We start from the raw sequence: 113449 nt of genomic DNA, 5'->3' as shown, positions 1-113449 counted from the left end.
CACGGTCCTCGCCGTTGGTGCGGCCACGTGGGCCATTGCCGCGTGGGTCTTTTCGCACGTGGATGAGCCGGTGCCAGAGGAAGCCGAAGGGGGCATCGATAAGCGCTGGTGGCAAGATACCTGGCAGCTTTTTACCAGCGACGGCCAATTTCGTAACTTCGTCATCGTCCGCGCGCTGCTGCTCGTTTCGGCGCTATCGACCTCTTTTATTGTGCTGCTCAGCAGCAACCTTTCTGGGCTCTACGGATTCGTGCTAGCTTCCGGCCTAGCCTCCCTGGTGGGCGGGCGCATCTCCGGCGTGTATTCGGATAAGTCCTCTAAGAACACCATGGCCGTGGGCGCGGCCGTGGCTTCCGTCGTGCTGGTGCTTTTGGTCGCCAGCTCGCACTGGGCACCGGATGCGGTCAATGCCTGGGTCATGCCGATTGGCTTCTTCGCCGTGAACCTGGCGCACACGGCTATTCGCGTGGCGCGTAAGACCTACGTGGTGGATATGGCCGGCGGCGACAAGCGCACCCAGTATGTGGGTGCGGCCAATACGATGATGGGCGTTATCTTGCTTATCGTCGGTGGCATTTCCTCCGTGGTGGCACTGGCCGGACCTGAGGCGGCGCTGCTCTTCCTTGCCCTCATTGGTTTCCTCGGTGTGTGGCGCGCCCGCGGCCTGAAAGAGGTTTCTCACACATAAATCGCACTTGGGCTATAGGATGTAGTCCGGATAAGAATCAGACTCGACCCCAGGAGTTCAATAACCCGTGGTAGCAACAACCTCGTGTGCTGTCGTCGTCCTTGCGGCTGGCGCCGGCACCCGCATGAAGTCCACTAAGCAGAAGACCTTGCATGAGATTGGCGGTCGCACTTTGCTCGGCCACGCTCTGCATGCTGCGGCCGGGATCAACCCGGAGCGCATCGTGACGGTGGTGGGCCACCAGCGCGATCAGGTCTCCCCCGCCGTGGATGCCATCGCCCAGGAGCTGGACTGCGAGGTACTGCAGGCGGTGCAGGAAGAGCAGCTGGGCACCGGTCATGCCGTGGCCTGCGGCTTGGAGCCGATTCCGGACTTCGAGGGCACCGTCATTGTCACCAACGGCGATGTCCCGCTGCTTACCCCAGAGACCATCGAAGGCCTGCGCACCACCCACACCGAGCAGGGTAACGCGGTCACTGTGCTCTCGATGCGCCTCGATGACCCGACCGGTTACGGCCGCATCATTCGCGCTGAGGACGGCAGCGTGTCTGCCATCGTGGAGCAAAAAGATGCCACCGAAGAACAGCGCCAGGTCAATGAGGTCAATTCCGGCGTTTTCGCCTTTGATGGGCGCGTGCTTGCCGACGCCCTCCAGAAGCTCGACTCCAATAACGCCCAAGGCGAGCTATATATCACCGATGTGCTGGAGATCGCCCGTACCGCTGGGCACGGCGTCGGCGCGCACGTAGCAGCAGATCCGGCCGAGCTCGCGGGCGTCAATGACCGCGTGCAGCTTGCCGCTGCCGGCCGTGAGCTCAACCGCCGCATGGTAGAAAAAGCGATGCGCGGTGGCGCCACCATCGTGGATCCGGAAACCACCTGGATTGGTGTCAACGTCACCGTGGGCTCCGATGTCATTATTCACCCAGGCACGCAGCTGTGGGGCGCTACCAGCATCGCCGATAACGCCGAAATCGGCCCCGACACCACCCTGACCAATATGCAGGTGGGCGAAGGCGCTTCCGTCGTGCGCACCCATGGCAGCGATTCTGTCATCGGCACCAACGCTAAGGTCGGCCCGTTTACCTATATCCGCCCGAAGACCGTGGTGGGCGAGGACGGAAAGCTCGGCGGCTTCGTAGAGGCAAAGAACGCCCAGATTGGCCGCGGCTCCAAGGTTCCACACCTGACCTATATCGGCGATGCCACCGTGGGCGAGCAGTCCAATATCGGCGCTTCTTCCGTCTTTGTAAACTACGACGGCGTAAACAAGCATCACACCACCATCGGCAGCCACGTGCGCACCGGTTCTGACACAATGTTTATCGCTCCGGTCAATGTCGGTGATGGCGCATACTCCGGTGCGGGTACAGTAATTAAAGACGATGTTCCTGCGGGAGCACTCGCAGTCTCCGGTGGCAAACAGCGCAACATCGAGGGCTGGGTTCAAAAGAAGCGTCCGGGTACGCCCGCGGCTGATGCCGCAGCCCGTGCGCAGGACAACGAAAAGTAAGGGGCATATTCTCCCATGACTGGCAAGGTAACTGGTAGCAGCAAGAACATGAAGCTCTTCTCTGGGCGTGCACACCCAGAGTTGGCGGAGGCTGTGGCTAAGGAGCTCAAGACCGATCTGGTTCCTACTACAGCCCGCGACTTCGCTAATGGCGAAATCTTTATCCGCTTTGAAGAGTCCGTGCGTGGCGCCGACTGCTTCGTAATGCAGTCTCACACCCAGCCGCTCAATAAGTGGCTGGTGGAGCAACTCATCATGATCGATGCTCTCAAGCGTGGCTCCGCGAAGCGCATCACTGCCATCCTCCCCTTCTACCCATATGCACGCCAGGATAAGAAGCACTTGGGCCGCGAGCCGATTTCCGCTCGCCTAGTGGCAGACCTACTGCAGGCAGCCGGCGCGGACCGCATCGTCTCCGTGGACCTGCACACCGATCAGATCCAGGGCTTCTTCGATGGCCCGGTTGATCACATGCACGCTCAGCCCATCCTGACCGATTACATCAAGTCCAAGTACGCCACCGATAACATCACCGTGGTCTCCCCCGATGCTGGCCGCGTGAAGGTCGCGGAAAAGTGGGCCCATGACTTGGGCGATGCCCCGCTGGCCTTCGTACACAAGACCCGCTCCAACACCGAGGCCAATAAGACGGTGTCCAACCGCGTGGTCGGCGATGTAGAGGGCAAGGACTGCGTGCTTCTCGACGACATGATTGACACCGGTGGCACCATCGCCGGCGCCGTGCGCGTTCTGAAGGACGCCGGTGCGAAGAAGGTCATCATCGCCTGCACCCACGGCGTCTTCTCCGATCCAGCCCGCGAGCGCCTGTCCGAGTGCGGCGCGGAGGAAGTTATCACCACCGATACCCTCCCGCAGTCCACCGAGGGCTGGTCCAACCTCACGGTGCTGTCCATTGCACCGCTTTTGGCACAGACCATCCACGAGATCTTTGAGAATGGTTCCGTGACCACCCTTTTCGATCGCGCCTAAGCGCAGAGCCGCCGAGATTTCCCTCGGCGGCTTTTGATTTGCTTCTGGTGCGCGTGCTAATCTAACTCAGTCTCGGCGAGGGCGACCTCAGGATGAGGAAGCCGTTATCGACGCGATTGAAGTTAGAGCATGTTGCTTTTTATATACGCCTGCGATGACTCGTCCAAGACGTCCATCGGCAGGCTTTCGTCGTTTTATCGCGTTGGCCGCGCCGCACTACTTTAACTAAGGAGAATGAAGCATGGCACAGCGCCCAGTAATTAAGGCTGAAGCACGTACCGAATTTGGCAAGGGTGTCGCACGCCGCCTGCGCCGCGAGTGGAAGGTTCCTGGCGTCATCTACGGTTCTCATCAGGAGCCGGTCCACTTCGCAGTTCCGCTGCTGGACATCCAGTCCCTCGTCCGCAACAACGGCGTCAACGCCGTTCTGGAGCTGGAGATCGACGGCGAGCAGTACCTGACCATGGTTAAGCACGTTGACCAGAACGTCCTGACCTTCGACATCGACCACGTTGACCTGCTGGCTATTAAGCGCGGCGAGAAGGTTGAGGTTGAGGTTCCGGTTACCCTGACCGGCGAGCCGGCCCCAGGCACCATGCACATCCAGGATGCTGACGTACTGCTGGTTGAGGCAGACGTACTGAACATTCCGGAGGAGATCGAGGTTTCCATCGAGGGCCTCGAGGACGGCGCAGTTATCACCGCTGGCGACGTCACCATGCCGGAAGACACCACCCTGGTGGCAGAGGAAGACACCGTTATCGTCTCCATCTCCCTGCCTGAGGTTGATGAAGAGCTCGAGGAAGCAGCCGAGGCTGCTGAGGAAGGCGGCGCTGACGCTGGCGCCGAGTCCGTCGATGAGGGCGAAGAGTCCTCCGACTCCGAGGAGTAATTCCCTCCCCTTCACACGCATAGGCCGCCGTGAGATTCGCTTCTCGCGGCGGCCTTGCCGTTTTTCTCTCTGCCTATGAGACAATTGAGCGCGTGACTCCACTTCTCGTAGTAGGCCTTGGCAACCCCGGCCCCAAGTACGCAGGCACCCGGCACAATATCGGCTTCGATGTGGCAGATGAACTCGCAGGAGAGCTCATGAGCAGCTTTTCAGTGCACAAAAAGACCAACACCGAAGTCGCCGAGGGCATAGCTGGCGGCCGCAAGATTATCTGCGCAAAGCCACGGTCCTTTATGAACCTTTCCGGCGGGCCGATCAAAGCTTTGGCCCAATACTTTCATCTCTCCGCCGCCGACATCATCGTTGTTCACGATGAGCTAGAGCTCGATTTCGGCACCATTAAGCTCCGCCAAGGCGGCGGCGACCATGGCCACAATGGGTTGCGTTCAACCACAAAGTCCCTGGGCACCAAAGACTATCAGCGCCTTTCGGTAGGAATCGGGCGCCCACCGGGGCGCATGGACCCTGCTTCGTTTGTGCTCAAGCCTTGGGCAAAGCAAGAAAAGGCAGAAATCCCCATCCTTTGCGCCGACGCGGTCGAGGAAATCTTGCGCGTAGGATAGTCGCCATGAAATTGGCTACCCTACGCACTGGCTTTGGAACTTCCGCTATCCGCATCGACGGCGATAACGTGGGAGTTGAGTTGGATTATGAGGACGTGGGCCAGCTGCTGCGCAGCGAAGATTGGCGCAAGGCCGCCCAGCTTTCCGGCGAGCCCGTGGTCTTTGACCACGCTGATTTGGAAGCCGTCGTGCCAGCTCCCGGCAAGGTCATCTGCGTGGGGCTCAATTACGCCAAGCACATCCGCGAGATGGGACGCGAATTCCCCGAACATCCCACCTTGTTCATCAAGTTCGCCGACGCCCTCACCGGCCCCTATGATGATGTCTTCATTCCCGAATATGGCACACAGAAGCTGGATTATGAAGGTGAGTTGGCGGTCATCATCGGCGAGCGCGCCCACCGCGTCTGCCGCGACGAGGCGCTAAATTATGTGGCGGGCTACGCCATCATGAATGACTACACGCTGCGTGACTTCCAACGCCAGACTAGCCAGTTCCATGCCGGTAAATCCTTTTATCGCACCGCCGGCTTCGGCCCTTGGCTTACCACCGCGGATGAGTGGTCACCGGGGTCCGGAGCTGTGCTCACCACTACCGTAGACGGTGAAGAGAGGCAGCGCGATAATACCGATGACCTCATCTTTTCCGTAGCTGAGCTCATTGAGTTCTGCTCGCAGCTCTATCCACTCAATCCGGGCGACGTCATCGTTACCGGCACGCCAGAAGGCGTGGGTTTTGCCCGCACCCCGCAGCAATTTATCGAGGATGGCCAAAACGTCACCATCGCCGTCGAAGGCTTGGGGCATATTTCTAATACCACCCGCTATGGAGAGCCCGGCTGCGGCCCCGGCTGTACTTGTTCCTAAGCTGTGCCCAGGTTCTCACTCCAAAGTGGGCGGTAGCGTTTTCATCCCAGCCGCTTGCGCCGGTTAAGCTGTATTAATGAGCACAAAAAGCAGTAAAGCCCCTAAGAAACTCAACAAGAAGGCCTACGAGAAGGAGCTCGAGCGCCTCCAAGCAGAGCTCGTGGACATGCAGCAGTGGGTCGTTGAAACCGGCGCCCGCGTAGTCATCATCATGGAAGGCCGCGACGCCGCCGGCAAGGGCTCCGCGATTAAGCGCATCACCCAGTACCTCAATCCGCGAACCTGCCGCATCGAGGCGCTGCCCGCACCGAACTCTCGCGAACAGGGCCAGTGGTACTTCCAGCGCTACGTGGAAAAGCTGCCCACCAAGGGCGAAATCGTCATCTTTGACCGCTCCTGGTACAACCGCGCCGGTGTCGAGCGCGTCATGGGCTTTTGCACCGATCAGGAATACGTCCGCTTCCTGCACCAAGCACCCACCTTTGAGCAGATGCTGGTAGAAGACGGCATCATGCTGCGCAAGTACTGGTTCTCTGTCTCCGATGAGGAGCAGATCAAGCGCTTTGAATCCCGCCGCAACGATCCGCTGCGCCGTTGGAAGCTCTCCCCTATGGATCTGCAGTCCATTACCCGCTGGGAGGACTACTCCCGTGCCAAGGATGCGATGTTCATCCACACCGATACCCCAACCGCACCGTGGTACACCGTGGAATCTGAAGACAAGAAGCGCTCGCGTATCAACGTCATCTCGCACCTGCTGAGCACCATTCCATACGAGAAGATCGAGCGCGAGATGCCGGAGATCCCGCAGCGCCCAGATTCCGATGGCGAAACCTATGAGCGCCCCGCCCGCGAAGAGTTCCGCTACGTGCCGGACGTCGCTGCCAAGCTGGAGCGTAAGTCCGAGCAGAAGACGGCAAAGAAGACGTCCAAGAAGGGCAAGAAGAAGGATAAGAAGAAGTAGCAGCAAGGGCTGTATTACTATCTTCCTTTATGAGCACTGACACCGTCGCGCAAGCGCGCTTAGGGGATAAAATCCTCACCGCGGTGGCGGTGCTCATTGCGCTGTTTTATGTGATTTCTGCCGCGAAGAATCCCAACATAATTGAGATTATTCAGGCGGGACTATCGTTGCTATTCCTGCCATTTATGTGGATCTGGCGGAGCCGTCCCGTGCTCAGCGCCACGGGCTTTATTGTGCTGCTCGCGGCATGGGCCGTGGCTTGGATGAGCCAGCTGCCCACCAATCTAGGGCTTACCCCTTGGGCCCTGACTGCCCCCATGGCGGTGTATGCGACCTCCCGCTACGTGGGGCGCCGCATTATTCCCCGCACGGTGCTGGCGCTGACGATTCTTGGCTCCTTCATCTCGCCCGTCATGTGGCGCATTGATCCGGAGTCATTCCTGCTGCACTACCAGATAGACCGCCGTTATCTGGCCATGGTGGTGGTGCATTGGGCGGTTTTGGGCAGCACCTACTTCATCGCCGCACGCTACTTCGACCTGGCACGCCAGCGCGAGCGGCTAGCCCAGGAGCGTTTCCACCAAGCCCAAGAAGAAGAGCGCCTGCTCATTGCTAGGGAATTGCACGATGTACTCGCGCATTCTCTTACTTTGATCAAGGTTCAGGCGAATGCCGGGATCATTGCCGGGCGTGTAGATAGTGAGGCTGCCCAGGAAGCTCTGGCCACTATCCGTGATGGCGCGGATTCTGCATTGGAAGAGGTTCGCGGCATCGTCACGGCACTGCGGAGCACCGGTCCTTCCGCTCTCAAGCCGACAGAGCAGCTTGATCACATCGAGGGAATTATCGATGGGTTCCGCGCGGCGGGCTTAGAAATTGCAGCGGACTTACCAGAGACTTACGAAGCGCCCGCCCTGACGCAATTGGCCTTGGTACGTATCATTTCTGAAGGCCTGACCAATGCGCTACGCCACCAAGGCCCCGGCACGCACGTAGAAGTAGAGCTCGCGCTTGCCGACGCCGCCCAGATCACCCTAACCTCTACCAATCCCTCCCCGACTCCCAGCGAAGTTACTGGCAGCGGAGTTGGCCTCATTGGCGTCGAAGAGCGCGCCCACGCGTTGGGCGGAAGACTAGAGCGCTCGGGTGATGCAACAAAGTTCATCCTGCATGCCGAACTACCCTTGTAGAAGGAAAGCCGTGTCTAAGATTCGTGTCCTACTCGCCGATGACCAAGCGATGCTAGTTGCCGCATTGTCTACCATCCTTAACGCTCAGGATGACATTGAGGTCGTGGCCACCGCCAATACCGGCTCCGAAGCCGTCACCGCAGCGTTGAGCCACCGCACTGACGTAGCCATCCTAGACATCCGAATGCCGGGAATGGACGGCATCTCAGCGGCCCAAGCAATTCTTTCCCGCGTCCCCGAATGCCGAATCATCATGCTCACCACGTTTAATGAAGAAGAATTGGTGGCTCAATCTATCGCCGCTGGCGCGCATGGGTTCCTCCTCAAAGATGCGGATCCGGAGGTGTTAGCGGGGGCAGTCCGGGACGTCGCCAAGGGCGAATCGGTCCTAGCTGCTAAGGTAACCGGCCCAGTTTTGCAGACCTACCGCGCCGCAATTGCGCGCGGGGAGCTGAGCGCGCAAGAGCGCCAGGGCTTAAGCCTTGTCACCCGTCGCGAGCGAGAAGTCTTAGCCCTCATCGCCCGCGGTGCCACCAACGCGGAGATTGCCCGTGAAATGGTCATCGCGGATACGACTGTCAAAACACATATTTCCTCTCTGCTTTCCAAATTGGCTGCACGCGACCGCGTAGCTCTAGTGCTCTTGGCGCAAAAGGCTGGCATCGCCTAAGCCTCCTACCGTGGTAGGAGAACTTCGCGCTAAGGTCCATAGCCTAGGCGGAGGTTATTGCGGCGCTGTGCCGCGAGACTAGGCGGTATGAGTTTTGAGATCTCCTTTGAACGCGTCAGCAAATCCTTTGGCTCCCACGCGGTACTGCGGGATGTGGACTTTCGTATCACCCCTGGCCGAGTCCACGCCATTCTTGGACGCAACGGGGCCGGAAAATCCACCCTCTTTTCCATCTTCCTTGGCCTACTGCCGGCAGATTCCGGAATAGTACGCGTGGCTGGTGCTCCTTGGTCACGTGAAGTACTCGACCACGTAGGGGCATCCGTGAACGGGCCCGCCTTTTACGGGCATCTTTCCGCCGCTGCCAACCTGCGCGTACATACCCGCTTGCTAGGTCTGCCAGAGTCTGAGGTAGAGCGTGTTTTAGCCATTGCGGGACTCACCGAGGTCGGTTCCAAGAAAGCCAAGTCCTTTTCCACCGGTATGAAGGCCCGCCTGGCATTGGCGCAGGCTTTGCTAGGTGATCCGGAAATCTTTCTTCTGGATGAACCTCAAAATGGTCTTGATCCACAGGGCATAGTGGAGCTGCGTACTTTGCTGCGAGACTTGGCAGCAGCCGGACATACAGTTGTGGTCAGTTCTCATCAACTTGGCGAGGTCCTTCATTTGGCCGACGACATCACCATTTTGTCTCAGGGCACCATTCGTTACTCCGGGTCCTTGCAGGAGCTTGCCCCCAGCGGCCAATTGGAGTCCGAGTTCTTCCGCCTCACCTCTCTGGGTGGTGAGGCCGATGTTTAAGCGCTACCTTTCGGCAGAGTTGCTGCGCAGCCGCGGCAGCGCTGTGCAGTGGCTGCCTCTTCTCGCCTTACCGCTTGCGCTAATGACCATAGTCTTTTCTGCTTTCGCTTCCCCGGCTAAGGATGCTACCGGTGTTCTCGGCTGGCAATCTATGTTTGTCACCGGCATGTACGCGCCGCTCGTTGCTGTATTTGCCGCAGTTACAGAGCGCCGTGAGGTTCTCGCCCGTGGCGGCGGCACATGGTGGCGCCGTCTCACTACTCGCTACGAACACACTGCACGCTTAGTGGTAGTAGTCGCCAGCCTGGGCGCGTTCCATCTCCTCAACTTTGGGGTGTCCTGGGCAGTAGTGTTCGCACAAGGCCGCGAACAGCACCACCTTGTGGCACTCGCCGGGCTCTATTCTTTCCTCGGTGCTGTTGGCATTGCTGGCCTTGCCTCTGCCTGCTCGCGGCGCTATGGCCTTGGCGCGACACTAATACTCAGCGTTATCTGGCAGGTTTTAAGCGTGACTTCCAAGGTCGTCGAAGGCCCTACGTGGTGGGCTTTTCCACCAGCTTGGCCCATGCGGCTCTTGCTTCATTCACTGCATATTCATCAAAATTCCGTGCCCTTGGATCCAGGCGATCCACTCCTGCAAGAAAGTCCGCTGCCGGCCCTCGCTCTGACGCTACTTCTCGCAGCAGTAGGCATATATGCGGCCATCGTCACTCCGCGCCGCCTACGCCGCCTCGCCTTACCTCGCCGCGGCCAGACGACCGCTGTCTCCAGCGGCACCACTGCCACGTGGCGCCCGGCCACAGCACCGCGTGCCACCGCCCGCCCCCGCTTGGTAGGCGCGCTGGTTGGTCTCCACCGAGCGGCGTGCAGCCCAGCGGTTATCGCCTGCTTGGCGTTAAGTGCCTTGGCACTGCTATTTCTTGCCCTTTTCTACCCTCCGACTTATGTCCAGGGCTTCTTTATTTTTCTGCTTCTCCCTGTAGGAGCGGGTGTGTTACCGGTTGTGGTGTGGCCATTACTCGCGCCGGTATGGCCACTCAGCCACATTGAATCCCGCCATTGTTCCAGCGCGCTCCTCTGGTGGCTTTTCGGGATAGTATCCACAGTATGCGTGGGCGCTTCGCTCGCACTTAGTGCTTCTGGCAGCTCAGCTTCGGCGACGGCCGTCCAACTGCCCCTAGCCATTGGGGTGGGATATGTTATTTCGGTATTCTCTCTTCTCATCGTGATTCGTCTGGGCATCATGAGTGGCCTGGCACTGTGCATCGTCTGCACTATCGTCTCCGTGACCTTGGGCGGAGACGTCCTCGCTAGAACCCCGCTGTGGTTGATCGCCTTCCCCGCATGGCCCATGAACGCGGATTCTCCTGCCCGCTATATTCTTGCGACGGTGCTGATAGGAATCTTCGCCACGGCTGGTACGTGGATGGTGATCCGGCTGCTTAAAACTAAAGCGCTGCGGCCGGCTAACTAAGCCTCGCAAGAGTATCGCTCTGCTAACGGGTTGACCTGGCACCACCATCAGGAGACTGGAAGAATGCAGCTAGTTGAAAAAGGCGCACACAGAACACCTCACAAAGGTGGATTTAGCCTTTGGGGCAAGAAAGGATAAATAAATGAATGAAGTGCCCCGAGTTTTGTTCCTAGGCATTTGCCTTGATTTCTATTATTGCTTGTGGCGGGTTCTGCTTCCAAAATTCGGTTTCCACCTCGACCGGGGTTCGGTATCCCAAGCTTTGGTGGAGCCTAGTCTCGTTCCACCATGACACCCATTTGAGCGTCGCGATTTCGACCTCGACAACATCATCCCACCTGCGGGTATGGATCAGCTCGTTCTTGTAGGAGCCGTTAACGTTTTCAGCAAGAGCATTGTCATAGGAGTCACCAACAGTTCCGGTGGAAGCTGCAATGCCATGCTGGGTAAGTCGCTCGTTGTAGACCACGCTGACATACTGCGACCCGTGATCCGAATGGTGAATGAGACCTGTTGTTTCCTCAGCACACACGATTGCCTGGTTGAGAGCTTGCAGCGGCAACGCTTCGGTGCGCATGGAGTCTGATAACGCCCACCCAACGATCCGTCGAGAATAAACGTCGGTGACAAACGCGGCATACACAAAGCCTTTCTTCGTGCGCACATACGCAAATGTCAGCCACCCACAGCTTGTTCGGGCCGGGGGCTTTGAATTCACGCTCGACCAAGTCCGGGCGCAGATCAGGCACGTTAAGCTTTTCGGGTTGTGATAGGTGATCCGCCTTTGCCTTTGCCAGAAACACCGGCCAGGCGCATTAAACGGGCGGTTTGTTCACGACCGATATCAATTCCGTCACGGCGGAGAGCATGCCACATTTTCCGTACACCGTAGACACCGTAATTATCCCGATGAATAGCACTAATGCGTTCGACCAGCGCAGCATCGCGAAGGCGACGAGCACTTAGTCCACGGGCCTTGGACTGGCGATACCCACGCGAGGTGATAAGCCCACCAGCGCGGTTATTCTTCAACGTCTTACAGATGAACTCGACAGAAAAACTACTCCGGTATTCATCGATGAACCGGATCATTTCCGACGTTTTGGACCTGGTTCCGACGCGAAAAAAGCTGAGGCAGCCTTCAGAAGTTCATTGCTCTCGCGTAGCTCTTGATCTTCACGGCGTAGCCTCGCGTTTTCGGCGACCAAATCTTCAGGCACAGACTCTGGGATGTTTCCCGAACGCCGGGCAGGCTTAAGTCCATTGACGAGCTGTGTGCCACGAGACCCCAGCTTTGGAGCTACTTCCTGGCACGCGGCTTGCATCGACATGTTTTCCGCCAAGATGCGATCTTCCACGAGACGGACCACACGGTCCTTTGCATCCTGGTCAAATTTCCTTGGCATGTTCCAGATTTTCCCATCTACTCAAGCGGAACAAAACCTGGAACACTTCACACATACGTGTCCGTTCTGTTAAAACGTAGTTGTGCCATATGCCTACACATATGTCCTGCCATACGGCATGTACTGTGGGGCGTATATTCACCCGCCCCATCGCGGTAGCTATGCGTTTTCAACGCCCGATACACCGTAGGGCTTGAACGGAATTCGCGTAGGCGCAATCAGGGGCTATAAAGTATCGCATTACTTGCATCCCAACCTGTACATTCAGAGAATTGCCTTGGACTGGCGGTAACAGGTACCAGATATGCGTTCGTAAAATTCGCGCGCGTTAATGTCGCTCCACGAAGGTCTGACTCGCTAAGAATTGCGTTCGTAAAATCTGCGTCGGTGAAATCCGCCGATTTCAAGTTAGCCCATGCCACCATGGAGCCGCGAAACGAGCATCCTTTGCATATGCTTCCTTCGAGATTGATATCCGTCAGGTCATAGTTGGACATATCTTTCCCGGAAATGTCTTTCCCAGCGAGCTCCGTGGCCCACGATTGAGGCATCGTTTTGTACATTTGCTATTTAATCTGCGGTGAATTGATAATCCATTGCGGGCAACGGCCTTGGTAGCCAAGGCAGTGGGTGGTTACAACTCCGTAAGGTTTGCCGTCCCTTATCTTGTTGAAGCCAACCACCGTTAATATGTCTGTGGTTTCAACTTTCCGGCACTTCTTAAAAGGTCCCCAACCTGAGCAGGAAATATGATCCATGGGCAGGCGATATTCATAGCGGTCGCCGGAGCGCTTAATTTTTGGCGCATATTTTGTTGAAGCTTGTGAAGCACGAATGGATAGACCGTGTTTGTTCTGGTTTTTCGCCCGAGCCTTTTCCCGAAGGTAAACCAGCTTTCCATTTTTATCCGTCCACTGCGACACGATAGTGTAAGGGCCTTTATTTCCAAAGAAAGATAATTCCGAGTCGACAGAAGTGTCGAGGTTCTTCGAAGCGGCAGCTTCTGTCAAGATTTCCTCCGCTGTAGAGTCATAGCTTTCCACTGTTCCTGGGATTACCCCGAAATCTTCTGTAGGGGCAGAGGTAGATGCATTGGCAGCTGGTTGAGACAAATTAGCCATTAGAAGTAGAGCAGCCATTGTCTTGCCTAGTGCGTTTTTGGTCCAGTATTTCCGCACGATAGAGTCTCCCACTTGTAGAAAAGCACTTATCCTAAAAGTACCTTCTCTAATTAACGAAGGGAATGCTCATATGCGTGATATGAAATACAAACTGGATGAGTGGCCGATCTGTATTGCGAGGGTTTCATAACAGGAGAACAATCTGTGCGGAATAACTTCCCTACATATCGGGCATGTGCCAAGAGGGTGTTTTAGCGTATTTTCTGCCGTATGGCGGGACTGACAGGTGCGCAGATTTACCGATACGGCTGCACCGCTCTAGGCGTTTTTCAACGCCCGATACACCGTAGGACGGGTAACTCCAAATTCCCGCGCTAATGCTGCCTTTGACTCCCCCGCCAGTGTGCGTCGCTTAATCTCCGCTACTTGGTCGGGTGTGAGGGCGGGTGTGAGGGCGGGTTTGCGGCCTTTGTACTTGCCGGCCTTTTTCGCCAACGCAATACCTTCCGCCTGGCGTTCACGGATAATGGCCCGCTCAAACTCCGCAAACGAACCTAAAATGCCGAGCATTAAATCCGCGCGCGGATCCGTGGTGCCTTTCGCAAAGATAAGATTCTCATGCAGGAAGGTAACAGTCACACCTTTGCCGGTAAGTTCATCAACAATCCCGCGCAGATCTGTCAGCGAGCGGGCGAGGCGGTCAATCGACGACACGACAAGCTCGTCACCGTCGCGCACATACGCCATACACTCCCTCAGTCCTGGGCGGGCAGTCTTGGTGCGGCCGGAAATCTTATCCTCAAAGAACCGGTCAATCCTGCCGGAAGCATTGAGTAGTTCTTTCTGGCGCTGATTATTCTGCTCCACTGTGGAAACCCGGATATAGCCCACCCGCTGCCCACGCGAACCAGAACTTTTGGCCATTAGTCTTCGCCCCGCGAGGGTGTAAAGGCAGCATTCTCCTGGGCGATGACCGCATCACGATACGACTCGATTGCATCCGAGAGGGCATAAAGCTGAATGCCGTCGAGAGCATCAGCGTCAGCAAGTAAAGATGAAGTGCCCCAAGCAGCATAGCTAACCCCCGACGTGTCTACTTTCCGGGGTCGGGCCCCAGCTACACCGGCTGGGGTGCCCCAACCATTCAATCAGCATCCAAGAAGACCAAATCTAACCCCACCAACACGCTGAATCACAAACGTTTAGCCCTAAGCCCTGGAAAACGACTTAAGCCCGCGGATAACCGCGGGCTTTAGACCACTGAGCCTTAAAGCTCAGCAGGAGATACGCGCTTCGGCAGAACAACCGGGCGGGTACCCGCCAGTTCTTCTACGATGCGTACTACCTGGTTGGAGTAGCCATACTCGTTGTCGTACCACACATAAAGCACGAGGTGCTTGCCGGAGGCGATGGTAGCAACGCCGTCGACGATGCCGGCGTGGGTATTGCCGATGAAGTCAGAGGAAACGACCTCTGGAGAGGCAATGTAGGAAATCTGCTGGCGCAGGTCGGAGTGCAGGGAAACGTTGCGGAGGAAGTCGTTGACCTCATCGCGCTCTACTTCCTTTTCCAGCTCAAGGTTAAGCACGGCCATGGACACGTCCGGGGTAGGAACGCGGATGGCGTTGCCGGTGAGCTTACCCTCAAATTCCGGCAGGGCCTTAGACACAGCCTTAGCAGCACCGGTAGCGGTGAGCACCATGTTCAGGCCCGCGGCGCGGCCACGGCGATCACCCTTGTGGTAGTTATCGATGAGGTTCTGGTCATTGGTAAACGAGTGCGCCGTTTCCACGTGACCGTGGGTTACGCCGTAGCGGTCGTTGATGACCTTGAGTACCGGGGTGATGCCGTTGGTGGTGCAGGATGCGGCGGAGAGGATCTGATCCTCATCGGTGATCTTTTCGTTATTGATGCCGTAGACGATGTTCTTAATATCGCCCTTGCCCGGTGCGGTCAAAAGCACGCGAGAGATGCCCTTGGCCTTGAGGTGCTGAGACAGGCCCTCGCGATCGCGCCACGCGCCGGTGTTATCCACCAAGATGGCGTTGTTGATGCCATAAGAGGTGTAGTCAATCTCGGAAGGATCGTTAGCGTAGATCATCTGGATCTTGGTGCCATTGGCCCAGATGACCTCATTTTCCTCATCCACGGAGATGGTGCCGTTGAAAGCGCCATGGACGGAATCGCGACGCAGCAAGGAGGCACGCTTGAGGATGTCCCCATCGCCCTTCTTGCGCAGGACGATGCCACGCAGGCGGACTCCACCATAAGCTGCCTCGCGGGCGACGAGCAGGCGGGCCAGCAGGCGGCCGATACGGCCGAATCCGTAGAGCACGACGTCGGTGGTTTCCAGATCCACGCCAGCACCGACGATCTCGCACAGCTCGCCTTCCAGGTACATGCGGAGGTTTTCCTCGTTGGACTCCTCCCAGCCCAGAACCAAGCGGCCCAGATCCACGCTAGCGGCGCCTAGGTTCATGTCTGCCAATTCCACCAGGATTGGCAAGGTCTCCGCCGTGGACAGGTGGCGCTGCGCAATGCGGCGACCGTAACGGTGAGACTTGATGATGTCGATATCGGTCTGCCCCACCAGCGGGCGGCCGAAGATGGTGGTGACAACGTTATTGTTGCGGTGCAGCTGGTGGATGAGTGGAATCATCTGCTGCGCCAGCTCAAGGCGCTCGTTCCAATCATCATGGCCAACATGTGCGTTCGCGGTCACGTAATTCATTCCTTTTCTGTCACGGGGGTGGCATTGAATCTACAAACATAAATATTAGCGCCTACTAGTGTGGGTTTTGGCATAGTCGGTTAAGGATGTCGGCCACAGTACCCCCGTTAATTTTGGCTACCTCTTCACCTACGAGGCAGTAGGCCACGGCATCATCGTGCTGCGCACGGCGTTTCTTTAGCACCGGATTCAAAAGTGGGTAGACCGGGGGCAAGTCAGGGTGTCTCCGGGTGTACTCGGTCTCCAAGCCGCGGGCGAAGCGGCCTGAGAAAGCACGTGTGGACACGGTCTTTCCACCACGGCGAAGAAGCTGCCGGTTATAGTCGCTCGTGCCGGCCTCTGCGGCGAGCAAAAAGGCGGACCCGCAAGAGCAGGCGGCAACTCCACTCCAGGACATAGCGTTGGCTACATCAGCCGCGGTGCGCATGCCACCTGCTGCGATAAGGGGAAGTTCAGGCACAGCGGCATGCACGTCGGATACTAGCTCTTCCAACTGCCTGGAATCAGGAGTCACGGTTATATCCCACGTGCCGCGGTGACCACCGGCGGCGGGCCCTTGGACGCAGAGCACGTCGACGCCGCCACGTGCGGCCGCAATTGCCTCCGTAGGGGTGGTAACGGTGGTCCATGCCTCTGCTCCTGCGGCATGAATTTGCTCTACGTGATCAGCGTTAAAGGTTCCAAACATGGACCACACCACCCGGGCGCCGCCGCGCAGGGCTAGCTCCAGCTTTTCTGCATAGTCAAAGGAGTAGTCGGGCTCGGGTAGCGGCTGGTTTTCTGCTTGAGCCAGCTCGCGTGCAGCTGCCAAGTACGGCTCGGTAAGTGGATCTTGAGGGCAAAAGAGGTTCACCCCGAACGGAATTCCGGCGCACTGTTCTATCTGTGTGCGAGCAGAGTCGATGCTGGCAGAGCCCAAACCTAGGGTGCCGAAAGACCCAGCCGCATAGGCTGCGTGCACTAGTTCCGGGGTGGTGGGACCGCCGGCCATGGGCGCGGGAATTACGCTACGGGAAAGGGAGCTAATAACCTGACTCATACCACCCCACCCTACCGAGAGAGGAAGCTAGCGCAGTGGCAGATTTAGGAGATTTTTTCGCGCGGATCTTTGGCGCAGGAAAAAAGACGCAACCGGGGCTCAATCCGAATGACCTGGAGGCAGACTGGCTTATCGTGGGCTTGGGCAACCCCAGCGCGAAGTATGCCGCTACCCGCCACAATGTGGGCTATATGGCCATCGACGATCTACTGGCTGCAGGCGGAGATGTCCTCGAACCGGTGCGCGGGCTAGATCTGCAGGTAGCTTCGCTTAATTGGGAGGGCCACAAAGTACTTGCCGTGCGTTCGGGCACCTTTATGAACCTGTCGGGGGATCCTGTGGCACCGCTAGCGCAGCAATTAGGAATCGCTCCAAACCATGTGATTGTCCTCCACGATGAGCTCGATCTGCCGGCCAATAAGGTCCGGCTCAAGCAGGGTGGCAATGAAAACGGGCACAACGGGCTAAAGTCCCTCACCGAGCGCTTAGGCACGCGCGACTACTTGCGTGTACGAATTGGCATTGCACGGCCGCCCAAGGGCTCGTCGATTCCAGACTATGTATTAGGCCCGGTGGATACCGGCGCGGACTTTGATGACGCCATTGCCACTGCAGCTAAGGCGGCTCGGCTCATCGTGACCGAAGGGCTAAGCAAAGCCCAAAACCAGATCCACTCGCGTTAACCACTCGCGCTAGCACTGGGAGAATTTCTCTAGGGCCTGGGGACTGCCGGCGGCGACGATGAAATCGGTGGGGGCAAGTTCGGTGGCGTCGGCAAGCGGGGCCCATTCCCCTTCCGCACAGCGCACCGAAACCAATTGCACGCGGTGGGTGCTCCAGATGGCAGCGAGGTCGAGGGGCTGGCCGAGCAAAGAAGAGGGTACGGCCATCTGGGTCACGCCATAGTCGGTGGCAATCTCCGCAAAATCCCGGAAACGCCCGCCCAAAAGGTAGGCGACGCGGCGACCCGTATCTCGCTCTGGCCGGATGACGTGGTGGGTGCCTATCTGGCTCAAAATGCGCGCGTGCGCCTCCGAATCTGCCTTGGCCCAGATATCTTTCACCCCCAGCTCCACCAGGTTAGACGCGGTAAGAATGGAATCTTCTAGGTGAGAGCCGATAGCGACGATGACGCGCTCGACCTCCTCCACGCCCAGCTGGCGTAGGGCTTCCGGGTCAGTGGTATCTGCCGCAATGGTCTCAGTAAGGTATGGTGCCTCTTCGCGCACGCGCTTTTCGCTGGAATCGATGCCAAGGACCTCAACGCCATTGGCCATCAACTCATGGGCTAGCGAGGAGCCAAAGCGCCCCAGTCCAATAACGACGACGGGTGGAATGTCAATGCCGGCGCGGGTGCGTCCCAGCGCCTTGAGAATATTAGCCAAGGAACGGCCTTTCTTCGGGGAAGCTATAGCGCCGGCTGACGGATTTCGCCGCCAGCGCTGCTACCAAGGTGGTTGGGCCAACGCGGCCCAAGTACATGATGAGGCATAGCACTATCTGCGAGGGCGCAGACAGGCTTGCGGTAATTCCGGTGGACAAGCCCACCGTAGCGAAAGCAGAAAGAACTTCGAAGGAGACTTGATCACCGCTGAATTCTGGATCGAAAAAGCGCAGGGCCGCCACGCCGAGTGTGACCACCATGACTCCGGCAAAGCTCAAGGCCAGGGCCTGGCGGGTCACCGAGCGCGGAAGGCTGCGGTGCCCGATGGTGGTGGTTTCGCGCCCGGTGAACTCTGCTGCCATGGCTGCCAGGAGCACGCACGCGGTGGTGACCTTGATGCCGCCGGCGGTACCGGCCGAGCCACCACCGATGAACATCAAGATATCGGTGCCCATCAGGGTAATGGGGTGAGCCTGCCCGTAGTCGATGGCATTAAAGCCGGCCGTGCGCGGAGATGCACTGGCAAAGAAAGAGTTGAGCAGTTTTTCTCCCAGCGACATGGACGACAACAGTCCGGTCCATTCCATGCAGGCGAAAAAGACCGCACCCGCTACCAAAAGCATGGTCGTAGCCACCAAAGTCATGCGCGCGGTAATGGAGATGCGGTGGACCACGTAACGGTTGCGGCGCACGAGGCGTACCAGCTCCGCCCATACCGGAAATCCCAAGCCGCCACCAATCAGCGCGGCGGCCAGGGGCAGCAGAATCCAGGCATCTGCAACAAAGGGCACCAGGTTATCGCTATTGGTGCTAAAACCCGCGTTATTGAATGCAGAAATGGCGTGAAAGATGCCTTCCCATACCGCGCGCGGAAAGGAATGACCATAGCCAATCATCAACCGCGCAGCCACGATGACAGCGATGATGATCTCTGCCACGGCGGTAAAGGCAAAGGTAAAAATCAGCGTCTTGCGAATTCCGCCAGGAGCAATGGGGCGCCCCTCATAGGCACCCGTCTTGCGTGCTTTGAAGCTAATCCGGCCGGTAAAAAGCAGGCCGGATAGCGAGGCCAGGGACATGATGCCCAAGCCACCCAGTTGGATGAGTGCCAAGATGACTACTTGGCCGGCCGGGCTCCAAAAACTACCGGTATCCACCACGATAAGTCCGGTGAGCGATACCGCAGACGTAGCGGTAAAAAGGGCAGACAGAAATGATGCACGGGCGGTGCCGGCCTCGGCGAACGGCAGCATGAGCAAAACCGTTCCCAGCAAAATGAGCAAAAGAAAGCCGGCTGCGGTTAAGCGCGCCGGTCCCCAGTGCCGTATGGAAAACAGATGTTTCACGAGCGGAAGTATAGACCTGCTTGGGGTGCAAGGAAACTGCTAGCGAGCACCACCCCCGCCTCGAAGTTAAGATTGGGGCTATGACTTCGCCAAATAGCACTGCCAAGACCATTGTGATTACCGGCGCATCCGGCGGGTTGGGGGCCGCGGCTGCTCGTCAGTTGCACCGCACCCGGCCACAAGACAACCTGGTTATCGTCGGCCGCAATCCGGAAAAGACCCGCGCGGTGGCCGAGGAAGTCGAAGGCCAGTACTTCCTGGCGGACTTCGAGTCCTTGGGCCAAGTTCGCCGCTTGGCACAGGACTTGGAAGGCCTGGAGCATATCCACGCCCTGGGCAATAATGCCGGCGGCATTTTTGATGGCCCCTCCACCACCGCCGATGGATTTGAGCGCACCTGGCAGGTCAACGTGGTCGCGCCCTTCCTGTTGACCTCATTGCTGCGCGAGAAGCTGCGCGCAGATTCCGCCAACGTAGTCCAGACCGCTTCGCTGGCCAATTTCCTCATGTCCAACTTTGACCCGAACGATCCCGATACTGTGGAGCACTTTAGCCCCGAGCGTGCTTATGGCAACGCGAAGTTGGGGGATATCCTGCTTACCCGCTATTTCGATGCCCACGGGCTTAATGCAGTCTCTTTCCACCCGGGCGTGCTGGCCACGGACTTTTCCAAGTCCTCGACGGGCATGATGTCCAAAATGTATTCCGGACTGATCGGCAAAACCTTTGGCAAGCCTGCAGACGGCGGCGATAACCTCGCCTACTACCTGACCGGCACGGAAGGCATCCACTTCAAATCCGGCGAATACTACAACGACAAGCGCAAACCCGGCCTGCAGCGTCCCATTGCGAAGAAGCTATCGGTAGCCCGCCGCGTCTTTGATGATTTGGGGCGCCGCCTCAATGTGGAGTGGTAGCGCAAACCCACTAGACTATGCCGCATGAGTTCTGTCGTTTCTGAGGCCTCGCGCCGCCGCACGTTTGCCGTTATCGCCCACCCCGATGCTGGTAAGTCCACGCTGACGGAGGCGCTGGCGCTGCACGCACACGTTATTAATGAGGCCGGCGCGGTCCACGGCAAAGGCAACCGCAAGTCCACCGTGTCTGACTGGATGGACATGGAAAAGGACCGCGGTATTTCCGTGGCTTCCTCAGCGCTGCAGTTCGAGTATGCGCCCGAGGGACACGAGGGCGAGCCCTACATGATCAACCTGGTTGATACCCCAGGCCACGCGGACTTTTCGGAAGATACCTACCGCGTGCTCACTGCGGTGGATGCGGCAGTCATGCTTATCGACGCCGCCAAGGGCCTCGAGCCCCAGACCCTCAAGCTCTTCCGCGTGTGCAAGGCCCGCGGCTTGCCCATCGTCACCGTGATCAATAAGTGGGACCGTGTAGGCCGCGAGCCCTTGGAGCTCGTCGATGAGATCGTCAACGAAATCCAGCTGCAGCCCACTCCGCTGTACTGGCCGGTGGGCATAGCCGGTGATTTCCGCGGTCTGGCGCATATCAATGACGACGGCGAGGCGGATGAGTATATCCACTTCATCCGCACCGCTGGCGGTTCCACCATTGCTCCAGAGGAACACTTCGACCCGGATGCCGCCGGTGAGAAGGAAGCAGATGTATGGGAAACCGCCGTCGAAGAGGCCGAGCTCCTCGCCGCCGATGGTGCCCTGCATGATCAGGAGCTTTTTGAGCAGTGCGTGACCTCCCCACTCATTTTTGCCTCTGCGATGCTGAACTTTGGTGTGCACCAAATCCTGGATACGCTGTGTGCCATTGCCCCGGCACCGCACTCGCGCGAGTCTGATCCTAAGGCGGTTGAGGCTGCCACCAGTGCTATCGACGAGGTCCGCGAAGTAAGCGATGATTTCTCGGGCGTCGTCTTCAAGGTCCAGGCGGGCATGGACCAAAAGCACCGCGATAATCTCGCCTTTATGCGCGTGGTTTCCGGTGAATTCGAGCGCGGCATGCAGGTCAACCACGCCCAATCTGGCCGCAGCTTTTCCACCAAGTACGCCCTGACTGTCTTTGGTCGCACGCGCGATACCGTGGACACCGCCTATCCGGGCGATATCGTGGGCTTGGTCAACGCCGGCTCGCTTGCCCCTGGTGACACCATCTATTCCGGCAAGAAGGTGCAATTTAAGCCCATGCCTCAGTTCGCGCCGGAAGCCTTCCGCATTCTGCGCGCGAAGTCGCTGGGCAAGTACAAGGCCTTCCGTAAGGGCCTAGAGCAGCTGGCGGCCGAGGGCGTGGTCCAGATTCTCAAAAACGAGGCGCGCGGCGATGCCTCCCCGGTCATGGCGGCGGTGGGTCCCATGCAGTTCGAGGTCATGCAGGCCCGCATGGAGTTCGAATACAACGTGGAAACCGTCACCGAGCCTATCCCCTATTCCGTGGCTCGCCGCACCGATGCCGAATCCGCCCCAGAGCTCGGCCGTCAGCGCGGCGTGGAAATCTTTACCCGCCAAGATGGCGAGCTCATCGCGCTCTTTGGTGATAAGTGGAAGCTCGCCTTCATTGAGAAGGAACACCCAGAGCTCACCATGGAAACCCTCGTGGCGGATTAGAAACCACACAGCTTCACACGGCAGAGAGAAAGGCCGCTTCTCAGAACGGGAAGCGGCCTTTTCCGTTGCGTGTTAAACCATCAACATCACAGGGACAACGGCAATCTTGACCACCTGCGCCACCACAATGGTGGCCGCATAACCGGTCATGATGCGCGAGTCGGAGCTCAACCCCGTGGCGTAGTTGACCACGGCCGGCTGAGCGAAGATGCCAGAGAGTCCGCCGGAGGTACGGGTCTCGGACTGACCCATGAAGCGATTCGCTACAGCGAATAGGATCGAAACCACCACGGTGACAATGGCGGCGAGGATCATGCACTTCAGACCCATCCAGGAGAAGGCGGTGGACAAGAATGCCTCGCCGGACGAGAGGCCCACAGAGGCCAAGAAGATGACGAGGCCCCACTGCTGGAAGGCAGTATTAATGGAGGCCGGAACCTGCCACGGAATGCGGCGGGTACGGTGCAGCGCGCCCAGGATAAGACCCGTAATCAGCGGGCCAAGCGCAAAGCCCAGCTCGAAGGAAGCGCCACCCGGCATCGGAACCACGACCTGGCCCAGCAGGTAACCCAGGAACAGGCCACCACCCAAGGCCACCCAGTTCAGCTCGGAGTAGGACTTAATTGAGTCACCGAAGTAATCCTTGATGTCACCCAAGCGGTCAAACTTCACGATGAGCTCCAGCATATCGCCAGAAGCCAAGTGGGTTTCGTTATTGGCCAAGAATTCCTCATCGCCGCGCTGCACGCGCACGATGCGACCGCCATAGCGGGAGAACAGGTTGAGCTCCTCAACGGTGCGGCCGGCGATATCTTGGTTAGAAATAGCCACGTTTTCGATGACCAGGCGTTTATCCACGAACGGAGTTTGCGGCTGACGCTTGCCCAGCATCTGGGTCAGTTCACGGGCCTTAGCCTTGGTGACCATAACGCGCAGGATATCGCCCTTGTGCAATTCGGGGCGATCGCCGGCAACCCGGACCTTATTACCGCGGCGAATGGTAGCGATAACAAAGTGATCCTTGAACTGTTCTTCCAAGTCATCGTAGTTCACGTCTTTGGTAACGCGAATGGTACGGGAACGGAAGATCTTGGAGGCCGAATTGTCCTTATCGTGCTTGGCGGGCCAATTCTGCTTGAGCAGGAATGCCACGACCAAAATGGCCACCGCCACACCCACGGGATAGCCCAGCGAGTAGCCCACAGCGGGTAGCTCTTCACCGGTTTGCTGTTGGGCAACTGCCAGCGACGGCGTCGAGGTCGTGGCGCCGGCGAATACACCAACGGAGGCCAGGGTATCCAGCCCCAGCATGCCGCCAAAGAGGAGGGCTGCGCCCGCGGCCACCACAATCGCAATGGCTGCGGTGAGCATGTGCTTCATCTGCTTAGAAAAGCCCTTGAAGAAGCGCTCACCGGCGGACAGGCCCTGCATATAAATAAAGAGTCCCAATCCCAGCTCTTGCAGGGAGCTTAAGATGTCTTTATCTAGATCAATAAATGAGCCGAAGGCCAAGCCCATAAACAGCGTGCCCGCCGCGCCAAAGCGCAGCGGACCGAAGGGGATCATGCCAAATAGCGTGCCGAGCAACACTATGAAAAAGATGCTCAGCCATATATTTCCATCAAAAATTGCTAACACGCTGGAATATTTTAGGCATTTTCCTCCAAAGTGCCACGTGAAAGGCACATTCTTTAACGACCACCAATGGCATCGCTACTGCTTAAGCCCTTTTCGTCAGGGGCCACCCACCCCCAGCAGCGGCACATCTCACAGGAAACGCTCATAGTGAACTAATCAAGGAGGAACTCCTTCCACCGTGGCCACTCCGTATAGGTCTGGGCTTTCCCCGCCTGATAGTTCGCCCGCAGCTTGTGCACGTTGCGTTCGGTAGAGGTCACCTGCATATCCTGCGGGAAAAATAGTTGCGCCCTACCTTGGCGCTCCAACTCCAAAAGCCGGTCTTTGGCCGCGTTATAGAGGGCGGGGCGGGCTACGAGGGCGTCGGCAATAGCGGGGTACCTGCGGAAGACGCGGCGGACGAAGGCTGGGCGCGCGACCGCAGGGCGCACGTACCCGCGCGGCTTTGTACCAATAAACAGGAACTTCTCGTAGCCGGCCTCTTCTGCTTGCGCAATGGTAATGCCACCGGAAGAGCCCAAAGCACCGTCCACGTACGGCGCGCCGTCGATAGATCGCATCGGCATAATCAGCGGCAGCGTGGAAGAAGCGCGCACGCGCACGAAGAGATCTTCCGGGGTGTGGATGTCCTCGCGCGTCCAGTAAACAGACTCGCCGGTATCGGCGCGCGCTGCAGCAAGCACCATATCGGCCGGATGCTCACGGTAAGCCTGCCAATCAAAGGGCAAATCCTTGTCCGCGGCGCGCTCATAGATGTACTCGGCATTGAAATACCCGGTGCCACGCACCAGCGAACCCACTCCGCCGAAGCTGGGGCTTTGAGCAAAGTCTGTAAAAGACTCTTCGGCGCGGCGGGCATCGCGCGACAAGTAATTAACGGTATGCGATGCCCCGGCGGAGACGCCGCCTACCCAGCCAAAGTCCACGCCCTCTTCGATGAGTTTGACCATACAGGCGGCCGTATAGGAATTGCGCATGCCGCCGCCTTCAATAACGAGTGCGGTGTTGCTGGCGTCAATCATGGTGCCCCATACTACGCTGGGCCCAATGAAGCGCATTTTCCGACAATTGCTCGCGGACGAAGAAGGCACCTTCGATATCGAAACCGGCCAGCAGCCCCGCACCGGGTTTGCCTATAACCCCACCGGCAAGGCGCTGCTGCGGGTAGCGGAGCCTACCCCGGCCGCGGTGAGCAAGGCCTTGGCCTTAGCCAAGGAACAAGGCGCGCGGTATCTCGGCACGTGGCGCCAGCCGGATGGTCCGCTAGTCTTCCTCGCCACGACCGTAACCCACGATGAGTCTGTGGCCCGCGAGCGCGTTGCCGCCACCGGCCAACGTGCCTATTTCGACCTGGAGCGCTGCCGCACCATAACCGTGAGCGCTCACTAGACTGGGCTCCCATGGGATTAAAGAATGCACTTGCCCGGCTGACCGGCACGCAGTCCCCGCGCCTGGCGCGCCCAGATTCCGCGGCGCTCACTGTCCACATTGACCGGCTGGAAATCCACACCGCAGGGCCACTAATCATCGTCGTTACTGACCAGCCCGGCGCCGAGGTACTGCGAGAGGTAGCCGGCACCCGCGAGTCAGCTACATTGGCCTCTCCCACCACGACGGTGCATTTTCCCGCCGTGAAAAAAGATGCCTTGCCCATCAAAGATCCCCGGCGCGGCTGGGTCATTCCGCTTACGCCCGCGCTTGCCGACGCCCTCGTAGACCACCTCCCCTACCCCGGCGACTACGAGCTTTCCCCCGCCCTAGCCGTAGTGGTCGAATAACTACCTTGAAAGGACTGACATGCTGCTTTTGCCTTGTGCGGGAAAGAAGCCGCGCATCCACCGCAGTGCGTGGATTGCGCCCAATGCCACCATCATTGGCGATGTAGAAATCGGCCCGGATTCCTCCGTGTTTTATGGCAGTGTCCTGCGCGGCGACGTGGGCGCAATTCGCATTGGCTCTAGGTGCAATATTCAGGACAATTGCGTCTTCCACGTAGAAGAGGACACGCCATGTGTACTAGAAGATGATGTCACGGTGGGACACATGGCAATGGTCCATGCTGCGCATGTGGAGGCCGGTTCCCTGGTGGGAATGTCCTCTTCGCTGCTCTCGCGCTGCACTATTGGCAACGGCTCGCTCATCGCGGCAGGCGCCGTGGTGCTGGAAGGAACCACCATTCCACCACGCAGCCTTGCCGCCGGCGTGCCAGCCAAAGTGCGCCGCGAGCTCAGCCCGGAAGAGTCACAGGCCTTCATTGCGCATGCTGCTCGCTACGTGGACTGCGCGCGCAGCCAATCCGATGTGGCGTTGAGCCTGGATGAGGTCACCTTTGATTAAAGGGAAAGCACGCCCATGAGGATGAGGAAGACCGCCACGAGGTAGCCGCCGAAGAGGGCCACCTGGGTGCTATTGGCGCGCGCCGCTGCAAAGAGCCGACCGGCGGCCGATTCGGGATGCGCGCGCACCACCGCAATAAAAAGGCCACAGATAGTGGGCAGGGACAAAGCCAAGCTGGCGTACCACACCAAGCCGCCGTACTGAGCGGCCGGAGCGATATCTTCGGTAGCCAGGTGCATGAGCCCGTAATAAAACGGCACCGATGTCAGCGATTGCACAACGCCCATAATGAAACCGATGATCGCGGTAAGCAGCGATGGAGTACGCAACGGCTCGAGCAACCGATTTACCAAGGCATTGGGCTGGCCTTGAGAGCGCCACGAGCCAAACCCCACCGCGATGCCCACTGCGACAAGTACCCAGCCGGCAACGGGCGAGCTCAAAATGGCCTCGATCTGGTCTTTTACTCCCAGCAGCACAAACATCACCACGGCCGCCGCGGCGAGGACTCCCATCCAGTCTCCTATCACCACTAAGGAGGCAATGCGCCGGTACTTGCCGCGGGGCAAGATGATGCCAATGGCCACGAGGATTCCGATGAGTAAGGCATTGATGGAATCCAGGAGGGCAAAACTAACGGCGTGGAGCATGCCGGTCAGTCTACCGCCCCATGCCGCCATCGCCGATACGCCCGAGGGCACAAGCCCCATCTTTCACGCGCAGCTTCCTATGGTCCACCGCACCGGTCTTTGCGCACGTTCTGCAATTTTGTCTACACTATGCAATGTTTCGCACGGGGTGAAAACTTCTCCCCGCGGATTCCATAGTCGCTGTTACCTGCGCGCAGAGCATTGCACGCATACTGCACAAGAAAGCACATTTTTATGTCTAAATTCCTCTACCGGCTAGGTAGCTGGTCCTACCGCAAGGTGTGGCCATTCCTAGCGTTTTGGCTCATCGTCTTGGTGGCCATGGCGGGACTTACCGCCGGCTTTGCCAAGGCCCCCAACCCTAATTTCTCCATGCCGGAAATGGACTCCACCACCACCCAAGACAAGATGATGGAGCGCTTCGGCCAAGACACCGATGCCATGAGCTCTCCCGAGGGCACCGTGGTCATCCAAGCGCCGGAGGGGAAAAACCTCACCGATAAGCAGGTGGCCAGCGAGGTAGATGACCTCCTTGGTGAGCTCAAGGACACTGGCGCGCTCAAGGACCAGGAAAAACTGGTCAGCCCAGTGATGGCTGCAGCCGGTATGGAGAAACAAATGGGCGAAAAGATGAAGGCCCAGCACATGCCAGACAAGCAGATTCAGAAAAACCTGCAGCAGCTCTCCCCTCTGAGCGAGGATAAGTCCACCGGCACCGTCACCATCACCTTTGATGCGGAAACCGTCATGGACATCCCAGAAGAGGACATGACCAAGGTCACGGACGTACTCCACAAGTACGACGAGGGCGACCTCACGGTGAAGTACCAGGGCAATGCATTTAGCTCCGCTGGCCAAGAGATGGGTGGCAGCGCCGAGATTATCGGCCTCATCGTCGCAGCGATCGTGCTGCTGATTACCTTCGGTTCCTTCGTGGCCGCTGGCATGCCGCTCATTTCCGCCGTCATCGGCGTGGGCATCGGCATCCTCGGCGTGCAGGTATCCACGGTCTTTACGGATACCGTCTCCGATATGACCCCGACATTGGCCTCCATGATTGGCCTGGCAGTCGGCATCGATTACGCGCTGTTTATTGTCAACCGCTTCCGCAACGAGCTCATCACCTCCTCTGGCCTCAACGATCTTTCGCCAAAGGAACTGGCCCAAGAGCTCAAGAAGATGGATAAGGCCACCCGTGCCCACGCCATGGGCATGGCGCTGGGCACCGCGGGCGGTTCCGTTGTCTTCGCCGGCACCACCGTGGTCATCGCCTTGGCCGCGCTGACCATTATCGGCATCCCGTTCCTGGGCACCATGGCCATCGCTGCTGCGGCTACGGTCATCATCGCCGTATTGGTTGCCAATACCTTCATCCCTGCCCTGCTGGGACTCTTGGGCACCAAGATCTTCGCTGGCCGCGTGCCTGGCCCCAAGGTTCCAGACCCAGAAGACGAAAAGCCCACCATGGGCCTGCGCTGGGTTCGCCGCGTGCGTGCCCACCCGTGGCTGCACCTTATCGCGGGTGTGGTCTTGCTGGGCATCCTGGCCGTACCATTTGCCCAGCTGCGCCTGGCCATGCCCACCGATGGCACCGCAAAGCCCGGCACCCCGCAGCGCGAGGCCTATGAGATCACGGCAGACGCCTTTGGCCCTGGCCGCAATGCCCCGATGATCGCGTTCGTTGATGCGGCCGACGTCCCTGAGCAGGACCGCATGCCGGCCTTCCAGGACCTCCTGCAGGAGATCAATGGCAACGACGGCGTAGAAAACGCCCAGATCGTGCAGACCACTGACAACGGTGATGCTGCCCAAATCATGATCACGCCTACCACCGGCGCAACCGATGAGGAGACCACCGAAACCCTTAACCACCTGCGCGATTACCAGGGTGAGTTTGAAAAGACCGGCGGTTCCTACGGCATTACCGGTATCACCCCGATCTTCGATGATATTTCTGAGCGCCTCAATAACGTGCTTATCCCATACGTAGCCATCGTGCTGGGCCTAGCCTTCATCGTCTTGATGCTGGTCTTCCGCTCCATCTGGGTGCCGCTCATCGCCGCGGCCGGCTTCGCTTTGTCGATGGCCGCAACCTTCGGCATCACCGTGGCCATTTGGCAAGAAGGCATGTTCGGCATCGTCGACGACCCGCAGCCGCTGCTTTCCTTCCTGCCCATCATGCTCATCGGTCTTACCTTCGGCCTAGCCATGGACTATCAGGTCTTCTTGGTGACCCGCATGCGTGAGGGATTTGTCAATGGCAAGACGGCCGGCAACGCCACCTCGAATGGCTTTAAGCACGGCGCCCGCGTGGTCACGGCCGCAGCACTGATTATGATTTCCGTCTTTGCCGCCTTCATCTTGATGGACGAGCCGTTCATTAAGACCATGGGCTTTGCCCTGGCTGCGGGCGTGCTTATCGACGCCTTCGTGGTCCGCATGATGATCATCCCCGCCACCATGTTTGTGCTGGACAAAAAGGCATGGTGGTTCCCGCGCTGGTTGGATAAGATCACGCCAAACATGGATATTGAAGGCGAGGCCTTGCACTCCGACCGCGAGGAACTCCTGCGCACCCAACGAGAAAAGGTAGGCGAGACACACCGTGACTAGTCTGCGCGAAGAAAAGAAGCGAGCTACGCGTCAGGCCATGGCCGATGCGGCAGCGCGCCTCGTCCTCGACGGCGGTGCCGAAGCCGCCACGATCTCCGGCATCACCGCGGCCGTCGGGGTTTCCCCGCGCACCTTTCACAACTACTTCTCCTCGGTGGCTGATGCGCTACTGTCCTTTAGCACCGATGTGCTTGCCAAGTTTTCCAAGGAAGTACCCACTGTTTTTCCTAATTCATCCATTTCTGAATTCCTCGAACAAGTAACGCTCGATGCCACCGAAAACGAGGGCAAAGAGCTACATTCTTTTACCTCTCTTTTCACCATTGGCGAGGCTTTAGAAAACTTGAGCCATACCTCGAAAGAGCGCCAACAATTCCAAGTCGTAGCTGACCAAGTTTTGGAAGCTTTCCACCAACGCGCCCCAGATAAGTCGCGCTTTGAAATCGCGGTCATTCTCCAAGCGTGTGCGGGTGCCAGTGCGATGAGCATGAAAGAAATCCACCGCCGCTCCCAGGCCGAAGAATCACTGGACGCTCACACAAAGCATGAGATAGTTCGCACAGCCTTTGCCACCGTGCGTGCCATCGACTAGCTAGCCTAATGGGCGCTTTAATCCGTATGCTCGGCAATAGTTATGGATAAGACAGCCCCTATATCGAGCACCGCGCAAGACGCCCGCTTCATTCAAGCGGGCGTTAATGCCGCATTTCAAGACCGCATCGGGGAGGCGACCGATGTGGAATTCAATTTCCTCGGCCCCTCGGCTGGCGATAGCGAAGGAAGCTATGCCACAGACCAACTCGTGGAGGTACGGGTAAGCTCCGCGCAGCACGTGGCGGATTTTCGCGGCGTGCGCCTGGCCGTCATCGCCGCAGGCACTTGGCACTGGACTACCGCCGCGACCGAGCACTTTGCTGACCTTCCGCAGTCAAGTACGGCCACCGCAGACATTGACCGAATGGTTGCTTATGCCTCCCTCATCGTGGGCACCATGCCGGTACTGCGCGCCCAGCAGGGCGAGCACGTGGCCATTGTTGCGGTAGATTTCCACCCTTACCTGGACTTTCGCCAGACCTTGCTGCGGGGTCTCCAGCACAGCAGCGCGGAAGCGGACGAGAAGGGGCCGGCCCTCGCACTTGCCCGCTACCTGGATATGGAGTCCACCGAGGAAGAGCCCTACCTGCATTTTTCTGATGGCACCACAGTGCGTTTTGAGCAGGCAAGCCCCGAAGTACACAAGATTTCCGGCATCACCCCTGGCTTAGCGGCCGCGCGCGTCCTAGAGGATGCTTTTTACTTAAGCACCGAAAACCAAATGTTTTTCCAAGGCAGCTTCCCAGATGCCACGGTAGAACTCGATGTGGATAAGGCCACCGCCACGGTGTCCTATCGTGGCGGGCAGATGACGGCCAATGCGGTGCTTATCGCGACCATTTCGGACGAGGAATTCACGTGGGCTTGGGCAGATCCGCAGCTCAAGGACACCACGGCGGCGCGGTTGGCAGGAAACCTAGCGCGCTTTGGCATCGACGAGGCCGTGCCCGAACTGGTTCGCCCGCACCTTCCGCTTCAGCTGGCGCGCGAGCACCAGCTACCGCACCTTGCTCTGCCCATTTTGGGGATCTGGACGCTGGCGGGCACTACGCTTGCCGACGCCCGCGTGGGCCTCGTCCTCCTCGATACCCCACAGCTGCACCTCCCGGAGCCGACCCCAGCTGCCACCGAAGCGACGTTGGCGGTTCCCCCTCCTTCATGGATCAACACCGATCGCGCCCGCGCCGCCTATGGATCATTTCGCGGGGTGGAGGTGTAGGGCGCTGCGGAGGGCGTCCACGTCGACGTCGGCAAGCGCGGCAGGCTCAAATGCCGCATCGTTGGTTTTATCCACCAAGACCGCTCGCACGCCCTCGGCAAAGTCCCCACGCCGGTACATATAGGCGCCCAGGTTGGTCTCCATATCTAGGGCCTCGCGGATGCTGCTGCACTCCTGCTCGGCGTGGAATAGCTCCATGGCCGCCACGATGGAGGTGGGGCACGCCTGCGCGGTCAGCTTTTCCACCTGTTGCTTTAGTTCTGGGTACTTTTCCAGGGCCGCAGAAATGTCTTGCCAGGTGTTGTGGGAAAAGGCGTCCTCGATGGCGTCGATAAGCTCGGCCAAGGGGGCCTCGCCGCTAGGTGCGGTGGCATGCTGGGCTAGCGCCGTGGCTAGTCCCTGCTCAATAACCGCACTAGCAAAAGCCTCGCCGTCCGCCACATAGTGGGTGGCCAGCCCGCTCCATACAAGGTCTGCGGCATACATGCGGTAGCCGGTAATCCCCCAGAACTTCGCCAACTCGGCCGAGGCCTTCCCTCGCGTTCCCACCGCCCGCTGGGCGGCATAGGCCATGCCCACGTCCGTGACATAGCCAATATTCATCTCTGGCATGGAGGCAAAGGTTTTCTCCGTAACCACGCGGTGGGACCCATGGGCAGAAATGCCCAGACCGCCGCCCATAGCGATGCCATCGATGAGCGCAACGATGGGCTTGGGATACTCCGCGATATCACCGTTCAACGTGTATTCGGTGGCGAAGAAGGCATCGACCTCCTCCACCTTGCCCTCCTTGACCCCTTCGCGGGCGTAGCGAACATCGCCGCCGGCGCAATATGCCTTGGGACTAGTCGAGGTAAACAGCACCTGTTCCACCTCATCGTTGTCGCGCCACTGCGCCAGCGACTCCGCAATGAGGTGGATCATTTCCGGGGTGAGGGAATTGAGAGCCTTGGGGCGGTTGAGCTCAATGACTCCGGTATGGTTACGGATTGAGGAAACGATAGGTGCAGTATTAGTCATAACCCCTAGTGTGACACAGAACGCTTGCGCCTATCCACCATCAGCCAATTCACAGATAGGTTCGGAATTTTGCTCCCACAGCTCATCGCCCTGGATATGGACGGCACCCTACTGGACGGCAACGGCCAGCTTCCACCAGATTTCGCCGCGATCAGCACCCGTGCCCACCAGCTCGGCGTCACCCTAGTACCCGCCTCGGGTCGCCAGCTCGCCACCCTACAAGAGATGTTTCCGCAAGAAGACACCTTCATTGCAGAAAATGGCTCCGTGGTCGTCCACGATAACCGCGTCATTAGCGCCACTACCCTGCCCAGCGCAGCCGTGCGCGCCGCCGTGGCCGCACTCCAGTCTGTCGAGACCCCGCATACCATAGTGCTATGCACGCCGGATACCGCCTATGTGCACAAAGGCGCCGATGAACAGGCCCGTGCTGAAATTGCCAAGTACTACAGGTCAGTGGAATGGGTAGATGACCTCGATGCGCTACTGGATGCAGACATCATCAAAATCGCCGCTTACTGCGCCGACGGCAGCGAAAAGCACCTCCACCAGCCCCTCCTTGCGGCCGTACCGGAACACAATATCGCCATCTCTGGCGCCGTATGGCTCGATGTCATGGCCGCTGGCGTCAATAAGGGCGTAGCACTACAGACCATGGCCGAGCTCCTTTCGGTCCCCATGTCTCGCACCGCCGCCTTTGGCGATTTCCTCAATGACTATGAGCTCCTCCGTGAGGCGGGCACCGCCATCGCCATGGAAAATGCGCACCCAAAGTTGAAGGAAATCGCCGATCGCATTGCCCCACCCAATACCGAATATGGGGTCATGACAGTTCTGCGTCAGCTTTTTGACAGCGAAGAGTCTTAGACTCGAATTTTCGCCTCCGCCCCGCGCGCCGCACCTTAACTCCCCCGCATGGGGAGAAGTGCTGGTGCGCAGGCTAAAATAGTCCGTTTAGAAAATACACGTAGTGCTTTGGGAGTTTTTGTGAAGCAAATTTTGCGCTCACTGCTGGGGAAGAAGAAACCTGGGCGTTCGAACGAACCACGCACACCGGTCTATCAGCCAGTACAGCCCAAAGCTGGCTCTACCAGTGCGCCCCAGACCCCTAATAAAAAGGATTCTGCGCCCCAGAAATCAGCCAACACTGAATCCACCACGGGTGCACAATCCACCGAGCCGAAGGGCAAGCCCCAGGATCGCACCACTAAGGACAGCGAGTCCGCGAAACAAGCTAAGCAGGCTCCTGCGCGCAAGCCCACCCCGGCGAAGCCTGCACAGGCTTCCGAATCCAAGCCTGCTGCTGCTAAGCCTAAGGATGCGAAGCCTGCCGCCAAGCCCGCGGCTAAGGACACCACTCACCCCAGCACCGAAAAGCCACAGGCAAGCAAGGCCACTTCCGCAAAGCCGCAGCAGCCTAAGTCGACCTCGCCATCGCCTGCCGCCAAGGCGCCGAAAGCCAAGCCTGCAGCCCAAGAATCTTCCGCTAAGCCAACCGCCGCACAACAAAACAAGGCAGAATCCTCCCCCAAAGCAGCTGTTAAAAAGCAACCAGACTCGCCCGCTCAGGACAAGAAGCCGCAGCGCAAAGCGCACGAACCGGTTCAACGACCGCGCCGCGGCGCAAGCTTTAGTACTACCCCGTCTAAGTCCTCCCCAAAGACTCCATCTACCCGCAGTAATTCCCCGAAGCCGGCCGCGAAGCCTGTCACCCAACCCTCTCAGAAAGGCGCGGTAAAGCCCGCACAGCAGGCTCAACCCACTACCCAGAAGCCGCAGCAAACTTCCAAGCCATCCTCTTCTTCCAGCGCGAAGAAGGCTTCGCCGCAACCGGCACAGCCGCAGAAATCCCAGCCAGCTAAGACCAAGCCGGCCACAGACCAGCAGCAAGCGCAGAAGCCTGACTCCCCCAAGCGGGTCCCGGCAAACTCGGCAAAGAAGCAACCACAGCCGCAATCTGCGCCGAAGAAGAATGCGCAGCCGTCTAAGCCTTCGCAACCGCAGAAGGACCAGGGCTCAGCGCGTACTCCTGAAACTGCAAAGCAGAAGGCTGCCCCACAGGCCTCGACGCCTAGCTCTCCAAAGCCGAAGAAGGGCACCACTGCCCCCAAGCCGAAGGTGACTGCACCAAAGACTGCAGCCGATACTTCTCAGCAGAAAGCTCGGTCGACGCAGAACAAGACTACCCAGGATGGAAACAAGGTAGTCCAGCCGAAATCGCAGCAAGGCGCACCCTCTAAGGGCAACCTGCCCAAGCAAGAGGCGAAGACGCAACAGCCACAGCCGAAGGCAAAGGAAGCGACGCCGCAGAACAAGACCAAGAAGGCAACAAAGCGCCGCCCCCAGGTTAAGCCCTCCGATATCAGTCGCGGATTGGCCCGCAAATCACAACAGGTGGGCACTCCTTCCGCAGCGCAGCAAAAGCCGTCGCGAGCTGCCCAAAAGCCCAAGGCAAAGCAGCAGACTGAACAGCCCCAGCCAAACAAGGCCGAGCCTCAAGCAGCTCCAAAGACGCCGCCTGCGCAGAAGGGAAAGTCCGCTGCTACAGGCGCTGTAGCAGCCGGAGCGGGTTCAGCCGCTGCCGCTGCTGCCGCAGAGAAAAAGCGGGAGAAGGCACAGCCGTCGAAGGAGCAACATCCAGCCCCTGAAAAGCCACAGGAAAAGGCCGCACCGAGCCAGCCACAACAAGCTGCGCAGAAGCCAGCATCACAGAAGGCCTCGGCAACGCAGGTAGATACTAAGTCTAAGTATCCGCTACAAAAGCAGGCCAAGGACCCTGAAGCGCTGGCTACGCCGCCTGAGAGCAAGGTCGTTAAGAAGAAGCGCCACGCCCGCCTGCGCCAGGTCAAGGGGCTGGATGGACTGCGCGGCCTCGCGGTTATTGCCGTGGTGTTGTACCACTTCTTCCCTTCCCTGCTTCCCGGTGGTTACTTGGGCGTTGACCTCTTCTTCGTCCTTTCTGGATTCCTCATCACCTCGTTGCTGGTGCGCGAATTCCGCACCTCCGGCACAATCAGCCTGAAGGACTTCTGGGTGCGCCGATTCCGACGCATCCTACCGGCCGCAGTATCCGTCTTGGTCATGTGTACCGCTTTGGTGGCATGGATAGGCGGGGACCTCGCGGTCGGCTTGCGCCAGCAGTTCTTGGGAACTCTGTTCTTTGTCAATAACTGGACCCAGATCGCCACCTCCCAGTCCTACTTTGCGGACAATGAGATTCAGGTCTTTGCCCACTATTGGTCGTTGGCCGTGGAGGAGCAGTTCTATGTCATCTGGCCGCTTCTTATCACTGGCGTTTTCCTGATTTCTCGCCGTAAGCCGCGCCGGCTTCCCATCCTCGTAGCCGCAGTCTTAGCTATCGGTTCCGCCGTGGCCATGGCGCTTCTTTACGTGCCGGGTGAAGACCCGACGCGCGTCTACTACGGCACCGATACCCATGCTTTCGGCCTGCTCACTGGCGCCGTGCTGTCTTTGCTGATGACTTCTACCAAGTCCGATCCACAGGCGGACTCGTGGGCGGCGGCAGGCAAAGCCGAATCGCGCATCGCCGGAATCATCGGCACTTTGGCGCTCATCGGCTACGGTGCCCAGCTATTCCTCATGCCGGATGACGCGGAGATCACCTACCGGGGTGGGCTCTTCCTCACCAGCGTGCTTGGTGTCCTGATGGTGTGGGGCGTGGTTCGCGAATACGGCCCGATGACCCCGCTCTTTAGGACCAAGGTCATGCGCTGGTTTGGCCAGCGTTCCTTCTCGCTATACCTCTGGCACTGGCCGGTCATCATGATGCTCAAGGCGCTTTTCGAGGGCAACCAGAACTCCGATAGATCCTGGATTCTGGGCCTTGTAGCCGTGCCTATTTCGCTGCTTCTGTCCGAGATTTCCTATCAGTTCATTGAGAATCCTTTCCGCCGCGGCGGCTATAAGAAGACGTGGAAGACCTACTGGTCCTCCCGCCCAGGATTTAGCGAATTGCGCGATGGCTTTGGCAAGACCATGTGGCCGGTAGTCCCATTCCTGGTCATTGCCTCTATAGCCGGCGTAGTCTACGGCGTTGTGAACTCCAGCGATAAGACCGAGTTGGAGCAGCAGTTGGAGCAGCTCCAGCAGCAGAACCAGAGCAGCAATAATGCCCCGGCGCAGCCGAATGATGCTGCCCCACAGCTGCCTGCTGAGGACAACGACGATAAGGCTGACGCGAAGGATAAGAAGACCCGCCCGATGCCGCAGGGCAAAGACATCACCGCCATCGGCGACTCCGTGATGCTGGGTTCTAGTGGCGCCCTCAAGCAGCGCTTCCCGCAGATTTACGTCGATGCAGATGTATCCCGCCACTACACTGCGGGTATCCAGATTCTGCAGCAGCTCAAGGATTCCGGCCAGCTGCGCGATACCGTCTTCCTCGGGTTTGGTACTAACGGCCCTGCCTTCCCGGACCAGATCAAGGAAGCTCTAGACATCATCGGCGAAGACCACACCGTTGTCATGGCTGTCCCCTATGGTGACCGCGAATGGATGGCCCAGTCCCAACAGGATGTCCTCGACGCAGCCAAGGAATACGACAACGTATATGTCGCGGACTGGTGCGGACATGCACAGAGCGACCCCGCAATCCTCTATTCCGATGGTGTTCACCCGATTCCGGAACGCGCTGGCGAGTACTCGGATGCTTTCTACGATGCGCTAAAGCAGTACTCGAATGGCGACAAGACCGTGTCTTCGCAGTGCGTGCCGCAGTAGAGCAATGAAAGGCGCGAGGAGGGGCGTCGGAAAGCGCTTAGCTCCCTCCCCTCCCTTCGCGCTCACCGGAAGGTGTGCTCCGCTGGCAGTAGCATCCGCTGTGAGCGCGAAGGGCGCTGGTGCGCCTAGGCATAGAAAAAGCTCGCCCTCTACATCGCGGTAGAGGGCGAGCTTTATTCGTTGGGATTAATCGACGGAGAACTCGCCCATCTTGTCCCAGCCGGTGCGGCCTTCGATGTGAACGTTAATGATGTCCGGAGTTTCCACGAGGTACTTCGGGAATTCCTCGCAGGAGCGCTGGAAGTGCTCGCTCTGGACGTGCTCTACGTCCTTGCCATCTGCGTAGGACTCCAGCAGCAGGAAGCGCTGACGATCTTCCGGATCGCGGAACCACTTGAAGTCGATGCAGCCCGGCTCTGCATTGCAGGCCTCGGTGTACCAATTGATTTCATCGAGGAAGGTCTCTGCGTATTCGGGCTTAACGTGGAACTGTACGTTGATCAAAATCATGCCCCGATTCTACCGGCACCGTGTAGCTTCGTCATCGTCGCAGATTAAGACCACGAATGCAGTGAAATCGGGGCTAGTAGAAAAGGCTTAGTTGAGGAAGAACTCCGCAACGTAGATGTAGGTTCCGTCATAAGCAGTTGCTACGCCAAAGCCGTGTGGGGACCCAGCATTGACTGGTACATCGCGGTTGAACCAGTTCAGGCGGTCTTGTGCCTGCTGCTCGGTGAGGCGGTGAACAGAACCCTGTCCTTCGTCCTTGTGATTCAGGCCGTGGGCTACCCCGCCCTTGTAGTCGAGCTTGCCGGCGGCACCCTGGTTGGCCCATTCTTGGGCGATGGCGGTCGCGTGGGCGTCCTTGCGGTGCCCAGCCTTCTCGAGGTGGGCGGTGGTGGCGGCCCCCAACTCACCAGCGGCCTTGGGCGCGTGGCCCGCTGGCTTGGCCAGGAATTCTGGCAGCGAGATATTGTACTTCTCGGCCAGCTCATAAGCCTGCGGTGGCAAGGTGAGGCGGAAATCCTGCACAGCAGCGAAAGGATCAGAAGAAAGCTGCTGAGCCTGCGAAGAAGCCTGCTGAATCTGCGGCGGCAAGGCCGGCTGAGCAGAGGCCATGGTGGAAGTAGCAGTAATGACAAGAGCGGTGGACAGGGCGGCTACGGTTGCACGGTGAGAAAGCTTCATGCCCTCCACCGTGCCATAAGTGGCCGGCAGTCTGGAAGGAGTTTCCGGGCTGCGCAGGAAATTCGATACCACTTTGTTATGGTGCCTGTGTTCTTGGGGAAATACGGATGGTGGGACAATATCCTCACCGCGCATTTTTGGAGTACTGCGAAAGGTTGTTGACTGTTGCTGGACGTATTGACCGGGTTTGCGATCATTTTCGTAGTCATCGGCGTCGGGTTTGTACTGGCCCACAGGGGTGTTATTGGCAAGGGCGAGGCGCGCTTGCAATTCAATCGCACGGCCTTCTGGGCGGCTACTCCGGCACTCATCTTTTCCAGCGTGGCTACATCCGATACCTCCGCGTTTGCGTCCCCCGTGGTGGCCGTCATTGCCGCCGCGTCCGTCGCCACCATGCTGTTGTATTGGCTGTGCAGCCGCCTACTTTTTCCACGCAGCGGCGCCGAAACCATGGCGGGTGCCGCGGCGGCGAGCTATTACAACTCGGTCAATATTGGCCTGCCCATTGCCACCTATGTCATTGGTGATGCCACCTACGTCATCCCGGCATTAGTTCTCCAGATGGCGGTGCTCTCCCCTTTTATCATTGCAGGGCTTAATGCGCAGGGCACGAGCCTGCGATCGATATGGAGCTCCGTGGTCTCGGGGGTTACCGCGCCGGTGGTGTTAGCTGCGGTGGCGGGATTTATTGTCTCCGCGGCGCAGTGGCAGGTACCGGATGTGGTGATGAAGCCGCTGGAGATTTTGGGTGGCGCTTCCATTCCTATGATCCTGATGAGCTTTGGTGCCTCGTTAAAGGGCGACGGGCTGTTGGAGGAGGACCGTCTGCCCACCATTACCGCGACGGTGTTGAAGTTGGTGGGCATGCCCGCTGTCGCGCTGGCCGTGGGCGCAGCGCTGGGCCTAGACGGGGCGGAGCTATACGCGGCGTTGATTTTGGCGGCGTTGCCCACGGCGCAGAATGTGTATAACTATGCCGCTACCTATGAGGTAGGAGAAACCGTGGCTCGAGATACGGTCTTTCTCACTACATTCCTGTCGCTTCCTGCGATGCTGGCCATCGCTGCCCTGTTTGGCTAAGGAGCGCTCAGTAGATCCCGACGTCGAGCGCGGCAAACTCGCGGCGCAGCTCATCTGGATCGATAGCTCCCGCCACGTCTGGACCAGCGATGGCGGCAAAGCCGTCGAGCACCGATGCCCCGTAGTTATGACCGTGTCCATCGGGTACGTCCTTTGCGCCGGGCAGATCGGCGGCTACTTGGAGGGAGGAGATGATGGGTATCCACTGCATCACGCGCTCGGCAGAATACGGGGTCCGCTCGCGCATCCAATCCGGCTCCTTAAAGGCCATCTGTGGCGACCACCAGGCCACCGGGTCCGAGGGGTGTTGGATATAGAGCATGCGGGTGCGTCCCCACTCCTCTTCTGGCACCGTGCCCCATTGGCGCACCTGCGCGTCATCGTTGGCAAAGCGCACGACGAGGCCGCCGGCGTATTCAGGGGAAATCTCAGAAGAGCCAGGGTCGCGGCGTTCCACAAACTGGGTACGCAAGCGATTAAAGTGCGGCGGCCCCGTCAACAAGATGCCGTCGACGGAATTGGCGATATCGCGCACCCCGGAAAAGGCCGCTTCAATGCCCGTGGTGCCCAAGGATTCGCCGTAGAGGTAGAGCTTCGGGCGCTTGTCCTCCGGCAGGCCGTTCCACCAGTCCACGATGGGGTTTATGAACTCCTGCCCGGCGCGTTCTACCTGACCACCGCCGGACAGGAAATGCAGGGCCGAGGGCATGGCGGAGTACTGGGCGGCCGCGATGGCGGTGTCGCCGCCGTAGAGCAGCTCGAAGGCCTGTGCGGAGTAGGACGACACCCATCCCGTTCCGGTGGTCATAATGAGAAGCAGGGCCTTGCGGTCTTGGGCGTGGGTGCGCTCGAGTTCGTCGATAAGCAGCTGCGCTCGCTCCTCATTGGAGGCGCGATTGCCCAGGCCGGCATAGGCGCGGATGGGTTCTTTAGCGGGCTTTCCGGTTACCTCTTCCAATTCCGCGCGGTGCGCACCGGAGGAGAGGAAACGCGAGCCTTGCAGTCCCACCCCATTCCAGTCCACGCGGGAGTCTGGGGAGCCACTGCGCTCAGCAGACGTGGGACGCTGCGTCGCGGGATCGGGTTCGGCATTTTGGGCGGTAAAGATTCTCTCCCCCACACCCACAATGGCGCCGGGGATGAGGTTTTCCACGGTGTACGTGCCCACCAGAGCCACGATGAGTACCGCGCCCACAACGCGGTAGGCAGCGCGGAAGCGCTGGGGGAAGTGGCTGGAAAGCCAGCGCACGCAAAAGCGCAGCACGCGCAGGATGAAAAGGAAGGCGGTAAATACCGCAAGCGCCAACGGAACCACCAGCACATAGCTGGCAATGGTGGGTGCCGGTGCGGACAGGGTATCTGCGAGTTGGCGTTGCCACCGCACGGCAAAGATCGCGAAGCCTATCATCCACACCACAAAAGTGGCGGTGGCGATGCGGGAGACGAGGCGGTAGCGCCGAGCTGGCCACGTGGTGGCATCAAGCCAGGCATGCCGAGGCGCCACATAGCGCACCACCAGCCGGTACCACACGAGCTTGAGGGCGATGCCCAGCGTATAGCCGAGCCCTGCGGCAATGCCGGAAACGAGCCCTTGGTAGAGCCAATCGCGCGGCAGAATGGATGGGGTAAGCCCCAGGGTAAATAGCGCTGCGGCGCCGATAATGCCCCACAGGTCGAGGTGGCTGACAATATCGGCGATGCGGGCTTCTACCCTTCGAGCTTCTCCCCCAACTCCAGCCATTCCATCTCCAATTCCTCGTAGGCACTGCGGTTTTCCTTTAGCTCTCCGTCCAATTCGGTCAAGGCCTGGGTATCAACCTTTTCCGCGGCGGTGGCCATCTTCTCATTGATCTGCGCGGCCGCCTTTTCTAACTTCTGCATCTTGCGCTCGAGCGCGTTCATCTTCTTGGTGATTTCGCGCTCTTGCTGGGACGAGAGCTTCTTTTCTGGTTTCGGTGCAGCGTTGTCTGCCTTCTTTTCTCCCAGGTTGAGCACACCGGAGCTCTGCTGGGCCTCAAGTGCGGCGCGCTTGCGCAGGTACTCGTCGATGCCGCCGGGAAGGTTGGTGAGCTTGCCATCGCCAAAGAGCGCGTAGGTGTTATCCGCGATGCGCTCAATGAGGTAGCGATCGTGCGAAATGACCACCAGGGTGCCTGGCCAGGAGTCTAGAAGGGACTCCAGCTCCTGCAGGGTATCGATATCGAGATCGTTGGTGGGCTCGTCCAGCAGCAACACATTGGGCTCGGCCATCAGTACGCGGGTGAGCTGCAAGCGGCGGCGCTCGCCACCAGAGAGGTCGCCTACCGGGGTGCGCTGACGCTTGGCGGAAAATCCCAGGCGCTCGGCCAGCTGGGAGGCGGAAAGCTCCTTTTTGCCGAGCTGAACGTAGGTGGCGACGTCCTCGACGGCGTCGATAAGCCGGCGCTCCGGATCTAGGTCATCGAGTTCCTGGCGCAGCCAACCGAGGCGCACGGTTTGGCCCTCGATGCGCTTGCCGGCCGCCAGCTCGTACTCGCCAGCCAGGGTGTGCAGCAGGGTGGTCTTGCCGGAGCCATTAACACCCACCAAACCGATGCGCTCGCCGGGGGCTAGGCGCCAAGTGAGGTGATCTACCAAAGTGCGACCGTCCGGGGACTGCACGGTGGCATCCTCTAGCTCGATAACCACGCGACCTTGGCGCTGCTTGGAAAAGGCCATGAGCTCGACCTTATTGCGCGGCTCCGGGACGTCAGAGATCAGCGCCTCGGCGGCCTCGATGCGGTAGCGCGGCTTAGAGGTACGCGCCGGTGCGCCGCGGCGCAGCCAGGCCAGCTCCTTGCGGGCGAGGTTCTTGCGGCGCTGTTCCATGGCATCGGCCTGGCGGGCACGCTCGGCGCGGGCAAAGGTCCAATCGTTGTAGCCACCCTCGTAGGTATCGACCACGCCATCGTGTACCTCCCAGGTCCACGTGGCCACGGTATCGAGGAACCAGCGATCGTGGGTGACCACGACCACGGCCAGGTTGCGCTTGAGCAGGTGGTCCGCGAGCCACTGCACGCCTTCCACGTCGAGGTGGTTGGTCGGCTCGTCGAGCACCACGAGGTCCAAATCCTGCACCAGCGCGGCGGCCAGGTTCACGCGGCGACGCTCGCCACCGGAGAGCGAACCCACCGGAGTATCGAGCCCAAGATCTACAATGCCCAGCCCGCCTAAGACATCGCGCACCTTGGCATTGGAGGCCCACTCATAGGTCTCCAATTCCAGCGGCTCAATAATCACTTGCGCGATGGTCAGCTCATCGGGCAGGTCAAAGCGCTGCGTGACCACAGCCATGCGCAAATCAGAAGTATGGGATACGCGGCCGGCGTCGGGCGGCTCGATGCCTGTGAGTACCTCCAGCAGGGTGGTTTTGCCACCGCCATTAACGCCGACGATGCCGATGCGATCGCCGCTTTGCACACCTAGGGATACCCCGTCTAGCAGGGTTTTTAATCCATAAGTTTTGCTGACTTGCTCGAGGTTAATCAGGTTTGCCATAACAAGTGTCCATCTTAATACCTCCCTGCACATACCCCCGCATTTCTCCAAACTATTGCTATTGATTTTCACGTCCAATAGTGTGCCTATGTATGAAGCACTACACACTTTCTCTCTGCGCGGTGCTCTCTGCCGCGGCAGTAGCCATTGCCTCCTGTTCCGCCCCCACCGAGGAGGAAAAGGACTCCCTGCACTCCCACGACCACGCCCACAGCGAGGAGGACCACGCTCACGAGCACGCCCATGACCATGAGCATGAGCACGGCCATGACCACGCCGGGCACTCGCACGAAGGCTTCGAAGCCGAGGAGGGCGAGACCGAGGTAGCCCAGCTGCCCACCCGCATTGTCATTTCCCACGTGGACGGACTGCGCACCTATGACGCCAAGACCGGCAAGGTAATCGGCGAGGACAAGATGAATGCCTTCCTGCGCCTGAGCGATGCCGGCGATAACCGCCACGTCATGGTCACCAAAGGCGATAGCTTCCTTACCTACGACACCGGGCGCATCACCAAGGGCCACGGCGATCACAACCACTACTACACCGCTGAGCCCTCGCTTGGCGACGCCCCTATCAAGGCCCCGCACGCCGGCCACGTGGTCCACCACGACGGCTTTACCGCACTATTTTCCGATGGCGATGGCGTAGCGAAAATTTACAAGACCGAAGACATGGGCAAAGACGATGCCCAGCCAGTCAATACCGTTGATACTGGGGCCGCACACCACGGCGTTGCCGTACCGCTGAAGGATGGCTCAGTAGTCGTTACCAAGGGCACCGAGGACGAACGCCACACCATCCAGCATCTGGATAAGGAGGGCAAGGTCCTTACTGAGACCACCAAATGCCCTGGCGTCCACGGCGAGGCTGCCGCTCGTAACGGCAATATCTTCTTCGGTTGCGAGGACGGCCCTGTAATCTTCGATGGCACAAAGTTCCACAAGGTGGACGCCTCCGCCTATGCCGGCGCAGGCGGCTACCAGCGCTCGGGCAATGCTGCCGGTTCGGAGGAATCCGATGTCATTCTGGCCGATAATAAGACCGACAAGGACGCAGAGCTCGAGCGCCCCACCTCCGTAACCCTGGTGGATACCAAGGACTTTTCCGCGAAGAAGGTTGACCTCGATGCTTCCTATTGGTTCCGCTCCCTGGCGCGCGGCCCGCTGGGCGAGGCGCTGGTGCTCACTACCGACGGCAAACTCAACATCATCGACCCAGATTCCGGCGAAATCACCTCGCAGATCGATGCCATCTCCAGGTGGAAGGAAAATAAGGAATGGCAGCAGCCGGGGCCCATCCTGCAGGCTGCCGATGGCTACGCCTTTATTACCGACGCCCAAAAGAAGCAGCTCGTGGTCATCGACCTCCTCCAAGAAAAGGAAGTCAACCGCTTCAACCTCGACATTGAGCCCACCGAGATGACGGTGCTCTAGCTACAGCACCACGGCGCCGCTGGCGGGTCCATGGGTAGCCACACCCTTGGTTCCGGGAATCTCTACCGTCACTTGGGAGACCACTTCCCTAGCCTCCTCTGCCCCAGCGCAGAGGAAGGCACAGGTCGGGCCGCTGCCGGAGACGATGCCCGCGAGGGCTCCGGCGGCCACACCCGCCTCCAGCGTCTTGCGCAGGTCTGGGCGCAGGGAAAGCGCCGCCGGCTGCAGGTCATTGTGCAAGTGCTCTGCGACCCGGTGCGGGTCGCCCGAGATAAGCGCCTGCGATACTGCCGCGGTATCCATGTGCGGTTCGCCGCCGCGACCCTTTTCTCGCATTTCATCCAGCTTGTGAAAGACCTGCGGGGTAGAGAGCCCGCGGTCCGAGGCGATAAGCGCCCAATGGTAGGTACCGCGCGCCATCATCGGGGTAAGCTGCTCGCCGCGCCCCGTACCGAGCGCGGTGCCACCCAACAGAGTAAAGGGAACATCCGAACCCAGCGCCGCGCCGAGCGCGTCCAGAATCGGCTCGCCCACCGAGTCGATGCCGTAGTAGCCGCCATAGCAGCGCTCAGCAAGGCGCAGCGCGGCGGCCGCATCAGCAGAGCCACCCGCCATGCCGCCGGCGGTAGGGATGGCTTTGTGGATTTCCAGCGCTACCTCCGGCAGCGCCTTCGGCCCATGGGTGGTGTAGAGGTACTGCATGATGCGGTTAACCGCGGTCCACGCCAAGTTTGTGTAGTCCTCTGGAACGCCCTGCGCATGAGGGCCCGTAACCTTTAAGCCTTGAATTCGCGGCTTATCTACCTCGGGATTACCCAAGTCCGTGAGCGTCACGGTGTCATGCAGCTCCAAAGACTGAAAGACGCTGGCGAGCTCATGGAACCCATCCTCGCGCGGTTCCTCCACGCCGAGGTGAATATTGACCTTGGAGTGAGCGCGCGCGGTATAGACGAATGGATCGCTATCTAGTGGTGCACTCATTTAGATCCCTGCCAATCGTACGAAGTCCTCCACGGCGAGTTTCTCGCCGCGCTGCTTCGGATCGATGTCCGCCGCTCGCAGGGCCTCCTCGGCCGCGGCACCCGAACCAAAGTGGCCGGACAATGCCGCGCGCAGGGTCTTGCGGCGTTGGGCAAAGGCGGCGTCGATAACCGGCCAGACCTTAGCCCGCGACTCATCGGTGATCGGCCAAGGAGCATCTTCAAAGACGTCGATGCGCACCAGCCCGGATTCAATATTGGGCGCCGGCCAAAAGACGTTCTTGCCAATCGTGCCGGCCTTGGAGACCTTGCCATAAAAGCCCGCCTTGACCGAGGGCACGCCATAGACCTTACTGCCCGGCTGCGCGGCGAGACGGTCCGCCACCTCCAGCTGGACCATCACCAGCACGCGGCGAATGGAGGGGAAGGTCTCCAGCAAGTGCAGCAAAACCGGCACAGCGACGTTATACGGCAGGTTGGCCACGAGGGCAGTCGGCTCCGTGACGTCAGAATCCGTCACGCGCAACGCGTCCTTTTCCACTACGCGCAGGCGCTGCGCATACTCAGGGGCGCGCTCGGCCACGGTATCGGGCAGCTGCGCCGCCAGGCGGGAATCGATCTCCACCGCGGTAACGTCCCCCACTGCCTCTACGAGGCCAAGGGTCAGCGATCCCAATCCGGGGCCTACCTCGAGGACGCGGTCAGTGGGATCCAGCTCCGCCGCGGCGACGATGCGCCGGATGGTATTCGGGTCATGCAGAAAGTTCTGCCCCAGCTTCTTAGTGGGCACGATGTCGAGCTTCTCCGCGAGGGCGCGGATCTCTACGGGACCCAAAAGCGCGGCGCCGGTGGAATCAGTCATGCCTTCTAACTTAGTAGAAGAGACAAAAAAGCCGCACACCACAGTGGGTGTGCGGCCAAGAAGCGCTGCGGTTTAACGCAGGCCCAGCTTGGAAGTACATGCCGGCCAAGCGCCCCAGCCCTGCGCTGCCTGCACCTTTTCTGCCACGGCAATCTGCTGCTCGCGGGAAGCCTGCCATGCCTCCGGTGCGTACTCGGTGCCGCCGAATGCCGCCCAGGTGGATGGGGTGAACTGCAGGCCACCGGAGAAGCCGTTGCCGGTATTAATAGACCAGTTACCGGTGGCCTCACACTGTGCAATGGAATCCCATACGGAACCATCGGCCACCGCCGGAGCAGCAGCACCGGAGTTGCCGCCCTCCTCCGGCTTTTCTTCCTCGGCCTTCTTGGTGCCGCGGGCAATGGTGGCAGCCTTAGGCTCGACGGTCACCTTTTCCTTGATAACGTCATTGGATTCCTTCGCGCCGTCCTTCATTACCAGCTTGTGGGTAATAACGCGCTTGCCCTTAACGCCCTCCTCGCGGACCTCTTCGGTGCCCTCTTCCAGCTCCGGGTCATCGACAAAGTTGGGCTCAGCGTCAAACTCTTCTTCCGAGTCATAGGTAGTGGTGGACACCTGGTCCACCTTGATGGACATGCCCTCGGTTACCTTGGTGTCCTTGGACGGGAAGACGCGGTCATCGTCATCAACGTCGATATTGCGGGCCTTGAGGACGTCCTCAACGGTCTTAGCGGCAATCTTGGTGTAGGTTACCTTGCCGCCATCATTAATCTTGACGATCTTCGGGGACACAACTTCAAGGTCCATGCCCTCTTCCAGCTGGGCGTCCTCGTCCACGTCGGCATCACCGGACTTCACAGAAGCACCCTTGACTACGCCGTCGAGGTTACCCAGCAGGTCAGATACGGTGAGGTCGGTGGTGGACAGCTGCTGTTGCACGCCATCGATGGTCACGGCTACTGGCTTGGCGGTGCGCACGGAGATCTCATCGCCATCACCCACGGACTCGGACGGGGCTGGGGAGACGATGTCTTCCTCGCTCACCTGCACGCCGGCTGCTTCCAGCGCGCCGTCGACATCCTTGGCAAAGGTAGCCAACTCCACCTTGTCGCCGTTGATGTCCACGGTGACGTCCTTTTGTGCCGCAACGGCTACCACGCCGCCGACGGCCAGGGTGCCCAATACGCCACCCGTTGCCAGACGCAGTGGCAGCGAGCGGGAGTTATTGAGGCGCTTGATCTGATGAGGTGACATGCTGAATGAATCTCCGGTAGTGCAGGTTTCAACAATTACAAGAGTTTAGGCCAGCAGAGTTGTCCACGCAGGCGTTTGCCCTACTAAGATCCGCTGCTGCCGCACCGAGGGTGGCGCTGCAGGATCCCAAAACCTAAACGAACGATTAATAACGATACGATAACAGCACCACAAAGTCGAGGACCAATCCACCACACGCCTCACTGGACACACAACCGCCACACTAAGCACCCCCGCAACTTCTGACCAGCGGGTTTTATTTTTGTGAAAACCGTCACCTAGGCATTAGCGCAGGCCGTAAACGCGATCAAAAGTGTCGTTTACCTCCGCTGCTAGCGCCTGCACCGTCTGGTGGCGCACGCGAGCGATGCATTCATATGTGTGCCCGATAAGAGCCGGTTCATTGCGCTGGCCCCGGTAAGGCTCTGGCGTCATATATGGCGCATCGGTTTCCACCAGAAGCTGGCCGGCCGGTGCCTTCGCCGCCGCCTGCCGCAGCTCGGCATTGCGCTTGAAGGTGACGTTGCCGGCAAAGGACAATACGTAGCCGCGCTCCAAGGCTTCCTCGGCGACTTTCAGCGGCGAGGAAAAGCAGTGCAGCATAACGGTGTCGGGTGAGGGGGCGTCGGCAAGAATGCGCAGCAGGTCCGCATCCGCCTCGCGGTTGTGGATCATCAGCGTCTTGCCATGGCGCACCGCAAGGTCAATATGCCAGCGCAGGGATTCCTCCTGCTGGGCCATTGTCGCGGTGGTCTCCGGCTCGTGGTGGACCCAATAGGCATCGAGGCCGGTCTCTCCCACTGCTACGCAGCGCGGATCCGCCACCATCTCCTCCAGCGCCACCTTCGTGGGTGCATCCAACTCATTGGCGCGTACCGGGTGGATAGCACAGGCGGCATAGACATCCGGAAAGACATGCGCGGTAGCCAGCGCCGCTGCTGATTCACGGCGGTCATCGCCCACCGTCACCATGCGGCTAATACCGGCGGTGCGCGCGCGATTAACCAGAACCTCATCGGTGTCCTTGTGAGAAAACAGGTGCGTGTGCGCATCGATGAGGCCGCTTAGGCCCGGTGCCGGAACGGGAGTGGGACGTCGCTTCTTTTTAGCCATACGGGCAATTGTAATATTGGCTGCCATGTTGATCAGACCCGCCGGCCTTGCGGATGTGCCCGCCATGACTGAGACCCTCAACTGGGCCATCGAGCACACCGACGTTATCTTCCGCACTACCCCGGCCAGCATCGCAGAACGCGAGGCCTACCTGCGCCACATCTGGGAAGAGGGCTGCCCGTGCTTCATCGCGGAGTCCGATTCCGGTGCCTACCTGGGGTGGGCGCTCTACCATCCTTACCGCGATCCGCAGGTGTGGACCGGCTGCTATGAGACGACCATCTATCTCTCCCCCGCCGCTCAGGGCCAGGGCGTGGGCACCGCGTTGCTGGGCGCCTTGGTAGATGCGGCCCGCGCCGATGATAAGGTCCATTCCCTGCTTGCGCTCATCGTTTCCACCAATGCGGCATCGCTGAAGTTGCATGAAAAGTTCGGGTTTGAAAACGTGGGTACTCTTAAAGAGGTTTGCTACAAGTTCGATCACTGGTTGAGCCTCACCCACCTACAACTTCTGGTGTAAAGGAATTTCTATGCATATCCGTCCTGCTGAGCTTGCCGACGCCCCCGCGCTCACCGCCATCTACAACGCCGGCTCCGCAGCGAAACCCGCCGCTAACCTGGTCACATGGCAAGAAGATGTGTCTGACCGCGAAGAGTGGCTCAAGGAAATGTTTAAGGCCGGCTCCCCGGTCTTCGTAGCCGTGCATGATGATGAGGTCATTGGCTGGGCGGCCTACTTCCAGTTCGTAACCCCCGCCATCTATTACGGCACTGTGGAAGACTCCGTCTACATCGCCCCCTCCGCTCAGGGCAAGGGCGTGGGCTCCGAGCTTCTCGACGCCCTCATGGACGTCGCCGCCGACGATACCTACGTGCAGACGATGATCACCTATATCGTCGATACCAACGAGGGTTCTATCGCCCTGCACAAGAAGTTCGGCTTCACCGAGACCGGCCGCATGCCAAATATCCATACCAAGGATGGCGTCCGCCTCGGCCTGGTGCACCTCCAGCGCGATTTCGAGCGCTAAACCACCCTTCCTGGCAAGGATTCGGGTATTTCGTACTCCTTCCTTCCAGACCGGAATACAGAAACGGCCGCGTTACGCCCTTTTCTCTGTTGGAAAAGAGGCAATAACGCGGCCGTTTTAGGTGCTATTACTTAGTAACAGGCGCCCACTCCGGGCCAGTCTCGCCCAGCTCTGGGTCAAGCTTAGAGATGAGCGGCTTCGGCTTGGCCAAGGCGGTGCCCGGCTCTACCTGGATGCGCTCCCACTTTGCCTGCTGCTGGGTGTAGTCACCCATGATGACCGGATACTCGTGGCCCTCTGGCGGCAAGCCAGCACCGACGAGCTCTACCGGGATATCGTCCTTGACATCATGGACCTCCGGCTGGGCCGCCCACACGCCCTCGCGGCCCAAGGTTTCATGGACCTTCTGCGCGGTAAACGGCAGGTACGGCGTGAGCATGACATTGCAGTCAGAAACCACTTGGAGAGCAGTCCACAGCACGGTAGCTAGGCGCTCGCGCTGGGCCTCATCCTTGGCCAACTTCCATGGCTCTTGGTCTGCAATATAAGCGTTGGCTTCGCCGACGACGTGCATGATAGCGGTAATTGCCTGCTTGAACTTGGACTGTTCCAGCAAAGAACCGGCGGTCTCGAAGGTCTCTTCCGCCAGCTGCAGGATTTCCTTATCCTTTTCTTCCAGCGCTGCTGGTGCTGGAACCTCACCGAAGTTCTTAAACGCCATAGAAACGGTGCGGTTGACCAGGTTGCCCCAGCCATTGGCCAGCTCATTATTGATACGGCGGACAAACTCATCCCAGGTAAAGTCCGTGTCGTTATTCTCCGGACCGGCCACGGCGATGAAGTAGCGCAGGGCATCTGGGCCAAACTCCGCCAAGAAATCCTTGACATAGATGACAACGCCCTTGGAGGAGGAGAACTTGGAGCCAGACATGGTCAAGTACTCAGAGGAGACGATTTCCGTGGGCAGGTTCAACTCGCCGTACTGGTGGAGTTCACCGCCCTTGTTGCCCTTGCCGGCATAGCCCAGAAGCTCGGCCGGCCAGATCTGGGAGTGGAAGGTGATGTTGTCCTTGCCCTGGAAGTAATAGTGGCGTGCCTCCGGGTTCTGCCAGAAGTCCTTCCACGCCTCAGGCTGACCAGTGCGGTATGCCCACTCGATGGAGGAAGACAGGTAACCGATGACCGCATCGAACCACACGTAGAGCTTCTTGGCGTTATTGTCCTGCCAGCCCTCAACCGGGATCGGAATGCCCCAGTCAATATCGCGCGTCATGGTGCGCGGGCGCATATCCTCCAGCAAGTTCAGGGAGAACTTCAAGACGTTCGGGCGCCAGTCCTCACGGGTGGACAGCCATTTTTGCAGCTCGTCCTTGATGGAGGGCAGATCCAGCAGGAAGTGCTCGGTTTCAATGAACTTTGGGGGCTCGCCGTTGATCTTGGATACGGGGTTGATCAGGTCCACCGGGTCGAGCTGGTTGCCACACTCATCGCACTGGTCACCGCGGGCGCCATCCGCGCCGCAGATAGGACAGGTGCCCTCAATATAGCGGTCCGGCAGGGTGCGTCCGGTAGACGGAGAAATAGCGCCCTGGGTGGTCTCTTTGAGCATGTAGCCATTGGCATACAGGCCCTTGAAGAGTTCCTGTACCACGGAGTAGTGGTTACGGGTGGTGGTACGAGTAAAGAGATCGTAGGACAGGCCGAGGTTGGCTAGGTCAGTGACGATCTGGCGGTTGTAGCGGTCTGCGAGCTCGCGAACGGACACGCCTTCTTTGTCCGCTTGAACCAATAGCGGAGTGCCGTGCTCGTCCGTACCGGAGACCATGAGTACGTTGCGGCCACGCATTCGCTGGAAACGTGCAAAGACGTCAGAAGGAACACCAAAGCCGGCCACATGACCGATGTGGCGCGGGCCGTTGGCATAGGGCCAGGCAACATTTACTACTACAGACTCAGTCATGGGTTCTACTGTATCGAAGCCGGCTCTTGTCCACACGATCAGGGCAGACATTTACTCCGCAGGTGAACCGCAATTTCAGAACAAAGCGCCCACCGCTTCCCCACTGCTGAGGAAACGATGGGCGCTATGAAAGCAACCGTGAAGGGCGCTAGCTACTTGCGCTTCATCGGGTGCTTGAGACGCTCGTTGCGGCGCTTCTTGAGTACCTGCGTGCGCTGGTACTCGCGGTGCAAGCGGCGCTCGCGGGCCATCTTGCGCTGGAACTGCTGTGCCTCGCGGTACTCGAGGTAAATAACATCCTCGCTCAGTGCCTTGTAGATGGCGAACATCAGGCCAACGACAATGAACAAGAATGGCAGTGCAGCAACGATGGTGACGTTCTGCAGGTTAGACAGTGCGTCCTCATTAGCCAGAAGCAGGGTCAGGCCTACCAAGGCAGTCAGTGCGCCCCATGCCGCGGATAGCCACGGCTTAGCGGTAGAAGCACCATTTTGGGACATGGAGCCCATCACCGTGGATGCGGAGTCCGCAGAGGTGACGAAGAAGGTAGCCAGAAGAATTGCTGCAACAATACCGGCAATGAAGCCGCCGGGCATGGACTGCAGGAGATTGAACAGCTCTTCCTCAGCAGACTCGCCGGTGATGGATTCGCCGTTTTGCTCCATGTGGATAGCGGTGCCGCCGAAGATAGCGAACCACAGGGTGGATACGCCGGCTGGGATAAGCAGGACGCCGAGGCAGAACTCGCGGACGGAACGACCGCGGGAGATGCGTGCCAGGAACATGCCCACGAATGGGGACCAGGAAACCCACCATGCCCAGTAGAAGATGGTGTAGCCGGACAGCCACTCACCGGCGGCGCCGTTTTCGGACTCGGCCGTGCGGCCAATCATCTCGGTGAAGTAGTTGAGGTAGTTACCGATGGAGCCAGGAATCTGGTTGAGGATGGTAACGGTCGGGCCCAAGATGAACACGAAGATGGCCAGCACTGCGGCGAGGACCATGTTTGCGTTGGAAATGTACTGAATGCCCTTGCCCACGCCGGACATCGCAGACAGGAGGAATGCGAGGGTAAGGACCAGAACGATGCCAATAACCACGGAATTGGTGGGGTTATCGATGATTCCGGATGCCTTCAAGCCGGCCTGAATCTGCAGGGCACCCAGGCCCAGGGAGCAGGCGGTACCGAAGACGGTGGCGAAGATGGACAGGACATCGATGAACTTGCCCACCGCACCATTGGCGTTACGCTCGCCGATAAGCGGCACGAAGGCCTGGCTTAATAGCTGCTTGCGGCCAATGCGGAAGGTGGAGTACGCGATGGCCAAGCCAACGATGGCGTAGACCGCCCAGGGGTGCAGCGTCCAGTGGAACATGGCATAGGCCATGGACGATCCAACGTTGCCAGTGCCCTGGCCTGGGGTGCCGTCACGGTAGTTAGCCAGCGGCTCGGAAGCGCCGTAGAACATCAGGCCAATGCCCATACCGGCGGCGAACATCATGGCAATCCACGATGGCGTGGAAAATTCCGGCTCCTCATTGATGTGGCCCAACTTGATGGAGCCGAACTTGGAGGCGGCAATAAAGACAACGAACACCACGAAGACGGTGCCGAAGAGGATATAGGCCCAACCGAAGTTGTCCACGACCCAGGTCAGGGCCGAAGAGGAGAAGTTGGCAAAGTTGTCCGGGGCGGCCAGGCCCCACACAACGATCGCGGCGACCAGAACTCCGGCGATGCCGACGATGGACCAATCGATTGGCATATTGTCACGATCGGCCGCGATTTCCACCTCAGGATCGTCATAGCGCTCCGGGTGGAAGCCATCGGAGTGAATCATATCCTGAAGCTGGCCGGTGGCAGATTGTGCGTCCAGCTGTTCGTCTACAGTCTGATAATTCTCAATAGGCTGCCCGCTCGAAGAAGCAGAGGCCGGCTGCGCCTGTGCGCCGACCGGTTCCTTTCCTTCTTCTGGCACGCCTGTGCCCATATTTTCCGAGTTTGTCATGAGCTATACAGTGGTGCGGAACTGCTCAATTATCAAACGAAGCACGTAGAAACTTCGCTGCTCAACGCCGTTTCCCAGGGATTTTCCACGATAATTTGAAAGGTTTTTACGCTTCATTTCCCCATGTAAATACCGCTTTAAGCCGCCCACACGCCCGAGCACTATAACAATTCAATTACAAAGCCCCCGTTGGTGAAGCCGTCTACGCGCGCTACGGGGTGTGACGTAATCGAATAAGCGGTGGGGACTAGCCCTCGCGAGCTGCCAAAGCGGCATCATAAAGCTCGCGGTTGGAAACCTCAGTACCTTTGGCTACCTGCTTGCACGCGTCCTTCAGCCGCATCCCCGCCTCCGCTAGCTCGAGCGCCTTGGGCACCAAGTCTGCGGCGGTAGCGGCAGCGGCTGTACCGCCCTCGATCACCACGGTGATCTCTCCCCGAGCACCGTCTACTGCCCACTCGGCAAGCTCACCCAAATTGCCGCGGCGGATTTCCTCATAGGTCTTGGTCAGCTCCCGGCACACCGCGGCCGGGCGGTCGGCGCCGAGAATTTCCGCTGCCTCGGCCAGGGTTTCGGCCACGCGGTGAGGAGATTCGAAGAAGACGATGGCTCGCTTTTCGTTGCGCAGTGACTCCAGCCACGCCTTGCGGGGACCGGGCTTGCGAGGAGGAAAGGCGTCGAAAAGGAAGTGCCCCACGCCCAGGCCCGAAAGCGCCAGGGCCGTCGGCACCGCGGAGGGGCCGGGAAAACAGGTCACGGGAATATCGCGCTCGGCTGCAGCGGACACAAGGGACAGGCCCGGATCAGAAATAATCGGCATTCCGGCATCGGTGACGACGAGGACGGTGCCAGCCGCGGCGGCGTCGATAAGCTGCTGGGCCCGGTCCTTTTCATTGTGGTCAAAATTGGACACCACTCGCCCGGAAATCTCGATCCCTAAGGCCTGGGCCAGATTGCGCACGCGCCGGGTATCTTCGGCCGCGATGACGTCCGCATGCTGCAAGGCATGCATTAAACGCGCGGAGGCATCTCCTACGTTTCCCAGCGGCGTGGCGGCGAGGATTACCCCGCGCGGTAGTGGATCCAGACCTAAAACAGACATGCCTCTAGCATTCCATACTCTCTAATGCGCGGTTGCGCTACGTTGTCGCCTAGACTCAACCAAGTGACTATTGCTACCGCTGCCCCATCGCGCCCCACGCACGACACCGTGGCTCCGCCAGCACCCCGCGCCTATCAGTGGGGCAAGGCTGACTGGATAAGCACTAGCGTCGTCGGCGTCCTTGCACTCATTACCCGCTTTGTCGGCCTTACCGCGCCCGTTTCCAAGGGCACGCCCGTCTTTGATGAAAAGCACTATGTTCCCCAAGCCTGGGACATGGTGCGAAGCTGGGATAACCTTTTTATCGGCGGCATTGAAACCAACCCCGGCTACGGGCTGGTGGTTCACCCACCGCTGGGCAAGCAGATCGTGGCACTTGCCGAATGGGTCTTTGGTTATTCCCCAATGGGCTGGCGTTTTATGACGGCGCTTTTCGGAGCAGCCACCGTGCTCTTGACGATGTCCCTGGCCCGCCGGGTCTCCTTATCCTGGCAGGTAGCAACCCTAGCCGGCCTCATCGCCGTATTTGATGGCGTGCTCTTGGTCTCCTCCAAGTTCGGCATGCTGGATATCTTCCAAGTCTTTTTCGTAGTAGCCGCCGCCTGGGCGCTCGCCCGCGATCATAACCAGATGCGCGAGCGCCTCCACAACGCGTTTGTGAAGGACCGGATGGGCTCGTCCGCCTTCGGCCCGCGCTTTGGATTCCGCTGGTGGCGCCTCCTTGCAGGCGTCTGTCTTGGCCTTTCCCTGGGCGTGAAGTGGTCCGGGCTGTACTTCATCATGTTCTTTGGCCTGATGTCCGTCTTTAGCGACCTTGCCTTGCGCAAGCGCTATGGGGTACGCCGCTATATCCTCGGCACCCTGGTGCGCGATACCCCTGCTGCCTTGGCCTCCCTTGTGCTCGTGCCGGTACTGCTCTACGCCTGGACCTGGCGGGCGTGGTTTTCCTCCGAAACCGCCGTGTACCGCCATGCCAAGGTGGATGGCACCATCGAGGATGGATCGTGGCTGCTGAACCTGCCCGATTCCTTAGCCGGCTGGTTCTACTACCACTCCTCTGTCCTGGAATTCCACGCCAGCCTGACCTCCTCCGGCGGCCATCATCACCCGTGGGATTCCAAGCCTTGGGCCTGGCTCGTTGCCGCCCGCCCGATCTTGTACTACTCCTCCACCGACCTGCAGTGCGGTGATGGCAGTAACGAATGCCGCAAGATGCTCTACCTCTTTGGCACCCCGGCCATCTGGTGGCTGGTCATCCCGGCCGTGCTGTGGGGCCTGTGGTCGCTCATTATTCGCCGCAACCGCGCCTTTCTTATCCCCTTGGTGGGCTTTGCGGCAGGCTTTTTGCCCTGGCTCGCGGCCTTTGACCGCCAGATGTACTTCTTCTACGCCACGGCTTTTATCCCCTTTGTCATCGTGCTTATTGCGTTAGCTTTAGGCCAGCTCATCGGGCATGGCAGGCCTGTGCGGTGGGGATGGCTGAAGAGCTTGGCCGGCGGCCCCGTACGTTGGGGTACCATCGCCGCAGTTTTCTACCTAGCCTTGGTAGTGGCGATGTTCTTCTACTTCTCTCCCATTTTGTACGGCTACAAGATTCCAGATTCCTGGTACCACTCCATGATGTGGCTGCCGAGCTGGACCTAACCGCGCCTGAATGAAGTTTATTGCGGCTGTGCGTTGAGGGACTTCCACCACGCGCGCACGAGGTAGCCCTTTTCTGCCGCCCAGGCCCACGCCAGGCTAATAGTTGCCAGCGCGGTGGCGATAAGGAAATACACCTGCTCAATGGTTACGGTACCCAGCGCTATATCGCGCATGCCAAAGCCGAAGAGGAAGGCAAACATCGTGGCCGATACCGGAAGCAGCCCGGTAACCGCTGCGGGGCGCCAGGCGCTGAAGAATAGGCCGCAGGCCATGCCAAAGCGTACTGCAGCGCCCTCCATCAGCAGGTTGGCTCGCTCCGGATCCGCAGTGGGATCTAGGACCTTCCCTTCCGCGCCCAACGGTACGAGCCCGGAGGCGTGCACGATGAGCACCACTGCCCAGATTGCAAAGATTGCACCCATAACCACCATGGCGGCGCGTGCGACCGTGAGGTTAGCTTGGCGCGCGCTCGAGGTACGCCGCCATTCCGGCTCCACGCCGGCCAAGATGACATCAGAAAGATCCGTGGGCGGAGCCATGCCGGAATCCGCGGGCTCCACAAAGCTCAATGAGCGCGATAGCGCGGCCGCCTTGTCGCGGAAAGCGCGGCATTCGGTGCAGCTTTCCAGGTGGGTATCAATGACGTCCTGGGACAGATCGGAGTGCTCTCCATCCATGTGCGCGGAGATTGCCGCCTGGACCTGGCTATGCGTCAACATTGCTGAGCACCCCGTCCATGCTGGCTCTACCGGAGCCAAAAATTACGATCATCAGCAGGGATAGCAGCAATACCAGTGGGTATTCGATTCCGCCGTCGGCAGCAAAAAGCCCGTGGCCCAGGTGCACGAAATAGAGGGCACACCCCATGAGCAATGCGAGTGCCCCGGCGACAAAAGTGGTGAGCAGACCAACGACGAGGAATGCACCGCCGGCCATCTCCCCGATGGCGGCGATATAGCCGGAAAGCTGTGGCTGCGGCACCCCTAGGGCGGAAAATTGCCCCACGGTTTCATCCATGCCGGTCATAAACATCTTGTCCACGCCGTGTGCGATAAAGATTAATCCGAGGACCGCTCGAAAAATAAGCAGTGCGGCATCGCGTACGGCAGGTCTATTCATGCTGAACAGATTACCCTGAACCCCTCACCCGATGCGAAGGCAATGGACTACACCCATACTCCTGGGAAATTCGCCCTTTGGCGGGGGAAGGAAAAGAACACGGCCGCGCAGGCTGTTTCAATGGAAACCACGCACAAAAGATAAAAGGAGAACACCATGAGCGAACCAACTAGGCAGTCCGAAGAGCGCACCACCTTGGTCTATGACGATGATGGCCTGGGCCGCCCGCCTTGGGCGATGTCCTCGCCGATGCTGAAGGAGTATTACGACACCGAATGGGGCCTGCCCATTTTCGATGAAGCTGGACTCTACGAGCGTTTGAGCCTCGAATCTTTTCAGTCCGGCCTTTCTTGGGCGGTGGTGCTCAAGAAGCGCGAGGCCTTCCGTGCGGCCTTTTGCAACTTCGATCCGGACAAGGTCGCCCAATTCGACGAGGCGGACGTGGAGCGTTTGCTTGGCGACGCCTCCATTATCCGCAACGAAACCAAAATCCGCGCCGCGATTAATAACGCCAAGGCAACCATCGCTCTGCGCGAGGAAGGCGGGCTGGCGGAGTTCATTTGGGCTTACCAGCCTCCGGAGAACCTCTACCCCACCGTGATGGAGGATATTCCGAAAAAGAGCTACGAGTCCAAGCTCATGTCCCGCGAACTCAAGAAGAAGGGCTTTCGCTTCGTTGGCCCGGTTACCTGTTTCGCCCTCATGGAGGCCATCGGCATGATTGATACGCACCTTATCGGCTCCCATCGCCGCGGTACCTCCGGGGTGTGGCTGGAGAGCGGCGTGCCGAATTATGGCCTAGCGCAGGAATACAACGCGCTCGCGAACTCGCAGACAGCGGGCGCTGACGAGCTTCACGGCGCTGCTAGCTAGTCCGCCTCGCGCGCTTATCCAGCGCGGCGGGCCGCTAGGTCATCGCGACGGCCATAACCATCGGGCCCGGCGTGCGGACCGTCAAAGTCGCCGTCCTCACCATCGCTATAGCTCAGCGGAAGGTGCACGAAGTCCGGGCTTTCATCGTCGATTTCCACCACCACGGCGCCTGGGCGGCGCAGGTTGCGCGGAATCTTTAGCTCTTCGTCCTCGGCGTTGCGCACGCCCAAACGGGCGCGGCGCAGGTGGCGCACACGGCGGCGCATCAGTGCCTGTTCCTGGCGTACCTGAGAGCGAAGGGCGATCAAGTAGGCCACGGTGAGCACGCCAGCGACGGCAGCCAACCACCAAGTCCAGCCACCGACCACAATGCCCAGGGCTACCGTGAGCACCACGGCCACGGCAAGCCCCAGCAGGGTGCGCTGACGGCGCTGGTAGCGCGTTGCAGACTTTTCCTTTTCCGCTACCGGATCCCAGCCACCGCGGCCCAAGCGACGCTGGGCGAACTCGACCTCGTCCTCGGACAAGTCGGTATCCATGCCGGCTTCGTCTGCTTCCTTGGCAGCCGCGAGCTCCTCGGATCCCTCGGCCTCGTCTACCTCGTCCGCGCCGGCAGGATCTACGGAGTCATCCTCATTGACCTCGGCCTTGTCTACGGCGCCCGGGTACATGAGGTCTACCGGCGAGGTATAGGTTTCGTCGTAGGCATAAGCATCGCTCGCCACGCTAGAGACAGCTGGGGCGCTAAAGACCTCAGCCTCGGCGGCGGCAACATCGGAGGTTTTGTCCTCAGTGGACTCGTCCGCGGCGTCGTCCTCGTCCTCCAGGAGCACATCGTCGACGTCGTCCGCCTCTGCGGTATTGGCTTCCTTGTCCGCATCAGCCTGCTGAGAGGCAGGAACCGCAGCTGCCTGTGGCTCGACTGCAGACGAGTCTTCTTCTGCAACCGCTTCTTCCACCAATTCGCCGTCGATGGTTTCTGCCCGCTCCGTGGAATCTTCACCAGCGGTGGAGGTGGAAGCGCCGGTAAACGCTCGGCTACCGCTGCCGAAGGGCTGGGACTTGGCCCGGCGTGCGGCACCGGCAATCGTTACGGAGCGCGACGAGGACTTGGTGGCCTCGGTATCGGATTCACTGTCGGCAGCGTCTGCAGCCTCGACGACTTCGTAGTCCGCCTCGTCCTCATCGTCACGGCGGTGGACGTCGCCGGCACGCAGGCGCGGACGACGCCGGCCAGCGACCTTGCCGGAATCTCCTTCAAAGAGGACCCGGGTATCTTCAAAGGCCTCACCGGTATGGCTCATTGGGCGGTTATTCCTACCCAGTAGCCACGGTGCGAGTACGAAGAGCCACACCACGATGATCGCGATAATCGGCACAGCTGTCGACACGAAAAGGACCTTCCCCTTGAATACAGATGATTACTCCACCTTAAACGGTGAAACCGCACCGTAGCACCCCAAATTCGCACAAATTACAATGTTGTGACTTATGTGAAAATTGAGGTCAAGTTCCCAGCGAATGGGACGCTATTTCACGCCAGCCGGCCAGCTTGGCGCAGGCGCTCCACCGCCGTAGAGGCAAAGTCTTCTTTCACCAACGCCACGTAGTGGTGGTCCTGCCACGCGCCGTTGATATGCAGATTGCGCCGCAAATACCCCTCATGCCGGAACCCGTTGGCGGCCAAGACGCGGCCCGAGGCAGGGTTGTGCTCTAGATAGGTAGCGGTCACCCGGTGTAGGCCCACCCGCTCAAAGGCGTGGTCTACGCCCAAGGCGGTGGCCGCCGTAGCCACTCCGGCGCCATGCACCGCGGAATAGACCCAGTAGCCAATCCAGCAATCGCGAATGCTGCCATGCTGAATATTTCCTAGGGTCACCTGCCCGGCGAACTTTCCCTCCACCTCAATGACAAGCGGGATCACCAGCGCCTCACGCGCGGCGGTGCGCAGGTACATCAGGTGATTCCACCACGCCTGCTGGCTATGCGCCGCCGCCCACGGTGCGGCTTGGGTCGGCTCGACCGGGCGGAGGAAGCATTCATCGTCGATGCGCTGACGCCGCCACTCGTGGCCGTCGGAACGCAGCAGGGGGCGCAAACGCATCCGCGCCCCCGAGGGAAAGACAGAAGAGGAGGGAAGCTGGACAATAGGAGTGGATTCCGGCCACCCTGGATGCATGTCATCGGCGGGGCCGGTAGCAGGATGGCGGAACCTATCCGCCGCGTTGCCGAAGGGATCGAGCATTAGCTGCGCTGGGTCAAAAACAACACATCAACCACATCGCCCGGGCGGATTTCGGTGACCTCTTCCGGCACGCGAATCATGGCGTTGGCCTCTGAGAGGCCGGCCAAGAGGTGGGCTGGGGCACCTGCGGCACCGCCGAGGCCTTCCACCAAGTAGTCCGCGGTTTCGGCATCGCGCATCAGGCGAGCACGGATGAAGCCGCGCCGGCCGGGGCGGGAATCGATGTGGTTCAACGCGCGCGCACGCACCACGCGGCGGTGCGCATTGCGCTTGCCCAGCGCCAAGCGGATGAGCGGGCGGATATATACCTCAAAGACCACAAGCGCGGACACCGGATTGGACGGCAGCAAGAAGGTAGGAATGCGCTCCTCTCCCACCAGCCCAAAGCCTTGGACGGAGCCGGGGTGCATGGCCACGCGGGAGGTATCGACATCACCAAGATCGTCGAGGATCTCGCGAATGGCCTCGGCGCCAGCGCCGCCCACTGCGCCGGAGATAACCAGCACCTCGCTGCGGGCAATGTGCTTTTCCAATGCTTCGCGGATGCGGCGCGGCTCGCCCTCGGCAATGCCCACGCGGTGCACCTCCGCCCCGGCTTCGCGGGCCGCGGCGGCCAAGGAATAAGAGTTCACGTCAAAAACCTGGCCCAGTGCCGGTTCTTGGTCCAAGTCAACCAACTCGCGGCCAAAAGAAATAATGGTAATACGCGGCCGCGGGTACACCAGCACCTTTGAGCGGCCTACCGCGGCTAGAAGGCCAATCTGAGCTGGACCCAAGACGGTGCCGGAGGATACGGCGACATCACCAGGCTGGATATCGTCGCCCACTCGGCGCACAAAGTCACCAGAGCGCACCGGGCGGTGGGCGGTAACGCGCTTGCGACCGCGGTCGGTCCACTCGAGGGGAAGGACGGCGTCGGCAAGCGTGGGCAAAGGCGCACCCGTATATACGCGCACCGCTTGCTTAGGCTGCAGGCGCAGCGGCTGCTTGGAGCCGGCCGGAACCTCACCCACCACGGGCAAGGAACGCTCTACCTCCGGCTGCGGGGAATCCGCATCCTCTTCGCCCTCTGCGGACTGTTCTTCCTGGTCCTTGTGGCGGCGCACCCGCAGACCCCGCTCGCCGCCGATATCGACGGCGCGCACGGCGTAGCCATCGATGGCCGCTTGTGGGAAGCCTGGCAGGGGCTGGTTAGCCTGAACCTGCTCGGCGCACATCAAACCCAGCGCGTTGGAAATACCGATGCGCACCGGCTCCGGCGTCGTCGCCGCATCCGTTACCAGCGCCAACTGGTCATCAACTGAACGCATAAGGTCTATGCCCGCCCTTTCTTCGCTTCCACGTCCTTGGCCACTGGGAACATCCCTAGGCTAGGCCGTGCTCGTCCTCATACTCGGCCATGATTTGTTTAATCGCTTTATACAGCGTGGGACCATACTTTTCATCGCGCAGGCCAAAGTCCACGTTGGCGGGGATATAGCCGCCGGGATTGCCCAAATCATGGCGCTTTCCTTGGTGGACTACCACGTGGACGGGCTCGCCTTCCTCAATGAGGAGCTCGATGGCGTCAGTAAGCTGCAGCTCGCCGCCCTTGCCCGGCTTAATGCGACGCAGGGCATCAAAGATCTTGCGGTCCAAAAGGTAGCGGCCGGTGGCCACGAGGTTAGAAGGGGCATCCTCTACCGCCGGCTTTTCCACCATGCCCACGACCTTCTTCACGCCAGGGGCATCGGTATCTTCCACGTCGAAGACGCCGTAGTTGTAGGTCTGCTCACGCGGGACCTCGAAAGCGCACAGCACGCTGCCACCCAATGCCGCGCGCACACGCGCCATATCGGCCATGACGGTGGCGGGCAGCACAATGTCATCGGGGAGCATGACGGCGAAGGAATCCTCGTCTTCCCCAAGAACCTCTTCGGCAAGGCCCACCGCGTGGCCCAAGCCCAGCGGCTTTTCCTGCTCCACCGCAACGGGGTGAATGATCTGGTTGGCGCGCTTAACCTTGGCCACCTGCTCGTCCTTGCCGCGGGATTCAAGGGTCTCTACCAGCTCGGGAAAAGCCTCGAAGTGGCGCATGACTTCTTGCTTATCGGGCGCGGTAATCACCGCTAGGCGGCGCGCGCCTACAGAGGCTGCCTCCTCTGCGATGAGTTCGATGCCGGGAGTATCAACAACGGGCAGTAGTTCCTTGGGAACCGTTTTGGTGGCGGGCAAAAATCGGGTGCCCATACCTGCCGCTGGAACTACAACCGTGGTGATTCCGCGGGCGGAATCTTCGCGTTCTATAGCCATGCACAATAGCGTACAACGCCACATTATTTTCCCGTGCACCGCTACGCCGCGGGGTTATGATTTATTTATGACCTCTTCCATCACCGCCAAAAACGAGCTGCGCGCCCGCTTGGTCCAGGCCCGCCGCGAACTTTCCTCCGAGGACCACGATGCTTTCACCGCCGCCGTGCGCAAGCATCTCGAATCCGAGCTCACCGAGTCCATGACCGTGGCCGCCTACTGGCCTTTGGGCTCCGAGCCCGGCGGTGCGGACTTTGTGCCGTGGCTCAAGGCGCATGTCTCCCGCGTCCTCCTGCCAATTTCCGGCGAGAATGGCACGTTGACCTTTGCCGAATACCGCGGCAAGGAAGCCATGCACACCAGCCCACTGGGATTGAATGAGCCCCAGGGCCCAAGCTTTGATAGCAGCGTGCTGGCCGAGTGCGACCTGGTGCTCGCCCCTGCCATGGCAGTAGATGCCAAGGGCAACCGCATGGGCAAGGGCGGCGGCTACTATGACCGCGCGCTAGAGCCGCTTCCCCACGGCAAGCCGCCGGTTTTCGCCATGGTCTACCCCTCCGAATTCCTAGACGAGCTACCTACCGAGGACCATGACCGCAAGGTTGATGCCGCCGTCACCGCAGAGGGCATCACCCGCTTCTAGTTTTTAGGGTGCGGGAACCATGCGCGGTTTCGGGCAGTCTAAAAGAGTATGCCCACTTCGCGTATGCCCCGCCTCGTTTCCACCCTTCGTACCCCTGGCCACCGCCGCGGCGTTGTAGTGCGCCGCGCCATTGCGGTGGCCCTTCTTATTGCCGCGCTGGCCTCGGCCTTGTCTGCGGCTAAGGAATTGCCACGCGTTCCCGTCTTTAGCCGCGACCTGCCTGCGGGGGCGGAGCTGGCGCTTGCCGACGTCGACTTGGCCCGCCTTCCTTCTTCTTCCATCCCCGATTCCGCGGTAGCGGCAAAGCCAGAAGAACTCACCGGCCGCGTTATTACCGCCGCAGCCGGCAAGGGTGAGGTGGTCACCGATGCGCGCCTTCTGGGAGAAGACCTCGTCTCCAGCTTGGTCGGCGGCTCCGAAGCCGCGGCCGCGCGGATGATCCCAGTCAAGCTCGCCGAGCCCGATATCATCCCCCACCTGCACCATGGCGATACCGTGGACGTGGTAACCGCCGTCGATGCCGCCTCCTCCCCTTCTGATGTTGGAGAGGGCGAGGCGCCCACAACGCCCACCGCGCGCGTTATCGCCACCGGCGGGCGCGTGGTGTCAACCTCCAGCGCCGAAGGCGAGGCCTCTTCCTCGACCGTTTTGCTCGCGCTGCCCCATGACCACGCCAATGATGTAGCCGCGGCGTCGTTAAGCCAACCACTCACAGTCGTTATTGTGGGTGACCGCGCCCACCCACAGCAGAGCTAGACCTTTTCAGACACAGCAGTTGTGGTTGGTTACCGGCTGCACTAATGTTTCGCGGTGTCCATGGTTTTTAACTACCCTTAGTTATTCCCAGAAAGGTTTGTGCATATCACCATGCTCAAGGGTTTCAAAGACTTCATCATGCGCGGCAACGTCATCGAACTTGCCACCGCAGTCATCATTGGTTCTGCCTTCACCGCAATCGTCAAGTCCGTCACGGACTCCATCATCCAGCCGATCATTAACTCCCTCGGCTCCGCTGAGGTTGGTGCCGTTGGCTTCCACATCACAGATGCCGAAAACACCTTCGTGGACTTCGGCGCCGTCATCTCCGCAGCGATTAACTTCCTCATCATCGCCGCAGTGGTCTACTTCCTCATCGTCATGCCGATCAACAAGCTCACCGAGGCCGCTAAGCGCCGCCACGGTGTGGACCCTGAGGCCCCTGCCCCAACCTCCGAGGAACTGCTCGCGGAAATCCGCGACCTGCTCGAGGCCCAGAATGTCTCCGATAAGGACATCCCGGGTACCGGCATCGACGGTTCCACCCGCGGTGCTACCGACGCCGATTACGGTTCTACCGGCGGCGGCCGCCACCAGGCCTAGTTCCCTTCGCTGCCTGCGCAGCACAGAGCCCGTGGTTTCATTCTTCGGAAGAAACCACGGGCTTTTGTATACCTCTGTAGCTACCTACCTGCGGCCCGCCCTAAGCACTAGCCGCCGTAGTGTGGGGGCTGGTTTTCTCGGTAGAACTGTTCATCGCGCTGACCGGACTCCCCCTCTGCCGCCACCGAATCCGCGTCATCGACGGTAACGATTCTCTCTTCATCAACACCGTGGGAAGCGGGTGCGCCGGGCTTATCAGCACTACGGTCATAGTCGGCAGCATCGGATTGGCGGAATACTCGCCGGCGATTTCTCCGCGACGTCATAGAAACTGCCCTGCGATTACTGCACGCTCGATTGCTGCAGCTGGTCAATCAGGTGGTGCACCAGAGGCGCCAAGGTAGCCATGCCATCACGGACCGCAGCACGCGAGGAAGCAAGGTTGACCACGACGGTAGAACCCGAAACGCCCGATAGGCCGCGAGACGTGCAGGCATCCACCGCGCCGCAGGCTTGGCCAGAAGAACGCAAAGCTTGAGCTACGCCCGGCACCATCTTGTCGATGACAGACCGGGTAGCCTCCGGAGTCTTATCGCGCGGGCCTACACCGGTACCGCCCACGGTGAGGACCACGTCCACGCCACCGACCACGGCGGTCTCAATGGCCTGGCGGATCTTGGATTTCTTGGAACGCACCACGATGGCGCCATCAACGCGGAAATTAGCTTCCGCGAGCAACTCGCTTACCAGCTGCGAAGTGCTATCGGATTGCTCACCAGGATGGTCAGTGACAATCACAATAAGCCCACGGCGCGGGGCAGCAAGGCTATCCTCCTGCTCGCTTGCCAGCAGGAAGGCATCATCGGGTTCGGCTACATCCATCAAGGAATCGCGCATATTCGCACCGTCGGGCTGCGCGGAGTCGGTCACATCGTGCTGCGAATCTGGCATTTTTCTCCTTAAGTTAAGGCATTGCGGCCTTGTGGCGGGGTGAGGTACGGCGCATTTAGCACCTAATGAGGTCTTGCACAGTAATTTACTCGCCTGAGAGGGTTACCTCTACCTGACGAGATTCGTCCGAGTCTTCGCGGGTAACCTCCAAGGACACCGTCGCACCAAAGTCTTGCGATCGTGCCGCCGCAATGAGTGCATCGGCGTTTTCGATCAGACGATCGTTGACGCGGGTGACAATGTCGCCATCCTTTAGGCCCGCCTTATCTGCTGGGCCACCCGGCTCCACCTCGGCGATGCGGGCACCATTGCCGTCGTCACGCGCCAGCACCTTCACGCCAAGGGTCGGGTGGGAAACTTTGCCGTCATTAATGAGCTCATCTGCCATGCGCTTGGCAAAATTGGATGGAATTGCAAAGCCCAAGCCAATGGAGCCGCCCTCGCCGGAGGAACTATTAGACAGCGAAGCAATCATGGAGTTCATGCCCACGATATTGCCGTCTCGATCCACCAGCGGGCCGCCCGAGTTGCCAGGGTTTACTGCGGCATCGGTCTGAATCGCGTCAATCAGTGAGGACTCGCCACCTTCCTGGGATGCGCGCACGGGACGGTTCTTTGCTGATACGATGCCCGAGGTCACGGTAGCATTCAGCCCCAAAGGAGACCCCACGGCCACCACCTCTTGGCCCACGGCGACGGAATTGGAGTCGCCGAACTGCAAGAAGGGCAAGTCCTTGACGTCCTTGATCTTCACGATGGCAACATCCGTATTCGCATCCGAGGCCACCACGTTAGCTTCATGCTTGCTGCCGTCATTCATGGTCACCTGCATCATGCCACCGTGCTCAGCACCGGCAACCACGTGGTGGTTGGTCAGTACATAACCATCTGGGGAGATGACTGAACCGGAGCCTTCAGCCCCACCAGCACGAGTCATCGTCTGGATAGAAACCACCGCCGGCAAAACCTTGGAGGCTACTTCTTCCACAGAACCCTGTGCCGGTTCCTTACCGGTGCTATTATTGCTCGGCTCAGCCTTGAGGGCTTCATTGACCACGGAGGTATCGTTATTGCCTCCCCCAGAGCTCATGCCGACCACGGCGCCGGCAATCGAGCCTGCGGCGATGGCAGCGACGGCCGCCAATGCGGTGGCGGCGCCCAAGCCGATTTTCTTCTTCTGCTCCGGCTGCGGAGGCAGCGGGGTGACCATCGGGCCTTCCTGCCCCTGACCGCTAAAGCTGTGGGTCTCCGGTGCATTAGGATAGGGGCCCAGCGAACCTAGCGTTCGCGGGTCATCACCTTCAGCACCGCCGCGCGGCTGATTCCAGCCCTGCGAATAGGAACCGGTCTCATATGCCTGCGCACTGACGCCACCATAAGGACCAGCGCCATCGCTGTAGGGGCGAGCATTTCCGGCACCCGCATCCGGCTGTCCGGTCTCCCCAAAGTTCGGACCACCCTGAACCGGCTCGGCCCTACCCGGACCTTTCTGGGATTCTCCCTCTGGGGAGTTTCCATCAAAGCCGCGGTAATCGTCATTCCTCATGTTCATGAGAAAACTATGCCTCACTTCGCTTGGTCAAGACTGATACTAATCTGCCAACCTACTAGGAATTCCTGAAAGGTTGCTGTATTACCTCACCAGTATAAACGCTTGTACGCTAGCCCTGGTTAAACCAACGCTGCGCAAAGATTTCACCCCGGTCGCTTGGGTCATCCTTGCCACCCGGTAGCCCCTCATGCGGGTCTGCCAAACCGTCCACGTAAATCTCACCCGGCACAGGCTTGCCCGGCAAGATGACTTCCATGCGGGTGCCACCATCATTAGACTCGCGGATCTTGATCGTGCCATCGTGGCGTTCAATTACCGATTTCACAATGGCCAAGCCCAAGCCCGAGCCCGGCATGGAACGCGCTTCCGCCGAACGGTAGAAGCGTTCAAAGACCTTCTCCCGCTCCTCCGGCGCAATGCCAGGCCCAGAGTCATCAAAGCGCAGGCGCACCTCGTGGGAGGATAGCTGCTCCATGGATACGCGCACCGTGCCAGTTGCCGGCGACCACTTAGCCGCATTGTCCATGAGGTTAAGCGTTGCACGGCCCAATGCGAAGGGGTCGCCGTCCAGCTCCCACGGGATAAAGCGCACCAAGGACTCCACATCGGGACGGCGGCGGCGCGCGCGCTCCAGCGAAGCCATCATGACTTCACAAAGGTCAACCGGTTCCGGTTCGCGCTCATTGCCGTCCTCGCGCGCCAAATCAACGAGGTCTCCAATCAAGGTGGAGAGCTCATTCATCTGGGACATGACGTCATCTTCGAGGTCCTTGCGGTCCTCATCGCTCATGCCAAAGCCACCACCGGCGCGATTGAGCATCATCAAAAGCTCAATATTGGTACGCATAGAGGTCAGCGGGGTCTTCAACTCGTGGCCAGCATCGGCTACGAACTGAGACTGCTGCGAACGGGATTCCTGCAGTGCCTCCAGCATCTGGTTAAAGGAGGTGGTCAACTGCGCCATCTCGTCGTTATTGGAGACCTCAATAGGACGCAGGTCGTTGGTCTGCGTCACGTAATCCACCGCTCGTTTCAGCCGGGCAATGGGCTGCATACCGGTTTTGGACACGATGAGTCCAGCAAAGATGGCGAGCACGATGCCAAGGGCAACGATGATCAGCAGTACCGTTCCCAGGATGGCAATAAGCTCTTGCGTAGGGGCGAGGGACTGCGCGACGACCACGGTAGAGCCCAGATCATGGCGCTTGGCCAACACCCGCTCGCCACCGACGGTACGCACGGAAGTTTCCGTGTAATCCTCCGTCCGGTGGAAGTCCCCGCCCACAGGAATGGTGTCGCCGTAGGAAAAGCTCATGGAGGGCGGCGATAGGGCTACACGGGTGCCAGGGTTATAGGACTTAAAGTCCTCGATTTCCTGGTCCACGTTATCCATGAACCGCGGGTCTTGGCTTTGCCGCAATAAGACATCGGCCTTGGCCTCCAAGCGGTCATCGAGGGAGGCAGTAAGGGACATAGAAACTACCCAATACGTTGCCAACGTCATCAAGGCAACGGCTACGGCCACCACAAGGCCGGTAACAGTAGCAAGGCGCCACCGCAGTGGCGCCCGTGAAGCCCAACTCCCCTGACGATCAGAGAACTCGGCAAGAGGGGTGGACTGTATTTTCCCGGAAGCCACCGTAGGGGAAGCGGGCTTCCTTAAAATCACGAATTAGACTCCCTCAAAACATAGCCCACGCCACGGACGGTGTGGATAAGGCGAGCATCGCTCTCGCCTTCCGTCTTCTTACGCAGGTAGCCGATATAGACCTCGAGAGCATTGCCGGAGGTAGGGAAATCGTATCCCCATACTTCTTCCAAGATCTTGCTGCGCGAGAGAACCTTGCGGGGATTTTCCATCAGCAATTGCAGCAGCGCGAACTCGGTACGCGTCAAGGAAATGGCTCGGCCACCGCGGCTTACTTCGCGGGTATCGGCATCAAGTTCAAGGTCCTCGAAGCTCAGCTTGCTTTCCACCGGAGCTTCAGCAGCGATGGAATCTGCAGAGGCACGCCGTACCAAGGAGCGCACGCGGGCCAAGAGCTCTTCCAATGCGAACGGCTTTGGCAGGTAATCATCCGCGCCGGCATCAAGGCCAGCCACGCGATCCGAGACGCCATCGCGCGCGGTCAGAACGAGAATTGGACGGTCCCAACCCTCACTGCGCAGGGTGCGGCATACCTCAAGGCCATCCATGTTGGGCATCATAAGGTCCAGAATCAACAATTCTGGATTCTCAGCGCGCACCGTCTCCACGGCTTCCAAGCCGTCGTTAGCGGTCAGCACTTCGTAGCCGTTAAAACGTAGGGAACGGCGTAGCGATTCGCGGACGGCTTGTTCATCATCCACCACAAGGATTTTCATAGTCCTAATTATTACTGATGGCAGTCAACTTCATGAAGTTAAGAGAAATATTTACCCCCCATAGCCCCCCAAATACGGTTAAAACATACTTATAGGAGGCTTGATTTCTAGCGGTCGTGGAAACACCTGACATGGGTTAGGTGATTGTGTGGAGTCGAAATGGGTTCCGGATTCTGCTGTTGTGGCGCGGTTTGCGTCGTTGGTTCGGGCTGGTAGTTCAATACGGGCGGCTGCTGGGGTGGTTTGTTTACCAGAGTCGGTAGCTTATCGGCTGGCTGGTGAGTTGGACTTGCCGCGCAAGCGCTGTAGGCGTATTAGCTCGGCTGACAGTCAGGAAATAGCTCGGTTGTGGCTGGAAGGTGTGGCACCGATGGATATTGCGCGCCAGCTTTCTATAGGCTCTTCTCCGGTATATCGAATCGGTATTGAGCTTGGTTTGTGGAAGCGCAATCCACATGGCCGCAAAGCTGCGGCAACAACTCGCCGGTGTAGTTATCTGCAACTGCGTGTAAATGCTTTAGGGCGCAAAGATGCCGCTTTAGCCTGTGGCATTCATCCGCGTGATGCTGCTGATATGGACAAAGGTGTCATCAAGCTTTCTGCGGGGCGTGTGCCTTTTGTCCCGGCTGGCCCGGATGTGGCGCTGTATAACAGGCTTATGCAGGTAATTGAGTACGTTGATGGTCGCCAAGCAGTTCCAGTCCAGGTTATTCCGCAAGAGCGTATCGATAGGCGTATTTCTTCGCGCTATTTGTCGGTAGAAGAGCGCGAGCTCATCTTTGATCTTGACCGGCAAGGCAAAGGTGTACGCGAGATAGCTCGGCGTCTTCAGCGCTCTGCTGGCACTATCAGCAAGGAGCTTAAACGCAACCGGGATGAATTTGGGGTGTATCTTCCCACGCATGCGCACCGTAAATCGGTGTTGCGTAGGTTTAGACCGAAAAAGCGCAAGATTGATGCCAATCCACGTTTGCGCACGGTGGTCTGGGAAATGGTGAAAGATAGGTACTCGCCAGAGCAGATTTCTGGGAGGTTGCGCAGCTGCTACCCCGGCGATGAGACTATGTACGTGTGTCCTGAAACGATTTATCAGTCTTTGTATTTCCAGGCTAAAGGCGAGTTGAAAAAGGAAGTCGCTGCTGCACTGCGGCGCGGTCACGCCCAACGTCGACCTCGTGGCACGCGCAGTGCCCGCAAGCGGTTTGTTGACCCTATGGTGATGATTTCCGACCGGCCAGCAGAAGTAGACGACCGAGCAGTACCAGGTCATTGGGAAGGCGACCTCATCTTAGGCGCAGGTAATAAGTCTGCAATTGGCACGCTAGTAGAGCGAACCACGCGCTATGTCATCTTGCTGCATCTACCTCATGGGCATAGTGCTACCGAAGTAAATGAAGCACTTACTAAAGCGATTGCTACCTTGCCAGACCATCTCAAAGGATCACTTACCTGGGATCAGGGAAGTGAAATGGCCTGCCATAAGGCCTTTTCTGTAGCTACAAACTGTCCCGTGTTCTTCTGCGATCCTGGTTCGCCGTGGCAGCGAGGCACCAATGAAAACACCAATGGACTACTAAGGCAGTACTTCCCTAAAGGAACAGACCTAAGCGTCCATAGTGCAGCCGACCTAGAATTCGTCGCCATGCAACTCAACCGCCGCCCCCGCAAAACCCTGGGCTTTCAAACACCAGCCGAGAAAATGGCCGCACTGATAAACTCAACCGAAACATAAGACGTGTTTCCACGACCACTAGAATCCGCCAGGCTTCTAAAGCTAAAAAATCCCCGCCCAGCCCTCTAAAGAGAGCGGACGGGGAGATTTAAGAGCGAGCTTAGAACTGCTCTACGTCAACCAGGCCCAGCTTGGCAGCCTTAACCAGGCGGCGCGGGATGCGAACGGTCTGGCCGTCGATGGTGACTTCCTGGAGGGCTACGTTGTCAGCCTTCCACTGGGAACGGCGTGCGTGGGTGTTCGCACGGGACTTCTTAAACTTAGGAGTTGCCATTTTCTACTCTCCTCCTTACGCGTTCTTCTTCTTGCGGCGTGCCATGCCACCGAAGCGCTGGTTGAAGCGCTCGACGCGGCCGGCGGTATCCATAACGCGCTGTGCACCAGTCCAGAACGGGTGGGACTCAGCGGTAACGTCAACGACGATCAGGGGGTACTCGTTGCCGTCTTCCCACTCAACGGTGCGGTCGGAGGAAGCGGTGGACTTGGTCAAAAAGGAGTGACCGGTACCAGCATCGCGGAAGACTACCGGGTGGTAATCCGGGTGAATATCTTTCTTCATATATATTCCCTCAGGGTTGGACTACGGGTCGGTTCCACACGCTTAGTGAGGATCGTGCCCGAGTTGGGACGTACAAATTTCACTCTGTTAACCGCGCGCCGCGCGGCACGGGTCAACAACCTGAATTATCCTACAGTCAACTAACCCATATACGAAATCCCCAACCAGCAGCGACCACTCATTTCACTCACGTTTCTTGCGCCACGCCTAGCGGTACCCCCACAAGCAAACACCACCCCAGCACGGCAAACGGCTCACTTGCCACAGCAAGATAGCGATTAGGTAATTCGCGCCCAAGGCTGTAAGATTTTCCCTTGCTGTTGTCAAAATATACGTTTTACGCCCCGTCTACTGGTGTTTGACGATGGCGCCGCACCCGCTCACACCTCACTTTTGAGCACTGCCACCCTCACACGGCAGTCGGCGCTTCATTGTCTATAGCCATGATGTGGGCGGCTAGGAGAAAGAAGACCCATGTCGGCTATTTGCCAGGTAACGGGCCGCAAGCCGGAATTCGGCAAGCAGGTCTCGCACTCGCACCGCCGCACTTCGCGCCGTTGGAACCCCAACGTGCAGCGTCGTCGCTACTACCTGCCCTCTGAGGGCCGTACCATCACCCTGAATGTTTCCACCAAGGGCATGAAGATCATCGACCGCGATGGCATCGAGTCCGTTGTGGCTAAGATTCGCGCACGTGGGGAGAAGATTTAAGTATGGCACGTAACGATATCCGCCCAATCATCAAGCTTAAGTCCACTGCGGGCACCGGTTACACCTACGTGACCCGTAAGAATAAGCGCAACAACCCGGATCGCATCACCTTGAAGAAGTTCGATCCGATTGCCCGCAAGCACGTCGAATTCCGCGAGGAGCGATAATCAATGGCTAAGAAGTCCAAGATCGCTAAGAACGAGCAGCGCAAGGAAATCGTCGCCCGCTACGCGGAGCGTCGCGCTGAGCTCAAGAAGATCATTAAGAACCCGAACACCCCGGATGAGGAGCGCCTGGAGGCTCAGTTCGAGCTGAACCGCCAGCCTCGTGACGCTTCCCCAGCCCGCGTACGTAACCGTGACGCTGCCGATGGCCGCCCACGCGGTTACCTCCGCAAGTTCGGCCTGTCCCGTGTCCGTATGCGCGGCATGGCTCACCGTGGTGAGCTGCCGGGCGTTCGTAAGTCCAGCTGGTAAAGGGGTAATTGCACAATGGCTAATAAGCGCAATAACCAAAAGAAGTTCCGTATGGAGCAGAGCCGTCGCCCAAAGAAGAACCCTTTGAAGGCTGAGGGCATCGAGAAGGTGGACTACAAGGACACCAAGACTCTGCGTCTGTTCATCTCGGATCGTCACAAGATCCGTTCCCGTCGCGTCACCGGTCTGACCCCGCAGCAGCAGCGTCAGGTTGCTACTGCCGTCAAGAACGCACGCGAAATGGCTCTCCTGCCGTTCACCACCCGCTAAACAGTAGCTGGGTATCAACAGCGCACTTTTGCCGCTGGCAAGTGTGACACGGTAAAAGAACCATAAGCTTTCGCCGCCTCCCTCCTCGAGGGCAGGCGGCGAAAGTCGTTTTAGCCCTCCTATCCCTTCCGCGCGGCCCACATGCCCGGATCACAGAACCGAAGTGTTAGATTGAAAACATTCGTGCACCCCGCAGCCGGCGGGGAAGCACCGGCCCCGCACTAGTGAAAGGCAGTGAGCAATGGCCCTGCACCAATCCCTACTCGATCTTTCCGAGCTCGCCCCGCACTGCCAGTCCCGCGCTACGGCCCGCGGACTGCTCGCAGAGGCCCAAGATATCTTGCGCAATGCGGTCGCCCACCAGGACAATGAGATTGAATTGGCCCACTGGTATTCCCGGCTGATTACGGATATTGTTCGCTCCCCGGGGGTCAACTCCCCAGTCCGCCTCAGCGGCGCTGCGGCCCGCGGCGACCAGCTGCCGTCCATGCCTGTGGAGTGGATGGGCGACGATGCCGATCTCCAAGACGTCTTCGCCGATGTCGGTCTCCAAGCTCACGCAGCCGCCGATTCCATCGCCGCGCGCGTCGACGCCGGCCTGCCCCTCGGAAACGGCGGAGAACAAGCACTACTGGAAGAAGCCTTGGCCCAGCGTCCGCCTGCCCTCAAGATGGTCGATGGGCTGCCGGACCGCGATGCAGCGGTAGACATCAAGGCCACGCTGCTCTCCCCCATCGCAGCAATCGCACGCTGGGCAGCGCCGGGGCCGCGCCCGACGGTGGATCGGCTGGCGATCGGCGTGGAACGCGATCTGCTCAGCGCCGCTGACGCAGAGTCTTTGGACCTAGCGTGGCGCACCGGTTATGCGTTAGAGTTGCGCCGTTGGTATGAGGGCGTTAGCGATCGCCCGGTCACGCTGCGCGATCTTCCGCCGCTGGACCGCACCGCTTATGGTTCTGCGTGCCGCATTGTCTCGGCGGCGTTTGAGTCTATTTCCCGGCGGGCAGAAGAATATAAATAGTCTCTACGATGCGGATTCGGAAGCAGTACCTAGTCGGGCATAAGATTGTACAGTTGATTATTAAAAGCGATTTCTCTTTTGTGAAAGGAGGCGTCCCACCGCATGGCAGGCAATGTCGGTAGGCCGCGTAAACACAGCCCGCGGCGCAGGGGCAATAGCGCCCGTGAGGAGATTTTGGACGCCTCCTCCGAGCTTTTCACTACTCAGGGTTTTGCTACCACGTCCACGCACCAGATCGCAGACGCGGTAGGCATCCGTCAGGCGTCGCTGTACTATCACTTTCCGTCCAAGACGGAGATTTTCCTGACGCTGCTCAATTCCACCATCGAGCCTTCCTTGGAGTTGGCCGATGAGTTGGCGGGCACCGACGCGGACCCGGCACAGCGCCTGTGGTCTTTGGTCGCCGCGGAATCGCGCCTACTGCTCACCAGCGGCTGGAACGTGGGCCGCCTGTATCAGTTGCCGGTGGCCAATTCCCCGGAGTTCTCCGAGTATCACGAGTCACGCGACCGCCTGCAGAACCATTTCCGCTCCACCGCCGCCGCCATCGTGGGCGAGGATGACCCCCGCGTGGAGCTGCCCTTCCACATCGCGCTGTCCGTTATTGAAATGCGCCCCAATAACGGCACCCCTCCGTTCGACGCTTCCCAGTCGGTTCCGGAGACTGCCGCCATGCTTGCCGACGCCGCCTTGGCCGTCCTCGGCGCCTCCGTCCCCGAAAACGCCGAGGAAACCACCTTGGAGCTGCTGAAGAATCGCAACGACTCCATCTCTGCGGCCGCCGCAGCGGCGGCCGACCGCAAGAAGAAGTCGCGCTAGCCCCTCGCTTTCCGCGTTAGCGCTGCCACGACTCCGTGAACTCGCCCGTGGCGGCCAATCCGCCACCCTCGCGCACGCTTACGCCACTCGGCGTCACCACAATGATCGACGGATCCGCATTGACGTAGTAGTTGTTGCCGTCTTGGGTAACGTCACCCGATTCAAACTGGCCATCAAACATCGACGAGCGATAGAACTTGTAGCCACCTCCGGTCTCGCAAATGATAACCCTGCCGTCAGGACCAGACCCAGCGAACAAAGCACGCTCAAAGCGCTGACAGTTGGCGTAGCCGCCATCGAGCCATCCGTACTCGTTGAAATCAGAAATGTAGTTTCCCACACCAGTCTTCTGACCACCACCGGTGGAAGACGGGGCCTCCTGCTTTTCCGTCTGCGTGACCGTGACTACCGGCGGTTCCTCCGGGGCTTCCTCTTCCTTGGTTACGGTCTTTTGGGCGGCCGTGGTCTCCTCGGCGTTTTCTTCTTCTTTGTCGGAGTTATTGACCGTGGTCATTCCGCTGCCCTTCCCTTTGAAGCTCGGGGCAGCGTCGTCCGTGGAGTCACTGCAACCGCTCAGCGCGAGGCTGGCGGCCACGAGCGGGACGAAGCCTGCGGCGAAAAGCGAGCGGAGGCTTAAGCGAGAAGTCATGAGTTTTCCTTTCTACTGACTGGCTTAGCAGGCGGGGCTGGGCCACTGGGTTTCGGCCTGCGCTAGGGCTTCGGCCATAGAGGTAAGCACGGTTTGGGTGGAGGCGTACTGGCCATCAGGGGACGAGGCGATTAGTGCCACGGCGACGTCGTGACCGCCCAGCTGCACGATGCCCATTTGCCGCACATCGTAGGAACCGGCGGGGCTCGGGCCCCAGCCGCCCTTCATAAAGGTGCCCGGCAGGGTGCGCAGGCCGTAGCCTTGGGCGGGATCGGTAACACCCATGACGTCGATAATCGGCTGGGCACCTTCAACGCAGCGCAGCCCGGCCATGAACTTTGCTTGGTTGCCCACGCTCCACATGGTTTGGCCAAAGGCCGTGAATTCCGGGCGGGTGACCTGGGATTGGACTTGGGTGGCGGTATCGCCCGCCTCCGCAATGACGCTTTGTGCGGCCTGCGCGGCGGCGGTGCCCTCCCCTAGCCCCGCCCACGCGGCCTTGGCGGCCTCGTTATCGGAGTAGGTGATTGCAGAGGACACTAGCTGGCTATCGGCCACACCCGTGCGATTCGCCGCGATGAGCACCGGCACCTTGGAGGTTGACCACGCGGCTTCGGGAGCGGTGCGCCCCGCTTCAATGGTGGTGGTGCCATCGGATACGGCGATGCCCACATCGCCGTGTTCGGCCACGATGCGGTCAAGCACGGCTTGGACGTCACCGGAAGCGGCCGATGGCTCCGTAGAAACGGCCGGCGCAGACGAGGCGGCCGTTGCTGCGGATGAGGCCGCGGGCGCTGCGGACGTGGTCTCTTTTCCGTAGAGGGGATCTGCCGTGCCGCGGGCCTCGGTGTTGACAAAGGTAGGGGAATTATTCGCCGCGTCCTCGTCGCCGCAGGCGCTCAGGGTGAGCGCGCAGGCGATAAGGGTGGCTGCCGGGCCCCAGGCCCGGCGGATAGGGAATGTCATGGCGTCTAGCTTAGGCTAGTGCGCGAAGTGGCGGGTACCGGTCAGGTACAAAGTAACGCCGGCTTCCTTCGCTGCCGCGATGACTTCTTCGTCGCGGATGGAGCCGCCGGGCTGGACAACGGCCTTAACGCCGGCGTCGAGAAGCACCTGCAAACCATCGGCGAACGGGAAGAAGGCGTCAGAAGCGGCGAAGGAGCCCTCGGTGCGGTTGGCACCATCGGCCAAGGTGTTGGCGCGCTCGACGGCCAGCTTGGCGGAGTCAACGCGGTTGACCTGGCCCATGCCCACGCCCACGGTGGCATTGTCCTTGGCCAGCAAGATGGCGTTGGACTTCACCGCGCGCACGGCGCGCCAGGCGAACTCGAGCTCAGCCAAGTCGGACTCGTTGAGGGCCTCGCCCGCAGCCAGGGTCCAGTTGGCCGGGTTATCACCCTCGGCCTGGTAGGTGTCTGGCTCTTGGGTGAGCACGCCGCCGGAGATGTACTTGCGCTCCTCGTGCTGGTCTTCGTGCTCTGCCTGCAGCACGCGCAGGTTCTTCTTGGCCTTGAGCACCTCGATGGCGCCGTCCTCATAGGAAGGAGCGACGATGACCTCGGTGAAGATCTCCTTGACCTGCTCGGCTATTTCCACGGTGACCTCGCGGTTGACGGCAATCACGCCGCCGAAGGCGGACATTGGGTCGCACGCGTGCGCCGCGCGGTGGGCGGCGGCGATGGACTCCTCGGACACGGCAATGCCGCAGGGGTTGGTGTGCTTGATAATCGCAACGCAGGGGCGCTCGTGATCCCATGCGGCGCGCCACGCGGCATCCGCATCCTGGTAGTTGTTGTAGCTCATCTCCTTGCCATTGAACTGGGTGGCATTGGCAAGGCCCTTGGAACCGATGCGGGTGACGGTCGCCGCTTGGTGAGAGTTCTCGCCGTAGCGCAGCGGGGTGGTTTGGCCCTCCTCGCTGAGCTGGTCCACGAACCACGCGGAGACGGCAGCATCATAATCCGCGGTGTGCAGGAAGGCGTCGCGCGCCAGGCCGCGGCGCTGCTCCAGGGTGAAGCCACCGTTGTTCACGGCCTCCACGGCCTCGTCGTAGCGGGAAGGATCCACGACGACGGCAACAGACGGGTGGTTCTTGGCGGCCGCACGCACCATGGATGGGCCGCCGATATCAATCTGTTCCACGCAGCCATCAAAGTCCGCACCAGAAGCTACAGTCTCGCGGAAGGGGTACAGGTTGACCACAACGAGCTGGAAAGGCTCTACCTCGAGCTCGGAGAGCTGGTTGAGGTGGTCGTCCTTGCGGGTATCGGCCAGGATGCCGGCGTGCACGCGCGGGTGCAGCGTCTTGACGCGGCCTTCCAAACACTCCGGGAAGCCGGTGAGCTTTTCTACCGGAGTGACCTCGATGCCTAGGTCCGCGATCTTCTTCGCGGTGGAGCCGGTGGAGACGATTTCCACGCCTGCCTTATCGAGGGCGCGGGCTAGATCCTCCAGCCCGGTCTTGTCGTACACGCTGATAAGGGCGCGCTTTACCTGCTTGCGGTCTTCGCTCATGAGGAGGATTAAGCCTTTCGAAAAGTCTTAGTCTGCGAGTTGAATAGTTAGTTTCTCGTCGTGGACGTTAGCTGCACGCAGCACCTCCACGATGAGATCGCGCTCTACTTGTTTAATGCGCTCGTGGAGGGTGGACTCGTCATCGTCGGCGTTAATGGCAACGGGGCGCTGCGCGATGATGGAGCCGGTATCCACGCCCGCGTCCACAAAGTGGACGGTAGAGCCAGTGATCTTCACGCCATAATCCAGGGCGTCGCGCACCGCGTGCGCTCCCTTGAAGGCAGGCAGCAGCGCCGGGTGGGTATTGATGGTGCGGCCTTCGAAGCGGTCCAGGAATTCCTGGCCCAGGATCTTCATAAAGCCCGCAGAAACAACAACGTCTGGCTGCGCAGCATCTACTGCGTCAACCAGACGTTGATTCCATTCGGCGCGATCCGCACCCAGCGCCACGACCTCGGTTTCAATCCCGTGGCCCTGTGCGCGCGCAATACCGTGGCATTCCTTATCCGCCACCACCTTGACTACCTGGTAATGCCCGGCCTGGGCATCCACAATGGCTTGTAGCAGGGAACCCGTTCCAGAAACGAGCACCACCACTCGGAGGCGTTCAGGGTCAGCGGTATAGCGCGGAGGCATCGGTGAAGTCACGCGCTATAGCCTAGCCCCTCTCCCCCTCCTCGGGGGAATCTGTGCTCGAGGAGTCCTGCTCGCTCTCCCCCATTTGGTCCTTGAGCTGTTGGCTCAGCGGCTTGGCGACGCCCCTTTCATCGCCCTCCTCAGCCTCATCCTGCTGCTCTGCTGTTTCTTCGGCTGGAGTGTCCTCTTCTTTCTGCTCTTCTTCCGGTTCCTCTGCGGCCTCGCCAGGTGCGGAATCCTGGGGCTCGTCCTCGACTACCTCGGCATCAACGATTTCCGGATCGGTGATGGGCTCGCGCTCCGGCTCGACGGGGGTGTCGTCAGTTTCGGCGGCGGCTGCATCGGTTACCTCGGTAGTGGTGGCAGCGTCGGCAGGGTCCGCACTAGGTGCCGTGCGGGCCGCGCGCCACGCCACGAAGGCGAAGCCTGCGGCAACGGCGCAACCAACGACGGCCATCCACAGGGCGGTAAGGCCTGCGGCAGTCCACAGCTGCGGGCCGGTCGCGCCGTAGTAGCCAAGGTCACCGCTAACAAGGAAGCAGGCAACCAGCATGATTACTGCGGCGGCCACCGTAGCTACTAGTACGTCCTGATAGTTCGGACGCTTCTTATACAACGAATAGATTGCAGCGCCGAGGGGGACGATCAATAGCGCCACCGCCCAGCTGGGCGCGGATGCAGGAATGCCGCCGGTAATGGGGAGCGGTGGCAGCGGCACGAGGTGGGCGCTAAAGAGGCTTACCGAGCCTTCGCCGACGGAAAACTCCGAACCCACCAATACCGCCGCGGTGCTCACGATGGCATTGGGAATATAAAGCACGCTCAGCAGCACGAGTCCGGCAATGCCTAAACCGGAGATCGTGGGATAGTCATTCATCATCTCGCCCTGGCGGGAGACATTGACAAGGAAGACCACCGCAAAGACTGCGGATGCACTAATGGCCAGGTAGGCGAGGTAGCGAAGGGCGATCTGGGTGGCGTCGACAAGCGGGCGCGGCACTCCATAACGCTTGGCCAACGCCCGCCACAAGCGCCAACCCATACCGGCAGCCATGGCGGCCAGATGCAGAACAATAACGCGCAACAACGCCTGCGCCAGGTTTGGCGGGGAGACGTCATAGACCTTGCCCGCATCCCACAGCATCAGCCAGGCGATGATGGTAAATACCACCGGCACGCCAAGCACGCAGGCCAGAAGAGTCAGCAGGTCCTTGACGCTGACCTTGTGTTTTACCGCGCTGCGCACACGAACCGCTACCACCACGGCGAGGATGAGCGCTGGCAAGGCCGGCAGGAAGGAAATATGCACATCGGCCGCAGAGACCGGAGCGAGGTTAAAGACCATCCAGGCCTCCGCCACGATGGTGTACCACCACGCCATGGGAGAGCCGGCGAGCATGAGACTGCCCAGCGCGATGGCCATAATGATAAGGACAATAACCACGTTGGGCACTGCCGCAGTGATAAGCATGCGGCGAATGCGCCCGGCTTTGGTCAACGGCGCGGGGGTACGGCGCGCCTTGGCCTTGGAGCCGGCCTTGCGGGCGACGCGCTGCGCCGATCCAGAGGACTGGCGTGACCCACTGGGATGAGGCGCGCGTGGGGTGCGCTCCGCGCGCACCGTACGGCCCCGCGCCTGGCTACGCGGGCGGGGCGTTGACCGAGATTGGGGGCTGGTGTTTTTGTTCATCGGCGTCCACTTTGCCACCTTCCGGAAGTGAAATCGGGGTGGCGCGACGAGGCGCTCGCAAAATCACCGGCGGCAACCCCTGCACCTGGGCTATACAAATATATAAGGAGTATAAAATCTACCCTGGTTTCACACCCTTAACTCTGGCTGTAATACTATGAAGGAAAAGGCGGCTAGTTTTGCGTGACGTACGCGGAGATCGCGTGGGATCTTTATCGCACTAATAATATTCCGCGTCCCACATGTTGCCTGCTCGTGGACAATTTCCCCGAGGCGAGCCAGAAAATTTCTTAATTTGGGTTGCTGTTATCTTTTCGAGACGCTACTGTTACATCTCGTTGGTAACAAGAAGGTCACAATCTCGTAACTAACTCGGTGGGGACGTAACACTCGTTCTGCGCAGATTGTGAAAATGACGAAAGAAGACCTAATGCGAAGCAAAGTTCAGCGTGGCGCCGGCCGCCATCGCAAGATTGTCACCTCGCAGACTGCGAAGGGCCGCATTGCCGTAATGACGGTTGCGGCAGGTGCAGTTTCCACCGCCGGCGTGGGTGGCGCAGCCGCCGCAAACATCCAGTCCGATGACGCGGCCACCACCAAGACGCAGTCCGTTGACTTCGAGCTCGCCTCTGACTCCACCCAGGTTGAGGATGCCGCTGCGACTCCGGTTGATACCACCCCGCAGATCCTCAACGTTGCCGAGGCTAAGCCAGTTGCCGATCTGACTGATCAGCTCAACAAGGCCATCCAGGCTTCTGAAGAGCGCGCCGCTGCCGACGAGGCCGCTCGCGCACCGTCCGTAGCCCGCCCTGCAGAAGGCGCATTCACCTCCCCATTCGCCATGCGCTGGGGCACCTTCCACAAGGGAGTCGACATCGCTAACTCTCCCGGCACCCCAATCCTTGCCGTCATGGATGGTACGGTCATCGACTCCGGTCCAGCCTCCGGCTTTGGCCAGTGGATCCGCATCATGCACGACGACGGCACCATGACCGTTTATGGTCACATGCAAACTCTTGACGTTGCCGTTGGCGAGCATGTGCACGCCGGCCAGAAGATTGCTGGCATGGGCTCGATGGGCTTTTCCACCGGATCCCACCTCCACTTCGAAGTTCACCCGAACGGTGGCGAGGCAATCGATCCGCAGCCTTGGCTGGCTGAGCGAGGCATCGACCTCTAAGGCTCACCCCCAATACCTTCTTGTTAAGCGCCGCAGAGATGTATTTCTCTGCGGCGCTTTGTCATGCCCACAGACACCCTCCCCTCACCTAGTGCACCCGCCCAGAAGGCCGGATTGCATCAAGTGCGCTCCAGACCGCCCCTAGGGCGCTCTACACGACGCTTGGCGCCGTCTGAGGACTCCGCTGCCACTAGCGAACACAGCACCAGTTGGACCCTCGCCACGGTCCCACAAGGGGTCAGAAGCACATTCAGGCAAGTCCAGTACGCAGACTTGTCGCAGGTGAGTGGATATTTTTAACTTTTAGCCGCCGACACCGCGCGAGACTGCAGCCCCAAGCCATGGGCGCCACCCCCAAGGTCCACCCCCAGATCCTAAACCAGTACTTTACAGACGCCACTCCAATCACATTCGTAACACGCGCAACAAGCTGGCATGTTCGAATGATTTCGAAATATTTCCGCCGCTACCAGCGTTTTCTAAGATTGCGCGGGCCGTTGGAGCGGGCTAACTTTTAACTCGTTGCCACGAGCGATTACGAGCGCAAGCATTTCGGCTTTCGGCGTGTCGCGGTTGGCAGTTGAAAGACGCCGCCCCCTCCAGGGTGCGGGCGTCCCGAGACCATGCACAGCCATGAAAAGGACTTTAACTATGAAGCGCATGAACCGCGCACGCAAGAACGTGGCGCTGAGCATCGTTACGCTTGGCACCGTACTTGCTACCGGCACCACCGCTTTTGCTGCAGAGCCAGTGGCTAGCGTGGACGTATCGGACGGCTCCTCCGAGCCCACCGCTACCAATGTAGATAACGCCGGCGTGGTCGACGCCCTTGTTGGCCTGGCCACCACCACCGTTGGCGTATTGAACGGCGAGGCTACCCCGCAGGTAGATGGAAACGAATCCGGCGGCGTCAATATCGTCCTAGACCCGGGCACTGTACCGGGCCTGAAGGAAGCTTTCGCACCGCAGGGGAATCACTCGGGACTCACCACGAAGCGCGGCACGGACTCCGCGGGCAATACCGTGGTCTTTCCTACCTCCGGCACGCTTACTTCTGGCTTCGGCCCGCGCTGGGGCACGATGCACAACGGCATCGACGTAGCTAACCCGGTGGGCACCCCGATTCACGCGGTCATGGACGGCACCGTCATCAACTCCGGTCCAGCGCAGGGCTTTGGCAACTGGATCCGCATCCAGCACGATGACGGCACCATCTCCGTCTACGGTCACATGCCGGCAGACCTGCTCAAGGTAAATGTGGGCGAGCGCGTGACCGCGGGTCAGGAAATCGCCGGCATTGGCAGCGAGGGCCACTCCACTGGCCCGCACCTCCACTTTGAGATTCACCCAGGCGGAGGCGCCGCCGTTGACCCCGTTTCCTGGTTCAACGAGCGCGGCATTTCGGTCTAAAGCTTTTCCATCGGCACTCCGCCGATGAGCATCAGCCGGACCTTACCGGAAGAACCAAAGTCCACGGTGACCGTGGCGCGCTTGCCGGAGCCGGACGTCTCAATGACAGTTCCGAGCCCGTACTTAGCGTGATTGACGCGGTCACCCACGGCTAGGTTGAGGTTATTGTTCTTAGGCATCGAGGTCGCCGCCGGCTTGCTGGTGCGCTGCGATGGGGAAGACGCAGCGCGCCCTGCACCGCGCGACCCGGACCGGGAACCACCACTGCCCCACCCGGACCAATCACGGCCGTAGGAGCGACCATATTGGTAGTCGTCCTCGCCCCACGCTCCGGTCAGGGAGCTATCGGAGTCTTCTCGCCGCCAGTTGATGAGGTCTTCTGGGACCTCGCCGAGGAAGCGGCTGGCGGGATTAGTCACCGGATTACCCCACGCCGAGCGCAAAATGGCGCGGGTAAGATACAGCTGTTCGCGAGCGCGGGTAATGCCCACATAGGCGAGGCGGCGCTCCTCGCTTAATTCCTTCGGGTCACCCAGTGAGCGCATATGCGGGAATTGGCCATCCTCCCAGCCGGTCAAAAAGACCACGGGGAACTCGAGGCCCTTTGCGGTGTGCAAAGTCATCATGGTGACCACACCAGTCTCAGAATCTGGGATCTGGTCGGCATCGGCCACCAGCGACACCTTTTCCAAGAATGCCTGCAGCGAACCGGGCGCAGCTTCGCCCTCCTCTACTAGCTCAGAGGGGTCCACTGTATCCGCACCGGATGCGGCAAGCTGGTTAGCCGCCTCTGAGGTGAATTCGCGGGCCACCGATACCAACTCGTTCAAGTTATCTAGGCGGGCACCGTCCTGCGGGTCATTCGAATTTTCCAATTCCGCCTTGTATCCCGTGGCATCCAAAATGGCGGAAAGCAGCTCACCCAAATCCGGTTGGCCGGTAACCTCATCGCGCATGGACGGGATCTGATTGCGGATGCCCTCCATCATGTCGTTGAATTTGGTGACTGCGTTAATAGCCCGAGTGCCAAGGCCTGGAACGTCGCCTCGGGGGACATCGGCAAGCGCCTTGCCAAAGCTAATGCCGTGGTTTTCCGCATGGAGGGCAATATGCCCCTGCGCCTTGTCACCAATGGCACGCTTGGGCACGTTGATAATGCGGCGCAGGCTCACCGTATCGTCCGGGTTATCCAAGATGCGCAGGTAGGCCACCATATCGCGGATTTCGCGCCGCTCATAAAAGCGCGTGCCGCCGACCACCTTGTATGGAATTCCGGAGCGGATAAAAATATCTTCCAGCGCACGGGAGGCGTTATTGGTGCGGTACATGACCGCGATATCGGAATAGCTGCGGCCCTTATCCGCCAAGGAGTCGATTTCAGAGGCGATGAACCGCGCCTCATCGTGCTCATTATCGGCAACGTAGCCTACGATCTGCTCGCCCTCACCGTGGGCGGTCCACAGGTTCTTCTCGCGACGATTCTCGTTCTTGGCGATCACGGCATTGGCCGCGTTGAGAATGGTCTGCGTGGATCGATAGTTCTGCTCCAGCAAGATGGTGTGTGCCTGCGGGTAGTCGCGCTCAAATTCCTGAATATTGCGGATGGTGGCCCCGCGGAAGGCATAAATGGACTGATCGGAATCGCCCACTACGCACAGCTCGGGGGCATCGGGGCCGAGCTCTCCCCTGCCCACGAGCGCGGCAACTAGGGCGTATTGGGCGTGGTTGGTGTCCTGGTACTCGTCGATAAGCACGTGCTTAAAGCGCCGGCGATAGAAATCCACCACCTGCTGGTGCTGGGTGAAGATCCGCACCACCTCACCGATGAGATCATCAAAGTCCACGGCATTGGCCGCGCGCAGGCGGCGCTGGTATTCGGCATAGACCTGGGCCACGGTGGTCTCAAACGGGTTCTTGGTCTGCTGCGCCTTCTCCAGCGCGGATTCGGGGCCGATGAGCTCGTTTTTGTGGTTAGAAATCTGATTAGCCAGCACACGCGGGGTGTACTTCTTCAGATCCAGCTGCATGTCCTTGGCAATCATGGACAACAGCCGGCGGGCATCATCGCCATCATAAATGGTGAAGTTGGTATTAAGCCCCGGCACCAGCTGGGCATTTTGGCGCAGGATGCGCACGCAGATGGAGTGGAAGGTAGATACCCACATGCGCTCGGCCACGGGGCCTACCAGCCCGCCCACGCGCTCCTTCATTTCCGCGGCGGCCTTATTAGTAAAGGTAATGGCGAGGATCTCCCACGGATTTACCCCGCGATGGCGCATGAGATAGGCAATGCGGCGGGTAAGCACGGCGGTCTTGCCGGAACCGGCGCCCGCCACGATGAGCAGCGGGCTACCTGAATGGGTAACGGCCTCAAGCTGCTGCGGGTTGAGGCCCTCGGTCAAGGCATCGGGGGATTCGGATTGCGGGCTCGCTGCGCGCGGTGCACCGAAGCCGCCAAAGGGGCTAGGGTTCGAGGCACCACCGGTGGACGGGGAAGGGCTAAAAGGAGAGTTTTCGTTCATAGTGCCTTCCAACCTACTAGCCCCACCGGACACGACCCGTTTCCGCCGTGCGAGCTGCTATTTCCTTTTGCGCGGGCGGGTGGCACAATATGGTCTTATGACCGCAGAAGAAAACAATGACATCGTCGATAACGGCTTGGACATCCGCACCCCTTCGGGAACGGATGATCCCCTTTCTGATGCGGAGATCCAACAGTATCGCGAAGAAATCAACCGCATGGACCGCATCATCTTGGATGCCGCCAAGCGCCGCACGGAAGTCTCCCAAGCCATTGGCCGCACCCGCATGAGCTCTGGCGGCACCCGCCTGGTCCACACCCGCGAGATCGCCATTTTGAATCAGTTCCGCGATGAACTTGGGGAAGAAGGCCCCACCATCGCTTCGGCGCTGCTGCGGATGGGCCGTGGCCGGCTGGGGTAGCCGAATAATTACTGGCCAGCCGATACTATGCAGTACCCTGAATTAGCATGAATGCAGTTCTCGTCGCCGTCATAGTCATGCTCGTGCTCGCCCTCCTGCGCGTGCATGTGGTGGTAGCGCTCTTCCTAGGCGCCATCGTCGGCGGGCTCCTCTCAGGCATGGGGCTTGATGCCACCATGGTCGCCTTCCAAGACGGCTTGGGCGGCGGCGCCAAGATTGCCCTCAGCTATGCCCTCTTGGGCGCTTTTGCCATGGGCGTGGCTTCGGCCGGGCTGCCACAAGTCCTGGCTAATTTCCTCATCCGCAAGCTCGGCGGCAGCGGCGAAGCAGACCCCAAGACTGCCCTGGCCACCAAGTGGATGCTCATCCTCGGGCTCATCGCCATGTCCGTGATGAGCCAGAACCTCATCCCGGTCCACATTGCCTTCATTCCGCTCATCATCCCGCCGCTACTCACGGTGATGAATAAGCTGCGCCTGGACCGCCGGCTAATTACCACCTGCCTGACCTTCGGCCTTATCACCACCTACATGTTTATCCCGGTGGGTTTTGGCTCCATCTACTTAAATGACATCCTGCTCTTTAATATCCAGCAGGCGGGGCTTGATACCTCCGATATCAATATCATGCAGGTCATGGGCGTGCCGGCGCTCGGCATGCTCGCCGGCCTACTCATCGCTATCTTCTTTAGCTACCGCAAACCGCGCGACTATGAAAACCTGCCCATCACGGCTGAGGAGCACCAAGAGGCCCCCTCTGCCTATAAGGTGTGGGTGTCCGTCGTGGCCATCATTGCCACCTTTGCGGTGCAGATTGTCATGCAGGCACTCGACTTCGAATCCGATGGCCTGATGGTCGGCGCGCTGACTGGCTTGGGAATTTTGCTGCTTACCGGCGCGGTGGATTGGAAGCACGCGGACGATGTCTTTACCAATGGCATGAAGATGATGGCGCTCATCGGCTTCATCATGATCACCGCCCAGGGCTTTGCCTCGGTCATGACGGCCACCAATGAAGTCGGCCCACTGGTCGATGCCACCGCCAACCTCTTTGGCACCAATAAGGTCCTTTCCGCCGGTGCCATGCTGGTGGTGGGCTTGGTGGTCACCATGGGCATCGGCTCGTCCTTTTCCACCCTGCCCATCATTTCCGTTATCTATGTGCCGCTGTGCATGTCGTTGGGCTTTAGCCCCGCGGCCACCGTGGCGCTTATTGGCACCGCAGGCGCGCTTGGCGACGCCGGCTCTCCCGCCTCCGACTCCACCCTCGGCCCCACCGCGGGCCTCGGCGCGGACGGACAGCACGACCACATCCGCGACTCGGTCATCCCGACCTTCATCCACTTCAATATTCCGCTGCTTATCGCCGGCTGGGCAGGCGCGCTGATCCTCTAAAAGGCCCCGACGCGGTGGCGCTTTCTGGACTACGGTGGGAGAGGTACATGTTGCCAATGCGCTAGTTGCCAGAAAGGCCTACCACCATGGATATCACCGCATCTGCCCAGTGGAGCGAGCTCGCGAAGGTATATGAGGACAAGAAGGACCTCAACCTCCGCGAGCTTTTTGCCGCCGATGCAGACCGCGCCCGCAACTTCACCTTCGACGCCGCCGGGCTGCACGTGGATCTGTCGAAGAACCTGATCGACGGGGACATCGTCAAGCAGCTGGTTGAGGTAGCCAAGGCCGCCGACCTTGAGGCCCGCCGCGAAGCCATGTTCGCCGGCGAGCACATCAATAACACTGAGGATCGCGCCGTGTTGCATACCGCGCTGCGCATCCCGGTCGAAGATGACTTAAGCGTAGATGGCCAAGACGTCGCCGCCGATGTCCACGAGGTCTTAGGCCGCATGCGTGACTTCGCCACCGCGCTGCGCTCCGGCTCCTGGCTGGGGCACACCGGCCGCACCATCAAAAAGGTGGTCAATATCGGCATCGGCGGCTCCGACCTCGGCCCAGCCATGGCAGCCAAGGCATTGCGCTCCTACGAGGTCGCTGGCATCTCCGCCGAGTTTGTCTCCAACGTGGACCCCGCCGATATGGCCGCCACGCTCGATGGCCTGGATGCAGAATCCACCCTATTTATCATCGCCTCCAAGACCTTTACCACCCAGGAAACGCTGACCAACGCACACGCCGCGCGCCGCTGGCTCATCGAGCAATTCGATGGCGATGAATCCGCCGTGGCCAAGCACTTCGTCGCCGTGTCCACCAATGCGGAGAAGGTAGCCGAGTTCGGCATCGATACCGAGAATATGTTCCCGTTCTGGAATTGGGTTGGCGGCCGCTACTCCGTGGATTGCGCCATTGGCCTGTCCCTTATGTGCACCATCGGACCGATGGACTTCATGCGCTTCCTCGAGGGCTTCCATGCCATGGACGAGCACTTCCGCACTACCCCGTTGGAAGAAAACGTCCCCGCGCTCATGGGCCTCCTTGGTGTTTGGTACACCAATTTCTTTGGCGCCCAGACTCACGCCGTGCTCCCCTATTCGCAGGACCTCGGCCGCTTCCCAGCTTACCTGCAGCAGCTGACCATGGAATCCAATGGCAAGTCCGTGCGCCGCGATGGCACCGCGGTCACCGCCCCGTCCACCGGGGAAATCTACTGGGGCGAGCCGGGCACCAACGGCCAGCACGCCTTCTTCCAGCTCATGCACCAGGGCACCCGCCTCATCCCGGCGGACTTCATCGGCTTTGCTCGCCCGAAGCAGGACTTCCCCACCGCCGATGGCTCCGGCTCCATGCATGACCTGCTCATGGGCAACTTCTTTGCCCAGACCAAGGTGCTGGCCTTCGGCAAGACCGCAGAAGAAATCGCGGCGGAGGGCGTCGATGAGGCCGTGGTGCCGCACAAGGTCATGCCGGGCAACCGCCCGACCACCACCATCCTGGCCGAGGAGCTCACCCCGCAGACCCTCGGCGTGCTCATCGCACTCTACGAGCACATCGTGTTCACCCAGGGCGTTATCTGGGATATCAACTCCTTTGACCAATGGGGCGTGGAGCTGGGCAAGCAGCAGGCTAATGACTTGGCCCCGGCCGTCTCCGGCGCTGAGGCCGCCGATTCCGGTGACCAGTCCACCGATGAGCTCATCGGTTGGTATCGCTCCAACCGTTAAAGGCCCACTTTTAGCCGCGTTATCCCCTCCCTCCCACTCGGCGGGGTGGATAACGCGGCTGCTTTATGGCCTCTTCGACCCACCGCGATGTAAAACAAGCACGTTCCGCCCAAAATCAGCGCGAAATCGGGCGAAACGTGCTTGTTTTGTCAGCGGAATGTGGTTTAGAGCTTGACCATCGGCTCCCAACCGAATGGGATGTGGTCAGAGTCCACAATCTTGCGGCCGAAGGGGAAGCAGGTCACCGGGATCATCTTCAGGTTGGCCAGCGCGGCCGGGATGCCCACGATGGTCACCACCTGTGCCGCCGCGGTGGTGACGTGGCCAATGGCCAGCCACAGGCCGGCGACCACGAACCAGACGATATTGGAGAAGGTGGACATGGAGCCACTTCCCTTTACCGGCTGCACCACCGAGCGGCCGAATGGCCACAGGGCGAAATTAGCCATGCGGAACGACGCCACGCCCGCTGGAATGGTGACAATAAAGATGCAGGCGATAATGCCAAAGATGAAGTAGGCCAAGGCTAGGAAGAACCCGCCGGTGATGAACCAAATGATATTGAGAAGGGTACGCATAGCCTCCACCCTAGCGGGCTACGTCGAGGAGTGAAGCGGCTGGCAGTGCGGGCACCACCAGATGATGCGCTCGAGTTCGCCTTCGTCGCCGCCCTGGTCCACGCCGCCGAGCGCGCCCTTGGTGATGAACGTACCGCAGCGGCGACAGCGCTTGCGATTGCGGCCGAAGACATAGGTGGTCTCCCCGGCGCGGCGAACGCCGGTGGTCACGCGCACCGGGGAGGTGCGATTGGCCCACATGATGCGCCGGGAAATATCGAGGATGCGGGCGGTATCGACCTCGGCTACCGGCGTGGCTGGGTGCACGCCGGCCAAGAAACACGCCTCGGCGCGGTATTCATTACCGATTCCCGCAACGACCTTCTGGTCGAGCAGCGCCGCACCAATGGCACGCTCGGGCCGGGAGTTGAGCCGGCGCAGGGCTTCCTCGCGGTCCCAGTGGGGGTCGAGGATATCCGGACCGAGATGGGCGATGCGCTGGTGGTAGTGGTCGGCGGGGTAGATGTCCACGAAGCCCAACTGGTGGCCGACGACCTCGATATCGCGCGGGGAATTGGCCAGCTGCAGTACGATGCGGGCGGTGTGTCCGGGCTTGCGCCAGCGATCGCCTGCGTAGTGAATAGCCCAGGTTCCTTCCATCTTGAGGTGGGTGTGCACGATGGTCTGGTCGAATTGCATAAACAGGTGCTTGCCATAGGGCCAGACGCGCTCACACACCATGCCATCGAGGTGAACGGTGGCGTAGCGCGGCACGCGCACGGAGCAGCCGGTGACCTCGCGGCCGGCCATAAACTGCAGTCGGTTGGATAGCTGCAGGACGGAATCGCCTTCGGGCATAACACCTCCTGTGGATCTTTAGCGGCGGTACCCGCCGCGCGGACGGAAACCACCATTATTGCGCGGAGCGGGCGGTGGATCATCAAAGCTGAGTTCTTCGATGGCCTCTGAGGCCCGGCGGCCTGCGCGTGGGGTACGGGGAGCGGCGGCGCGAGCGGAGATGCGCACGCCCTTCGGTGTAATCCCGGCGCCGGCGTCGCGCAGGTGGGCCGCCGCATCGGTTTTATGGATGGGACTGCCATTGCACTTTTCGATAACCAACGGGGACAGCACTCCCCTCGCCACCATGTCCGTGAGCGCGGAAACCACGCGGGGATAGACCTCGGCGGGGTCGATGCCGTCGGGCAGCGATTCGATAAAGGTGGTGAGGGTTTTGCCGCCGCGGGTGAGGTGGGCGATGGGCAGGCCGTCGATAAGCACTACCAGCGCGCCGGCCGAGCGGGTGGGGCCGCCGGTCGCTTTGCCGTCGGCATCGTCGCGCTGCGGCCAGGGCAGGGCCGCACCGTAGGGATTGGCCGGGTCGCAGGCGGCGAGGACGAAGGTCTCGGGCTCGGTGGTACCAGACGGCCAGCCGGTAACATCCGGGGAATCGGCCAGCCCGCGCAGGCGGTCGATAATGGCGGGCGTGGAAAATTGCGCGGCGCCGAGCCCATCGATGACGTAGCCGCGCATGGCCTTGCCGGATTCCTCGAAGCCGGAGAGCACCTTATAGGCCAGCGCGAAACCGCCGAGTACGTCTTCGGCCACGACGGAGCCGCGGGTGAGCACGCCGTAGCGGTCGAGCCAGGCCTCGCCGTGGGCAACGGACCGGGAGGTGGCATCGGTAGAGGCTGGTACCGCGAGCGACCACCGGCCCATGACATCGGGCGGGGTCCCCGCGCCCGCGGCATTCTGCGCCTGTGCGAAGGAGGTGCGCCCCATGCGCAGGCGAGAGCGGGTGGGCCGCCGCTTCGAGCGATGCGCAGTGCGGCCTGAGCGCGAGCCGCCGGAAGACAGTCGGGTGCGAATAGGCGCGAAGGAATCGGGGCTTACCAGGCCCATCTCTACTAGACCCCAGAGGGCCTCGCGGGTCTCCTCGGTGGTACCGGGGGCCTCGGCGGCAATATCGGCAAAGAGGAAGCCACCGCCGCGGCCGAGGACATCGAGGATGGAGCGCTGCACCATGCTGACGCCCTCGGCATCCGTTTCCGGGGCGAGTTGAGCAGCATAGTCTGAGGGCAACAGCATGATCCAGGGGTCGGCCGTGCCGGCCTTGCCAGCACCCACAATGAGCACCTCGCCATTGGAGGTGAGCTCATCGAGCATGGTGGGTGAATAATCGCCCACCCGGGCGGGCAGGATGAGCGATTCCCACGCGGAGGCGGGCAGGCGCACCCCGGCGAGCTGCTCGATGACGGAAAAGACGCCATCGGCACCGCGTAGGGCCGGGCGCTTTCCGGCCGGTGCGATGCTATGCCACTCCGGCAAGAAACGGGCGAAGGTAGCGCCCGAGACCGGCTCGGTAGCAGCCCGCGCGGCGGCGAGCGAGCGCGAGCGAATGGTCTTCAGCACCGCGGCGGCGCAGTACTCCTGCTCCTCCACTCCCTGGCGGTAGCGGCCTTCTACTACCCCATCGAGCGCGCCGAGGACGGTATGCGCGGCGGAGACGGAAATGCCGAAAGCTTCGGTGAGATCTCGCAGCACAAACGGTCCGCGGGTGCGCGCCCACCGCGAGACCAGCTGCGGCAAGGCATCAGAAATGGTGGCCACTTGGGCAGGGATGCCGGGAGGGATGGGGATGCCTAGGGCGTCGCGAAGCAGGGGTGCATCCTGGGCCTGGGCTAGGTGTTCGCGCCCGCCAATGCGCACGCGCATAATTCGGGTGCCCAGCTGGTCCAGGGCGGATAACGGGACGTCGGTGTGCTCGCCCAGCTCGTCGACGGGAATCGGCCCCAGCACGCGCAGCAGATCCGCTACCTCTTCGGTGGTGCGGGCCCGGCGCGAGGGCTCGGTGCGTTGGAGCTGTGCGTGGACCTCGGCGATAATCTCTGGATCGAGCAGCTCGCGCAGCTCTACCGTGCCGAGCAATTTGGCCAAAAGCGCCGGGTCAAGGGCCAGGGCGGCCGCGCGTTTTTCTGCTAATGGGGAATCGCCCTCGTACATAAACGCGCCGGTGTAGTTAAACAGCAGCGAAGAGGCAAAGGGCGAGGGCTGTTCGGTGGTGACCTCCGCAATGCGGATGCGGCGGTGGCCCAGCTCCCGCATGACCTCCGTGAGCGCGGGGACATCGTAGACGTCCTGGACACACTCTCGCACCGTCTCCAAGATGATGGGAAAGGACGGGTACTTACGGGCAACGTCCAAAAGCTGCTCGGCGCGCTGGCGCTGCTGCCACAACGGCGCGCGCTTGCCGGGATTGCGCCGAGGCAAGAGCAGCGCGCGGGCCGCGCACTCGCGGAAACGGGAGGCAAAGAGCGCAGAGTTGCCCACCTGCTCGGCCACGATATCGGCGATCTCATCGGCATCGAAGGCGAAGATGGCCCCATCGGGCTCGGATTCTGCCTCCGGCAGGCGCAGCACGATGCCATCATCGCCAGCCACGGCCTGCGGATCCATGCCGGTGCGCTCGCCCACCCGGGCGCCTACCGCTAGCGCCCATGCGGAGTTGACCGGCCGGCCAAACGGGGTATGCAGCACCACGCGCCAATCGCCTAGCTCATCGCGGAAGCGCTCAAGCACCAACGTCTTTTCATCCGGGATGACACCAGTGGCTTCATTTTGCTCCTGCAGATAGGCCACGATATTGGAGCGCGCATTATCATCGGCATCCGCAATGATATCCGGCGAGGAAAATACCCCGCGGCGATACTCACCTAACGCCTTGCCCAGCTCATAGGGTCGGCCCGCGCCATCGCCATTCCAAAATGGCAGGCGCCCGGTATGCCCCGGCGCGGGCGTGACCAACACCTGGTCGCGCGTGATGTCCTCGATGCGCCAACTGGTAGCGCCCAAGGTGAACACATCGCCCACTCTGGACTCATAAACCATCTCCTCATCCAGCTCGCCCACCCGGCGCGGAGCACCACCGGAGCCCTCTCCCGATCCGGTATAGAGGAATACCCCAAACATGCCCCTATCCGGAATCGTGCCGCCACTGGTTACGGCCACGCGCTGGGCACCAGGCCGCGCCGTCATCACTCCCGTCACTCGGTCATAAACCACGCGAGGTTTAAGTTCCGCAAAGTCCGTGGACGGATACACGCCGCTGACTAGATCCAGCACGGAGTCATAGACCTCCCTCGCCAAATCGCGGTAGGGCCAGGCCCGGCGGACCATCTCGTACCACTCATCGGCATCAAGCCCGTCCTCACCAGCCGCGGACACCGCCGCCACCGTCTGCTGCGCCAGCACATCCAACGGGTTGCGCGGGGTATGCATCTCCTCAATGAGCCCGGCGCGCATGCGCGCTACCGTCAGCGTGGACTGCACCAGATCCGCGCGGTGCTTGGGATAAAACGAGCCGTGCGATACCGCGCCCACAAAGTGCCCAGCGCGGCCCACACGCTGCAGCCCGGAGGCCACAGAAGGCGGAGATTCCACCTGCACGACTAGCTCCACTGCACCCATATCGATGCCCAGCTCCAGAGAGCTGGTGGCCACCACGGCCTTAAGCGTGCCTTCTTTCAGCATGGTTTCAGTCATCGCGCGCTCATCCTTAGACACCGAGCCATGGTGGGCGCGGGCGATAACCGCCGGGGCCTTGCCGGCGACGTCGACCTGCTTCATCAGCTGGGCTGGGTCCCGGCGGGTCTCGGGAGACAGCGAATCCGGATCATGCTCTTGTGCATAGAGCTCATTGAGCCGGCTGGTCAGCCGCTCGGCCGTGCGCCGGGAGTTGACAAATACCAGCGTGGAGCGATGCGCCATGATTTCCGCATAGAGGTCATCCTCAATAAACGGCCAGATGGACTTCGCCGTGGGCAGCGCGGACTCATCCACGGAAGGAGAGCTGATGCCAATCGCATCATCCACCGTCATCTCCCCAATGGTGGAGCCTTGCTCCGGTGTGGGCAGATCGGACATATCCTCCACTGGCACATGCACGTCCAGCTGCCACTTCTTCTCCGCGTCCGGGGCCACAATTTCTACTGGCCGGTTGCCGCCCAAGAAATTCGATACCGCAGACAACGGCCGCACGGTGGCGGAAAGCCCGATGCGTTGGAAGTCCCCTGCCACCTGCTGCAGGCGCTCCAAGGTCAGCGCTAGGTGCACGCCGCGCTTGGTGCCGGCCAATGCATGGATCTCATCGATGATGACGGTATCCACCGTCTTCAAAATCCCCGCCGCCTTGGAGGTCAGCATCAAATAGGCCGACTCCGGGGTGGTAATCAAGATATCCGGCGGCTTGCGCACCTGCCGCGCACGTTCCGCCGAGGGCGTATCGCCCGAGCGCACGCCTACCGAAATATCCGGCACGTCTAGCTCTAGGTTCTCTGCGGTGCGTGCGATGCCGGTCAGCGGGGCGCGCAGGTTATTTTCCACGTCCACGCCCAGCGCCTTGAGCGGCGAGATATACAGCACCTTCACCCCGGCGGCGGATCCAGTTGTCCCTGAGCCCACCGGCAGCGCCAGCTGGCCCTCGCGCTCAACCAAATTATTCAGCGCCCACAAGAATGCAGCGAGGGTCTTACCGGAACCGGTAGGAGCTACCACAAGGGCATGCTCACCGCGGGAAATCTTCTCCCAGGCCTGCGCTTGCACGGCGGTAGGAGCAGCAAATACATCCTGAAACCACTGCGCTACTTGGGGCCGGAAGCGGTCGAGGATGTTTTCTGGCATGCCCACACTCTAGTCTGCGTTGTAATGTGGGCACCATGACCGTCGAGATTTCTGATTCCCGCCTGACCAATTCCCTCGCCCAGGGCTGCGGTGAGATCCTGAAAGGCGTGCGCAACGGGGGCCTGCTGCGGGGCCTTTCGCTTGGCGACGCCGGCGATGAAGCCGCCCAAGAATGGATCGCCCGCGTCCTCGAGCAGCACCGTCCCCAGGACGGCATGCTCTCTGAGGAAGCCTCCGATGACCTGGCCCGTTTAAAGAAAGACCGCGTGTGGATCGTGGATCCGCTCGACGGCACCAAAGAATTTGCCACCGGCCGCCAGGACTGGGCAGTACATATCGCCCTCGTAGAAAACGGTATCCCCATCCATGCGGCGGTGGGCCTGCCGGATCTCGGCGTTACTTTTAAGTCCTCGGACGTTCGGGCGGTCACCGGCCCACTGTCTAAGAAGTTCGTTGTCTCCCGCAACCGCCCGCCCAAGGTGGCCGACTACATTGCGGAGAAAATGGGCTATGAAATCGTGGGTGTCGGCTCCGCGGGTGCGAAGGCCATGCACGTCCTGCTGGGCGATTATGACGGTTATATCCACGCCGGCGGCCAGTACGAGTGGGATCAGGCCGCCCCGGTGGGCGTCGCCCAGGCGGCCGGCCTGCACTGCTGCCGCCTCGATGGCTCCGAGATTCGCTTCAATAATGAGGACACATTCATCCCGGATATCCTCATCTGCCGCCCCGAGCTCAAGGATGAGATCTTGGAGCATGCCCAGGCCTTTGCCGAGGAGCACGGCGGATTTTAAAGACCTAAATCGGTAGCCAGGCGCGATACTGCCCTCGTGTGAAACTCGTCGTAATCGCTAAGGGTCTCGCGGCCGAGATAGCCAAAGACCTCGGCGTTGATCAACCCAATAATCCTCATCCAAGCCTCCAGAGCCATTTCCATCGCATCCTCGGTGAGCTCTGCACCGATGTCCTGCGCGGCGGCAGCCAGATCCGCAGCAAACTGTGGCGAACGACGCCTCAGCGGCACACTGGAGGCTCCTTCCAGCAGAGCAGCTATCCGGCGGCTCACTTTCGTCCCAGCTACAACAGTTTCTGCAGCCGGGGCTCGGTAACCCACGATCGGCGTGCCATAAATCAAGCCCCAACGTTGCGGAAAATCCAGGGCCCACCGCCTCATAGCGCTCACCACTTCCACGAATCTCTCGCGTGGTTGGGCGCGTGCGTCATCACGCTGCGCCACGGCATTATCGAGCCCATCAAAGGCATCGACGATAAGCAACGTAATCAGTTGTGCCCTATCGGGGACGTAGCGATAAATACCGGAGGAGACTATCCCTAGCTCGCGGGCTATGGCCCTCAGGTTCAGCGCCTCCACGCCACCGTTTGCGAGCTGCTTCCGCCCCAATTCGATGATGCGGGTCATCGTCTCTTCGCGGGCGCGCTCTCGTGGGGTTTGTGCCATGAATAAACTATAGCAACTCACAAATGAGAGCACTGCTCTTGTCTTCGTAGGAGACTTCCTATACCTTGAGAGAGCACCAGTCACTAAATTGAACAGGAATCTTGGAAATGAAATATCTCATCACCGGAGCGGGCCCCGTCGGCCGCGTAGTTGCCCGTGAACTCGCCTCCCGGGGCCATGAATGCCTCATCATGAGCCGACACGCCACCACGATTAACCTCGGGCCCCGCGTCCAGCACATCACCGGCGATGCAACCAGTAAAGAGTCCTACCCTGCCAATATCGACGGCATCGCGCACTGCATTCACGCCGCCTATAACGCCGAGCAATGGCGAAAGCTCCTCATCCCCGCCGAAGAAACCGCGCTTCACATCGCTGCGGAACGCACCATCCCCATCGTGTTCCCCGAATCCACCTATGGCTTTGATCCAAACCGCGAAGAAGTCTCGCCGACTACTCCCTTGACCGGCTCCCGGAATGGAAAGCCCGGCGTGCGCGCGCAGCTCATCGACGCCCGTCTCGCCTCTCGCGCCCACACCGTATCCGTCATCGCGGCCGATTTATTTGGTCCCGACTCCGGGCCGGGTTGCGTCTACCACCAGCTGATAATCGGTAAGCGCTTCCCCCTAGCTCTAATCAACCCACATGCGAAGCACTCGGTGACCTACCTGCCAGATTTCGGCCGCGCTCTTGCCGATGCCCTCCTCGACCCCACCAGCGCTCCCATCGTCGCAACACCGTGCGCTCCGGCGCTAACGCAGGCGGAATTCGCCGACCGCGCGGGGTGCCACCGCACCCCGATAACGATCCACCCCTGGATGCTCAAGCTCGGTGGACTCTTAAGCACCGATCTGCGTGGGCTGGTTGAAATGACCTACTTATGGGAACGCCCCTCCATTCTCAGCGGCGCCACTGCACGGTGGAAAGCTACCCCCATAGAACAAGCGCTACGCGAAACAGCCTCCTGCGATAATGCCACTGCCAGCGCCAAGAGGAAATAAACGCTCCAACTACTCCAATGTTTTTCTAACGCTCTACACTGGAGCACCATGAGTGATACGTCCACCGTTTCTAGCGCCGCTATTGCCACCCCGTACGAGGATCTGCTGCGCCGCGTTCTCGACGAAGGCACGCCCAAAGGCGATCGCACCGGCACCGGCACGCGCTCTATTTTTGGTGCGCAGCTGCGCTATAACCTGGCCGAGTCTTTCCCGCTGCTGACCACCAAGAAGGTCTATTTCCACGCGGTATTGGGCGAGCTGTTGTGGTTCCTCAAAGGCGAGTCCAATATTAAGTTCCTGCAGGAGAACAAGGTCCGCATCTGGAACGAGTGGGCAGACGACAATGGCGAGCTAGGCCCGGTCTACGGCGTGCAGTGGCGCTCTTGGCCCACCCCGGACGGCCAGCACATTGACCAGATTCAGCAAGCGCTCGACACTCTGAAGAATAACCCGGACTCGCGCCGCAACTTGGTCTCTGCATGGAACGTCGCGGAGCTGGACAAGATGGCCCTGATGCCCTGCCACCTGCTCTTCCAGCTCTACGTGGCCGATGGCACCTTGTCCATGCAGGTTTACCAGCGCTCGGCCGATATGTTCTTGGGCGTGCCCTTTAATATCGCCTCCTACGCGGCGCTGACCCACATGTTTGCCCAGCAAGCCGGCCTCAAGGTGGGCGAGCTCATCTGGACTGGCGGCGATTGCCATATCTATAACGACCACGTGGAGCAGGTCAAAGAGCAGCTTTCCCGCGAGCCGCGCCCCTACCCGCAGCTCAACCTCCACAAGGCGGAGGACATGTTCTCCTATGACTTCGCCGATTTTGAAATTGAAGGCTACGACCCCCACCCCACCATCAAGGCGCAGGTGTCCGTTTAATGTTGGGCGCAATCTGGGCGCAGTCCCTGGACGGCATCATTGGCGATGGCGAGCAGATGCCCTGGCACGTGCCGGAGGATCTCAAGCACTTTAAGGACGTGACCATGGGCGCGCCGGTCATCATGGGCCGCAAGACCTGGGAGTCCCTCAACCCCAAGTTCCGCCCGCTTCCCGGACGGGAGAACTACGTGCTCTCCTCCCGCGCACCCGGCCAGTGGTCCGCCGGCGCCCAGGTGCTTACCGAAATGCCCTCGCTTTCCGACGCCTGGGTTATCGGCGGCGGCCAAATCTACACCGCCACCTTGGACCAGGTGGACCGCATTGAGGTCACCCTCATGGGCGTTAATATCGGTAGCACCTACGGCGATAAATCGATCTACGCCCCCGACATCCCCGAGGAATTCGGCCTCGCCCACAGCACCGATTGGCTTACTTCCGACAAAGGCCACCTCGCGCTGCCGGACCAAGAGGCCAGCGATCTTCCCATCAAATACCGCTTTTTAACCTACGACCGAAAGGATGCAGCCTAATGACTGTACGAACCCCCGAAACCAATTCCGACGTCACCATCTTCTACGCCGACTGGTGCCCCTTCTGCGCCAAGCTCATCAAGAACCTGGACCGCACCGAAACCCCATACGCGCTTGTCGACGTCGAAGGCGACAACACCGACGACATCAACGCCTGGATCGAATCCGTCAACGACGGCAACCGCATCATCCCCACCGTCCTCTACTCCGACGGCACCCACGAGACCAACCCACCAGCCTCCTCCGTTCGCAATAAGCAGAAGGAATTGGCCGAGAGCTAGCCCACACCCCAGCCATTTCGGGGCACTCCTGCCCCACTGCTATGATTAGCCAAGTTGCACACGCAACCCCGCCCCAGTAGCTCAGGGGATAGAGCACGGCTCTCCTAAAGCCGGTGTCGGTGGTTCGAATCCACTCTGGGGCACCGTGTCATGAGTCGCGACATGTTTGACAGATGAGTCGCGACATCGTTGACAAACCGGCATTCCAGTTGCTTTTTGTTCTGGGGTGCCGGTTTCTTTTATTCTGTGGCTTGGGGTGGGTCTCCTTGTTTCCAGTAGGGCCTTTGATAGTCGCGGGCTGTGTCGATGTAGTGCTCGGTGATTACTTCGCCGGTTTCGGCTAGTGATGTGATGACGTGATTGTCGGCTATGACCATGAGGACTTTTTGTCGTTTAAAGGCTCTGCCAACGCCTAGGTGAAAAAGCTTGCCAGCGTAGCGCACGGTGACTTTGCCGTTGTCCCAGACAATGTCGTTTCTGGTGCGCCATTCTTGCTTTGGATTATCACTTGGGCTGGCTTTGGGTCCTGTCGTGTAGCTGTGGTGCGGGCTGCGTCTGCCAAGCGCTCGGTGAGGGCGGTGAATGTTGTAGTAGTCGCGAAATTCATCTAGTTGTTCTTGCAGCTCACCTATAGTTTTCGCGGGTGGTCTGGCCGTGATCCATTTTTTGAGTGTTTGGTGAAATCTCTCAATTTTTCCTTGCGTTTGTGGGTGGCCTGGGCGGCCGTTTTTCTGCTGAATTTTGTACGTACTCAAGACTTTTTCAAAAGCATTTCGCCCGCCTTTACGCCCAGCTAAGCGGGCAGTAAAGACTAACCCGTTATCTGTAAGCGTCGATGCTGGCGGACCATAGGTTGTTATCAATCGAGTAAGCTCAGCAGCTACTTGTGGGCCTGTAAAAGAGCTGGCAGCGGTAATCGATAAGAGATAGTGCGAGTGGTCATCGAGGAAATCTAGGACGTCGACCCTGGTGCCATCAGCTAGGAAGATATGGGTGATGTCTGCCTGCCAGCATTCATTGGGCATGGCTGCTTCAAAGCGGATAAATGAACTTTTGGGCTTCTTTTTCGGCTCCGGGCTGATAAGTCCCTCTTTGGCCAGGATGCGTCGAATCGTGGACGTAGATGGGCTGCGTTTTCCGTCTCTTTCAAGGTGAAAGGCAATAGTTTCCGGTCCTGCATCAAGCCCATGACGCGTTAGTTGACGACGGATAGTAACAATTTCTGCCCGCAACCTATCTGGCACGGCCTGTGGATGGGTGTGTGGGGCACGTGATTTCGGCGCGACAACCTTGGCACCGCCGGCGTCGAAAGCGTTGAGGATTTGATAGACGCGCTGCCGGGAAATACCAAAGTGCTTAGCTACCTTTGACGGGCTGCGCTTTTGCTCACGGACTGCTCGGACAATGGCCATATTGCGGTTAGGACTGTTCATAGTGTCAAACATGTCCCGACTCACCAGTCAAGCATCACCCGACACGGTAAGGTAGCCCTAAGCGTCAAATATGTCGCGGCTGATCTGTCAAGCATCACGACGGTTCCCTCAGGCACAGACTGTCAAATATGTCATGAACTCAGACACACTCTGGGGCACCGTGTGAAGTCTCGAGACATCGTTCCTATGGTGTCTCGAGATTTTTCGTTGTATTTCGCCCTGGTTGGCGCTGGTGTCGTTGACTTTCTAGTTGTGAGAGGTGCCCCAGGTTTGGTTTCGTTTATGCAGACGCAACACTTGGGACACTTCACGTGATGGAGTACCGACCACTTCCCTTGGCTTGCTGTGGACTAACCTTAAACATAATGTTTCTTCCTATTAACTGCCCAATTAAAGGACATTCCAACGTGAGCCTGTACTCGTCTGACGTGGCGACTGACTACTCCTAATCGGGAGTCCAAGCCACAGCCGGGAGGTGACCAACCTCCCGGCTGTTTTGCCGACCGGCGGACTTGGAGGGCGATTTCCCTGCGCGGCGACCCGGGGCATAAATACGACCTCATAACATGAGAATATATGTTCGATTAGTTTAGGGACCATGTCGAACCTGCCTGTAAAACAAAATACAGGTGTCGATTGCCACCCTTCTAGCCGAGGATACGAGGGGACGAACCAATCTAGTGTTAGAATCAAATTGAAGTTGAGGAGGTGAAGTTATGGAACCCCTGTTGCAGTTCCTTTCATGGGCTACCCGACGTGAGTCTGATGAAGGTCTGATCCCTTCGATTACAAATATGAAGGCACAGAAGTTGTCCTACCTTGCGGAGAGCCTCTATGGACACTTGGAAAACCGCGATTTATCCGCCGGAACCTTCCAGGCTTGGGATCACGGACCGGCGCAGCCAGATTTGTACCGGTTTATCAAGTCTCGAGTTGGCGATAGCCCTGCCGCCCCTTTGGAGCCATTTTCGACGGGTGACGCTATACCGCACGATGTCGAGGAAATCTTCGATGGCATTTGGGAAAACTTCGGCGGGATGACTGCCACTAAACTGCGAAACTTCACGCACACCTACGGTCCATATGAACACCATTATCGAGTCGGCGTTCGAGGTATCACTATCCCGAAGAATGAGATTCACGACGCGTGGCCGGACTTCATTAATGGTCTCCACATTTTTGAACGTTCACCCGAAATGCGACGCCGAGTTGACGCTCTCAAAACTCTACCCCCGCATATTGACGCGTATTCAACGGACGGATTAAGCAAAGAACTATTCCACAACATTTTTGCTGGACACGCCACCGAACGATGAGTTCATCCTTCCCGAAAGTTGTCCGGCGAGGCCGCCTCTACTTCGTCAGCGACGAAAAAATAATATTCGTCTCCAACGGTAAGCGAACTTGGCATGACACCCGTCGCCCGGTTCTGGTGGTCTCCCGCGACAAAGTGAACAGCGATGAGTCAAACGAGGCCATTTTCGTGTGCCCCCTCTCAAGTGGAGGTAACTCATCGAGTTTCGACGTTAAAATTGCCGCTTACGAAGGAGGGCTACGTAAAAAAGTTGGGTGAGGGTCGATCACTGCCAGCGCCTTCTCAAAAGTGACCTACAAGACTGCCTATCACAGGACGGGATTACACCCGCCGCTATGGAAGAGGTTCTCGCTAACCTCGCGGAAATCTTTCTTACACCATAGGGAATCGGCGAGTATCCTGCTAGGGAATCAACTTCAACCGGGACAGGCATACCGGCTGGGAGGCTGAATATCCGAGTCTCCCGAAGTCTCGAGACATCGTTCCGGTCGATGTCTCGAGACTTTTGCTCTTCGAATGGTGGGAGTGGCAAGAATTTCGTAATCTAGGCCCATGAAACTTCTTCTCGCTTCATTCCTGCACCCGGACATCGGCGACTACATTTCGGGGCGAGTGCTGTATATCGATGATGCCGCTTCAGAGATGCGCCAGGCACCATTTGCACAGGCAGAACTGAAGGCAATTGGAGAGACAGCAGAGACCTTAGTCCCTCTCACCCTATCGCAAACAAACTCAAGCGATCTTCAAAATGAAATTGCATCAGCCAACTGCATTTATGTCGCGAGCGGCGACGTGTTCCGCCTACTTGACGTACTGAAGAAAACGGGTGCCGACCGTGCACTGACTGGGGCAGTAAAGCAAGGAAAATTTTACGCTGGAAGTTCTGCAGGAGCAGTTGTTGCCGGCCCATCAATTGAGCCGGCATCAATCATGGACGATTCCAAAACTGCACCGCAGCTCACCGAATATACAGGGCTAAACTTCACTCCTCATGTCATTGTTCCTCATGCACAAGGAACCACTGGGCCCTATTCAATAGAGGTCATCAGTAAGACTGTCGAGACCTACGGCCGAGAATGGAACCTGCTGCTTTTGAGAGATGGGCAAGCGCTCTTTATAGAAGATGAAAAGTCCATTCTCATCTAATCTGCGATTACAAACACGCCAAGCAGACTAGGAAAATCCATTTTTCGCCTCAACTACCAGCACTTTCCTTGTGACCGAGCAGTTCCCTTAAAAATACTATGTAGGGGCCATGAGGGTCATTTATTTTGGTGAGCTCTCATCTCGCAGAGCCGACGTTGTGGCGCTTTGAGACAGTCTCACTCATTGTTATTCACCTGCTACTTGGGACTTAGCTTCTTGGGACTCACCGATGGCATTACCAAGCGCTGCGATGAATGCGATTAGGCCTACCGTGATGAGGATGTGCCCAAGACCAGCGATACCAGAGATCATTGCAGAGGACTCCTCCCCCATTACGGTCAAGCATCCGTGCCAGATCATGACGCCAACGGTGACGACCACGCCGACGTTATACAGCCAAAAGAACGCATTGAACTGACCGCGACTGCGTGACAGACCAAAGACCTTCTCCAATAGCAAGAAGATAAGGCTCATCATGAAACCGAGCGCTAGCAAGTGAGTATGCGCCACGCTTAGCTGAGTGAACTCGCCCGCGGGGAAATCATTGGCACGCGTGAATTCTCGGTAGAACACGCCAGCGCCCAAGCCCAACACGAGGTAGAAAATAGATGCCCAATCCAAAGCTTTCATGGTCATTCTCCTTCCCAACTGCTGTCACGGCTGGATTAGCGATGGATCAAATACTCTTAGGACTCATTTTTCTACATTCATCCCCGTTTTGAATCACAGGACTGGTTGAAACTGCAATCAACCAGTCGGTTGACTGTTTGGTCCATTAGATAAAGAGGGGGGCCGACCCTCATTAGGGATTTCATTAATAACCACCGCTTCCTCCAAACACCCGCTCAAGGGACCTAAAAATTTACTGCACGTTTACATCGATCCCAGGTTTTCTTAACTTCAGTGCAGTTAGATTGATGTTCCTGATCACTACTCTCTCTGGAGGAACTCCCACGATGAAGTCGAAGCACACTTCTCTCTCTGCCATAGCCCTTGCTTCAACCGTCCTTCTTACTTCGTGCGGCGAGCCTGCGTCCGACCAAGAAGATTCACAGGCGACCAGCGATTCAACCTCCATAACCGTCTATACCTCCGAACCAGAAGAAAAGGTCGATGAAATCAATGCGGCCTTCAATGAGGAATACCCCGATATCGAGGTCAATGTATACCGCGCTGGTACCGGTGATTTGAACGCCCGCATCTCTTCAGAGAAGCAATCTGGCGACATTGAAGCAGATGTTTTCTGGGCGGCCGATGCACCTACCTTTGAAAACTACGCCGAGGATGGCGACCTCATCGAGCTGGCCGATGTCGATTCCGATGACATCATCGACGAAGCCAAGGACGACGAGAATTTTTATGTTGGCACGCGCATAATCCCTACTGTAATTGCTTATAACACCGACGAAATCGCAGAAGGGGATGCCCCAACCTCGTGGGCGGATCTCACCGATCCGAAGTACAAGGACAAACTCGTCCTGCCGAACCCAGCGGTCTCAGGTGCAGCGGCTTTCAACGCCTCTGCGTGGAAGAATAATTCGGATCTCGGAAAAGCGTGGATCGAAAATCTGGGCAAGAATTCCCCGATGATCGCAGAGTCCAATGGCCCTACCTCCCAGGAAATCGCCTCCGGTTCCAAGCCCGTGGGCGTGGTCGTCGATTACTTAGTCCGCGACCTGGCGGATAAGGGGTCCCCAGTTGCCCTCGCCTACCCCACCGAAGGATCACCGTATATTTCTGAGCCTGCGGGCGTATTCAAAGACTCCCAGGAACAAGAAGCAGCACAGAAATACATCAACTTCCTGCTTTCAAAGAAGGCACAAGAAATCGCCGTCGAGCAGTCGTACCTCCCGGTGCGTGAGGACGTGGGAACCCCAGCAGGCACCCCTGAACTCACAGACATTGAGCTCATGGACCAGGACTTGGGGAAAATCACCAAGGATAAAGACGCGGCCGTCGAGGTATTCCAAAAGGCAGTGTCTTCCTAGTTCTTGGTGACCAACTTGTTGAAAAATCCCTCCGTAACCGCGCTACGCGTTGGCGTGTGGCTGATTGCCATTGGCCTGTTCATCGCGCCTTTGGCCCTTGTTGTCTCCCTTGCACTGGGCGGAAACCAAATTCCCATCCTGCTAGAGCAAGGGCTCGGCATCGCTACCTGGAATTCTCTATTTTCCACGGCGCTTTCGGCTCTCGCTGCCGTCATCATCGGCACCGTTATTGCCATCACGCTAGACCGCACAGATATCTACGGCTCTTCGGTACTGCGCTTATTCTTGCTTTCGCCCCTCTTGGTTCCGCCATTTATCGGAGCGATCGCCTGGATTCAACTCTTCGGCCCGAATCAGGGCTTGAATAAGCTCTTTGAGTTCGAAATATGGAATATCTACGGCGCAGACGGGGTCATTGCGCTGATGACTATCCATTCTTTTCCCACGGCATATGTCATCATTTCTTCAAGCTTGCGCTCCATCTCCCCCGATTTTGAGCTAGCCGCCCGAGTATCTGGCGCGTCCGTGATGACAGTTCTGCGCACGGTCACCCTTCCACTCCTGCGCCCCGCGCTATTGTCCGCGTTCACTCTCACAGCGATTGCTAATCTGGCTGATTTCGGCATTCCCGCTATTATCGGCTCGCCGGCTCGGTTCGAAACGCTCGCGACGATGATTTACCGGTTCATTGATTCCGGCACCGTATCCAACCCCTTACAAGTGGTCTCGACCATCGGCGTTGTCCTCTTATTTTTGGGAATCGGCGCAGTAATCATGGACTATCTCACTTCCCTGAAAAACTCGTCTTCTACACATGACTCCGGAAGTCCGGCGCGTTTCGCACTGCATTCGGCGCGCTGGCCGGTCACGATCATCATGTGGGTGTGCGGGCTCGCCATTTCCATTGGCCCAATTCTTGGTTTGGCCTACCGCGCATTGCTGCCAGCTCCTGGGGTTCCATTTACCTTAGAAACCATCTCGCTGGCGAACTTTAGCAGCGCTTTATCCAACCCGCGCGTCATCGACGGACTCAGTAATTCCGCATTTCTGTCAATAGCCGCCGCGATAATCTGCGGGATTCTTGGTTGGGTCATCGGAATTCTAGTGACCCGGACTCAGGCACGAGGAAATACGCTTTTAACCCTTTCTGCGCTGCTACCGAGCGCGCTGCCTGGGCTCATCATCGGTGTCGCCTGGCTGATTGCCGGGCGCTATACCGGGCTGTATAACACCATTTGGATAATCCTTATCGCCTACGTCTGTGCTTTTACTGCACTCGTTGTCCAGGCCGTGCGCGCCCCGCTAATAAGCACCCCGGTCACCGTGGAAGAAGCAGCGCGCATTTCTGGCGCCACGCCGCTTAAGGCGCTATTTACTACCACCGGCGCGATGACCATTCCAGCGGCGATATCCGGTGCGGTGCTCGTAGCGGTGACCGCGATTCGAGAACTTACTATTTCCGTGCTCCTCGTCGCACCCGGAACCACAACACTGGGTGTCCAAGTCTTCAATCTGCAACAGGCAGGAAATTATAACCAGGCATCGGCACTCGCCCTACTCTTTGCGCTGCTTGGCATCATTGCCGTCGCACTGACTATCCGTGCTCCCAAGGTAAGGACTTAATAATGGCGAAAATTGCAGCTTCCCACCTCACGGTCACTTTTCCGGACGGAACCACCGGCCTACGCGATATCAACCTCTCCATCGAGCCAGGAGAACTCATCGCACTTGTGGGACCGTCAGGCTCCGGCAAAACCACCCTCCTTCGCACCATCGCTGGTTTTATTTCCCCATCATCGGGTGAGCTCGACATCGATGGCAAACAGATGACTTCAACTCCTCCCGAAGAGCGCGGCATTGGTATGGTTTTCCAACAGCACGCGATTTGGCCACACATGTCTGTTAAAGAGAATGTTGGCTATCCACTACGCCGAGCGAAAGTAGCTAAGGCTAAACGCGAAGAGCACATTTCTAAAACTTTGACCCTCGTAGGCCTGCCGGGATTCGAAGACCGGTCTCCGAACAGTCTTTCTGGCGGACAACGCCAGCGCGTGGCTCTTGCCAGAGCGATCGTCGCAAGTCCTAAACTTCTGTTACTGGATGAGGCCCTTTCAGCTCTTGACGAACCATTGCGCGATAATTTGCGTCGCGAACTAGTAGAACTGACGCAAAAACAACGCCTAACCACGGTGCACGTGACCCACGATCGCGCCGAGGCGCTGGCTATTGCAGATAGAGTCGTGGTCCTAGACGGCGGCGAAATCCAACAAATCGCTACCCCGCAACAGCTCCTAGAAAATCCCGCTAGTCCGGAGGTCGCGGCGTTCATTTCGGACGCCACAATTGTTCAAACCACCATTACAGAAAGCCTCGTCGAGTGTCCCACGCTTGGTGTTTCATGGCCGCTGAGCGATGTAACTGTGCGAGGGGACGGTACTAAAGCCGCTATCTTGCCGCACCACGCAAAGATTGTGGACGAAGACTATCTAGGCACCACGGTTCCAGCAATAGTGGACTCCGCAATTTTCGAAGGCGACCACTACTCTGTTACCGCCACTCATGAATCTGGAACCAAATTCCGCACCACTGCAGACCATAAACCCGCAATGGGACAATCCGTGTGGGTTCACTTCTCGCCACCCTTGATTTTTTAATTCGTCACGTTCCGCGAACTTTAAAAACTCGACAGTTTCACAGAGCTCTAATCTTCTTTGACAGCTGCCCCCATTTTCAGGAGCACAATTTTATGTCCATAGTGACCACAAATATCGAGGACCGTTGACTATCGCACCATCCTCACGGCCATTTCCTTCTACTTTTCCCGTTCCTTGCTTAAGCTCTAAGCCATGAGTAAAAGCACTGAACGCTATGTCGTAGACCTCACCCGCCTCGACACCGCCGTATACCGCGCTACCAATTCCGCGGGAGCCAGCATTGAATTTGGCAGTGGTGAGGGGCTCCTCTCCCCTGTCGAGCTTTTGCTAGCCGCCGTCGCGGGGTGTTCCGCGGTCGATGTGGACGTTGTGACGTCCCGGCGAGCGAAGCCGGAATCCTTCGACGTGCACGTAGAGGGTGACCGCGTAAACGAAGATGGTGCATCGCGTCTGTCGGAGGTTCGTGTGGGCTTCGATCTATCGTTCCCGGATACACCGGAAGGCAACCAAGCGCGCAAACTGGTGGACAACCTGATTCGCATCTCCCACGAGAAGGACTGCACGGTATCGCGCACGGTTGAGAACCCCACGCGAGTGCTGTTTAGCAATGACTCGAAATAGCGTTACAAAGTAAAAGCGCGACATGCAGTTTCGTTCCGACTAGGACTCTAGACCTGCTGCTATGGTGCAGTTGTTAACTACTGTGACAAATGTGATTACTGCAGGAGCTCAACATGTCACCATCTTTCTCCCGTCGCGGCCTCTTTAAGGTCGGCGCTCTCGCCCTGACCGCAGGCGCCATCGGTACTGCCGCTCCACATGCAGCGGCACTCGGACCGGTGCGCGGCACCATCATTGATTTCTCCGCCGGCGTACCTTCCCCGCAGGCAATTAAGAATGCCGGCCATATGGGCGCGATTCGCTACGTCTCCGACAAGCGCCCTGGCGCAGCGTGGATGACCGGCAAGCCGGTAACTCTCAAGGAAACTAAGGCCAATGCAGCAGCAGGCCTGCCCACGGCGTCGGTATACCAATTCGGCCGTGCGGAAACTGCCGATTGGAAGCAGGGTGCAGCAGGTGCGGCAGTACACGCACCGAAGGCGATTGCGCTACACAAGAAGGCAGGCGGCCCCACCAAACGCCCGATCTACATCGCGATCGACGATAACCCCACCCGCGAACAGTACACCCGCCAAATCCGCCCGTACCTGCAGGCATTCTCCAAAACGCTGGAGCTGGCCGGTTACCAGACGGGCATCTACGGCAACTACAGCACTATTGAGTGGGCGATCCAGGATGGCATCGGCAAGTACTTCTGGATGCATGACTGGGGTTCCAACGGCAAGATTCACCCGCGCACCACTATCCACCAGCTGCCGCACGGCAAGCAGCAGACGATTGGCGGCGTCATCGTTGACGTCAATGAGGTCTACGCCGAAGACTGGGGACAGTGGACGCCAGGCAAATCCGCGGCTCCTGCACCGGCAAAGAAGCCGACCGCTAAGAAACCACAACCTAAGCCGCAGCCGCAGCCGCAGACCAAGGCCCCGAGCAATGGCTCGTCCGACCTAGTCAATCAGCTGAGCTCGCAGCTGCAGAGCACGCACCCGGAGCTACCAGAGCTGCCGCAGGTCACTGCCAATGGCGTGTCTTTTAATGGCAAGACGTTGAGCAACGATCAGATTCGCCAGCTGGCGAAGATCGTCGCAGAAACGGTCTCTAAGGCGCGGTAGTACTACTTCTTGGAAGGCTCGGAGGTTTTCTCCGAGCCCTTCTTTTTGTCTGCGGACTTCTTTTTGGACGTGGTGGATTCGCTAGTGGGCTCCTTGGACGAGGACTTTTCCTTCTTGCCCTTGCCGGACTTCTCGTCCTTGTCCTTCTTGTTGGAGGACGTGGTGGGGGTCTCTGAAGTGGAGGTCTCGATCGGTGGAACGTCCTCGCCGTCTTTGTACTTAAGGAAGCGCTCGGTGGCCTTGCCCAGATTCTTGCCGGTCACCTCGTCCTTGACGTAGTCGGTGAGGTCATCGGATGAGCCGGTAATGGAGGCGGCGGCGACGAAGTTCTCACCAAAGGAAACCGAAGAGTTAATGGACTTGTCATTGGACCAGCCCCACTTGCTGCCTACTACGTTAGAGAGCTTGGCTGTGCCGTAGTTCTGAAGGTAGCCATCCTCAGAGATGGGATCGGCATGCGCCATAGCTACGAGCACCGGGTGGGTTTCATCGTGCTCAATGAGCTGCGAGATGAAGCTGGCTACGTCATACGTGGAGGTTTGCGAGTAACCCCACTTCTCGCCGGCCTTGGTGGATTCGAGGTGGAATTCATCGGCAATCGCGTCGATGGAATCCGGGTACTTGTCAAAGAGGTCTTCGGCGGACTTATCAGAGGAGCTAGCGATCATATCCAGCGCCTCATATTTGTCCTCGTACTCGCCTTTTTCCATGACGTAGGTGGCGATATAGAGCTTGATAAGGCTTAGCGCTGGGCGGGCCTCGTGCTCCGAGGCAGAGCCCATGTGCATGCCATCGTGCAGGCGGATATAGGTAATTGAATGACCCTCATCGCCCTCCAGGAACTCATTGGTTTCCGGTGGGACGTCGCGGTTGGTGTCTGTTGCTTTTAAGGGGGCGTCGGCAAGCGCATCGCTTTCGCGCTCGCTATTGCTGCACGCGGTGGTGGTCAAGGCGAGCATGCATACGGCCAAAGCGGCACCAGCCTTAACTGATGCCGCCTTGCGGGTCACAGACGTTCTAAGCACGTCCAACCACATTACCGGGTCTGTGCACTTTTCAAGCAATTAATGCTGCACGGGTGCCTCCACGCCCACGCCAGTAAGGGAGCGAACTTCCATCTCTGCGGAAAGCTCCTCAAAGTTATCCGGCTTGGTCATGATGGACACCAACCAGCCAACGAAGAAGGACAGCGGAATGGAGACCAAGCCCGGCGAGGAAAGCGGGAAGATGGCCCAGTCCGCGCCCGGGAACATGGAGCTCTCAGAACCGGAGACTGCCGGGGAGAAGAAGATGAGCACCAGGCAGGACACCACGCCGGTGTACATGGAGGCCACCGCGCCCGCGGTGTTGAAGCGGCGCCAGTACAGGGAGTACAGGATGGTCGGCAGGTTGGCGGAGGCCGCCACCGCAAACGCCAGGGAGACCAGGAAGGCCACGTTCTGGGTCATGGCCAGGATGCCCAGGATGATGGAGACGATGCCCAGGACCACCACGGTGGCCTGGGAGACGCGGACCTGCTCGGCCTCGGTGGACTCGCCGTTGCGGATAACCGCGTGGTAGATATCGTGCGCAATGGACGCAGAGGCGGTAATAGCCAGGCCAGCAACCACGGCGAGCACGGTAGCGAAGGCCACGGCGGAAATAATCGCCATGAAGATGGAGCCGCCAATCTCCAGTGCGAGCAGCGGTGCCGCAGCATTGGCCCCGCCCGGCGCGGCCAGGATACGGTCCGGCCCCACCAGCGCAGCTGCACCGTAGCCCAGGACCAGGGTCATGAGGTAGAAGGCACCGATGATGACGATCGCCCAGGTAACGGACCGGCGCGCCTCAGTGGCGGTGGGCACGGTGTAGAAGCGCATCAGCACGTGTGGCAGGCCACCCACGCCGAGCACCAGGGAAATGCCCAGGGAGATAAAGTCCAGCTTGGTGGCGGTGGTGGCGCCGTACTTCAGGCCTGGGGCCATGATGTCTTTAGCCTCGTAGCCCTTCTCCTTAATCTGCTCGGAGGCGGCGTGCATGTCGATGGCGTTATTAAACAGGGTGCTAAAGCCGCCGCGAAGGGCAATGAAGACCAAGAAACACATGATGACCACGCCGGCGACCAGAAGCACGGCCTTAATCATCTGCACGTAGGTGGTGCCTTTCATACCGCCGACCAGGACGTAGACAATCATGAGCACGCCCACGATGCCGACGACGAGGGCCTGCCACTTGAAGTCGTGGATATCCAACAGCACGGCCACCAGCGAGCCGGCGCCGGCCATCTGCGCGATGAGGTAGAAGAGCGTGACGAAGAGGGTGGCGATGGACGCCGCCACGCGCACGGGCTTTTGCTTCAGGCGGAAGGAGAGGACGTCCGCCATGGTGAAGCGGCCGACGTTACGCATGGGCTCGGCGACGAGCATGAGTGCTACCAGCCAGGCGACGAAGAAGCCCACCGAGTACAAGAAGCCGTCATAGCCGTTGAGCGCCACCGCGCCGACGATGCCTAGGAAGGATGCGGCGGAGAGGTAGTCACCGGAGATGGCCAGACCGTTCTGGCGTCCGGAGAAGCTGCCGCCACCGGTGTAGAAGTCCGAGGCTTCCTTGGTGGTTTTACCGGCGCGCAGCACCACCGCCATGGTGACGATAAGGAAGATGGCGAAGATGGAAATATTCAGGATGGGGTTGCCGGCGGAAGTCTCGGCGGCAAGGGTGGTGGTAGTCATTAGTTGCCCTCCAATTCTTCACGGATGGCGGCCGACTTCGGCTCGATATTCTTATTGGCGTACTTCACGTAAATCCACGTGATGATGAAGGTGGTAAGGAACTGAGCAAGGCCAAAGACGAGGCCGATGTTCCAGCCACCGCCGAGCTCGGTTGCCATGAAATCAGGGGCAAACACGGCGGCAAGAACGTAAACCACGTACCACACGAAGAAGGCCACGGTCATAGGGAAGGTAAAACTCCGGTAGGTGCGGCGCAGCTCGCCGAACTGGGCGGAGTCGCGCATCGCGATGAACTCGCTGCCAGTGGGTTCACGGCGCGAGACAGGAGTTGCAGCTACGTCACTCATAGAGCATCGTCTCCTTGGCTGAGAGGAACTTAGGTCACACGAGATAGTGTGTTACTGCTCACTATCCACGTTCTTCTGTAAGTTACAGAACATTTTCTGCAAGGTTGTAAACTCTGCCAAGAAAACCTTCCACTCCCCCACCCTTTTAACCCCATAGGCTTCACTGAACTGGAATAACATCTTTAGCAAACTACCCCCGAAGGAAGAATTTTTTACCCCTTGTAAAGATTGTTAACAGCTTGAGTTCAGAGGGTCGTTGCAACACTTTCCCTTAGGAGGGTGTTGTTGTGTCTGGGGTTGTTGGCCCGTTTCATTCGTTGTCTGAATCGGATCGTCGTGGCTTAGTTGCCTTGGTTGGC

106 protein-coding genes, 1 tRNA gene and 2 pseudogenes (1 of these 109 cut by a window edge) are annotated in these 113449 nt (G+C 59.4%); 58 read left to right on the top strand and 51 right to left on the bottom strand.

What is annotated here, in order from left to right:
• The 12 genes and pseudogenes from RAE09_RS05120 to RAE09_RS11915 all read left to right on the top strand — a co-directional run.
• On the top strand, positions 1 to 688 hold the 3' portion of the coding sequence (locus tag RAE09_RS05120; RefSeq protein WP_005323653.1) for an MFS transporter. 509 nt of this gene lie to the left of the window's left edge; the window shows 688 of its 1197 coding nt (coding positions 510-1197); the start codon falls outside the window, past its left edge; its stop codon occupies positions 686 to 688.
• A 67-nt stretch (positions 689 to 755) separates the two neighbouring features.
• The gene (gene glmU, locus RAE09_RS05115) at positions 756 to 2201 is read left to right on the top strand and encodes a bifunctional UDP-N-acetylglucosamine diphosphorylase/glucosamine-1-phosphate N-acetyltransferase GlmU (RefSeq protein ID WP_316981125.1); all 1446 of its coding nucleotides are present in this window, start codon (positions 756 to 758) and stop codon (positions 2199 to 2201) included.
• Between the two features lie 15 nt (positions 2202 to 2216).
• A complete protein-coding gene (locus RAE09_RS05110; protein WP_005323655.1) occupies positions 2217 to 3191 on the top strand; it encodes a ribose-phosphate diphosphokinase in 975 nt (324 codons plus the stop codon).
• A 241-nt stretch (positions 3192 to 3432) separates the two neighbouring features.
• Positions 3433 to 4083, top strand: coding sequence for a 50S ribosomal protein L25/general stress protein Ctc (locus RAE09_RS05105; protein ID WP_204609683.1), 651 nt, complete (start codon positions 3433 to 3435; stop codon positions 4081 to 4083).
• A gap of 92 nt (positions 4084 to 4175) precedes the next feature.
• Complete coding sequence (gene pth, locus RAE09_RS05100) at positions 4176 to 4706, top strand: aminoacyl-tRNA hydrolase (RefSeq protein WP_250413239.1); 531 nt, start codon at positions 4176 to 4178, stop codon at positions 4704 to 4706.
• A gap of 5 nt (positions 4707 to 4711) precedes the next feature.
• Positions 4712 to 5572 (top strand): fumarylacetoacetate hydrolase family protein, encoded by an 861-nt coding sequence (locus tag RAE09_RS05095; RefSeq protein ID WP_150851572.1) that lies wholly within the window; start codon positions 4712 to 4714, stop codon positions 5570 to 5572.
• A gap of 76 nt (positions 5573 to 5648) precedes the next feature.
• On the top strand, positions 5649 to 6536 hold the full coding sequence (gene ppk2, locus RAE09_RS05090; protein WP_150851573.1) for a polyphosphate kinase 2: 888 nt from the start codon (positions 5649 to 5651) through the stop codon (positions 6534 to 6536).
• 29 nt (positions 6537 to 6565) lie between these two features.
• Positions 6566 to 7726, top strand: coding sequence for a sensor histidine kinase (locus RAE09_RS05085; RefSeq protein WP_316981124.1), 1161 nt, complete (start codon positions 6566 to 6568; stop codon positions 7724 to 7726).
• A gap of 10 nt (positions 7727 to 7736) precedes the next feature.
• Positions 7737 to 8396 (top strand): response regulator transcription factor, encoded by a 660-nt coding sequence (locus tag RAE09_RS05080; protein ID WP_316981123.1) that lies wholly within the window; start codon positions 7737 to 7739, stop codon positions 8394 to 8396.
• Positions 8397 to 8483: 87 nt separating this feature from the next.
• Complete coding sequence (locus RAE09_RS05075) at positions 8484 to 9197, top strand: ATP-binding cassette domain-containing protein (protein ID WP_316981122.1); 714 nt, start codon at positions 8484 to 8486, stop codon at positions 9195 to 9197.
• Positions 9190 to 10671, top strand: coding sequence for an ABC-2 family transporter permease (locus RAE09_RS05070; RefSeq protein ID WP_316981121.1), 1482 nt, complete (start codon positions 9190 to 9192; stop codon positions 10669 to 10671). The genes RAE09_RS05075 and RAE09_RS05070 overlap by 8 nt, the downstream gene beginning before the upstream one ends.
• Before the next feature lie 18 nt (positions 10672 to 10689).
• Positions 10690 to 10809: pseudogene (locus RAE09_RS11915) on the top strand (HNH endonuclease); the annotation flags it as partial.
• Between the two features lie 31 nt (positions 10810 to 10840).
• Here RAE09_RS11915 and RAE09_RS05065 read toward each other — a convergent pair.
• The 6 genes and pseudogenes from RAE09_RS05065 to RAE09_RS05045 form a co-directional block, all read right to left on the bottom strand.
• Positions 10841 to 12077 (bottom strand): annotated as a pseudogene (locus tag RAE09_RS05065) (IS3 family transposase).
• A gap of 218 nt (positions 12078 to 12295) precedes the next feature.
• Positions 12296 to 12574, bottom strand: a complete 279-nt coding sequence (locus RAE09_RS11910) for a pentapeptide repeat-containing protein (protein WP_179386264.1) — start codon at positions 12572 to 12574, stop codon at positions 12296 to 12298.
• A 69-nt stretch (positions 12575 to 12643) separates the two neighbouring features.
• Entirely contained in the window at positions 12644 to 13198 is a 555-nt protein-coding gene (locus tag RAE09_RS05060; protein WP_239274536.1) for a hypothetical protein, read from the bottom strand.
• 318 nt (positions 13199 to 13516) lie between these two features.
• Entirely contained in the window at positions 13517 to 14122 is a 606-nt protein-coding gene (locus RAE09_RS05055) for a recombinase family protein (protein ID WP_316981120.1), read from the bottom strand.
• A 343-nt stretch (positions 14123 to 14465) separates the two neighbouring features.
• Positions 14466 to 15920 carry a glyceraldehyde-3-phosphate dehydrogenase gene (locus RAE09_RS05050; protein ID WP_394371996.1) on the bottom strand — a complete coding sequence of 485 codons (1455 nt, stop codon included), beginning with the start codon at positions 15918 to 15920 and terminating at the stop codon, positions 14466 to 14468.
• Between the two features lie 64 nt (positions 15921 to 15984).
• Positions 15985 to 16968 (bottom strand): nitronate monooxygenase, encoded by a 984-nt coding sequence (locus RAE09_RS05045; protein ID WP_234447410.1) that lies wholly within the window; start codon positions 16966 to 16968, stop codon positions 15985 to 15987.
• Between the two features lie 35 nt (positions 16969 to 17003).
• Here RAE09_RS05045 and pth (RAE09_RS05040) point away from each other — a divergent pair, with 35 nt between their 5' ends.
• Complete coding sequence (gene pth / locus RAE09_RS05040) at positions 17004 to 17651, top strand: aminoacyl-tRNA hydrolase (RefSeq protein ID WP_200435978.1); 648 nt, start codon at positions 17004 to 17006, stop codon at positions 17649 to 17651.
• A gap of 9 nt (positions 17652 to 17660) precedes the next feature.
• Here the strand turns inward: pth (RAE09_RS05040) and RAE09_RS05035 are convergent, their stop codons facing one another.
• Together RAE09_RS05035 and RAE09_RS05030 are read right to left on the bottom strand one after the other, a co-directional pair.
• Positions 17661 to 18353 (bottom strand): potassium channel family protein, encoded by a 693-nt coding sequence (locus RAE09_RS05035; protein ID WP_005323703.1) that lies wholly within the window; start codon positions 18351 to 18353, stop codon positions 17661 to 17663.
• Positions 18346 to 19698, bottom strand: a complete 1353-nt coding sequence (locus RAE09_RS05030) for a TrkH family potassium uptake protein (RefSeq protein ID WP_250411079.1) — start codon at positions 19696 to 19698, stop codon at positions 18346 to 18348. The genes RAE09_RS05035 and RAE09_RS05030 overlap by 8 nt, the downstream gene beginning before the upstream one ends.
• A gap of 80 nt (positions 19699 to 19778) precedes the next feature.
• Here RAE09_RS05030 and RAE09_RS05025 point away from each other — a divergent pair, with 80 nt between their 5' ends.
• Positions 19779 to 20615, top strand: a complete 837-nt coding sequence (locus tag RAE09_RS05025) for an SDR family NAD(P)-dependent oxidoreductase (RefSeq protein ID WP_250411081.1) — start codon at positions 19779 to 19781, stop codon at positions 20613 to 20615.
• Between the two features lie 24 nt (positions 20616 to 20639).
• Entirely contained in the window at positions 20640 to 22274 is a 1635-nt protein-coding gene (locus RAE09_RS05020) for a peptide chain release factor 3 (RefSeq protein WP_250411082.1), read from the top strand.
• 72 nt (positions 22275 to 22346) lie between these two features.
• Here RAE09_RS05020 and RAE09_RS05015 read toward each other — a convergent pair whose 3' ends face one another.
• Both RAE09_RS05015 and RAE09_RS05010 read right to left on the bottom strand, forming a co-directional pair.
• Complete coding sequence (locus RAE09_RS05015; RefSeq protein ID WP_005323707.1) at positions 22347 to 23912, bottom strand: aspartate-alanine antiporter-like transporter; 1566 nt, start codon at positions 23910 to 23912, stop codon at positions 22347 to 22349.
• A gap of 152 nt (positions 23913 to 24064) precedes the next feature.
• The gene (locus RAE09_RS05010) at positions 24065 to 24934 is read right to left on the bottom strand and encodes a patatin-like phospholipase family protein (protein ID WP_005323708.1); all 870 of its coding nucleotides are present in this window, start codon (positions 24932 to 24934) and stop codon (positions 24065 to 24067) included.
• Positions 24935 to 24959: 25 nt separating this feature from the next.
• On the opposite strand from RAE09_RS05010, the gene RAE09_RS05005 reads away from it, so the two are divergent.
• From RAE09_RS05005 to RAE09_RS04995, 3 genes are read left to right on the top strand one after another with little or no spacing between them, the layout of a single operon-like run.
• On the top strand, positions 24960 to 25301 hold the full coding sequence (locus RAE09_RS05005) for a hypothetical protein (RefSeq protein ID WP_316981119.1): 342 nt from the start codon (positions 24960 to 24962) through the stop codon (positions 25299 to 25301).
• Between the two features lie 11 nt (positions 25302 to 25312).
• Entirely contained in the window at positions 25313 to 25690 is a 378-nt protein-coding gene (locus RAE09_RS05000; protein WP_316981118.1) for a hypothetical protein, read from the top strand.
• A gap of 19 nt (positions 25691 to 25709) precedes the next feature.
• Complete coding sequence (locus tag RAE09_RS04995; RefSeq protein ID WP_316981117.1) at positions 25710 to 26249, top strand: gamma carbonic anhydrase family protein; 540 nt, start codon at positions 25710 to 25712, stop codon at positions 26247 to 26249.
• Here RAE09_RS04995 and RAE09_RS04990 read toward each other — a convergent pair.
• Positions 26246 to 26899 (bottom strand): hypothetical protein, encoded by a 654-nt coding sequence (locus RAE09_RS04990; RefSeq protein WP_316981116.1) that lies wholly within the window; start codon positions 26897 to 26899, stop codon positions 26246 to 26248. The genes RAE09_RS04995 and RAE09_RS04990 overlap by 4 nt on opposite strands.
• 234 nt (positions 26900 to 27133) lie before the next feature.
• Between RAE09_RS04990 and RAE09_RS04985 the strand changes: the two genes are divergently transcribed.
• The 3 genes from RAE09_RS04985 to RAE09_RS04975 are packed head-to-tail and all read left to right on the top strand — an operon-like array spanning position 27134 to position 31325.
• Positions 27134 to 29512 carry an MMPL family transporter gene (locus tag RAE09_RS04985; protein WP_316981115.1) on the top strand — a complete coding sequence of 793 codons (2379 nt, stop codon included), beginning with the start codon at positions 27134 to 27136 and terminating at the stop codon, positions 29510 to 29512.
• Positions 29505 to 30104 (top strand): TetR/AcrR family transcriptional regulator, encoded by a 600-nt coding sequence (locus tag RAE09_RS04980; protein ID WP_005323737.1) that lies wholly within the window; start codon positions 29505 to 29507, stop codon positions 30102 to 30104. The genes RAE09_RS04985 and RAE09_RS04980 overlap by 8 nt, the downstream gene beginning before the upstream one ends.
• 42 nt (positions 30105 to 30146) lie before the next feature.
• The gene (locus RAE09_RS04975; protein ID WP_250411090.1) at positions 30147 to 31325 is read left to right on the top strand and encodes a DUF6882 domain-containing protein; all 1179 of its coding nucleotides are present in this window, start codon (positions 30147 to 30149) and stop codon (positions 31323 to 31325) included.
• On the opposite strand, the gene RAE09_RS04970 is transcribed toward RAE09_RS04975, so the two are convergent.
• Entirely contained in the window at positions 31302 to 32345 is a 1044-nt protein-coding gene (locus RAE09_RS04970; protein WP_250411093.1) for an enoyl-CoA hydratase/isomerase family protein, read from the bottom strand. The two genes, RAE09_RS04975 and RAE09_RS04970, sit on opposite strands and share 24 nt — an antisense overlap.
• Before the next feature lie 69 nt (positions 32346 to 32414).
• Here RAE09_RS04970 and RAE09_RS04965 point away from each other — a divergent pair, with 69 nt between their 5' ends.
• On the top strand, positions 32415 to 33212 hold the full coding sequence (locus RAE09_RS04965) for an HAD family hydrolase (protein ID WP_285439615.1): 798 nt from the start codon (positions 32415 to 32417) through the stop codon (positions 33210 to 33212).
• Between the two features lie 120 nt (positions 33213 to 33332).
• Positions 33333 to 37085 carry an acyltransferase family protein gene (locus tag RAE09_RS04960; protein ID WP_250411098.1) on the top strand — a complete coding sequence of 1251 codons (3753 nt, stop codon included), beginning with the start codon at positions 33333 to 33335 and terminating at the stop codon, positions 37083 to 37085.
• Between the two features lie 186 nt (positions 37086 to 37271).
• Here the strand turns inward: RAE09_RS04960 and RAE09_RS04955 are convergent, their stop codons facing one another.
• Both RAE09_RS04955 and RAE09_RS04950 read right to left on the bottom strand, forming a co-directional pair.
• Positions 37272 to 37595, bottom strand: coding sequence for a putative quinol monooxygenase (locus RAE09_RS04955; protein WP_005323747.1), 324 nt, complete (start codon positions 37593 to 37595; stop codon positions 37272 to 37274).
• An 87-nt stretch (positions 37596 to 37682) separates the two neighbouring features.
• Positions 37683 to 38273, bottom strand: coding sequence for a hypothetical protein (locus RAE09_RS04950; protein ID WP_250411102.1), 591 nt, complete (start codon positions 38271 to 38273; stop codon positions 37683 to 37685).
• 165 nt (positions 38274 to 38438) lie between these two features.
• On the opposite strand from RAE09_RS04950, the gene RAE09_RS04945 reads away from it, so the two are divergent.
• Positions 38439 to 39353, top strand: coding sequence for an AEC family transporter (locus RAE09_RS04945; RefSeq protein ID WP_250411104.1), 915 nt, complete (start codon positions 38439 to 38441; stop codon positions 39351 to 39353).
• Between the two features lie 7 nt (positions 39354 to 39360).
• On the opposite strand, the gene RAE09_RS04940 is transcribed toward RAE09_RS04945, so the two are convergent.
• Together RAE09_RS04940 and RAE09_RS04935 are read right to left on the bottom strand one after the other, a co-directional pair.
• On the bottom strand, positions 39361 to 41094 hold the full coding sequence (locus RAE09_RS04940) for an alpha/beta hydrolase (protein WP_250411107.1): 1734 nt from the start codon (positions 41092 to 41094) through the stop codon (positions 39361 to 39363).
• Positions 41061 to 42869, bottom strand: coding sequence for an ABC-F family ATP-binding cassette domain-containing protein (locus RAE09_RS04935; RefSeq protein WP_150850828.1), 1809 nt, complete (start codon positions 42867 to 42869; stop codon positions 41061 to 41063). The genes RAE09_RS04940 and RAE09_RS04935 overlap by 34 nt, the downstream gene beginning before the upstream one ends.
• 92 nt (positions 42870 to 42961) lie before the next feature.
• Between RAE09_RS04935 and RAE09_RS04930 the strand changes: the two genes are divergently transcribed.
• Positions 42962 to 44305 carry a hypothetical protein gene (locus RAE09_RS04930; protein ID WP_316981114.1) on the top strand — a complete coding sequence of 448 codons (1344 nt, stop codon included), beginning with the start codon at positions 42962 to 42964 and terminating at the stop codon, positions 44303 to 44305.
• On the opposite strand, the gene RAE09_RS04925 is transcribed toward RAE09_RS04930, so the two are convergent.
• The 4 genes from RAE09_RS04925 to RAE09_RS04910 all read right to left on the bottom strand — a co-directional run bounded on the left by RAE09_RS04925 (position 44306) and on the right by RAE09_RS04910 (position 48541).
• Positions 44306 to 45286 (bottom strand): 4-(cytidine 5'-diphospho)-2-C-methyl-D-erythritol kinase, encoded by a 981-nt coding sequence (locus RAE09_RS04925; RefSeq protein WP_294163656.1) that lies wholly within the window; start codon positions 45284 to 45286, stop codon positions 44306 to 44308.
• Positions 45287 to 46147 carry a 16S rRNA (adenine(1518)-N(6)/adenine(1519)-N(6))-dimethyltransferase RsmA gene (gene rsmA / locus RAE09_RS04920; RefSeq protein WP_316981113.1) on the bottom strand — a complete coding sequence of 287 codons (861 nt, stop codon included), beginning with the start codon at positions 46145 to 46147 and terminating at the stop codon, positions 45287 to 45289.
• Between the two features lie 72 nt (positions 46148 to 46219).
• Positions 46220 to 47401 (bottom strand): resuscitation-promoting factor, encoded by a 1182-nt coding sequence (locus tag RAE09_RS04915; protein ID WP_005329113.1) that lies wholly within the window; start codon positions 47399 to 47401, stop codon positions 46220 to 46222.
• 285 nt (positions 47402 to 47686) lie between these two features.
• Positions 47687 to 48541, bottom strand: a complete 855-nt coding sequence (locus RAE09_RS04910) for a TatD family hydrolase (RefSeq protein WP_005323765.1) — start codon at positions 48539 to 48541, stop codon at positions 47687 to 47689.
• On the opposite strand from RAE09_RS04910, the gene RAE09_RS04905 reads away from it, so the two are divergent.
• Positions 48540 to 49034, top strand: coding sequence for a GNAT family N-acetyltransferase (locus RAE09_RS04905; protein WP_150850734.1), 495 nt, complete (start codon positions 48540 to 48542; stop codon positions 49032 to 49034). The two genes, RAE09_RS04910 and RAE09_RS04905, sit on opposite strands and share 2 nt — an antisense overlap.
• A 10-nt stretch (positions 49035 to 49044) precedes the next feature.
• Entirely contained in the window at positions 49045 to 49545 is a 501-nt protein-coding gene (locus tag RAE09_RS04900; RefSeq protein WP_005329121.1) for a GNAT family N-acetyltransferase, read from the top strand.
• A gap of 127 nt (positions 49546 to 49672) precedes the next feature.
• Here the strand turns inward: RAE09_RS04900 and metG are convergent, their stop codons facing one another.
• The 3 genes from metG to rsmI all read right to left on the bottom strand — a co-directional run bounded on the left by metG (position 49673) and on the right by rsmI (position 54616).
• On the bottom strand, positions 49673 to 51505 hold the full coding sequence (gene metG, locus RAE09_RS04895; protein WP_150850737.1) for a methionine--tRNA ligase: 1833 nt from the start codon (positions 51503 to 51505) through the stop codon (positions 49673 to 49675).
• 152 nt (positions 51506 to 51657) lie between these two features.
• The gene (locus RAE09_RS04890) at positions 51658 to 53514 is read right to left on the bottom strand and encodes a BCCT family transporter (RefSeq protein WP_316981112.1); all 1857 of its coding nucleotides are present in this window, start codon (positions 53512 to 53514) and stop codon (positions 51658 to 51660) included.
• 247 nt (positions 53515 to 53761) lie between these two features.
• A complete protein-coding gene (gene rsmI / locus RAE09_RS04885; protein ID WP_179386236.1) occupies positions 53762 to 54616 on the bottom strand; it encodes a 16S rRNA (cytidine(1402)-2'-O)-methyltransferase in 855 nt (284 codons plus the stop codon).
• A 24-nt stretch (positions 54617 to 54640) separates the two neighbouring features.
• On the opposite strand from rsmI, the gene RAE09_RS04880 reads away from it, so the two are divergent.
• On the top strand, positions 54641 to 56260 hold the full coding sequence (locus tag RAE09_RS04880) for a dolichyl-phosphate-mannose--protein mannosyltransferase (RefSeq protein WP_179386235.1): 1620 nt from the start codon (positions 54641 to 54643) through the stop codon (positions 56258 to 56260).
• A gap of 17 nt (positions 56261 to 56277) precedes the next feature.
• Here the strand turns inward: RAE09_RS04880 and RAE09_RS04875 are convergent, their stop codons facing one another.
• A complete protein-coding gene (locus RAE09_RS04875) occupies positions 56278 to 56979 on the bottom strand; it encodes a zf-HC2 domain-containing protein (protein ID WP_316981111.1) in 702 nt (233 codons plus the stop codon).
• Entirely contained in the window at positions 56966 to 57379 is a 414-nt protein-coding gene (locus RAE09_RS04870; RefSeq protein ID WP_049379053.1) for a DoxX family protein, read from the bottom strand. Before RAE09_RS04870 ends, RAE09_RS04875 begins: the two co-directional genes overlap by 14 nt.
• A 156-nt stretch (positions 57380 to 57535) precedes the next feature.
• Between RAE09_RS04870 and RAE09_RS04865 the strand changes: the two genes are divergently transcribed.
• Positions 57536 to 58252 (top strand): DNA-3-methyladenine glycosylase I, encoded by a 717-nt coding sequence (locus tag RAE09_RS04865; RefSeq protein ID WP_316981110.1) that lies wholly within the window; start codon positions 57536 to 57538, stop codon positions 58250 to 58252.
• Positions 58253 to 58266: 14 nt separating this feature from the next.
• Here the strand turns inward: RAE09_RS04865 and sepX are convergent, their stop codons facing one another.
• The 4 genes from sepX to RAE09_RS04845 all read right to left on the bottom strand — a co-directional run bounded on the left by sepX (position 58267) and on the right by RAE09_RS04845 (position 62789).
• Positions 58267 to 59643, bottom strand: a complete 1377-nt coding sequence (sepX, locus tag RAE09_RS04860) for a divisome protein SepX/GlpR (protein WP_316981109.1) — start codon at positions 59641 to 59643, stop codon at positions 58267 to 58269.
• A gap of 143 nt (positions 59644 to 59786) precedes the next feature.
• Complete coding sequence (locus tag RAE09_RS04855) at positions 59787 to 60497, bottom strand: GNAT family N-acetyltransferase (RefSeq protein ID WP_250411684.1); 711 nt, start codon at positions 60495 to 60497, stop codon at positions 59787 to 59789.
• Positions 60497 to 61807, bottom strand: a complete 1311-nt coding sequence (glp, locus tag RAE09_RS04850; protein ID WP_005329134.1) for a molybdotransferase-like divisome protein Glp — start codon at positions 61805 to 61807, stop codon at positions 60497 to 60499. The genes RAE09_RS04855 and glp overlap by 1 nt, the downstream gene beginning before the upstream one ends.
• A gap of 55 nt (positions 61808 to 61862) precedes the next feature.
• Entirely contained in the window at positions 61863 to 62789 is a 927-nt protein-coding gene (locus RAE09_RS04845) for a UTP--glucose-1-phosphate uridylyltransferase (RefSeq protein WP_179386230.1), read from the bottom strand.
• Between the two features lie 67 nt (positions 62790 to 62856).
• On the opposite strand from RAE09_RS04845, the gene RAE09_RS04840 reads away from it, so the two are divergent.
• From RAE09_RS04840 to mscL, 3 genes are all read left to right on the top strand, one after another.
• The gene (locus RAE09_RS04840) at positions 62857 to 63432 is read left to right on the top strand and encodes a 5-formyltetrahydrofolate cyclo-ligase (RefSeq protein ID WP_200436002.1); all 576 of its coding nucleotides are present in this window, start codon (positions 62857 to 62859) and stop codon (positions 63430 to 63432) included.
• Positions 63433 to 63495: 63 nt separating this feature from the next.
• Complete coding sequence (locus tag RAE09_RS04835) at positions 63496 to 64188, top strand: SAF domain-containing protein (RefSeq protein ID WP_316981143.1); 693 nt, start codon at positions 63496 to 63498, stop codon at positions 64186 to 64188.
• A gap of 111 nt (positions 64189 to 64299) precedes the next feature.
• Complete coding sequence (gene mscL, locus RAE09_RS04830) at positions 64300 to 64791, top strand: large-conductance mechanosensitive channel protein MscL (protein WP_040425139.1); 492 nt, start codon at positions 64300 to 64302, stop codon at positions 64789 to 64791.
• 107 nt (positions 64792 to 64898) lie between these two features.
• Here mscL and RAE09_RS04825 read toward each other — a convergent pair whose 3' ends face one another.
• The 5 genes from RAE09_RS04825 to RAE09_RS04805 form a co-directional block, all read right to left on the bottom strand.
• Positions 64899 to 65117, bottom strand: a complete 219-nt coding sequence (locus RAE09_RS04825) for a hypothetical protein (protein WP_005323788.1) — start codon at positions 65115 to 65117, stop codon at positions 64899 to 64901.
• A gap of 16 nt (positions 65118 to 65133) precedes the next feature.
• Positions 65134 to 65688 (bottom strand): MogA/MoaB family molybdenum cofactor biosynthesis protein, encoded by a 555-nt coding sequence (locus RAE09_RS04820; RefSeq protein ID WP_150850821.1) that lies wholly within the window; start codon positions 65686 to 65688, stop codon positions 65134 to 65136.
• A gap of 139 nt (positions 65689 to 65827) precedes the next feature.
• Positions 65828 to 67294, bottom strand: a complete 1467-nt coding sequence (locus tag RAE09_RS04815; protein ID WP_150850819.1) for a S1C family serine protease — start codon at positions 67292 to 67294, stop codon at positions 65828 to 65830.
• Between the two features lie 109 nt (positions 67295 to 67403).
• On the bottom strand, positions 67404 to 68963 hold the full coding sequence (locus RAE09_RS04810; RefSeq protein ID WP_394371995.1) for a HAMP domain-containing sensor histidine kinase: 1560 nt from the start codon (positions 68961 to 68963) through the stop codon (positions 67404 to 67406).
• On the bottom strand, positions 68960 to 69658 hold the full coding sequence (locus RAE09_RS04805; protein WP_150850910.1) for a response regulator transcription factor: 699 nt from the start codon (positions 69656 to 69658) through the stop codon (positions 68960 to 68962). Before RAE09_RS04805 ends, RAE09_RS04810 begins: the two co-directional genes overlap by 4 nt.
• A gap of 574 nt (positions 69659 to 70232) precedes the next feature.
• Here RAE09_RS04805 and RAE09_RS04800 point away from each other — a divergent pair.
• On the top strand, positions 70233 to 71390 hold the full coding sequence (locus RAE09_RS04800) for an IS30 family transposase (RefSeq protein ID WP_316981142.1): 1158 nt from the start codon (positions 70233 to 70235) through the stop codon (positions 71388 to 71390).
• 100 nt (positions 71391 to 71490) lie between these two features.
• Here the strand turns inward: RAE09_RS04800 and rpmF are convergent, their stop codons facing one another.
• Both rpmF and RAE09_RS04790 read right to left on the bottom strand, forming a co-directional pair.
• Positions 71491 to 71664: a 50S ribosomal protein L32 gene (gene rpmF, locus RAE09_RS04795; protein WP_005279913.1), complete on the bottom strand. Its 174-nt coding sequence runs from the start codon at positions 71662 to 71664 to the stop codon at positions 71491 to 71493.
• Positions 71665 to 71679: 15 nt separating this feature from the next.
• Positions 71680 to 71949, bottom strand: a complete 270-nt coding sequence (locus RAE09_RS04790) for a type B 50S ribosomal protein L31 (RefSeq protein ID WP_005323793.1) — start codon at positions 71947 to 71949, stop codon at positions 71680 to 71682.
• Between the two features lie 474 nt (positions 71950 to 72423).
• On the opposite strand from RAE09_RS04790, the gene rpmB reads away from it, so the two are divergent.
• From rpmB to RAE09_RS04760, 6 genes are all read left to right on the top strand, one after another.
• Positions 72424 to 72660: a 50S ribosomal protein L28 gene (gene rpmB / locus RAE09_RS04785; protein ID WP_005279911.1), complete on the top strand. Its 237-nt coding sequence runs from the start codon at positions 72424 to 72426 to the stop codon at positions 72658 to 72660.
• Positions 72661 to 72662: 2 nt separating this feature from the next.
• Positions 72663 to 72827, top strand: a complete 165-nt coding sequence (gene rpmG / locus RAE09_RS04780; protein ID WP_005279910.1) for a 50S ribosomal protein L33 — start codon at positions 72663 to 72665, stop codon at positions 72825 to 72827.
• A 3-nt stretch (positions 72828 to 72830) separates the two neighbouring features.
• Complete coding sequence (gene rpsN / locus RAE09_RS04775) at positions 72831 to 73136, top strand: 30S ribosomal protein S14 (RefSeq protein WP_005279906.1); 306 nt, start codon at positions 72831 to 72833, stop codon at positions 73134 to 73136.
• Positions 73137 to 73151: 15 nt separating this feature from the next.
• On the top strand, positions 73152 to 73406 hold the full coding sequence (gene rpsR, locus RAE09_RS04770; RefSeq protein ID WP_005279904.1) for a 30S ribosomal protein S18: 255 nt from the start codon (positions 73152 to 73154) through the stop codon (positions 73404 to 73406).
• A gap of 241 nt (positions 73407 to 73647) precedes the next feature.
• Complete coding sequence (locus tag RAE09_RS04765; RefSeq protein ID WP_005328100.1) at positions 73648 to 74427, top strand: putative nucleotidyltransferase substrate binding domain-containing protein; 780 nt, start codon at positions 73648 to 73650, stop codon at positions 74425 to 74427.
• Between the two features lie 102 nt (positions 74428 to 74529).
• The gene (locus tag RAE09_RS04760; RefSeq protein WP_005323796.1) at positions 74530 to 75246 is read left to right on the top strand and encodes a TetR/AcrR family transcriptional regulator; all 717 of its coding nucleotides are present in this window, start codon (positions 74530 to 74532) and stop codon (positions 75244 to 75246) included.
• Between the two features lie 16 nt (positions 75247 to 75262).
• Here the strand turns inward: RAE09_RS04760 and RAE09_RS04755 are convergent, their stop codons facing one another.
• The 5 genes from RAE09_RS04755 to RAE09_RS04735 are packed head-to-tail and all read right to left on the bottom strand — an operon-like array spanning position 75263 to position 80735.
• Positions 75263 to 75895, bottom strand: coding sequence for a hypothetical protein (locus RAE09_RS04755; protein ID WP_316981107.1), 633 nt, complete (start codon positions 75893 to 75895; stop codon positions 75263 to 75265).
• A 24-nt stretch (positions 75896 to 75919) separates the two neighbouring features.
• Entirely contained in the window at positions 75920 to 76861 is a 942-nt protein-coding gene (locus RAE09_RS04750) for a serine hydrolase (RefSeq protein ID WP_316981106.1), read from the bottom strand.
• A 15-nt stretch (positions 76862 to 76876) separates the two neighbouring features.
• Complete coding sequence (gene purH, locus RAE09_RS04745; RefSeq protein WP_316981105.1) at positions 76877 to 78409, bottom strand: bifunctional phosphoribosylaminoimidazolecarboxamide formyltransferase/IMP cyclohydrolase; 1533 nt, start codon at positions 78407 to 78409, stop codon at positions 76877 to 76879.
• A gap of 27 nt (positions 78410 to 78436) precedes the next feature.
• Complete coding sequence (gene purN / locus RAE09_RS04740) at positions 78437 to 79045, bottom strand: phosphoribosylglycinamide formyltransferase (protein WP_250413464.1); 609 nt, start codon at positions 79043 to 79045, stop codon at positions 78437 to 78439.
• 22 nt (positions 79046 to 79067) lie between these two features.
• On the bottom strand, positions 79068 to 80735 hold the full coding sequence (locus RAE09_RS04735; protein ID WP_316981104.1) for a cell division protein PerM: 1668 nt from the start codon (positions 80733 to 80735) through the stop codon (positions 79068 to 79070).
• Positions 80736 to 81165: 430 nt separating this feature from the next.
• Between RAE09_RS04735 and RAE09_RS04730 the strand changes: the two genes are divergently transcribed.
• Together RAE09_RS04730 and RAE09_RS04725 are read left to right on the top strand one after the other, a co-directional pair.
• Positions 81166 to 81915: a M23 family metallopeptidase gene (locus RAE09_RS04730; RefSeq protein ID WP_179386223.1), complete on the top strand. Its 750-nt coding sequence runs from the start codon at positions 81166 to 81168 to the stop codon at positions 81913 to 81915.
• Between the two features lie 651 nt (positions 81916 to 82566).
• On the top strand, positions 82567 to 83325 hold the full coding sequence (locus tag RAE09_RS04725) for a M23 family metallopeptidase (RefSeq protein ID WP_083798075.1): 759 nt from the start codon (positions 82567 to 82569) through the stop codon (positions 83323 to 83325).
• Here RAE09_RS04725 and pcrA read toward each other — a convergent pair.
• The gene (gene pcrA / locus RAE09_RS04720; RefSeq protein WP_316981103.1) at positions 83322 to 85847 is read right to left on the bottom strand and encodes a DNA helicase PcrA; all 2526 of its coding nucleotides are present in this window, start codon (positions 85845 to 85847) and stop codon (positions 83322 to 83324) included. The genes RAE09_RS04725 and pcrA overlap by 4 nt on opposite strands.
• A 97-nt stretch (positions 85848 to 85944) precedes the next feature.
• Between pcrA and RAE09_RS04715 the strand changes: the two genes are divergently transcribed.
• The 3 genes from RAE09_RS04715 to pgi all read left to right on the top strand — a co-directional run bounded on the left by RAE09_RS04715 (position 85945) and on the right by pgi (position 89386).
• The gene (locus RAE09_RS04715; protein WP_150850872.1) at positions 85945 to 86268 is read left to right on the top strand and encodes a chorismate mutase; all 324 of its coding nucleotides are present in this window, start codon (positions 85945 to 85947) and stop codon (positions 86266 to 86268) included.
• Positions 86269 to 86315: 47 nt separating this feature from the next.
• Complete coding sequence (locus tag RAE09_RS04710) at positions 86316 to 87662, top strand: Na+/H+ antiporter family protein (protein WP_316981102.1); 1347 nt, start codon at positions 86316 to 86318, stop codon at positions 87660 to 87662.
• A gap of 86 nt (positions 87663 to 87748) precedes the next feature.
• Positions 87749 to 89386: a glucose-6-phosphate isomerase gene (gene pgi, locus RAE09_RS04705; RefSeq protein WP_316981101.1), complete on the top strand. Its 1638-nt coding sequence runs from the start codon at positions 87749 to 87751 to the stop codon at positions 89384 to 89386.
• A gap of 164 nt (positions 89387 to 89550) precedes the next feature.
• Here pgi and RAE09_RS04700 read toward each other — a convergent pair whose 3' ends face one another.
• Genes RAE09_RS04700 through RAE09_RS04690 form a run of 3 tightly spaced genes read right to left on the bottom strand, consistent with a single transcriptional unit; the run spans position 89551 to position 95619 of the window.
• The gene (locus RAE09_RS04700; RefSeq protein ID WP_301714875.1) at positions 89551 to 89964 is read right to left on the bottom strand and encodes a YccF domain-containing protein; all 414 of its coding nucleotides are present in this window, start codon (positions 89962 to 89964) and stop codon (positions 89551 to 89553) included.
• An 18-nt stretch (positions 89965 to 89982) separates the two neighbouring features.
• Positions 89983 to 90801 (bottom strand): DNA-formamidopyrimidine glycosylase family protein, encoded by an 819-nt coding sequence (locus RAE09_RS04695; RefSeq protein WP_316981100.1) that lies wholly within the window; start codon positions 90799 to 90801, stop codon positions 89983 to 89985.
• Between the two features lie 18 nt (positions 90802 to 90819).
• Entirely contained in the window at positions 90820 to 95619 is a 4800-nt protein-coding gene (locus RAE09_RS04690) for an ATP-dependent helicase (protein ID WP_316981099.1), read from the bottom strand.
• A gap of 35 nt (positions 95620 to 95654) precedes the next feature.
• On the opposite strand from RAE09_RS04690, the gene RAE09_RS04685 reads away from it, so the two are divergent.
• Positions 95655 to 96413 carry a 3'(2'),5'-bisphosphate nucleotidase CysQ gene (locus RAE09_RS04685; RefSeq protein ID WP_316981098.1) on the top strand — a complete coding sequence of 253 codons (759 nt, stop codon included), beginning with the start codon at positions 95655 to 95657 and terminating at the stop codon, positions 96411 to 96413.
• Here RAE09_RS04685 and RAE09_RS04680 read toward each other — a convergent pair.
• Complete coding sequence (locus tag RAE09_RS04680; protein ID WP_316981097.1) at positions 96410 to 97078, bottom strand: TetR/AcrR family transcriptional regulator; 669 nt, start codon at positions 97076 to 97078, stop codon at positions 96410 to 96412. The two genes, RAE09_RS04685 and RAE09_RS04680, sit on opposite strands and share 4 nt — an antisense overlap.
• A gap of 107 nt (positions 97079 to 97185) precedes the next feature.
• Here RAE09_RS04680 and RAE09_RS04675 point away from each other — a divergent pair, with 107 nt between their 5' ends.
• The 5 genes from RAE09_RS04675 (at position 97186) to RAE09_RS04655 (ending at position 99909) form a co-directional block, all read left to right on the top strand.
• Positions 97186 to 98079, top strand: a complete 894-nt coding sequence (locus tag RAE09_RS04675; RefSeq protein ID WP_316981096.1) for an NAD-dependent epimerase/dehydratase family protein — start codon at positions 97186 to 97188, stop codon at positions 98077 to 98079.
• Positions 98080 to 98127: 48 nt separating this feature from the next.
• A complete protein-coding gene (locus RAE09_RS04670) occupies positions 98128 to 98955 on the top strand; it encodes a thymidylate synthase (protein ID WP_316981095.1) in 828 nt (275 codons plus the stop codon).
• Positions 98955 to 99485 carry a dihydrofolate reductase gene (locus tag RAE09_RS04665; RefSeq protein ID WP_316981094.1) on the top strand — a complete coding sequence of 177 codons (531 nt, stop codon included), beginning with the start codon at positions 98955 to 98957 and terminating at the stop codon, positions 99483 to 99485. The genes RAE09_RS04670 and RAE09_RS04665 overlap by 1 nt, the downstream gene beginning before the upstream one ends.
• A complete protein-coding gene (locus tag RAE09_RS04660; protein ID WP_302259445.1) occupies positions 99485 to 99766 on the top strand; it encodes a glutaredoxin domain-containing protein in 282 nt (93 codons plus the stop codon). Before RAE09_RS04665 ends, RAE09_RS04660 begins: the two co-directional genes overlap by 1 nt.
• 70 nt (positions 99767 to 99836) lie before the next feature.
• Positions 99837 to 99909 (top strand) — tRNA-Arg (locus tag RAE09_RS04655).
• 96 nt (positions 99910 to 100005) lie between these two features.
• Here RAE09_RS04655 and RAE09_RS04650 read toward each other — a convergent pair.
• Positions 100006 to 101199: an IS481 family transposase gene (locus RAE09_RS04650; protein WP_316981141.1), complete on the bottom strand. Its 1194-nt coding sequence runs from the start codon at positions 101197 to 101199 to the stop codon at positions 100006 to 100008.
• A 716-nt stretch (positions 101200 to 101915) separates the two neighbouring features.
• Between RAE09_RS04650 and RAE09_RS04645 the strand changes: the two genes are divergently transcribed.
• The 3 genes from RAE09_RS04645 (at position 101916) to RAE09_RS04640 (ending at position 103660) form a co-directional block, all read left to right on the top strand.
• Positions 101916 to 102515 carry a Panacea domain-containing protein gene (locus RAE09_RS04645; protein WP_302259444.1) on the top strand — a complete coding sequence of 200 codons (600 nt, stop codon included), beginning with the start codon at positions 101916 to 101918 and terminating at the stop codon, positions 102513 to 102515.
• Positions 102512 to 102772, top strand: a complete 261-nt coding sequence (locus RAE09_RS11905) for a type II toxin-antitoxin system PemK/MazF family toxin (protein ID WP_394371994.1) — start codon at positions 102512 to 102514, stop codon at positions 102770 to 102772. The genes RAE09_RS04645 and RAE09_RS11905 overlap by 4 nt, the downstream gene beginning before the upstream one ends.
• A 294-nt stretch (positions 102773 to 103066) precedes the next feature.
• Positions 103067 to 103660, top strand: coding sequence for a Type 1 glutamine amidotransferase-like domain-containing protein (locus tag RAE09_RS04640; protein ID WP_302259442.1), 594 nt, complete (start codon positions 103067 to 103069; stop codon positions 103658 to 103660).
• Between the two features lie 186 nt (positions 103661 to 103846).
• Here RAE09_RS04640 and RAE09_RS04635 read toward each other — a convergent pair whose 3' ends face one another.
• The gene (locus RAE09_RS04635) at positions 103847 to 104290 is read right to left on the bottom strand and encodes a DUF2871 domain-containing protein (RefSeq protein ID WP_316981093.1); all 444 of its coding nucleotides are present in this window, start codon (positions 104288 to 104290) and stop codon (positions 103847 to 103849) included.
• A 326-nt stretch (positions 104291 to 104616) separates the two neighbouring features.
• On the opposite strand from RAE09_RS04635, the gene RAE09_RS04630 reads away from it, so the two are divergent.
• The 5 genes from RAE09_RS04630 (at position 104617) to RAE09_RS04610 (ending at position 110035) form a co-directional block, all read left to right on the top strand.
• The gene (locus tag RAE09_RS04630) at positions 104617 to 105648 is read left to right on the top strand and encodes an ABC transporter substrate-binding protein (RefSeq protein WP_302259440.1); all 1032 of its coding nucleotides are present in this window, start codon (positions 104617 to 104619) and stop codon (positions 105646 to 105648) included.
• 15 nt (positions 105649 to 105663) lie between these two features.
• Complete coding sequence (locus tag RAE09_RS04625) at positions 105664 to 107271, top strand: ABC transporter permease (RefSeq protein ID WP_302259726.1); 1608 nt, start codon at positions 105664 to 105666, stop codon at positions 107269 to 107271.
• 2 nt (positions 107272 to 107273) lie between these two features.
• The gene (locus RAE09_RS04620) at positions 107274 to 108302 is read left to right on the top strand and encodes an ABC transporter ATP-binding protein (RefSeq protein WP_302259439.1); all 1029 of its coding nucleotides are present in this window, start codon (positions 107274 to 107276) and stop codon (positions 108300 to 108302) included.
• Between the two features lie 192 nt (positions 108303 to 108494).
• Positions 108495 to 108923 (top strand): OsmC family protein, encoded by a 429-nt coding sequence (locus RAE09_RS04615; RefSeq protein ID WP_316981092.1) that lies wholly within the window; start codon positions 108495 to 108497, stop codon positions 108921 to 108923.
• A gap of 113 nt (positions 108924 to 109036) precedes the next feature.
• Positions 109037 to 110035: a DUF1906 domain-containing protein gene (locus tag RAE09_RS04610; RefSeq protein ID WP_302259437.1), complete on the top strand. Its 999-nt coding sequence runs from the start codon at positions 109037 to 109039 to the stop codon at positions 110033 to 110035.
• A 2-nt stretch (positions 110036 to 110037) separates the two neighbouring features.
• Here the strand turns inward: RAE09_RS04610 and RAE09_RS04605 are convergent, their stop codons facing one another.
• Genes RAE09_RS04605 through RAE09_RS04595 form a run of 3 tightly spaced genes read right to left on the bottom strand, consistent with a single transcriptional unit; the run spans position 110038 to position 113090 of the window.
• A complete protein-coding gene (locus tag RAE09_RS04605) occupies positions 110038 to 111072 on the bottom strand; it encodes a hypothetical protein (RefSeq protein ID WP_371744510.1) in 1035 nt (344 codons plus the stop codon).
• Positions 111073 to 111099: 27 nt separating this feature from the next.
• The gene (locus RAE09_RS04600) at positions 111100 to 112743 is read right to left on the bottom strand and encodes a solute symporter family protein (protein ID WP_316981091.1); all 1644 of its coding nucleotides are present in this window, start codon (positions 112741 to 112743) and stop codon (positions 111100 to 111102) included.
• On the bottom strand, positions 112743 to 113090 hold the full coding sequence (locus RAE09_RS04595) for a DUF485 domain-containing protein (protein WP_198492709.1): 348 nt from the start codon (positions 113088 to 113090) through the stop codon (positions 112743 to 112745). Before RAE09_RS04595 ends, RAE09_RS04600 begins: the two co-directional genes overlap by 1 nt.
• Positions 113091 to 113449: the final 359 nt, after the last annotated feature.

The sequence above is a fragment of the Corynebacterium tuberculostearicum genome, from assembly GCF_032821615.1.
GTDB lineage: Bacteria > Actinomycetota > Actinomycetes > Mycobacteriales > Mycobacteriaceae > Corynebacterium > Corynebacterium tuberculostearicum_H.
This window is presented reverse-complemented; position numbering and strand designations above follow the sequence as displayed.

Excerpts from the sequence above, each read along its gene's own strand:
- RAE09_RS05110 (WP_005323655.1), top strand. The coding sequence starts at position 2,217 with ATGACTGGCAAGGTAACTGGTAGCAGCAAGAACATGAAGCTCTTCTCT.
- RAE09_RS05105 (WP_204609683.1), top strand. The coding sequence starts at position 3,433 with ATGGCACAGCGCCCAGTAATTAAGGCTGAAGCACGTACCGAATTTGGC.
- RAE09_RS05095 (WP_150851572.1), top strand. The coding sequence starts at position 4,712 with ATGAAATTGGCTACCCTACGCACTGGCTTTGGAACTTCCGCTATCCGC.
- ppk2 (WP_150851573.1), top strand. The coding sequence starts at position 5,649 with ATGAGCACAAAAAGCAGTAAAGCCCCTAAGAAACTCAACAAGAAGGCC.
- RAE09_RS05085 (WP_316981124.1), top strand. The coding sequence starts at position 6,566 with ATGAGCACTGACACCGTCGCGCAAGCGCGCTTAGGGGATAAAATCCTC.
- RAE09_RS05075 (WP_316981122.1), top strand. The coding sequence starts at position 8,484 with ATGAGTTTTGAGATCTCCTTTGAACGCGTCAGCAAATCCTTTGGCTCC.
- RAE09_RS05070 (WP_316981121.1), top strand. The coding sequence starts at position 9,190 with ATGTTTAAGCGCTACCTTTCGGCAGAGTTGCTGCGCAGCCGCGGCAGC.
- RAE09_RS11910 (WP_179386264.1), bottom strand. The coding sequence starts at position 12,574 with ATGTCCAACTATGACCTGACGGATATCAATCTCGAAGGAAGCATATGC.
- RAE09_RS05060 (WP_239274536.1), bottom strand. The coding sequence starts at position 13,198 with ATGGCTAATTTGTCTCAACCAGCTGCCAATGCATCTACCTCTGCCCCT.
- RAE09_RS05055 (WP_316981120.1), bottom strand. The coding sequence starts at position 14,122 with ATGGCCAAAAGTTCTGGTTCGCGTGGGCAGCGGGTGGGCTATATCCGG.
- RAE09_RS05045 (WP_234447410.1), bottom strand. The coding sequence starts at position 16,968 with ATGAGTCAGGTTATTAGCTCCCTTTCCCGTAGCGTAATTCCCGCGCCC.
- RAE09_RS05025 (WP_250411081.1), top strand. The coding sequence starts at position 19,779 with ATGACTTCGCCAAATAGCACTGCCAAGACCATTGTGATTACCGGCGCA.
- RAE09_RS05020 (WP_250411082.1), top strand. The coding sequence starts at position 20,640 with ATGAGTTCTGTCGTTTCTGAGGCCTCGCGCCGCCGCACGTTTGCCGTT.
- RAE09_RS05010 (WP_005323708.1), bottom strand. The coding sequence starts at position 24,934 with ATGATTGACGCCAGCAACACCGCACTCGTTATTGAAGGCGGCGGCATG.
- RAE09_RS05005 (WP_316981119.1), top strand. The coding sequence starts at position 24,960 with ATGAAGCGCATTTTCCGACAATTGCTCGCGGACGAAGAAGGCACCTTC.
- RAE09_RS05000 (WP_316981118.1), top strand. The coding sequence starts at position 25,313 with ATGGGATTAAAGAATGCACTTGCCCGGCTGACCGGCACGCAGTCCCCG.
- RAE09_RS04995 (WP_316981117.1), top strand. The coding sequence starts at position 25,710 with ATGCTGCTTTTGCCTTGTGCGGGAAAGAAGCCGCGCATCCACCGCAGT.
- RAE09_RS04990 (WP_316981116.1), bottom strand. The coding sequence starts at position 26,899 with ATGCTCCACGCCGTTAGTTTTGCCCTCCTGGATTCCATCAATGCCTTA.
- RAE09_RS04985 (WP_316981115.1), top strand. The coding sequence starts at position 27,134 with ATGTCTAAATTCCTCTACCGGCTAGGTAGCTGGTCCTACCGCAAGGTG.
- RAE09_RS04975 (WP_250411090.1), top strand. The coding sequence starts at position 30,147 with ATGGATAAGACAGCCCCTATATCGAGCACCGCGCAAGACGCCCGCTTC.
- RAE09_RS04970 (WP_250411093.1), bottom strand. The coding sequence starts at position 32,345 with ATGACTAATACTGCACCTATCGTTTCCTCAATCCGTAACCATACCGGA.
- RAE09_RS04955 (WP_005323747.1), bottom strand. The coding sequence starts at position 37,595 with ATGATTTTGATCAACGTACAGTTCCACGTTAAGCCCGAATACGCAGAG.
- RAE09_RS04950 (WP_250411102.1), bottom strand. The coding sequence starts at position 38,273 with ATGAAGCTTTCTCACCGTGCAACCGTAGCCGCCCTGTCCACCGCTCTT.
- RAE09_RS04940 (WP_250411107.1), bottom strand. The coding sequence starts at position 41,094 with ATGGCTGGAGTTGGGGGAGAAGCTCGAAGGGTAGAAGCCCGCATCGCC.
- RAE09_RS04935 (WP_150850828.1), bottom strand. The coding sequence starts at position 42,869 with ATGGCAAACCTGATTAACCTCGAGCAAGTCAGCAAAACTTATGGATTA.
- RAE09_RS04930 (WP_316981114.1), top strand. The coding sequence starts at position 42,962 with ATGAAGCACTACACACTTTCTCTCTGCGCGGTGCTCTCTGCCGCGGCA.
- RAE09_RS04925 (WP_294163656.1), bottom strand. The coding sequence starts at position 45,286 with ATGAGTGCACCACTAGATAGCGATCCATTCGTCTATACCGCGCGCGCT.
- rsmA (WP_316981113.1), bottom strand. The coding sequence starts at position 46,147 with ATGACTGATTCCACCGGCGCCGCGCTTTTGGGTCCCGTAGAGATCCGC.
- RAE09_RS04915 (WP_005329113.1), bottom strand. The coding sequence starts at position 47,401 with ATGTCACCTCATCAGATCAAGCGCCTCAATAACTCCCGCTCGCTGCCA.
- RAE09_RS04905 (WP_150850734.1), top strand. The coding sequence starts at position 48,540 with ATGTTGATCAGACCCGCCGGCCTTGCGGATGTGCCCGCCATGACTGAG.
- RAE09_RS04910 (WP_005323765.1), bottom strand. The coding sequence starts at position 48,541 with ATGGCAGCCAATATTACAATTGCCCGTATGGCTAAAAAGAAGCGACGT.
- RAE09_RS04900 (WP_005329121.1), top strand. The coding sequence starts at position 49,045 with ATGCATATCCGTCCTGCTGAGCTTGCCGACGCCCCCGCGCTCACCGCC.
- metG (WP_150850737.1), bottom strand. The coding sequence starts at position 51,505 with ATGACTGAGTCTGTAGTAGTAAATGTTGCCTGGCCCTATGCCAACGGC.
- RAE09_RS04890 (WP_316981112.1), bottom strand. The coding sequence starts at position 53,514 with ATGACAAACTCGGAAAATATGGGCACAGGCGTGCCAGAAGAAGGAAAG.
- rsmI (WP_179386236.1), bottom strand. The coding sequence starts at position 54,616 with ATGTCTGTTTTAGGTCTGGATCCACTACCGCGCGGGGTAATCCTCGCC.
- RAE09_RS04880 (WP_179386235.1), top strand. The coding sequence starts at position 54,641 with ATGCGCGGTTGCGCTACGTTGTCGCCTAGACTCAACCAAGTGACTATT.
- RAE09_RS04875 (WP_316981111.1), bottom strand. The coding sequence starts at position 56,979 with ATGTTGACGCATAGCCAGGTCCAGGCGGCAATCTCCGCGCACATGGAT.
- RAE09_RS04870 (WP_049379053.1), bottom strand. The coding sequence starts at position 57,379 with ATGAATAGACCTGCCGTACGCGATGCCGCACTGCTTATTTTTCGAGCG.
- RAE09_RS04865 (WP_316981110.1), top strand. The coding sequence starts at position 57,536 with ATGAGCGAACCAACTAGGCAGTCCGAAGAGCGCACCACCTTGGTCTAT.
- RAE09_RS04855 (WP_250411684.1), bottom strand. The coding sequence starts at position 60,497 with ATGCTCGATCCCTTCGGCAACGCGGCGGATAGGTTCCGCCATCCTGCT.
- glp (WP_005329134.1), bottom strand. The coding sequence starts at position 61,807 with ATGCGTTCAGTTGATGACCAGTTGGCGCTGGTAACGGATGCGGCGACG.
- RAE09_RS04845 (WP_179386230.1), bottom strand. The coding sequence starts at position 62,789 with ATGGCTATAGAACGCGAAGATTCCGCCCGCGGAATCACCACGGTTGTA.
- RAE09_RS04840 (WP_200436002.1), top strand. The coding sequence starts at position 62,857 with ATGACCTCTTCCATCACCGCCAAAAACGAGCTGCGCGCCCGCTTGGTC.
- RAE09_RS04835 (WP_316981143.1), top strand. The coding sequence starts at position 63,496 with ATGCCCCGCCTCGTTTCCACCCTTCGTACCCCTGGCCACCGCCGCGGC.
- mscL (WP_040425139.1), top strand. The coding sequence starts at position 64,300 with ATGCTCAAGGGTTTCAAAGACTTCATCATGCGCGGCAACGTCATCGAA.
- RAE09_RS04825 (WP_005323788.1), bottom strand. The coding sequence starts at position 65,117 with ATGACGTCGCGGAGAAATCGCCGGCGAGTATTCCGCCAATCCGATGCT.
- RAE09_RS04820 (WP_150850821.1), bottom strand. The coding sequence starts at position 65,688 with ATGCGCGATTCCTTGATGGATGTAGCCGAACCCGATGATGCCTTCCTG.
- RAE09_RS04815 (WP_150850819.1), bottom strand. The coding sequence starts at position 67,294 with ATGAACATGAGGAATGACGATTACCGCGGCTTTGATGGAAACTCCCCA.
- RAE09_RS04805 (WP_150850910.1), bottom strand. The coding sequence starts at position 69,658 with ATGAAAATCCTTGTGGTGGATGATGAACAAGCCGTCCGCGAATCGCTA.
- RAE09_RS04800 (WP_316981142.1), top strand. The coding sequence starts at position 70,233 with ATGGACAAAGGTGTCATCAAGCTTTCTGCGGGGCGTGTGCCTTTTGTC.
- rpmF (WP_005279913.1), bottom strand. The coding sequence starts at position 71,664 with ATGGCAACTCCTAAGTTTAAGAAGTCCCGTGCGAACACCCACGCACGC.
- RAE09_RS04790 (WP_005323793.1), bottom strand. The coding sequence starts at position 71,949 with ATGAAGAAAGATATTCACCCGGATTACCACCCGGTAGTCTTCCGCGAT.
- rpmB (WP_005279911.1), top strand. The coding sequence starts at position 72,424 with ATGTCGGCTATTTGCCAGGTAACGGGCCGCAAGCCGGAATTCGGCAAG.
- rpmG (WP_005279910.1), top strand. The coding sequence starts at position 72,663 with ATGGCACGTAACGATATCCGCCCAATCATCAAGCTTAAGTCCACTGCG.
- rpsN (WP_005279906.1), top strand. The coding sequence starts at position 72,831 with ATGGCTAAGAAGTCCAAGATCGCTAAGAACGAGCAGCGCAAGGAAATC.
- rpsR (WP_005279904.1), top strand. The coding sequence starts at position 73,152 with ATGGCTAATAAGCGCAATAACCAAAAGAAGTTCCGTATGGAGCAGAGC.
- RAE09_RS04765 (WP_005328100.1), top strand. The coding sequence starts at position 73,648 with ATGGCCCTGCACCAATCCCTACTCGATCTTTCCGAGCTCGCCCCGCAC.
- RAE09_RS04760 (WP_005323796.1), top strand. The coding sequence starts at position 74,530 with ATGGCAGGCAATGTCGGTAGGCCGCGTAAACACAGCCCGCGGCGCAGG.
- RAE09_RS04755 (WP_316981107.1), bottom strand. The coding sequence starts at position 75,895 with ATGACTTCTCGCTTAAGCCTCCGCTCGCTTTTCGCCGCAGGCTTCGTC.
- RAE09_RS04750 (WP_316981106.1), bottom strand. The coding sequence starts at position 76,861 with ATGACATTCCCTATCCGCCGGGCCTGGGGCCCGGCAGCCACCCTTATC.
- purH (WP_316981105.1), bottom strand. The coding sequence starts at position 78,409 with ATGAGCGAAGACCGCAAGCAGGTAAAGCGCGCCCTTATCAGCGTGTAC.
- purN (WP_250413464.1), bottom strand. The coding sequence starts at position 79,045 with ATGCCTCCGCGCTATACCGCTGACCCTGAACGCCTCCGAGTGGTGGTG.
- RAE09_RS04735 (WP_316981104.1), bottom strand. The coding sequence starts at position 80,735 with ATGAACAAAAACACCAGCCCCCAATCTCGGTCAACGCCCCGCCCGCGT.
- RAE09_RS04730 (WP_179386223.1), top strand. The coding sequence starts at position 81,166 with ATGCGAAGCAAAGTTCAGCGTGGCGCCGGCCGCCATCGCAAGATTGTC.
- RAE09_RS04725 (WP_083798075.1), top strand. The coding sequence starts at position 82,567 with ATGAAGCGCATGAACCGCGCACGCAAGAACGTGGCGCTGAGCATCGTT.
- pcrA (WP_316981103.1), bottom strand. The coding sequence starts at position 85,847 with ATGAACGAAAACTCTCCTTTTAGCCCTTCCCCGTCCACCGGTGGTGCC.
- RAE09_RS04715 (WP_150850872.1), top strand. The coding sequence starts at position 85,945 with ATGACCGCAGAAGAAAACAATGACATCGTCGATAACGGCTTGGACATC.
- RAE09_RS04710 (WP_316981102.1), top strand. The coding sequence starts at position 86,316 with ATGAATGCAGTTCTCGTCGCCGTCATAGTCATGCTCGTGCTCGCCCTC.
- pgi (WP_316981101.1), top strand. The coding sequence starts at position 87,749 with ATGGATATCACCGCATCTGCCCAGTGGAGCGAGCTCGCGAAGGTATAT.
- RAE09_RS04700 (WP_301714875.1), bottom strand. The coding sequence starts at position 89,964 with ATGCGTACCCTTCTCAATATCATTTGGTTCATCACCGGCGGGTTCTTC.
- RAE09_RS04695 (WP_316981100.1), bottom strand. The coding sequence starts at position 90,801 with ATGCCCGAAGGCGATTCCGTCCTGCAGCTATCCAACCGACTGCAGTTT.
- RAE09_RS04690 (WP_316981099.1), bottom strand. The coding sequence starts at position 95,619 with ATGCCAGAAAACATCCTCGACCGCTTCCGGCCCCAAGTAGCGCAGTGG.
- RAE09_RS04685 (WP_316981098.1), top strand. The coding sequence starts at position 95,655 with ATGACCGTCGAGATTTCTGATTCCCGCCTGACCAATTCCCTCGCCCAG.
- RAE09_RS04680 (WP_316981097.1), bottom strand. The coding sequence starts at position 97,078 with ATGGCACAAACCCCACGAGAGCGCGCCCGCGAAGAGACGATGACCCGC.
- RAE09_RS04675 (WP_316981096.1), top strand. The coding sequence starts at position 97,186 with ATGAAATATCTCATCACCGGAGCGGGCCCCGTCGGCCGCGTAGTTGCC.
- RAE09_RS04670 (WP_316981095.1), top strand. The coding sequence starts at position 98,128 with ATGAGTGATACGTCCACCGTTTCTAGCGCCGCTATTGCCACCCCGTAC.
- RAE09_RS04665 (WP_316981094.1), top strand. The coding sequence starts at position 98,955 with ATGTTGGGCGCAATCTGGGCGCAGTCCCTGGACGGCATCATTGGCGAT.
- RAE09_RS04660 (WP_302259445.1), top strand. The coding sequence starts at position 99,485 with ATGACTGTACGAACCCCCGAAACCAATTCCGACGTCACCATCTTCTAC.
- RAE09_RS04650 (WP_316981141.1), bottom strand. The coding sequence starts at position 101,199 with ATGAACAGTCCTAACCGCAATATGGCCATTGTCCGAGCAGTCCGTGAG.
- RAE09_RS04645 (WP_302259444.1), top strand. The coding sequence starts at position 101,916 with ATGGAACCCCTGTTGCAGTTCCTTTCATGGGCTACCCGACGTGAGTCT.
- RAE09_RS11905 (WP_394371994.1), top strand. The coding sequence starts at position 102,512 with ATGAGTTCATCCTTCCCGAAAGTTGTCCGGCGAGGCCGCCTCTACTTC.
- RAE09_RS04640 (WP_302259442.1), top strand. The coding sequence starts at position 103,067 with ATGAAACTTCTTCTCGCTTCATTCCTGCACCCGGACATCGGCGACTAC.
- RAE09_RS04635 (WP_316981093.1), bottom strand. The coding sequence starts at position 104,290 with ATGAAAGCTTTGGATTGGGCATCTATTTTCTACCTCGTGTTGGGCTTG.
- RAE09_RS04630 (WP_302259440.1), top strand. The coding sequence starts at position 104,617 with ATGAAGTCGAAGCACACTTCTCTCTCTGCCATAGCCCTTGCTTCAACC.
- RAE09_RS04620 (WP_302259439.1), top strand. The coding sequence starts at position 107,274 with ATGGCGAAAATTGCAGCTTCCCACCTCACGGTCACTTTTCCGGACGGA.
- RAE09_RS04615 (WP_316981092.1), top strand. The coding sequence starts at position 108,495 with ATGAGTAAAAGCACTGAACGCTATGTCGTAGACCTCACCCGCCTCGAC.
- RAE09_RS04610 (WP_302259437.1), top strand. The coding sequence starts at position 109,037 with ATGTCACCATCTTTCTCCCGTCGCGGCCTCTTTAAGGTCGGCGCTCTC.
- RAE09_RS04605 (WP_371744510.1), bottom strand. The coding sequence starts at position 111,072 with ATGTGGTTGGACGTGCTTAGAACGTCTGTGACCCGCAAGGCGGCATCA.
- RAE09_RS04600 (WP_316981091.1), bottom strand. The coding sequence starts at position 112,743 with ATGACTACCACCACCCTTGCCGCCGAGACTTCCGCCGGCAACCCCATC.
- RAE09_RS04595 (WP_198492709.1), bottom strand. The coding sequence starts at position 113,090 with ATGAGTGACGTAGCTGCAACTCCTGTCTCGCGCCGTGAACCCACTGGC.